85 protein-coding genes, 1 tRNA gene, 6 pseudogenes and 1 riboswitch are annotated in these 97,314 nt (G+C 70.5%); of the genes and pseudogenes, 26 read left to right on the plus strand and 66 right to left on the minus strand.

What is annotated here, in order from left to right; all coding sequences use genetic code 11:
* Nucleotides 1–91 precede the first annotated feature (91 nt).
* The 7 genes from V6V89_RS17660 to V6V89_RS17690 are packed head-to-tail and all read right to left on the minus strand — an operon-like array spanning nt 92 to nt 6,206.
* A complete protein-coding gene (locus V6V89_RS17660) occupies nt 92–556 on the minus strand; it encodes a DUF4383 domain-containing protein (protein WP_334620231.1) in 465 nt (154 codons plus the stop codon).
* A gap of 54 nt (nt 557–610) precedes the next feature.
* Nucleotides 611–1,066: a DUF4383 domain-containing protein gene (locus tag V6V89_RS17665; protein WP_334620232.1), complete on the minus strand. Its 456-nt coding sequence runs from the start codon at nt 1,064–1,066 to the stop codon at nt 611–613.
* 50 nt (nt 1,067–1,116) lie between these two features.
* Nucleotides 1,117–2,901, minus strand: a complete 1,785-nt coding sequence (locus tag V6V89_RS17670; RefSeq protein ID WP_334620233.1) for an ABC-F family ATP-binding cassette domain-containing protein — start codon at nt 2,899–2,901, stop codon at nt 1,117–1,119.
* A gap of 2 nt (nt 2,902–2,903) precedes the next feature.
* Nucleotides 2,904–3,884: a 4-(cytidine 5'-diphospho)-2-C-methyl-D-erythritol kinase gene (locus V6V89_RS17675; protein ID WP_334620234.1), complete on the minus strand. Its 981-nt coding sequence runs from the start codon at nt 3,882–3,884 to the stop codon at nt 2,904–2,906.
* The gene (locus V6V89_RS17680; RefSeq protein WP_334620235.1) at nt 3,881–4,465 is read right to left on the minus strand and encodes a Uma2 family endonuclease; all 585 of its coding nucleotides are present in this window, start codon (nt 4,463–4,465) and stop codon (nt 3,881–3,883) included. The genes V6V89_RS17675 and V6V89_RS17680 overlap by 4 nt, the downstream gene beginning before the upstream one ends.
* A gap of 32 nt (nt 4,466–4,497) precedes the next feature.
* The gene (gene rsmA / locus V6V89_RS17685) at nt 4,498–5,349 is read right to left on the minus strand and encodes a 16S rRNA (adenine(1518)-N(6)/adenine(1519)-N(6))-dimethyltransferase RsmA (RefSeq protein WP_334620314.1); all 852 of its coding nucleotides are present in this window, start codon (nt 5,347–5,349) and stop codon (nt 4,498–4,500) included.
* Nucleotides 5,346–6,206: a TatD family hydrolase gene (locus V6V89_RS17690; RefSeq protein WP_334620236.1), complete on the minus strand. Its 861-nt coding sequence runs from the start codon at nt 6,204–6,206 to the stop codon at nt 5,346–5,348. Before V6V89_RS17690 ends, rsmA begins: the two co-directional genes overlap by 4 nt.
* 76 nt (nt 6,207–6,282) lie before the next feature.
* Here V6V89_RS17690 and V6V89_RS17695 point away from each other — a divergent pair, with 76 nt between their 5' ends.
* Entirely contained in the window at nt 6,283–6,582 is a 300-nt protein-coding gene (locus V6V89_RS17695) for a hypothetical protein (protein WP_334620237.1), read from the plus strand.
* Here V6V89_RS17695 and metG read toward each other — a convergent pair.
* Entirely contained in the window at nt 6,579–8,366 is a 1,788-nt protein-coding gene (gene metG / locus V6V89_RS17700) for a methionine--tRNA ligase (RefSeq protein ID WP_334620238.1), read from the minus strand. The genes V6V89_RS17695 and metG overlap by 4 nt on opposite strands.
* A gap of 87 nt (nt 8,367–8,453) precedes the next feature.
* On the opposite strand from metG, the gene V6V89_RS17705 reads away from it, so the two are divergent.
* A complete protein-coding gene (locus V6V89_RS17705) occupies nt 8,454–10,367 on the plus strand; it encodes a hypothetical protein (RefSeq protein ID WP_334620239.1) in 1,914 nt (637 codons plus the stop codon).
* On the opposite strand, the gene rsmI is transcribed toward V6V89_RS17705, so the two are convergent.
* On the minus strand, nt 10,364–11,233 hold the full coding sequence (gene rsmI / locus V6V89_RS17710; protein WP_334620240.1) for a 16S rRNA (cytidine(1402)-2'-O)-methyltransferase: 870 nt from the start codon (nt 11,231–11,233) through the stop codon (nt 10,364–10,366). The genes V6V89_RS17705 and rsmI overlap by 4 nt on opposite strands.
* Nucleotides 11,234–11,257: 24 nt before the next feature.
* Between rsmI and V6V89_RS17715 the strand changes: the two genes are divergently transcribed.
* Nucleotides 11,258–12,970 (plus strand): dolichyl-phosphate-mannose--protein mannosyltransferase, encoded by a 1,713-nt coding sequence (locus V6V89_RS17715; protein WP_334620241.1) that lies wholly within the window; start codon nt 11,258–11,260, stop codon nt 12,968–12,970.
* A gap of 456 nt (nt 12,971–13,426) precedes the next feature.
* On the opposite strand, the gene V6V89_RS17720 is transcribed toward V6V89_RS17715, so the two are convergent.
* The 4 genes from V6V89_RS17720 to V6V89_RS17735 all read right to left on the minus strand — a co-directional run bounded on the left by V6V89_RS17720 (nt 13,427) and on the right by V6V89_RS17735 (nt 16,560).
* The gene (locus tag V6V89_RS17720) at nt 13,427–13,939 is read right to left on the minus strand and encodes a hypothetical protein (RefSeq protein ID WP_334620242.1); all 513 of its coding nucleotides are present in this window, start codon (nt 13,937–13,939) and stop codon (nt 13,427–13,429) included.
* A 401-nt stretch (nt 13,940–14,340) separates the two neighbouring features.
* The gene (locus V6V89_RS17725) at nt 14,341–15,558 is read right to left on the minus strand and encodes an MAB_1171c family putative transporter (RefSeq protein ID WP_334620243.1); all 1,218 of its coding nucleotides are present in this window, start codon (nt 15,556–15,558) and stop codon (nt 14,341–14,343) included.
* A gap of 4 nt (nt 15,559–15,562) precedes the next feature.
* Nucleotides 15,563–16,120: a hypothetical protein gene (locus V6V89_RS17730; RefSeq protein WP_334620244.1), complete on the minus strand. Its 558-nt coding sequence runs from the start codon at nt 16,118–16,120 to the stop codon at nt 15,563–15,565.
* On the minus strand, nt 16,117–16,560 hold the full coding sequence (locus V6V89_RS17735) for a helix-turn-helix domain-containing protein (protein ID WP_334620245.1): 444 nt from the start codon (nt 16,558–16,560) through the stop codon (nt 16,117–16,119). Before V6V89_RS17735 ends, V6V89_RS17730 begins: the two co-directional genes overlap by 4 nt.
* A 652-nt stretch (nt 16,561–17,212) precedes the next feature.
* On the opposite strand from V6V89_RS17735, the gene V6V89_RS17740 reads away from it, so the two are divergent.
* The 3 genes from V6V89_RS17740 (at nt 17,213) to V6V89_RS17750 (ending at nt 20,967) form a co-directional block, all read left to right on the plus strand.
* A complete protein-coding gene (locus V6V89_RS17740) occupies nt 17,213–17,743 on the plus strand; it encodes a hypothetical protein (RefSeq protein WP_334620246.1) in 531 nt (176 codons plus the stop codon).
* Nucleotides 17,743–19,857 carry a bifunctional polysaccharide deacetylase/glycosyltransferase family 2 protein gene (locus tag V6V89_RS17745; protein ID WP_334620247.1) on the plus strand — a complete coding sequence of 705 codons (2,115 nt, stop codon included), beginning with the start codon at nt 17,743–17,745 and terminating at the stop codon, nt 19,855–19,857. The genes V6V89_RS17740 and V6V89_RS17745 overlap by 1 nt, the downstream gene beginning before the upstream one ends.
* Nucleotides 19,858–20,001: 144 nt before the next feature.
* Nucleotides 20,002–20,967, plus strand: coding sequence for an acyltransferase family protein (locus V6V89_RS17750; protein ID WP_334620248.1), 966 nt, complete (start codon nt 20,002–20,004; stop codon nt 20,965–20,967).
* Here the strand turns inward: V6V89_RS17750 and V6V89_RS17755 are convergent.
* Nucleotides 20,942–21,583, minus strand: coding sequence for a hypothetical protein (locus tag V6V89_RS17755; protein WP_334620249.1), 642 nt, complete (start codon nt 21,581–21,583; stop codon nt 20,942–20,944). The genes V6V89_RS17750 and V6V89_RS17755 overlap by 26 nt on opposite strands.
* A 74-nt stretch (nt 21,584–21,657) precedes the next feature.
* Between V6V89_RS17755 and V6V89_RS17760 the strand changes: the two genes are divergently transcribed.
* Nucleotides 21,658–22,200 (plus strand): alpha/beta hydrolase, encoded by a 543-nt coding sequence (locus tag V6V89_RS17760; RefSeq protein WP_334620250.1) that lies wholly within the window; start codon nt 21,658–21,660, stop codon nt 22,198–22,200.
* On the opposite strand, the gene V6V89_RS17765 is transcribed toward V6V89_RS17760, so the two are convergent.
* Genes V6V89_RS17765 through V6V89_RS17780 form a run of 4 tightly spaced genes read right to left on the minus strand, consistent with a single transcriptional unit; the run spans nt 22,191 to nt 25,183 of the window.
* Entirely contained in the window at nt 22,191–23,045 is an 855-nt protein-coding gene (locus V6V89_RS17765; RefSeq protein WP_334620251.1) for an NAD-dependent epimerase/dehydratase family protein, read from the minus strand. The two genes, V6V89_RS17760 and V6V89_RS17765, sit on opposite strands and share 10 nt — an antisense overlap.
* 17 nt (nt 23,046–23,062) lie before the next feature.
* Complete coding sequence (locus V6V89_RS17770; RefSeq protein ID WP_334620252.1) at nt 23,063–23,965, minus strand: aldo/keto reductase; 903 nt, start codon at nt 23,963–23,965, stop codon at nt 23,063–23,065.
* 26 nt (nt 23,966–23,991) lie between these two features.
* Nucleotides 23,992–24,711, minus strand: a complete 720-nt coding sequence (locus V6V89_RS17775) for a cellulose binding domain-containing protein (protein WP_334620253.1) — start codon at nt 24,709–24,711, stop codon at nt 23,992–23,994.
* A gap of 13 nt (nt 24,712–24,724) precedes the next feature.
* Nucleotides 24,725–25,183: a universal stress protein gene (locus tag V6V89_RS17780; protein ID WP_334620254.1), complete on the minus strand. Its 459-nt coding sequence runs from the start codon at nt 25,181–25,183 to the stop codon at nt 24,725–24,727.
* A gap of 67 nt (nt 25,184–25,250) precedes the next feature.
* Between V6V89_RS17780 and V6V89_RS17785 the strand changes: the two genes are divergently transcribed.
* Complete coding sequence (locus V6V89_RS17785) at nt 25,251–26,825, plus strand: glycoside hydrolase family 10 protein (protein ID WP_334620255.1); 1,575 nt, start codon at nt 25,251–25,253, stop codon at nt 26,823–26,825.
* A 123-nt stretch (nt 26,826–26,948) separates the two neighbouring features.
* Nucleotides 26,949–27,085, plus strand: a riboswitch (cyclic di-AMP (ydaO/yuaA leader).
* A 3-nt stretch (nt 27,086–27,088) separates the two neighbouring features.
* Nucleotides 27,089–28,153, plus strand: a complete 1,065-nt coding sequence (locus V6V89_RS17790; protein WP_334620256.1) for a coiled-coil domain-containing protein — start codon at nt 27,089–27,091, stop codon at nt 28,151–28,153.
* 37 nt (nt 28,154–28,190) lie between these two features.
* Here the strand turns inward: V6V89_RS17790 and V6V89_RS17795 are convergent, their stop codons facing one another.
* The 9 genes from V6V89_RS17795 to V6V89_RS17835 all read right to left on the minus strand — a co-directional run bounded on the left by V6V89_RS17795 (nt 28,191) and on the right by V6V89_RS17835 (nt 41,548).
* The gene (locus V6V89_RS17795) at nt 28,191–30,566 is read right to left on the minus strand and encodes a glycoside hydrolase family 65 protein (protein WP_334620257.1); all 2,376 of its coding nucleotides are present in this window, start codon (nt 30,564–30,566) and stop codon (nt 28,191–28,193) included.
* Entirely contained in the window at nt 30,563–31,306 is a 744-nt protein-coding gene (locus V6V89_RS17800; RefSeq protein WP_334620258.1) for an HAD family hydrolase, read from the minus strand. The genes V6V89_RS17795 and V6V89_RS17800 overlap by 4 nt, the downstream gene beginning before the upstream one ends.
* A 60-nt stretch (nt 31,307–31,366) precedes the next feature.
* Nucleotides 31,367–32,890 carry a multicopper oxidase family protein gene (locus V6V89_RS17805; RefSeq protein WP_334620259.1) on the minus strand — a complete coding sequence of 508 codons (1,524 nt, stop codon included), beginning with the start codon at nt 32,888–32,890 and terminating at the stop codon, nt 31,367–31,369.
* A gap of 650 nt (nt 32,891–33,540) precedes the next feature.
* Nucleotides 33,541–34,410 carry a hypothetical protein gene (locus V6V89_RS17810; RefSeq protein ID WP_334620260.1) on the minus strand — a complete coding sequence of 290 codons (870 nt, stop codon included), beginning with the start codon at nt 34,408–34,410 and terminating at the stop codon, nt 33,541–33,543.
* 54 nt (nt 34,411–34,464) lie between these two features.
* Nucleotides 34,465–35,763: an ABC transporter ATP-binding protein gene (locus tag V6V89_RS17815; protein ID WP_334620261.1), complete on the minus strand. Its 1,299-nt coding sequence runs from the start codon at nt 35,761–35,763 to the stop codon at nt 34,465–34,467.
* 226 nt (nt 35,764–35,989) lie between these two features.
* The gene (locus V6V89_RS17820) at nt 35,990–38,140 is read right to left on the minus strand and encodes a bifunctional glycosyltransferase/CDP-glycerol:glycerophosphate glycerophosphotransferase (RefSeq protein WP_334620262.1); all 2,151 of its coding nucleotides are present in this window, start codon (nt 38,138–38,140) and stop codon (nt 35,990–35,992) included.
* A 47-nt stretch (nt 38,141–38,187) separates the two neighbouring features.
* A complete protein-coding gene (locus tag V6V89_RS17825) occupies nt 38,188–39,984 on the minus strand; it encodes a DUF5941 domain-containing protein (protein WP_334620263.1) in 1,797 nt (598 codons plus the stop codon).
* Entirely contained in the window at nt 39,984–40,730 is a 747-nt protein-coding gene (locus tag V6V89_RS17830; protein ID WP_334620264.1) for an ABC transporter ATP-binding protein, read from the minus strand. Before V6V89_RS17830 ends, V6V89_RS17825 begins: the two co-directional genes overlap by 1 nt.
* 8 nt (nt 40,731–40,738) lie before the next feature.
* Nucleotides 40,739–41,548 (minus strand): ABC transporter permease, encoded by an 810-nt coding sequence (locus V6V89_RS17835; protein WP_334620266.1) that lies wholly within the window; start codon nt 41,546–41,548, stop codon nt 40,739–40,741.
* Between the two features lie 341 nt (nt 41,549–41,889).
* On the opposite strand from V6V89_RS17835, the gene V6V89_RS17840 reads away from it, so the two are divergent.
* Entirely contained in the window at nt 41,890–42,093 is a 204-nt protein-coding gene (locus V6V89_RS17840; RefSeq protein WP_334620267.1) for a PspC domain-containing protein, read from the plus strand.
* Between the two features lie 58 nt (nt 42,094–42,151).
* On the opposite strand, the gene V6V89_RS17845 is transcribed toward V6V89_RS17840, so the two are convergent.
* The 9 genes and pseudogenes from V6V89_RS17845 to pdxH form a co-directional block, all read right to left on the minus strand.
* Nucleotides 42,152–44,035, minus strand: coding sequence for an arabinofuranosyltransferase (locus V6V89_RS17845; protein ID WP_334620269.1), 1,884 nt, complete (start codon nt 44,033–44,035; stop codon nt 42,152–42,154).
* A 40-nt stretch (nt 44,036–44,075) separates the two neighbouring features.
* Complete coding sequence (locus V6V89_RS17850; protein WP_334620270.1) at nt 44,076–45,302, minus strand: glycosyltransferase family 2 protein; 1,227 nt, start codon at nt 45,300–45,302, stop codon at nt 44,076–44,078.
* Nucleotides 45,303–45,467: 165 nt separating this feature from the next.
* Nucleotides 45,468–46,184, minus strand: a complete 717-nt coding sequence (locus tag V6V89_RS17855) for a DUF4230 domain-containing protein (protein WP_334620271.1) — start codon at nt 46,182–46,184, stop codon at nt 45,468–45,470.
* Nucleotides 46,185–46,261: 77 nt separating this feature from the next.
* On the minus strand, nt 46,262–47,440 hold the full coding sequence (locus tag V6V89_RS17860) for an acyl-CoA dehydrogenase family protein (RefSeq protein ID WP_334620272.1): 1,179 nt from the start codon (nt 47,438–47,440) through the stop codon (nt 46,262–46,264).
* A 1-nt stretch (nt 47,441) separates the two neighbouring features.
* On the minus strand, nt 47,442–47,735 hold the full coding sequence (locus V6V89_RS17865) for a type II toxin-antitoxin system VapB family antitoxin (RefSeq protein WP_173077469.1): 294 nt from the start codon (nt 47,733–47,735) through the stop codon (nt 47,442–47,444).
* 99 nt (nt 47,736–47,834) lie between these two features.
* Nucleotides 47,835–48,455, minus strand: coding sequence for a nitroreductase family protein (locus tag V6V89_RS17870; RefSeq protein ID WP_334620273.1), 621 nt, complete (start codon nt 48,453–48,455; stop codon nt 47,835–47,837).
* Complete coding sequence (locus V6V89_RS17875; protein WP_334620274.1) at nt 48,456–49,394, minus strand: aldose 1-epimerase family protein; 939 nt, start codon at nt 49,392–49,394, stop codon at nt 48,456–48,458.
* 46 nt (nt 49,395–49,440) lie between these two features.
* Nucleotides 49,441–49,692: pseudogene (locus V6V89_RS17880) on the minus strand (MFS transporter); the annotation flags it as partial.
* Nucleotides 49,693–49,794: 102 nt separating this feature from the next.
* A complete protein-coding gene (gene pdxH, locus V6V89_RS17885; RefSeq protein ID WP_334620315.1) occupies nt 49,795–50,418 on the minus strand; it encodes a pyridoxamine 5'-phosphate oxidase in 624 nt (207 codons plus the stop codon).
* Nucleotides 50,419–50,630: 212 nt separating this feature from the next.
* Between pdxH and V6V89_RS17890 the strand changes: the two genes are divergently transcribed.
* The 4 genes from V6V89_RS17890 to V6V89_RS17905 all read left to right on the plus strand — a co-directional run bounded on the left by V6V89_RS17890 (nt 50,631) and on the right by V6V89_RS17905 (nt 55,145).
* Nucleotides 50,631–51,737, plus strand: coding sequence for a citrate synthase 2 (locus V6V89_RS17890; protein WP_334620276.1), 1,107 nt, complete (start codon nt 50,631–50,633; stop codon nt 51,735–51,737).
* 44 nt (nt 51,738–51,781) lie between these two features.
* Entirely contained in the window at nt 51,782–52,909 is a 1,128-nt protein-coding gene (gene serC, locus V6V89_RS17895; RefSeq protein ID WP_334620277.1) for a phosphoserine transaminase, read from the plus strand.
* Between the two features lie 97 nt (nt 52,910–53,006).
* Complete coding sequence (gene sepH / locus V6V89_RS17900) at nt 53,007–54,089, plus strand: septation protein SepH (protein ID WP_334620279.1); 1,083 nt, start codon at nt 53,007–53,009, stop codon at nt 54,087–54,089.
* A gap of 69 nt (nt 54,090–54,158) precedes the next feature.
* The gene (locus tag V6V89_RS17905; protein ID WP_334620280.1) at nt 54,159–55,145 is read left to right on the plus strand and encodes an aldo/keto reductase; all 987 of its coding nucleotides are present in this window, start codon (nt 54,159–54,161) and stop codon (nt 55,143–55,145) included.
* Between the two features lie 4 nt (nt 55,146–55,149).
* Here V6V89_RS17905 and thpR read toward each other — a convergent pair whose 3' ends face one another.
* The 5 genes from thpR to V6V89_RS17930 all read right to left on the minus strand — a co-directional run bounded on the left by thpR (nt 55,150) and on the right by V6V89_RS17930 (nt 59,587).
* Entirely contained in the window at nt 55,150–55,707 is a 558-nt protein-coding gene (gene thpR / locus V6V89_RS17910) for an RNA 2',3'-cyclic phosphodiesterase (protein WP_334620281.1), read from the minus strand.
* Nucleotide 55,708: 1 nt separating this feature from the next.
* Nucleotides 55,709–56,191 carry a hypothetical protein gene (locus V6V89_RS17915; protein ID WP_334620282.1) on the minus strand — a complete coding sequence of 161 codons (483 nt, stop codon included), beginning with the start codon at nt 56,189–56,191 and terminating at the stop codon, nt 55,709–55,711.
* A 115-nt stretch (nt 56,192–56,306) separates the two neighbouring features.
* On the minus strand, nt 56,307–57,584 hold the full coding sequence (locus V6V89_RS17920) for an MFS transporter (RefSeq protein ID WP_334620283.1): 1,278 nt from the start codon (nt 57,582–57,584) through the stop codon (nt 56,307–56,309).
* A 70-nt stretch (nt 57,585–57,654) separates the two neighbouring features.
* Nucleotides 57,655–58,092: a MarR family transcriptional regulator gene (locus V6V89_RS17925; protein WP_442935164.1), complete on the minus strand. Its 438-nt coding sequence runs from the start codon at nt 58,090–58,092 to the stop codon at nt 57,655–57,657.
* A gap of 82 nt (nt 58,093–58,174) precedes the next feature.
* The gene (locus tag V6V89_RS17930) at nt 58,175–59,587 is read right to left on the minus strand and encodes an NCS2 family permease (protein WP_334620284.1); all 1,413 of its coding nucleotides are present in this window, start codon (nt 59,585–59,587) and stop codon (nt 58,175–58,177) included.
* Between the two features lie 148 nt (nt 59,588–59,735).
* On the opposite strand from V6V89_RS17930, the gene V6V89_RS17935 reads away from it, so the two are divergent.
* Entirely contained in the window at nt 59,736–59,936 is a 201-nt protein-coding gene (locus V6V89_RS17935; RefSeq protein WP_334620317.1) for a DUF2530 domain-containing protein, read from the plus strand.
* Here V6V89_RS17935 and V6V89_RS17940 read toward each other — a convergent pair.
* Complete coding sequence (locus V6V89_RS17940) at nt 59,933–60,751, minus strand: DUF3027 domain-containing protein (protein WP_442935163.1); 819 nt, start codon at nt 60,749–60,751, stop codon at nt 59,933–59,935. The two genes, V6V89_RS17935 and V6V89_RS17940, sit on opposite strands and share 4 nt — an antisense overlap.
* 33 nt (nt 60,752–60,784) lie before the next feature.
* Here V6V89_RS17940 and V6V89_RS17945 point away from each other — a divergent pair, with 33 nt between their 5' ends.
* On the plus strand, nt 60,785–62,314 hold the full coding sequence (locus V6V89_RS17945) for an MFS transporter (protein ID WP_334620286.1): 1,530 nt from the start codon (nt 60,785–60,787) through the stop codon (nt 62,312–62,314).
* Nucleotides 62,311–62,937: pseudogene (locus V6V89_RS17950) on the plus strand (futalosine hydrolase); the annotation flags it as partial. The gene V6V89_RS17945 and the pseudogene V6V89_RS17950, both read left to right, overlap by 4 nt.
* 134 nt (nt 62,938–63,071) lie before the next feature.
* Here the strand turns inward: V6V89_RS17950 and V6V89_RS17955 are convergent.
* Nucleotides 63,072–64,445 (minus strand): cystathionine beta-synthase, encoded by a 1,374-nt coding sequence (locus tag V6V89_RS17955; RefSeq protein ID WP_334620288.1) that lies wholly within the window; start codon nt 64,443–64,445, stop codon nt 63,072–63,074.
* Nucleotides 64,446–64,449: 4 nt separating this feature from the next.
* Nucleotides 64,450–64,803: a YkvA family protein gene (locus V6V89_RS17960; RefSeq protein ID WP_334620289.1), complete on the minus strand. Its 354-nt coding sequence runs from the start codon at nt 64,801–64,803 to the stop codon at nt 64,450–64,452.
* Nucleotides 64,804–64,884: 81 nt separating this feature from the next.
* Between V6V89_RS17960 and V6V89_RS17965 the strand changes: the two genes are divergently transcribed.
* From V6V89_RS17965 to V6V89_RS17975, 3 genes are all read left to right on the plus strand, one after another.
* Nucleotides 64,885–65,895, plus strand: a complete 1,011-nt coding sequence (locus V6V89_RS17965; protein ID WP_334620290.1) for an SGNH/GDSL hydrolase family protein — start codon at nt 64,885–64,887, stop codon at nt 65,893–65,895.
* A gap of 10 nt (nt 65,896–65,905) precedes the next feature.
* Nucleotides 65,906–66,694, plus strand: a complete 789-nt coding sequence (locus V6V89_RS17970; RefSeq protein WP_334620291.1) for an SGNH/GDSL hydrolase family protein — start codon at nt 65,906–65,908, stop codon at nt 66,692–66,694.
* A gap of 153 nt (nt 66,695–66,847) precedes the next feature.
* Complete coding sequence (locus tag V6V89_RS17975; protein WP_334620292.1) at nt 66,848–68,092, plus strand: acetyl-CoA C-acetyltransferase; 1,245 nt, start codon at nt 66,848–66,850, stop codon at nt 68,090–68,092.
* Here the strand turns inward: V6V89_RS17975 and V6V89_RS17980 are convergent.
* The 3 genes from V6V89_RS17980 to V6V89_RS17990 all read right to left on the minus strand — a co-directional run bounded on the left by V6V89_RS17980 (nt 68,087) and on the right by V6V89_RS17990 (nt 69,490).
* Nucleotides 68,087–68,407 carry a hypothetical protein gene (locus V6V89_RS17980; protein WP_334620293.1) on the minus strand — a complete coding sequence of 107 codons (321 nt, stop codon included), beginning with the start codon at nt 68,405–68,407 and terminating at the stop codon, nt 68,087–68,089. The two genes, V6V89_RS17975 and V6V89_RS17980, sit on opposite strands and share 6 nt — an antisense overlap.
* 76 nt (nt 68,408–68,483) lie before the next feature.
* Nucleotides 68,484–69,305, minus strand: coding sequence for a Bax inhibitor-1/YccA family protein (locus V6V89_RS17985; RefSeq protein WP_334620294.1), 822 nt, complete (start codon nt 69,303–69,305; stop codon nt 68,484–68,486).
* Between the two features lie 104 nt (nt 69,306–69,409).
* Nucleotides 69,410–69,490: transfer RNA gene (locus tag V6V89_RS17990), tRNA-Leu, on the minus strand.
* Between the two features lie 90 nt (nt 69,491–69,580).
* Between V6V89_RS17990 and V6V89_RS17995 the strand changes: the two genes are divergently transcribed.
* On the plus strand, nt 69,581–71,425 hold the full coding sequence (locus tag V6V89_RS17995) for a hypothetical protein (RefSeq protein ID WP_334620295.1): 1,845 nt from the start codon (nt 69,581–69,583) through the stop codon (nt 71,423–71,425).
* Here V6V89_RS17995 and V6V89_RS18000 read toward each other — a convergent pair.
* From V6V89_RS18000 to V6V89_RS18040, 9 genes and pseudogenes are all read right to left on the minus strand, one after another.
* Nucleotides 71,422–72,744, minus strand: a complete 1,323-nt coding sequence (locus tag V6V89_RS18000; protein ID WP_334620296.1) for an NAD(P)/FAD-dependent oxidoreductase — start codon at nt 72,742–72,744, stop codon at nt 71,422–71,424. The genes V6V89_RS17995 and V6V89_RS18000 overlap by 4 nt on opposite strands.
* A gap of 78 nt (nt 72,745–72,822) precedes the next feature.
* On the minus strand, nt 72,823–73,374 hold the full coding sequence (locus V6V89_RS18005) for a hypothetical protein (RefSeq protein WP_334620297.1): 552 nt from the start codon (nt 73,372–73,374) through the stop codon (nt 72,823–72,825).
* A gap of 85 nt (nt 73,375–73,459) precedes the next feature.
* Nucleotides 73,460–74,800 (minus strand): DUF58 domain-containing protein, encoded by a 1,341-nt coding sequence (locus tag V6V89_RS18010; protein WP_334620318.1) that lies wholly within the window; start codon nt 74,798–74,800, stop codon nt 73,460–73,462.
* Between the two features lie 110 nt (nt 74,801–74,910).
* Nucleotides 74,911–75,900 (minus strand): annotated as a pseudogene (locus V6V89_RS18015) (AAA family ATPase); the annotation flags it as partial.
* Nucleotides 75,897–76,487 (minus strand): hypothetical protein, encoded by a 591-nt coding sequence (locus V6V89_RS18020; RefSeq protein WP_334620298.1) that lies wholly within the window; start codon nt 76,485–76,487, stop codon nt 75,897–75,899. The gene V6V89_RS18020 and the pseudogene V6V89_RS18015, both read right to left, overlap by 4 nt.
* The gene (locus V6V89_RS18025; protein ID WP_334620299.1) at nt 76,480–77,181 is read right to left on the minus strand and encodes a DUF4129 domain-containing protein; all 702 of its coding nucleotides are present in this window, start codon (nt 77,179–77,181) and stop codon (nt 76,480–76,482) included. Before V6V89_RS18025 ends, V6V89_RS18020 begins: the two co-directional genes overlap by 8 nt.
* Nucleotides 77,182–77,241: 60 nt before the next feature.
* On the minus strand, nt 77,242–77,955 hold the full coding sequence (locus V6V89_RS18030; RefSeq protein WP_334620300.1) for a uracil-DNA glycosylase: 714 nt from the start codon (nt 77,953–77,955) through the stop codon (nt 77,242–77,244).
* Nucleotides 77,956–77,974: 19 nt separating this feature from the next.
* Nucleotides 77,975–78,667: a dienelactone hydrolase family protein gene (locus V6V89_RS18035; protein ID WP_334620301.1), complete on the minus strand. Its 693-nt coding sequence runs from the start codon at nt 78,665–78,667 to the stop codon at nt 77,975–77,977.
* Between the two features lie 161 nt (nt 78,668–78,828).
* Nucleotides 78,829–79,353 carry an LppU/SCO3897 family protein gene (locus V6V89_RS18040; RefSeq protein WP_334620302.1) on the minus strand — a complete coding sequence of 175 codons (525 nt, stop codon included), beginning with the start codon at nt 79,351–79,353 and terminating at the stop codon, nt 78,829–78,831.
* 346 nt (nt 79,354–79,699) lie between these two features.
* Here V6V89_RS18040 and V6V89_RS18045 point away from each other — a divergent pair, with 346 nt between their 5' ends.
* Nucleotides 79,700–80,131: a hypothetical protein gene (locus V6V89_RS18045; protein ID WP_334620303.1), complete on the plus strand. Its 432-nt coding sequence runs from the start codon at nt 79,700–79,702 to the stop codon at nt 80,129–80,131.
* A 158-nt stretch (nt 80,132–80,289) separates the two neighbouring features.
* Here the strand turns inward: V6V89_RS18045 and V6V89_RS18050 are convergent, their stop codons facing one another.
* The 5 genes from V6V89_RS18050 to eno are packed head-to-tail and all read right to left on the minus strand — an operon-like array spanning nt 80,290 to nt 84,110.
* Entirely contained in the window at nt 80,290–81,192 is a 903-nt protein-coding gene (locus tag V6V89_RS18050; protein WP_334620319.1) for a Ppx/GppA phosphatase family protein, read from the minus strand.
* A gap of 16 nt (nt 81,193–81,208) precedes the next feature.
* Entirely contained in the window at nt 81,209–81,715 is a 507-nt protein-coding gene (locus tag V6V89_RS18055) for an amino-acid N-acetyltransferase (RefSeq protein ID WP_334620304.1), read from the minus strand.
* Nucleotides 81,700–82,254: a DUF501 domain-containing protein gene (locus V6V89_RS18060; protein WP_334620320.1), complete on the minus strand. Its 555-nt coding sequence runs from the start codon at nt 82,252–82,254 to the stop codon at nt 81,700–81,702. Before V6V89_RS18060 ends, V6V89_RS18055 begins: the two co-directional genes overlap by 16 nt.
* A complete protein-coding gene (locus tag V6V89_RS18065; RefSeq protein WP_334620305.1) occupies nt 82,209–82,790 on the minus strand; it encodes an FtsB family cell division protein in 582 nt (193 codons plus the stop codon). Before V6V89_RS18065 ends, V6V89_RS18060 begins: the two co-directional genes overlap by 46 nt.
* Nucleotides 82,791–82,823: 33 nt before the next feature.
* On the minus strand, nt 82,824–84,110 hold the full coding sequence (gene eno / locus V6V89_RS18070; protein WP_334620306.1) for a phosphopyruvate hydratase: 1,287 nt from the start codon (nt 84,108–84,110) through the stop codon (nt 82,824–82,826).
* A gap of 134 nt (nt 84,111–84,244) precedes the next feature.
* Between eno and V6V89_RS18075 the strand changes: the two genes are divergently transcribed.
* Both V6V89_RS18075 and nudC read left to right on the plus strand, forming a co-directional pair.
* A complete protein-coding gene (locus V6V89_RS18075; RefSeq protein WP_334620307.1) occupies nt 84,245–84,937 on the plus strand; it encodes a hypothetical protein in 693 nt (230 codons plus the stop codon).
* A 23-nt stretch (nt 84,938–84,960) separates the two neighbouring features.
* The gene (gene nudC / locus V6V89_RS18080; RefSeq protein WP_334620308.1) at nt 84,961–85,731 is read left to right on the plus strand and encodes an NAD(+) diphosphatase; all 771 of its coding nucleotides are present in this window, start codon (nt 84,961–84,963) and stop codon (nt 85,729–85,731) included.
* On the opposite strand, the gene V6V89_RS18085 is transcribed toward nudC, so the two are convergent.
* Nucleotides 85,721–87,337 (minus strand): DUF885 domain-containing protein, encoded by a 1,617-nt coding sequence (locus tag V6V89_RS18085; protein WP_334620309.1) that lies wholly within the window; start codon nt 87,335–87,337, stop codon nt 85,721–85,723. The genes nudC and V6V89_RS18085 overlap by 11 nt on opposite strands.
* 123 nt (nt 87,338–87,460) lie before the next feature.
* Here V6V89_RS18085 and V6V89_RS18090 point away from each other — a divergent pair.
* Nucleotides 87,461–88,267: pseudogene (locus V6V89_RS18090) on the plus strand (EamA family transporter); the annotation flags it as partial.
* Between the two features lie 29 nt (nt 88,268–88,296).
* Here V6V89_RS18090 and V6V89_RS18095 read toward each other — a convergent pair.
* The 4 genes and pseudogenes from V6V89_RS18095 to V6V89_RS41735 form a co-directional block, all read right to left on the minus strand.
* Nucleotides 88,297–89,256: a nucleoside triphosphate pyrophosphohydrolase gene (locus tag V6V89_RS18095; RefSeq protein WP_334620310.1), complete on the minus strand. Its 960-nt coding sequence runs from the start codon at nt 89,254–89,256 to the stop codon at nt 88,297–88,299.
* Nucleotides 89,253–89,966, minus strand: coding sequence for a hypothetical protein (locus V6V89_RS18100; protein WP_334620311.1), 714 nt, complete (start codon nt 89,964–89,966; stop codon nt 89,253–89,255). The genes V6V89_RS18095 and V6V89_RS18100 overlap by 4 nt, the downstream gene beginning before the upstream one ends.
* Before the next feature lie 13 nt (nt 89,967–89,979).
* A pseudogene (mfd, locus tag V6V89_RS18105) lies at nt 89,980–93,129 on the minus strand (transcription-repair coupling factor); the annotation flags it as partial.
* Nucleotides 93,130–93,212: 83 nt separating this feature from the next.
* Nucleotides 93,213–93,669, minus strand: a pseudogene (locus V6V89_RS41735) (transcription-repair coupling factor); the annotation flags it as partial.
* Nucleotides 93,670–93,854: 185 nt separating this feature from the next.
* Here V6V89_RS41735 and ppc point away from each other — a divergent pair.
* Nucleotides 93,855–96,641, plus strand: coding sequence for a phosphoenolpyruvate carboxylase (ppc, locus tag V6V89_RS18110; protein WP_334620313.1), 2,787 nt, complete (start codon nt 93,855–93,857; stop codon nt 96,639–96,641).
* Nucleotides 96,642–97,314 lie beyond the last annotated feature (673 nt).

Consider the following 97,314-nt stretch of genomic DNA (forward strand, 5'->3'; position numbering starts at 1 on the left):
CAATTGACCCGCACGAGGCACACCACGACCAACGACCGAATTGCCCCTAAGTTACCGGTATTGCCCCTAAGCGTGCCCCCTAGGCGTGCCCCTAGGCGTGCACTGACGCGCGGCGGTACTTCTCCTCGGCCTCGGCGTCTTCGGCGGTGCCGGGCTTGTCGTACAGGCCGGCGGTGAAGACGAGCAGCCCGAAGATCAGCGACACGACGACCGTCGACATCGAGAAGTTCAGGATGTTGGCGTCGGTCTGCATGACGGTCATCATTCCCATGCCGGCGAGCATGAAGAGCACCCCGCCACCCAGGTTGATCATGTGGCCGAGGTAGCCGTTCACGATGTTGCCGCCGAGCAGCACGATGCCGTACAGGATCGACAGGATCGAGAAGGCCAGGTTGGTCCGCAGGCCGAGCACCCAGACGTCGCCCCGGTCGAAGAGCGGGTCACCCAACGTCTGGATCAGGCCGATGACGCCGAATACGAGGATGTACGCGCCGATCAGGCCGGCGACGGTGCGGTACACCGGTCGCAGCGGGTGGTTCACCGGGATGTGCGCCATAGCTGGATTGTCGCCCAGCTATGGCCTTTCCGCAGGACTACCGGAGAAGCGGGACTACAGGAGAAGCCGCGCGGCTTCGGCCGCCTTCGCCTCGTCGTCGGAGCCGACCTTGCCGTACATGCCGGCGGTCAGCAGCAGGAGCCCGATCGTCATGGTGACCACGACGGTGGGGATCGTGAAGTTGAGGTAGTTGGCGTCGGTGCGGATCACCGCCAATGCGGCGAGGCCCAGCGCCATGAACGCGTACCCGCCCCACGTGTTGAGCGTGGCGTCGACGTTGCGGCCGATGCCGACGCCGGCGAGGATCAGCAGCCCCGCGGCGATCGCGATCACGGAGTACCCGAGATTGGTGCCCTGGCCGATCGCGCTGCCGTCGCCCTGGGCGAAGAACGGCTCGGTGCCGGTCTCGGCGATGCCGAGGATTCCGAAGATCACCAGGTAGAGGCCGGCCAGCCCCGCAAGCGCCCGGTAGGTGGGCCGCAGCGGGTGGTTGACGGGAGTGTGCGCCATGGCGGCGATTTTGACGTACCCGTTCGGGAGGCCGCCGGGCGCCCCCCGATTCAGTGATCCGGCACTCGCTCGGCCAGCGCCAGCCACTCCTCTTCGACCTGGCCGCGCTCCGCCTGTATCGCCTTGAGCCGCGCGTCGAGGTCGGCGAGTTTCGTGTAGTCGGTCGCGTGCGTCGCGAGCTCTTCGTGCAGTGTGGCCTCGCGCTGCTCCAGCTTGCCCAGCGTGCGTTCGAGGCGGGCCAGTTCCTTGCGCGCCGCGCGGACGTCGAAGGCGGGCTCGCGTTCGCGCGCCGCCGGACGCGGCGTGGGGGGCGGCGGCCCACCGGGTGTGATGAGGGAGAGGTACTCGTCGACACCGCCCGGCAGGTGGCGCAGCCGCCCATCGCCCAGCAGCGCGTACGCCGTGTCGGTGACCCGCTCCACGAGGTACCGGTCGTGGCTGGCGACCAGGAGCGTGCCGGGCCACGAGTCGAGCAGGTCTTCGAGTGAGGCGAGCGTGTCGGTGTCGAGGTCGTTGGTGGGTTCGTCGAGCAGCAGCACGTTGGGCTCGCCGGCCAGCAGGCGCAGGAGTTGCAGGCGCCGCCGTTCACCACCGGACAGGTCGCCGACGGGCGTCCACACGCGACGGTCGGTGAACCCGAACACCTCAGCCAGCTGTGCGGCGCTCAGTTCCCGGTCGCCGAGCTTGACGCGTTTGGCGACCTCTTCGACGGCTTCCAGCAGGCGCAGTTCGTTGGGCAGTTCGGCCAGTTCCTGCGACAGGAACGCGGTGCGCACCGTCGCGCCGACCCGCGCCTCCCCTTTGTCGGGGGCGAGCCGGCCGGCCAGCAGGCGCAGCAGCGTGGTCTTCCCAGCACCGTTGGCGCCCAGGACGGCGATCCGGTCACCGGGGCCGACCTGCCACGTGACCTGGTCCAGGATCAGCTTGGGGCCGGCGTGCAGGGTGACGTCGCTCAGGTCGTACACCTGCTTGCCAAGGCGCGCGGTGGCGAGCCTGCGCAGCGAGACCGTGTCGCGCGGCGCCGGCACGTCCGCGATCAGCGCGTTGGCGGCATCGATGCGGAAGCGCGGCTTGGAGGTCCGTGCGGGCGGGCCTCGCCGCAGCCACGCGATCTCCTTGCGCAGCAGGTTCTGGCGCCGGGCCTCGGTGGCCGCCGCGACCCGGTCGCGCTCCGCGCGGGCAAGGGTCCACGCGGCGTACCCGCCCTCGTAGGCGCGCACCGCCTGGTCGGCGACCTCCCAGGTGCCGGTGCACACCGCGTCGAGGAACCACCGGTCGTGTGTGACGACGACCAGCGCGCCGCGCCGGCTCAACAGGTAGCGGGCCAGCCAGTCGACGCCGGCGACATCGAGGTGGTTCGTGGGCTCGTCGAGGATCAGCAGGTCGGAGGCGCGCACCAGCAGCGCGGCCAGCGCGACCCGGCGGCGCTCGCCACCGGACATCGGCCCGACCGGCTGGTCGAGCCCGAGGTGCGGCATGCCGAGACCGTCGAGGATCGCGCGCACCCCGGCGTCACCGGCCCACTCGTGCTCGGCCGCAAAGCCCTCGCCGAGCCAGCCGGTGCCGAGCACCACGTCGTGGACGGTCGCGTCGGCGGCCAGGTCGAGCGACTGCGGCAGCCAGGCCACCCGCAGGTCGCGCCGGTGCGTGACCCGGCCGTCGTCAGGCTCTTCCAACTTGGTCAACAGGCGCAGCAGCGTGGACTTTCCGGCGCCGTTGAGCCCGACCACGCCGATCCGGTCGGCGTCGTCGAGGCCGAGGGACACCTCGGTGAGCAGTTGCCCAGCCGCGCCGTACCCCTTGGACACCCGGTCCAGGTTGACGATGTTCGCCATGTTCAGACCACCCGGGCGCCCGCCACGGGACCGTGCGCGGTGTACGCGATGCGGCACACCCCGGCGGCGGTCAGGTCGTCGGCGATCTCCGTCGCCCGGCGGCTGTCAGGAGCGAGGAACACGCAGGTGGGCCCGGACCCCGAGACCAGGCCGGCGAGCGCGCCCGCGGCGTGGCCGGCCTTGAGGACGTCGGCAAGGCTGGGCCGCAGCGACAGCGCGGCCGGCTGGAGGTCGTTGTCGAGCGCCGCACCCAGCACCCCTGGGTCGCGCTGGCGCAGCGCGGCGAGCAGCCGGTCGGCGCCGCCGATCAGCGGGTTCGTCGAGTGGGTGGGCAGCCGCGGCACCTCGCCGGTGTAGCGCAACCGGTCGAGCTCCCGGTACACGTCTGGTGTGGCCAGCCCACCGTCGGCCACCGCAACCACCCAGTGCCAGGTGTTCGGCCGGGCCAGCACCGGGCTGACCGCCTCGCCGCGCCCGGTGCCGAGCGCGGTGCCGCCGTACACGAGGAACGGCACGTCGGAGCCCAGGTCGGCGGCGACGGCCGCGAGGTCGTCGCGGGACAGCCCAGTGCCCCAGAGCGTGTCGCACGCCACCAGGGCGGCCGCCGCGTCGGCACTGCCGCCGGCCAGCCCCGCGGAGAGCGGGATCTGCTTGCGCAGGTGCAGCCGGGCGTGCGCCGGCATGCCGGTCTGGTGGGCCAGGGCGCGGGCCGCGCGGATCACCAGGTTGGACTCGTCGAGGGCGAGTTCGCCGGCGCCCTCACCCTCCATGGTGAGGGTCAGCGTGTCGCCGCGACGAGCGGTCAGCTCGTCGTACACGGAGATCGCGTGGTAGACGGTGCTCAGCTCGTGGTATCCGTCGTCGCGCGCCGGACCGACACCCAGATGCAAGTTGATCTTCGCAGGGACACGCACCTTCACCGGGCCTGAGGCCGCCAACCGGGGCCGGTCGAGGTCCTCGTCCGGCCGCCACGCCTCGGTCACGGAGTGATGTCCCGAATGGGCAGCCTCAGGTTGAACGGCCTGTCGAGCGCCAACTCGTCGGTCGCGTCCGCCACCAGCTTGTATGCGTCTCCCGCCAGCTCGTACGCGAAGATATGCACGGGGTTCTGCTCGATCCGCCAGAAGTGCTGGACGCCGGCGGCGGCGTAGTCGCCCGGCTTCTCCAGCCGGTCACGACGCTTAGTGCCAGGCGAGACCACCTCGACCGCCAGCAGGACCTGTGCGGCGTCGAAATAGTGGCTGCCATCCTCCACCGGTCGGCGTAGCAAGACGACATCGGGCTCGAAAGTGTCCTTGTGGGTGACCGCGACACCGACGGCCAGCACGGCGCGATACTCGGCCGGCGCATGCTGGCGGAGCCACATCCACAGAAGGGCGCCAATATCCTGGTGCCCAACCGTCGGCGACGGGACCACGATGATCACTCCATCACGCAACTCGACGCGGGGGGCGTCGTCGGGCAGTTCGAGGACGTCTTCGATCGTGTAGTTGGCTAGGCGCTGCCGCAGCGGGTCGGGCGACCACATGCCACGGCCCGCCGATTCGGTCGGCTGTGCGGTCATGTCGTCCACCTCCTCACGGGCACGCCGCCAGACTACTCGCCGGCCCCGCTTGGCACGGGCACGCCAGCGGCGATGTCCGCGAACTGGCCGATGGTCAGCGACTCGCCCCGCGCGCCCGGGTCGACGCCGGCGGCCACCAACGCGGCCGCGGCCCTGTCCGGGCCGCCCGCCCAGCCGGCGAGCGCGCCCCGCAGCGTCTTGCGGCGCTGCGCGAACGCGGCGTCGACCACCGCGAAGACACGCTCGCGGGTGACGTCGGCGCGCGGCGGGTGGCGGCGGGTGAAGGCGACGAGGCCGGAGTCGACGTTCGGCACCGGCCAGAAGACCGCGGGCGGCACCCGGCCGGCACTGCGGGACGAGGCGTACCAGGCGAGCTTGACCGACGGCACGCCGTACACCTTGGAACCGGGACCGGCGACCAGCCGGTCCGCGACCTCCTTCTGCACCATGACGAGCCCCTGGCGCAGTGAGGGAAGCTCAGCGAGCAGGTGCAGGACGACCGGTACCGCGACGTTGTACGGCAGGTTCGCGACCAGCGCGGTCGGCGGTGGCGTGAGATCCGCCACCGAGAGCCGAAGCGCGTCCGCGCGGTGCACGGTCAGGCTGTCGGGGTGACCCGCGGTCTCGGCGAGCGCGCCAGCGAGCACCGGGTCGATCTCCACCGCGTGCACGTGCCGGACGGCCGGCAGCAGCCCGAGGGTGAGCGAGCCAAGCCCCGGACCCACCTCGACGACCACATCCGCGGCGTCCAGACCGGCGGCGGCCACGATGCGGCGCACGGTGTTGGGGTCGTGGACGAAGTTCTGCCCCAGCTTCTTGGTGGGGCGCACGCCCAGGCGCGCGGCCAGTTCCCGGATCTCCGCCGGGCCGAGCAGGTGCGTCACCACGGCCCGAAGATCCGGTCGCCCGTCTCGGAAATCGCCGTGCACAGCTCGTACAGGTGAGCGCCCGTCGTCTCGGCCAGACCGCGCACGGTCAGGGGGATCAGGTACGACGCGTTCGGCCGCCCCCGGTACGGCATGGGTGTCAGGTAGGGCGCGTCGGTCTCGACGAGCATCTGCTTCAGCGGGGTCACCCGGGCCGCCTCGCGCAGCGCACCCGCGCTGGCGAACGTCACCGTGCCCGCGAAGCTCAGCACGTACCCCCGCCGGACGCACTCCGCGGCGAAGTCGGCGTCACCCGAAAAGCAGTGCATCACCACGGTTTCCGGTGCGCCCTCGTCGTCCAGGACACGCAGGACGTCGGCGTGCGCGTCGCGATCGTGGATGACGAGCGGCTTCGCGTACCGCTTGGCGATGGCGATGTGGGCCCGGAAGCTGGCCTCCTGCACCGCTCGGCCCTCGTCGCCGGTCCGGAACGTGTCCATGCCGGTCTCGCCGATGCCGCGGACCCTGTCGTGCGCGGCGAGCGCCTCGATCTGCCGGAGCGCCTCGTCGAGGTCGGGCAGGCGGGGCGCCTCGTTGGGATGTATCGCGACCGTCGCGACGACGGCCTCGTGCTCGGCGGCCAGCGCGGCGCCCCACCGCGACGTCTTCACATCGACGCCGACCTGTACGAGCCGGTCGACGCCAACCTCGGCGGCGCGCGCGATCAGCTCGGGCACACCACCGCGCTCGCCAGTGGGCGCACCGGCCTCAGACGCCGTGATGTCGAGGTGGGTGTGGCTGTCGACGACGGGGATCGGAAGGGGTGGCGGCGAGGGCGGAAACTCCCCCGCCCGCTGGCCTCGCGTCTTACTCATCGCCACCCAGGATGTCACAGGCAGGCGTAACCCTCCGTTCACCCACGAGCACGTGCAGCGGTCTAGTGTCGGGCGGGTGACCGCCGCCCGTGAGGCCCCACATGTCGCCGAGTTCCGGGTGCTCGCGATGACCCGCGCCGCCCGGTACGCGGTCGAGGCCCTGAGCCGGCGCGTGCGGTACGCGCGCTGGCGCGGCGTGCCATGCACGGCGCTGCACCAGGAGGCGGGCTGGACCCGCCTCCGGCTCTGCCGTCCCGACGCCGACAGCGTCGCCGCGCTCGGCGCGCAGTGCTACGAGCGCGGCATCTACGAGGTGTGGGCGCCGACCGCGGAGATCGCCGACCACAGCATTGTCGACATCGAGTACGCGCTTTAGCCGCTCAAGCGAGCAAGCTCCTCGTCGACGATCGAGGGGTCGAGCTTGCGGAAGACGGGCTTCGGCGGGGCGAGCGGCCGGCCACCTTCCAGCGGCACAGACTCCCAGCGCGCTCCGGTCGTGTAGTCGCCAGTGAGGATCGGGTACGCCGGGCCGCCGTCGATGTCTTCCACCTCGACGATCGAGGGCATCGGCGCGTGTATCCCGGTGCCGCCGAGCAGCTCGTGCACCTTCTGGGCGCTGTGCGGCAGGAACGGCGTGAGCAGCGTGTTGCAGTCGCTCACCGCCTGCAACGCCACGTGCAGCACGGTGCCCATGCGGTCCAGGTCTTCCTTCATCTTCCAGGGCGCCTGCTCCGACAGGTACTTGTTGGCCTCCGCGACCACCCGCATGGCCTCGCCGATGGCCTGCTTCTGGCGGTGCTTCTCGATAAGGCCGCCGACGGTGGCGAAGGCCTTCTTGGCAGTCTCCAGCAGCGCGCGGTCTTCGGTGGTCAGCTCGCCCGCCGGCGGGATGGCTCCGAAGTTCTTCGCGGCCATCGAGACCGATCGGTTGACGAGGTTGCCCCAGCCGGCGACCAGCTCGTCGTTGTTGCGCCGGAGGAACTCGGCCCACGTGAAGTCGGTGTCCTGGCTCTCCGGGCCGGCCACGGCGATGAAGTAGCGCAGGGCGTCGGCGTCGTACCGCTCCAGGAAGTCGCGCACGTAGATCACGACCTGGCGCGACGACGAGAACTTACGACCCTCCATCGTCAGGAACTCGCTGGAAACCACCTCGGTGGGGAGGTTCAGCGGACCGAGGGCGCCGGGCTCGCCGCCCCGGTCGCCCTCGCCCGAGTACCCGAGGAGCAGGGCCGGCCAGATCACCGAATGGAAGACGATGTTGTCCTTGCCCATGAAGTAGTAGCCCCGGGCGTCCTTGCCGCCCACTGGGGACCACCAGCGGCGCCACGCCTCCGGGTCGCCGGAGCGCCGAGCCCACTCGATCGAGGCCGACAGGTATCCGATCACCGCGTCGAACCAGACGTAGATCCGCTTGTCGGACCGGTCGCGCCAGCCGTCGAGCGGGATCGGCACGCCCCACTCCAGGTCACGGGTGATGGCCCGGGGCTGGAGGTCGTCCAGCAGATTCTTGGAGAAGCGCAGCACGTTGGGGCGCCAGCCGTCGCGGGTGTCGAGCCACTTGCCCAGCGCCTGCGCGAACGCCGGCAGGTCCAGGAAGAAGTGCTCGGTCTCCACGAACTCAGGCGTCTCGCCGTTGATCTTGGAGCGCGGGTTGATCAGGTCGACCGGGTCGAGCTGGTTGCCGCAGTTGTCGCACTGGTCGCCCCGTGCGCTGTCGTATCCGCAGATTGGGCAGGTGCCCTCGATGTACCGGTCGGGCAGGGTACGGCCGGTCGACGGCGAGATCGCGCCCATCGTGACCTTGGGGACGATGTACCCGTTGCGGTGCAGCCCCTCGAAGAGCTCCTGCACCACCGCGAAGTGGTTGCCGGTCGTGGTGCGGGTGAAAAGGTCATAGGCGAGCCCGAGCCCGTGCAGGTCCTCGACGATCACCCGGTTATACCGGTCGGCCAGCTCGCGCGGGGTCACACCCTCCTTGTCGGCCTGCACTTGGATGGGCGTGCCGTGCTCGTCGGTGCCCGACACCATGAGCACGTCGTGGCCAGCCATCCGCATGTACCGGCTGAAAACGTCAGAGGGGACGCCGAAGCCGGAGACGTGGCCGATGTGGCGCGGGCCGTTGGCGTACGGCCAGGCGACCGCCGCGAGAACGTGACTCATAGCGACCAAGGGTAATAACCATCCAATCGTCCGACACGCGCGGAGCGGTACGTGGTCCGGTGCGTCCGGCGGCGTTCAATGAGGTCTGTGACCGGTTCAGCGCCACAGCCAGGGGAAACGCAGATACCCGAGGGCGTCGCGGGCGGCAGCCCGTGGGCCGCGGACGGCCCCGCCGGAGCATGGTGGCGGGGCGATCCGGCGGCGGCCGCGGCCCGTTTCGCGGCGCTCGACCGCCCAGCCGTGCCGCCCGTACCGCCAGCGCCGATCGTCACCATTCCCGCTCCGCCGGATCCCGCTCCGCTCGCCAGCGCGCACGAGGCGGACGGCGCCAGCTCGGCCAGCCCTCCGCCCGTCCAGGCCGCTCCGGCACCGCCCGCCGAGCCGGTGGACCCGGTTGCGGGGCCGCGAGAGGCGGACGCCGACCCCGCGACCGGAGCGCCCGTGCCGGCCACAGCGGACGCGGACGCCCCGGGAACGCAACCGCCTGCGGACACCGTGCGCGAACCGGCGACAACCACGCCTGCGCCCGCCGCGGCCCGGGCCACGGATGCGGAGGCGGACACGCTGGAAGCGCAACCGCCTGCGGACACCGTGCGCGAGCCGGCGACAACCACGCCTGCGCCCGCCGCGGCCCGGGCCGCGGACGGCGTCGAGTCACCGGCAGATGCCGTACCGGCGCCCGCGCAGCCCGAGAGCGAGCCCGTGGACGCCCTGGGATCGCCGGCATCGGCCCCGGGCGAGTCACTGGATCTGGCCGCCGGATCCTCGGGGCCGGCGGGCGAGCCGGACAAGGAGGCCCTCGCAGCCGAGGAGACCCCGCCGGACGCGGTCGAGGCCGGCTCCGACGGCGCCGTGGCCGAGGAGGGCCCCAGCCCCGACCCCACGCTTGAGGATCCCGCGCCACTCACCGACGCCTCGTCGGACTCGGCGTCGGTGAGCCGCGCCGCGTCCGCGCGCGACGGCCTCGTGGAGGCCGCCTCCGCCGATCACGCGACGGAGGACGGCATGTCCCAGGACGACGCGTACGACGAGACGCCGCCAGAGGAGACCGCGCTGGAAGCGACCGCGCCGGACGAGATCGCGCAAGAGCAGACCACGCGAGACGAGACCACGCCGGACGAGACCACGCCGGACGAGACCACGCCGCACGAGACCACGCTCGTCGAGGCCCCAGCGGCGGACGCGCTCGACGCGGAAGACGAGAGCCCGGCGCCGGAGGCGGCTGTGCCGGCGCCGATGGCGACCACCCGGTTCGACCGGCATGCCAGCATCCAGCGCGCCCAGGCCGGGCCCGGACGCGCTGGAGCGGAAACCAAGGTCGCCGAAGCGGGGCCAGACACGCAGACCCGGGAGAAGGCCCTGCTGCCGTCCATGCCGGAACGGGCGCTCATCCCGACCCCGTCACCCGCGCCGGATGACGACGGGTTGCCGTTCTGGCTGCCCACGCAGGATGTGCCGCGCCGGGACCGGTACAGCAACCGGCGGCCCGGGCGGCTGCCTAAGCCGCCGCGCAGTCCGGCCGTCGGCCTGGTGGGTTTGGTGGTGCTGGCGCTGCTGGCGACATTCTTCGCGTGGGTGAGCGCTGAGCCGTTGTGGCTCGCGGTCGGGCACGGCGACACCGGCACCGCCACGGTTTCGGAGTGCACGGGAGGTGGCGTCGGGCAGCGCTGCGTCGGCGAGTTCAGCGCGGCCAACGGCGCGTTCACCGCCGAGGGGATCCGGCTGGTCGGGGTGGCCGAGGGCCAGAACGCGGTCGGCAGTACGGTGACCGCCCGGATGGTCGGCGCCGACAGCGGCCGGGCGTACGTGGGGGATGCCGCAGCGGTGCGGCACCTGCGATGGGCGCTCGGGCTGGCCATGGTCGTGCTCTGCGGGTTCGGGCTCGTGTGGGTGACCGGCGCGCGGCGCCTGGAGGACCGCTGGTCCCGCCGGACCGCCACGCTGACCACTTTGACCGCGCCCCTACTGATCGCCGTGGCTTTCCTCGCCTCGACCTTCTAGCGCCCGCCAGGTGGGCCCGGGACCGTGTGGACCAGGGTGTAGACCTCGCGGCGAGGTCGGCCGTGGGTGGCGGCCACAGAGGCGATCGCGTCACGGCGGGACATGCCTCCCGCTTCCAGAGTGGCCACCGCTGATCGCAACTCCTCCTCCGACACGTCGGAGGAGGATGGCGTCGCGCCGGCCACCACGAGTGTGATCTCGCCGCGAGGTTGCTGCTCGCCGGCCCAGGTCGCCAGTTCGCCGAGCGAACGGCGCACGACCTCCTCGTACGTCTTGGTGAGCTCGCGGCACACCGCCGCCGGCCGGTCCGCGCCGAACACCTCGGCCAGATCGGTCAGCGCCCCCGCGATCCGGTGTGGAGCCTCGAAGAAGACCAGCGTCCGCTCCTCGGCCGCGAGGGCGCGCAGCCGGCCACGCCGGGCGCCGCCGCCGCGGGGCAGGAAGCCCTCGAAGCAGAACCGGTCGGCGGGCAGCCCGGACAGCGCGAGCGCGGTGGTCACTGCGCTGGGACCGGGGGCCGCGGTGACCGGTATGCCCGCGTCGAGTGCGGCGCGCACCAGCCGGTATCCGGGGTCGGACACGCTCGGCATGCCCCCGTCGGTGATCAGCGCGACCGACGCGCCGTCGCGCATGGCGTCGACCAGATCGGGAGTACGCCGTTCCTCGTTTCCCTCGAAGTAGGAGACGATCCGCCCGGTGATGGTGATATCGAGGTCGCGTGCCAGCCGGCCCAGCCGCCGGGTGTCTTCGGCCGCCACGACGTCAGCGGCCGACAGGGTCTCCCGGAGCCGAATGGAGGCATCGGATATGTTGCCTAGCGGGGCACCAACTAACACTAACCGCCCAGATCCGGACGTTTCACCCACCTCAATGGCCTTTCATCGATACTCATGACACCACTAGATGGGCAGTGCACGCCGTACCGCCCCTCCGCAGCCTACGATCGCGGGGTGACCACGGCCGCGACAGCGCAGGCACCGGCGATCACCACTGAAGACGCCGGTCCCGAAGAGAAGTACGAGAGCCCGGAAGCCGGCAGCGCCGGCCAGCGCGGCGGCGTAGCCGACGTCGTCCGGCGCCGGCTGCTGCCATTCGACGCGCGGCTCGACCCGTACTCTTGGCTCGCTACCGGCGTCATCGTGGTCATCGCCGGCATCCTACGGCTCGTCAACCTCGACAAGCCCAAAGGCTTGATCTTCGACGAGGTGTACTACCCCACCGACGCCTGGGACATGCTGCACCGCGGCGTCGAGTGGGACGAGAAGACCAACGGCCCCGCGTACGTCGTACACCCGCCGCTCGGCAAGTGGATGATCGCGCTGGGCGAGATGGTGTACGGCAACAACGAGATGGGCTGGCGGATCTCCGGAGCCCTGATCGGCACCCTGTCCGTGCTGATCATGGTGCGGGTCGCCCGGCGGATGTTCCACTCGACGGTGCTCGGCTGCACCGCCGGCCTGCTGATCGCGCTCGACGGATTCCACCTTGTACTGTCGCGGATCTCGCTGCTCGACATCTTCCTCATGTTCTTCGTGGTGGCGGCGTTCGGCGCGCTCGTGATGGACCGAGACTCCCGCCGCCGGCGCTGGCTTCGCGCGATGGAGGCCGGGCTCGACCCGAGCCAGCCCGGCAAGGCTGGGCGGCCGGCCTTCGACTGGCGCACCGGTGTGCCGTGGTGGCGGTTGCTGTGCGCGGTGATGCTCGGCTGTGCCCTGGGCGTCAAGTGGAGCGCGATCTGGTTCGTGCCGGCCTTCGCCCTGCTCATCGTGGTGTGGGAGGTGGGCGCGCGCCGGTCCGCCGGGGTGCGGCGCCCGTGGCGCGACACGGTGATCGACGAGTTCGGCTGGCTGCTGCTCGCCGGCGTGCTGATGCTGCTCACCTACACCGCCACCTGGGCCGGCTGGTTCGCCACCGACACCGGGTACTTCCGGCACTGGCTTCGCGACACCGGCCACGCCGAGCCGCCAGTGTGGGGCGCGATCCGTAACCTGCTCCACTACCACCACGAGATGTACAAGTTCCACTCCACACTGGACGCCACGCACCAGTACCAGTCGTGGCCTTGGCAGTGGCTGCTGCTAGGCCGCCCGATCGCGTTCTACTGGTCGACCGACGGCACCTGCGGCGCGTCGAGCTGCGCCTCGCACATCCTGCTGGTGGGTACGCCTCTGCTCTGGTGGTCGTTCATCCCGGCGCTCGGTGCGCTGGCGTGGTTCGGCATCGCCCGCCGCGACTGGCGAGCCGGCGCGATCCTGCTCAGCGTTGCGGCCGGCCTGCTGCCCTGGTTCTACTTCGCCATGCAGGGCCGCACGATGTTCGCTTTCTACGCGCTCCCGGCGCAGCCGTTCCTGGTACTCGCTGTGGTGTACGTGCTCGGAGCGATCATGACGCCGGCGCCCGCCGCTGCCGTCGCCACGCCGGGCGCGGCACCACCGACCGACGAGAGCAGTTCCGACCGGCGCCTGATCGGCGCGGTCGTCGCCGGGGCGTACGTGCTACTGGTCGCGGTCTGTTTCGCGTACTTCTATCCGATCTACGTAGGCCAGATCATCCCGTACGACGACTGGTCCGCCCGAATGTGGCTAGGCAGCCGCTGGATCTAACACGACGCGCCCGACGCGCACCGCTCATGCCGCGCCGCCTGCGCGCGGCCTGCGCGCCGCCCTGCGCCGCCTGCGCGCCGCGCCGCCGCCTCTTTCCGCCGATCAAGGGCAAACGCACGTGCTTTGATCTCCGATCCACGTGCATTCGCCCTTGATCCACGCGCATCTCCCTGATCGACGCCCACTGCCCCGCCGCCCGCCACGGCCGCCGGGCCGCCACCACGGCCGCCGCGCAGCCCGGCGCCAGGCGCGCTGGCGCGGCGCGCCGTCCCTTCGCCCGGGCCTTGATCCGTCGGGCCAATCTGCACGTCGCTCAAGGGGACAACGCCGTTGAGTTAGGCGACCGAATCGGACACGGCTGGTCGCGGCGCGTGCCGGCCGGCCCAGGAACTCACGCGTCGCGCGCCCGGGGCGCGGCAGGCATGGCCGGGCGCGTGCCGCGCAATGCCGGACGGCTCAGTACCGGGCGGTGCAGCGCCAGCCTTCGCTGGGGCTGTACACGCAGGCGCGGGCCGTCAGGCCAGCATCGTTGAGCGCCACGGTGTAGATCTGCGAGGGACAGGCGGGGGGTCCCACCGGGCAGGACGTGCGCTCTCTGGAGGTCCGGAACGTCCCGTCGGCGTTGAAGCTTTCGATCTTGATTGGCGAGTATCCGTTCCCGCGGGCCCAGGCCATGCGGCAGCTAGTGCTGTAGCGCAGTTCGGTGTTGCTCACCACGTAAACGGTCCGGTAGCCGTTGCACCGGACCAGAGCCCCGTCGGAGTTCTCGTATCTGGCCGTGTTGGGGTCGGTGTCGTCACAGACGATGTAGCAACTCGCCGCCGCCAGGTTGGCCACCGAGGTTACCGCCGCCCGGGTGGTCGCCGCCGGGCTGGTGGCTGCGGCGGGCGTGGGCAGCGCGGCCAGGCCGGCGGCCACGCACACGACGAGCGCGGCACTCGCCGCCAACCGTCTTGGAACGCTCCACATGGGTCCTCTCCCTCCACACCAGCCCGGTCGGGCGGGCATGCGGTCAGCGTTCCGGAGCGCGCGGCCGCCGCGATACTCCTTTCAGGCGTCGCTGAATACATGCGGAGCCGGATCAGCGCGGATGGGATCGACAACCGTGACGATCCTTGGCTAGTCCTAGGCCAGCAACAAGTGTTCAAGATTGCCGCGCTGTGGCGCCCTTGGTGCGGCGTCGGACGCCTAAGGCAACGGCGTTGATCAAGGAGATCTGCGTTGATCAAGGGCAAATGCACGTGGATCGGAGATCAAAGCACGTGCGTTTGCCCTTGATCGGCGGAAAGAGGCGGCGGCCCGCGGCGCGGGCGGCGCGGGGCTGCGCGGGCGGCGCGGGGCTGCGCGGGCGGCGCGGGGCTGCGACGGGATCACATCGCCACCTCGGTCTGGTCGGGGAAGAGCACCTCACGTCCGGCCACCGCCGCGGCGACGACCGGCGAGAACGCGTACGCGCGGGACACCTGTACCAGCCTGGCGACCTCTCCGGCGAGGTCGGCGGCCTCGTCGGGCCGGTCGGGTGGGGCCTCGGTCTCGTCCGGGCCGCGCACACCGCGCGTGTAGGCCCGCACCGCGCCGCGCAGGCGCGCGGCGTCGACGACGGCGGCTAGCTCCTCTTCGCGCAGGCCGACCTGGGTGCCGAGCCGGCGGGCGCGGTCGCCGGCCGCCTCGTCCAGGTACGGGCGCAGCGCGAGCCACCCGTCGTACAGCTCGATGACGCGCCGGTACAGGCGGCGGTCGAGGGTGCCGAGCGGCGCGGCCACGGGTGGCTCCAGCGCGATCTCCGGCATGAGCCGGTGCAGGTCGACCCACAGCGGCTGGAGCTGGCGGTACTGCTGGCGCCTGCGCAGCCAGCCGCGCAGCTGCAACAGCCTAGGTCCCCAGGCGGGCATGGTGAGCCCGAGGATGACGAGGAACGCGCCGGAGCTGGAGGCGACCGGTGCGATCGGTTCCCAGCGGCGGGGGTCGGCACCAACCTGGGCGCCGATCACGCTGGAGATCCGGACGGCGCAGTAGACGAGCCCGACCATGGCGCCGACCGCCGTGGTGCGTAGTCCTCGGCGCAGCCAGGAGCGGCCGGACACCGTGGCGTACGGCCAGCACAGCCGGACCACGTCGATGAGGCCCAGCCCGAACGCGACCAGGTACACGAGGATGTAAGCCGCGAACATTGGCCGGCTCACGTACGTGGCGACGAACTCGCCGGCGCGCGGCTCGGTGGGGCCGGAGGCCAGGAAGAGCACGACCATCGCGACCGCCGCGGTGGCGAGGAACGCCAGCCGCGCGCGGGCACGGCGGCCCGCCTCTCCCGCCGGGTTCACCCACCACAGCAGGAGCAGCTGTACCGTGCCGGAGAACCCGACGACGGACAGGTGTGCCCAGAGCGCGGCGAGGTTGGGCACGCCGGTGACCCGGTCGAGCCACCCCCACACGGCGGGCGTAGACACGGTGAACGTCGTGCCGAGCAGCGCCAGTGCCACGCACACGGCGTATCCGGCGGGGCTGCCGCCGCGCCGCAGTGCGTACAGCTTGACGGCGCATCCGCCCCAGGCCGTGACGGCGAGTACCGGGTACAGGACCTCGTTCACCTGCTCATCCCAGCGAGCGTTCGATCCGCGCCACCACGTCGGCCACGTCGAGCGGTACGTGCCAGGTCTGCTCGGGCGCCCACGAGTGGGCGCGCCGCAGCAGAAGATCGGCGATGATCTCGGCTTCGCGTTCTTCGCGGCTGTCGTAACCGGCGTCGCGCGCGAGCGCCCGCCGCACCATCTCGGGGTCCAGTGTGGACATTAGAGGGGCGGCTGCCACGTCGGCGTCGGCCACCGGTTCGGAGGTGTGCCCGGCGATGAGGTGACCCAGTTCGTGGGCGATGATGTGCTGCTGGTGCAGGGGCCGGGTGCCGCTGTCGTAGCAGAGATAGTGCGCGCGGGAGCCGGTGATGACGAGCCCGGACGGCCCGTCGGCGGGCATCGCGGTCGGCATCAACGTGATGGGGTGGCCGATGCGGTCGCCCACCTCTTGGCAGAGCCGCTCGGCGTCGAAGGGCACGGGCACGGCGATGTCGCGCACCAGGCGGGCGCAGCGGCGTCGGAGCCGGCGCAGGTCGGTGTCGCCGTCAACGTTCCAGCTCCAGCCGACAGGCGGGGTCATGCGTGCTCCCCCGGCTCGCCGGCGAGCCCTTCGAGCTCCAGGCAGCGGTCGACGACCTGCTGCACGAGCTGTTGGCTGGCTTCGGATAGGCCGGCGCTCGCCAGCACGGTGCGCAGTGCGACGCGCTTGGTGCCGAGCTGCCGCAGGCTCGACAGCAGCTCCAGGTCTCGGTCGGTGCGGCGGGTAACGGCGTCGTCGAAGAAGTACGCCGGCGGGACGCCGAAGAATCCGGCCAGCGCCTGGAGGTGCCGCATCGTCGGGTTGGTGCGCTCGCCGCGGCGCAGCAGCCACAGGTAGGTGGCGGACATGCTTTCGCCGCTTTCCCGGATGGCCGAGGCGACCTCTTCGTTGCTGTACGGCCCGCGGTCGCCTGGATGCACCGTGCGGAAGAGGTGATTGAGCTTGTCCGCGAGTGTGCGCGGCTTTGCTGGCGATGTCACGGCGGACCCCCATGTGCCCTGCGGCGGAGCGTTGTCAACCAGTGTGGACCAGGGTGGGCCCTGGTCCACACCGGTGACAGGTCACCGGCACGCGCCCTCGGCAAGTGGCCCGGCCGAGAGCGCCCCCCGTTTACGCCGGCGGTCCGGTAACCAGCCTCGCCATCGGGGACCCACAATGTCAACTGATGTGAAGCAAAGCCGTCCGAACGTTCATGTTAGTTGACAGTGGGAATATTCGGCGCACGCGAAAAAGCGGCACGTGAGCCACGTGCCGCCGATGTATCGCTGAATAGGCGCGCGCCCCGATCGCCTGCCACGGGGGAAGCGGGCGATAGGGGCGCGCTGGGGTCAGCTTAATCACCTCGGATCAACCGCACAACAGGTCGCGCTTGGTCAGATTTCCGACCACGCCACCGGCGCCCACCCCGAAATATCGATCAGCCTCGACAACCGTCGCGCGTCGAGATCAATGAATGCATTCAGTTCGGGGCGAGTCGCCATCTTGACAGTAACCTCCGGGGCGCCACGGCCTGGCCAGGCAACGGGTGGCCCGGTCAGCGTTTCGTCCACTTCTTTGCCTCGACTTCGGCGTCCCCTATGGAGGGACCGAAAAGAGGCCCTGGCCAGGGACTTCTCCATACGCTCCCTAGCCGTGACCGAAATCTTCGTCGACGCGACCGGCCGGCGCCGGCGCCGGATGCGGCGGATCGCCTACGCCGTCGGCGCGACCTGCCTGATGTACACCGGCCTCGTCGGCACCAGTGTCGTCGGCGGGCCGGCCGGACCTGTAGCGCTCGAGCCGTTCCCCGCGCCCAGCGACCGGCCGCCCGTGCGCCCGACGCCGGTGCCGATCCGGCCGTTCGCCGCGGTCGCGCCCGAGCAGGACTTCCGCCGCAGCGCGCCGCAGCGCGTCACCCGGACCACATCGGCGCCGGAGCGCGCCGCGGTACAGGTCGTTCGGGTCGCGGTCGCCACGCGCAGCCCGGCTCCGCGCCTGGAGTCGACGCCGACGCCCTCGCCGAGCCGCACTCCGACACCACAGGCGCCGACACCGCCGGCGCCGCCCACCCCGGCCCCGACCGAGCCGCCCGAATCTCCTGCGCCGCCGCAATTCCCGATACCCATGGAGACGCCGGAGCCCCCGCAGGTGCCGCGAAGCCCGAGCCTGGAGCCCACGCCCTGATGCCCGTTTCGAAGCGGACGCTGCGCCCGCGCCGCCTGGTGGTCGCGGCTCTTCTTCTGGTACTGGCCAGCGTGCTGTTCGTCGAGGCGTACGCCAACGCCCGGTTCACGCCGGACGCCAAGGGCACCAGCGGAAACGAGCCGAGCGAGACCGTCCCCAGCAGCGTCAGCACTGGTGGCCCGATCATCAACACCGCCGGCCAGCGCCACGTCTCGTACCGCTTGCCACCCAAGACGATCGCACTCACCTTCGACGATGGCCCCGATCCATGGTGGACACCGCAGATCCAGCGGGTGCTCGACAAGCATGGCGTCGACGCCACGTTTTTCGTCGTGGGCTCCCAGGTCGCCCGCCACCCAGATCTGGTGCGCCGGCTCGTCTCCAATGGACACGAGCTGGGCGTGCACACGTTCACCCACCCGCGTCTGTCGACGCTGCCGCGGTGGCGCCGGCACACCGAGTACACCCAGACCCAGCTTGCCATCGCCAACGCGGCGGGCGTGCACACCGCGCTGCTGCGGTTCCCGTACTCGTCGCAGCCCTCCGCAATCGACGACCAGCAGTGGAAGCTGGTCCAGGAGGCGGGGCGGCTCGGATACGTCGTGGTGGTCAACGACCGCGACAGCCAGGACTGGGCACGCCCCGGCATCCCGGCGATCCTCGCGAGCTCCACACCGGACGGTGGGCAGGGCGCCGTGGTGCTGATGCACGACGCCGGCGGAGACCGCGGGCAGACCGTGGCCGCGCTGGAGGAGTTCATCCCACGAATGCGGACGCAGGGGTATCGCTTCACCACCGTCTCGCAGGGGCTGAACCTCACGCTCGGATCCCCGGTCATGGTGAAGAACCCAGCGGCTGACCCGGGTGACCGGTGGCGCGGCGGCGTGCTGCTGTGGGTGGTGGGCATCGCCGACGCCGTCCTCTGGCTGCTCAAGGCGCTGTTCATCGCGGTCGGGCTGCTCGCGGTCGCGCGAACCCTGCTGCTGTTCGCGCTGGCGGGCAGGCACGCCCGGGAACGACGAGCGCGGCGGTGGTCGTGGGGGCCACCGGTCACCGCACCGGTCTCCGTGATCGTGCCCGCGTACAACGAGAAGGAAGGCATCGCCGCGGCGGTGCGGTCACTGGCCACGGGCGACCACACCGAGATCGAGGTCGTCGTGGTCGACGACGGGTCCACGGACGGCACCGCCGACATCGCCGAAGGCCTTGGCCTGCCGAACGTGCGGGTCATCCGGAAAGCCAACGGTGGCAAGGCAAGCGCGCTCAACACCGGGGTCGCAGCCGCCAGGCATGAGCTGATCGTGATGGTGGACGGCGACACCGTGTTCGAACCCGACTCGGTGCGGCGCCTGGTGCAGCCGTTCGCCGACCCGTCGGTGGGCGCGGTCGCCGGCAACGTGAAGGTGGGCAACCGGCACAGCCTCGTCGCGCGCTGGCAGCACATCGAGTATGTCATCGGCTTCAACCTCGACCGCCGGCTGTACGAGACGCTGCGCTGCATGCCGACCGTGCCGGGTGCCATCGGTGCGTTCCGGCGCGACGCGCTCGTGGCGGCGGGCGGCATGACCGACGACACGCTCGCCGAGGACACCGACATCACCATGGCGCTGTGCCGCGCCGGCTGGCGGATCGTGTACGAGGAATCGGCGCGCGCCTGGACCGAGGCGCCTGCCACGCTGAGCCAGCTGTGGAAGCAGCGGTACCGGTGGAGCTACGGGACCATGCAGGCGATGTGGAAACACCGGGGCGCGCTGCGCAGCCGTGGCCCGTTCCGGTTCGGACTGCCGTTCCTGGCGCTTTTCGGTTTGGTCCTGCCGCTCGTCGCACCGGTCATCGACCTGCTCGCGGTCTACGGGCTGTTCTTCGACCGCACCGCGACGGTGGCGGCGTGGTCGGCGATGCTGGGGCTCCAGTTCGTGACGGCGGCGGTGGCGTTCCGGCTCGACCGGGAGAGCTTGCGCCCGCTCGCGGTGCTGCCGCTCCAGCAGTTCGCGTACCGCCAGCTCATGTATCTGGTGCTGCTCCAGTCGGTGGTCACCGCGCTCACTGGCGCGCGGCTGCGCTGGCACAAGCTGCACCGCACGGGGCAGGCGGCGGTGGCCCGCGATGTCTGAGTTGGCTGGCGCTCGCCTTCGCTCGCGCGGGTCATGCGCCCGAAAGCCTTCCTGTAGCCGCCAGTCGCTCCGGTTGCTGCAATCCTGGCCCGCGCTGCGCGCGGGCGGCTCCCTCCGCTTTGTGGCGGCTGCGGGAGGCGGCGCATGACCCGTGACAGGTACTTCGACCTGCTGCGCACCGCCGCGATCGCCCGCGTCGTGGCGTACCACATGTTTCCGGCTGCCTGGCTGAGCTTCGCGTTCCCGGCGATGGGCGTGATGTTCGGGCTGGGCGGCTCGCTGATGGCCGCGTCGCTGGACCGGTCGGACGGCGCGCCCGACCGGGTCGTGGCGGGACGGCTGCGCCGCCTGCTGCCCGCGGTGTGGGCGTTCGGCGCGCTGCTGGTGCCGGCGATGCTCTGGCACGGCTGGCCACACCGTCCACACTGGCCCGAGCTGCTGCTGTGGCTGCTGCCGCTGGCCGAGCCGCCGGGCACCGAGTGGGCGCTGCCAGCCACCGAGGTGCTGTGGTACCTGGTGACGTACCTGTGGCTGGTGTTGCTGTCACCAGTGCTGCTGTGGGCGTACCGGCGCTGGCCGCTGCGGACGGCCGTGCTGCCGCTCGTGGTCCTCGTCGTGGTGGCCGGCCTGGGCCACAGCGATGTGCTCACCGACCTGGCCACGTACGCGACCTGCTGGATCGTCGGCTTCGCCCACCGCGACGGCGCGCTGCGCCGCATCCCGTTGCCCTGGTTCGCCGCGCTGGCCGCCGCATGCCTGGCGGCCGGCGCCGGCTGGGCGCTGGCGCACGGCCTCGACGCCCCGCTCGCTGTCGCGCTGTACTCGCTGGGTTTCGTGCTGCCGCTGCTGCGCGCGGCTCCGCCGATGGGCTGGCTGGCGCGGGCGCGACCGCTGGATCGGCTCGTGTCGTTGGCGAACGCCCGCGCCGTCACCATCTACCTTTGGCACAATCCGGCGATCGCCGCCTGCTTCGTGGTGGGCGACGCCCTGCACGTCTGGGCCTTAGGCGACCTCGGCTACGCGCTCGTGGCGGTGGCCCTGACGGTGGGCGCGGTGGCGGCGCTGGGCTGGATCGAGACCGGGCCTAGGCGCGTTGGAGCGTCCAGGTGAGGCCGTTGTCGTCGGAGGGAGACAGGACGAGCGTGTCACCACGGCACTCGTACGCGCCCTTGCCGAGGAACGGCTGCACGTCGACGATGTTGCCGGTCTGGCCGACCCCGTCACCGACGTAGTCGCCGAGCCGCACGTCGTTGAACGGACGCGCCTTCACCGGCGACGTCAGGTCGACGGTCACTCGCACGTCGCCCCACTCCATGGGCGGGATCGGCTCCCACGTGCCCTCCATCGTGCGGACCGTCCCGTTAGCCGTCCCGCCGTACCAAAACTGCCCGCGCACATTGGTGCCGGCGGCGTTCAGGTCGAACGTGACCGGCTGCATGCCCGAGAAGTCGGCACGCACCGCACCGTCGCGCTGGATGTTGACGGCTACGCCGCTGCCGCCGGTCACCTCGGCGCTGGCGCTACCCGATGCGGCGGTGCCGGTCGCGCCGGTGGTGCGCCAGTCGCCGGTGACGCACTCGGCGGCCTGCCCGGCGGCCGAGCCGGAGGAGCTGGGGGTGGGGCTAGACGAAGGGGTCGGTCCGGTGCCGCCGGCGCCGGTCTGGCATCCGGTGGCGGCCAGGCCGATGGCGGCCAGCGTCATCACGGCCTTCGCTGGAGTACGCATTCTTCATCGCTACCCGGACCGGCGGGAACTGAAACCGGACGATCGACGCACCTGGTTCGGCGTACGCTGTCCGGGTGCCAGATGCGCTCGTACTGCCCGGCCGCATGTACGGCCCTTACGCCCCACTGCTGATGTACCCCTCCGAGGCGCTGCGGGCCCGTGACGTGCGGGTGCACCCGCACTCCTGGCCGTCGCAGATTCCGGAGGATCTCTCCTACGACTTCGTGCGCTCCCAGGTCGAGCCGCTGCTCGACGAGTTGCCGCCGCGCACGCTGGTGATCGGCAAGTCGCTGGGTTCGCTCGCCGCGCCCGTGGCGGCCGAGCGCGGCCTGCCGGCGATTTGGCTCACCCCGCTGCTGACCGAGGAGCGGGTGGTCGAGGCGCTGCGGGCCGCCACCGCGCCGTTCCTGCTGGTCGGCGGCGGCGACGACCGGGTGTGGAAGAGCGACCTGGCAAAGGAGCTGACCCCGTATGTGCTGGAGGTCGACGGGGCCAACCACGGCATGATGCTTCCCGGCCCGTTGGCCGCCTCGGCAGCCGTCCTCGGCTTCGTGGTGACCGCCGTCGAGCAATTCCTGGACGGCGTGGTCTGGCGGTCGGGAGCCCCTCAGACCTGATCGCGCCAGGTGAACCGGGGCTCGTAGCCGAGCACCCGGCGTGCCTTGTCGATCGACATCAGCGTCTCGGTGCCGGCGAGTTCGCGGGTGACCGGCACACTGGGGAAGACCTCGGCGGCCAGTTCGGCGGACGGACGGCTCATCACCGAGTCGGCGTTCGCGATGATGAAGACGTCGACGCCGGTGGCATCGTGCTCCAGGGCCTTGCGCACCGCTTGGGCGCCGTCGCGGGCGTCGATGTACGACCACAGGTTCCACCTGCGCAGGTTGGGGTCCTCGTCGAACGAGGGGAAGACCGCGTAGTCGGCGGGTTCCATGACATTCGAGAAGCGCAGGCCGATCATCTTGAGGCGCGGATCCCAGCGGCAGAACTGCGCCGCCATCTGCTCTTCCAGGTGCTTGACCAGCGAGTACGTCGACTCGGGGCGGGCCGGGTACTCCTCGTCGAGCGGTATGTACGGCGGCGGAGTGTCGAACGGCAGCCCGAGCACGGTCTCGCTGGACGCCCACACCACGTTGGTGATGCCGGCCGCGCGGGCGGCGGCGAAGACGTTGTAGGTGGCGGCGGCGTTGTTGGCGAAGGTGGCCGAGTTCGTGGTGAGGCCCGGCGCCGGGATCGCGGCGAGGTGCACCACCGCGTCGGCGCCGCGGAAGCGGTCGTCCACAGCAGACAGTGCTTCGGCGGTCTGCCCGTAGTCGGTAAGGTCGACGCGGACGTACGGGCAGCGCGGCTCGCGGGGCGGTGCAGCGTCGACGTTCACCACGTCGTACCCGTGCGCCAACAGCTCTTCGACCACGGCGCGGCCGAGCTTGCCGCTGCCGCCGGTCACCACTACGCGCGTCATGACGCCTCCTAACCGAGCTAACTCCAGCCGAGGGCCGAGCGCCGCCGCCAGTAGTCGGCCGGCGGCTCCGCGAGCGCACGCAGGTCGGACTCGAACGCAACGCTAGCCGAGGCCAGGTTGCTGTCGAGCTGGGTGACGCTGCTCGCGCCCGACAGCACGATGTCGGCCCACGGCTGCCGCAGCGCGGCGGCCAGCGCCACCGCGTCGGGTGCCGCGTCCACCTCGGCGAACGCGGCCGGCGGGTCGACAGCCAGCCTCCCGTTGGCCAGCGCCTCCTTGACGATCACCAGGCAGCCCGCGTCGTGCGCGGCGGCGAGCGCGTCACCCGCCGACGGCTCCAGCGGGTTCCACGTGGCCTGGACCGCGCGGAAGAGCGGTCGCCCATCGACCCGGACGGTGAGCGCCGCACGGATCGCGTCGGCCTGGTGCGGCCCGCTGGTGGACAGGCCGATCCGGACGCCTTCGGCGCCCAGCTCGGCGAGGCGCTTGTGCAGGGCGCCGTCGGCCAGCGCGGGGCTGTCGGGCGTGACCGAGTGGATCTGGTACAGGTCGAGCCGCCCACCGAGCAGCGCGCGCGTCTCGGCGAGCTGGCGGTCGAACGTGGCGACGCTGTGGTCCTTCACCTCGTGCACCTCGGCGTCCAGCCGCCAGTTCGCCGTGTACGTGTAGCCCCACTTGCTGCCCACCGTCACGTCGGTGACGTCCGGCCGGGCTGCCAGCCAGCCGGCGAGGAACTCCTCCGACCGGCCGTAGGAGCGGGCCGCGTCCAGGTAGCGGACGCCCCGGGCGTACGCGGCGTCGAGCACCTCGTGCGCCCGGGCTCGCATGGCCGCCACCGACCGGTCAGCGGGCAGGTCCCGCCCCAGGTTGATGTACGCCGGCCGGCCCAGCGCGGCCAGCCCCAAGCCGATCTCTGCCATCGCAGGTCAGCATGGCACAGCGCGGGTTAGTCGTCGTCCACCTGGGTCAGCGTCACAGTGTCGGCGGCGTAGCCGGTCGCCGACAGGTTGACGATCACGAAGTCGTGGACCGCGTCGGCGTCGGCCATGCTGTACATCGTGAACGGCCTTGGCGTGCTCCAGTTGTTCTCATCGAAGGTGAGCACGACCGGCGGAGCGCCCCAGATTCCGGTGCCGGTCGAGCGCATGTCGATGCGTACCGTGCCGGTCGGCGGGTGGCTAAGCCGGACAGTGAAGGTGCCGCTGCCACCCTCGGGCACGCTCACCGCCTCGGGCTCGGCGATCACGGCCGGCGGCTGGCCGGCAATCACGCACCGTATCCCGTTGACCGACCAGTCGACGGGCGGGTTGTTGACGCCGGTATAGGTGCCGTTGAAGCCGAGGTGGAGGCTCTCACCGGTGCCGATCGGGCGGTCCCATGAGCCGCCCGCCGCGGTCACCTGGGCGCCGGACTGGGTCCAGCGAAGGTTCCACGCCTGGGTGATGCGCTGGTCGCCGGTGAACCGGAACGAGACCGTGTAGGACGTCCACGGATCGCCGAGGTTCTTGATCCGTACGCCGGCATAGAAGCCTCCCGTCCAGGAGGTCGCGTTGTAGGACACCTCGCAGCCAGCGGCCGCTTGTGCCGGAGTACCGGAAATCGTCGCGGCGCCGACCCCCGCGAGGGCCGCCGCGAGGGCGGCGACCAGGACGCGCTTTATTTTCATGTATGTAAATGTATTATGGTACGACGGTGACGGGCCAGCGTCCGGCCTTCACGAGCCGGATCGCGATCGAACCGGCAAACCGGTGCCCGGCCTGCGTCGACGCCCCTACGATCACGCCGTCCGCGCTCACCTCATCGGCGATCTTCACCAGTTCGGTGTACGGGTCACCGGAGACCGCCCGGAACGTCGCCCGCAGCCCGACCTCGGCGGCCGCCTCGTCGACCTGCCGCCGCAGGTCGTCGGCGATCTCGTCGTGCGCCTGCCGGACCACGGCCATCGCGCCGGGCGCCATGCCGACCAGCGGTGACGGCCGGGCGATGAAGACGACCACCAGGTGGGCATTCTGCCGGCGGGCGAGCCCGGCGGCGTATGCGCCGGCACGCATCGATGTCGTCGAACCGTCGACGCCGACCACTAGGTTCTTCGGTCCATCGGTGCCCAATTCGAACCGGTGCTCCGGCGAGGTGCTCACACTCTCAAGTATCGAGCGGTGACCCCTGCCACTTCAAGATCAGCGCAAAAGAGGGCAGACTGGCCCGATGGCCCTGCTCCCCACCGGCCGCCGCCAGGTCCACCTCGCCGTGGCCCTGGTCGTCGTGGTGACCCTCTCGGTGGGCTTGGTCCGCTGGCAGACCCGGCCCGAGCCTGCCCAGCAGGTGTCGGCCGCCGCGAGTTGCGCCGGGCGCCCCCTCGACGCGCCCCGCCAGCTCCGCGGCATGTGGATCGCCACGGTCAGCAACATCGACTGGCCGAGCCGGCCCGGCCTCGACCAGGAGAAGGTCAAGTCCGAGTACCGCGGCTGGCTCGACCTGGCGCAGCAGCACGGCCACAACGCGGTCTTCGTCCAGGTACGCCCCAGCGGCGACGCCTTCTGGCCGTCCTCGTACGCGCCGTGGTCGCGCTGGCTGACCGGGCGGCAAGACGGGCTCGGCCCAGGCTGGGATCCGATGGAGTTCCTGGTCAGCGAGGCGCACGCGCGCAACCTGGAGTTTCACGCCTGGTTCAATCCGTACAAGGCCAGCCAGTCGGGCAACCCGGCTGACCTGCCGGCAAACCACCCACTCCGGGTGCACCCGGAGTGGGCTGTCCCGTTCCCGAAGAGCGGCAAGGGCAGCCGCCTCTACTACAACCCGGGCATCCCCGAGGCGCGCAAGTTCGTCCAAGACTCGATGCTGGAGGCGGTGGCCCGGTACGACGTCGACGGCGTGCACTTCGACGACTTCTTCTACCCGTACCCGGTCAAGGGACAGGACTTTCCCGACGACGCGGCGTTCCAGCAGTACGGCGCGGGCTTCGCCACCAAGGCCGATTGGCGGCGCGACAACGTCAACAAGCTCGTGGCCGAGATGAACCAGCGGATCAAGGAGCTGAAGCCGTGGGTGAAGTTCGGCATCAGCCCGTTCGGCATCTGGCGCAACCGCACCACCGACTCCCTCGGCTCCCCCACCCGCGGCCTGCAGAGCTATGACGCGATCTACGCGGACACCCGGCTCTGGGTCAAGGAAGAGTGGCTGGACTACATCGTCCCGCAGCTCTACTGGCACATCGGCTTCGACATCGCCGACTACGCGAAGCTCCTGCCGTGGTGGTCAGACGTGGTGAAGGACACCAGAGTGCAGCTCTACATCGGCCAGGCCGACTACCGGGTCGGGCAGAAGGGCGCCTGGTCCGACCCCGCCGAGCTCGACCGCCAGCTCGCGCTCAACACCAAGTACCCGGTCGGTGGCAGCATCCACTTCAGCGCCAAACAGGTACGGGCCAACCGGCTCGGCGCGGTCAGCCGGTACGCCACCGCGCACTACGCCCAGCCCGCCCTGGTGCCGGCGATGGACCACATGCCCCCGAACCGTCCGGTCGCGCCTCAGGTCACCGAGGCGCGCCGGGACGGCGACAACGCGGTCGCTCTCGCATGGCGCGCCGGCGACGGCACGCGGCCAGCCGGTTACGCGGTGTTCAAGGTGGACGGTGAGACCGCGCGCCTGGTGGCGACCACCCGCGGCACGAACTGGGTCGATCGAACTGTTGGCACTCCCGGTGCGTACAGCTATTGCGTAGCCGCCCTCGACCGGCTGTGGAACCTTGGCGGCTCCAGCGAAGCTGACGTGACAGGGTGAGGAGATATTACCGAAAGTCGTTGCCTGGTAACACTTTTGGCTGGTCAGAGCAGTGTCAAGCAGGCCCGTTGATCCGGTAAGCTTTCCGACGGTCTCCGTTCGGCGGCGCCCCCACGGCGCCGGCGGTGATCGTCGCCTAATCGCCCGAATGGGCGAGCCGGGGAACCAGAGTTCCACCGGGGTGAATCCGCGCGAGCGGTAGGGATCACTTCCATCCCGAACCCGTCAGCTAACTCGGTAGGCGGCCGATGGAAGGAACATGCATGACGGCATCTGTACGCCGCCAGCGCTGGACGCTGGGCGTCGCACTGATCGCTGCCGTGGTCGCCATCACCAGCGTGGTCGGCCTCGGCTCCGCGGCTTCCGCCGCGCCAGTTGGCCTCGCGCCAACCCCTACGGCGCCCGGCGACGAGGGCGGCACTCCGCTCATACGCGACGTGATCGCCAGGGCCAGCCAGGGATACGCCGACGCGAAGCAGGCTGTCGACAAGTCTCAGAAGCGCCAGCTCCAACTCCAGCTCGAGCTCACCAAGGCTGAGGCGAAGATCAAGGAGATGGAGCCCGAGGTCGCGCTCATCGCGTCCGCCTCGTACCGCAGCGGCCGGGTCGGCGTCGTCTCCATGCTGCTCAACAGCTCCTCACCGGACTTGTTCCTGGACCGAGCGATGACGCTCGACCTGCTCGCGCAGCGCGACAACGCGAAGATCGCCACCCTCAAGGAGGCACACGACCAGGCGAAGCGGGCCAAGGATGCAATCGACGTGGAACTCGCCGAGCAGCAGAAGCAGCTGAGCCTCATGGCCAGGCAGAAGAAAGAAGCGGAGATCGCGCTCAAGCAGGTCGGCGGACAGTCCACCGGCGGTTTTGTGGTCGCGTCCTCGCCGAAGGCGAAGCCGGCGCCCCGCGACAGCGATGGCGGGTTCTCGGGGCAGGGATGCAACGTCAATGACCCGACCAACCCCGGCAGCGGCTGCGTCACGGCCCGGACGCTGCACATGTACAACGAGACGCGACGGCTGGTCCCCGGTGCCAAGGAACGGTTCGTGAACTGCTTCCGGTCCGGCGGTCCGTACGAGCATCCGAAGGGCCGGGCGTGCGACTGGTCTTCGGAGCGCGGGAGTTTCGGCGGTGACGCCAGGGGCGCCGACAAGACGTACGGCAACAACCTCGCCGCGTTCTACGTGCGCAACGCCGACCGCCTCGGCGTCATGTACGTGATCTGGTACCGGCAGTTCTGGTCACCGGCGACCGGCTGGAAGTACTACAGCGGTTCCGGCGGCGACCCGTCCAGCGACCATACGAACCACATACACGTGTCGATGCTGTGATTCGAGGGGCGGGGATGAGATCCCCGCCCCTCGCTTCTCAGGACGTCTTCTCGGGCGTCCGGCGGGCCGGCGCGCGACCCCACGGCTGCCGCGGCGACGGGCCCACGGCAGGCAGCGGCGGCACCGACATGACGACCGGCTTGTCCGACGTGACCGTGATGGCCTCGCCGTGGTGCAGCAGCTCCAGCTCGGCACCGTCGTGGCCGTCCCGCAGCGAGTACGTCACCTCGTCGCGGTCGACGTCGACACGCACCCGCAGCCCCCGCCACAGCAGCGAGAACTCCAGCTTGCTGATCCGGCTCGGCAGCCGTGGAGCGAACGACAGCGCACCACCGTGGTCGCGCATGCCGCCGAGCCCACAGACCACCGCGATCCACGCCCCGGCCAGCGCTGCCATGTGCAGGCCCTCCCGGGTGTTGTTGTGGATGTCGTGCAGGTCCATCAGCGCGGCCTCGCCCAGGTAGTCGTGGGCGAGCTCCATGTGGCCGACCTCGGCCGCCAGTACCGCCTGGGTGCAGACGGACAGGGACGAGTCCCGCACCGTGCGCGCCTCGTAGTACGCGAAGTTCCGCGCCTTCTGCTCAGGCGTGAACGCGTCACCCCGCCAGTGCATGGCCAGCACGATGTCGGACTGCTTGAGCACCTGCTTGCGGTACAGGTCGAAGTACGGGTAATTGAGCAGGAGCGGGTAGGCGGTCGGTGGGGTCGCGGCGAAGTCCCACTCCTGCAGCCGGGTGAACCCCTCGCACTGCTGGTGTACGCCCAACTCCTCGTCGTACGGGACGTGCATGGCCGCGGCGGCGTCGCGCCACGACGCGGCCTCTTCCTCGTCGACGCCCAGCCGGCGGGCCTGGTCGGGGTGGCGCAGCGCGGCATCCGCCGCGCCGACCAGGTTCCACCGCGCCATCAGGTTCGTGTACACGTTGTCGTTGACGACGGCGGTGTACTCGTCTGGGCCGGTGACCCCGTCGATGTGGAAGATGCCGTGCCGGTCGTGGTGTCCCAGCGAACGCCACAGCCGTGCCGTGTCGACCAGGATCTCCAACCCGACCTCGCGCTCGAAGTCGTAGTCGCCGGTGGCTGTCACGTACCGGATCACCGCGTCGGCGATGTCGGCACCGATGTGGAACCCGGCTGTGCCCGCCGGCCAGTACCCGGAGCACTCGTGCCCGCGCACGGTGCGCCAGGGGAAGGCGGCGCCCTTGAGCCCGAGCGTGCGGGCGCGTTCGCGGGCGAGGTCGAGGGTGGCGTGGCGCCATCGCAGGCCGTGCTTGACCGCCTCGGGTTGGGTGTACGTCAGTACCGGAAGCACGAACGTCTCGGTGTCCCAGAAGACGTGGCCGTCGTACCCGGGCCCGGTCAGGCCCTTGGCCGCGATCGGCCGCTGCTCCGCGCGGGCGCCGGCCTGGAGCACGTGGAACAGGCCGAACCGGACCGCCTGCTGGACCTCGGGGTCACCCTCCAGCCGCACGTCGGCGGCGTCCCAGAAGGCGTCCAGGAACTTGCGCTGCTCGTCACGCAGGCCGTCCCAGCCGGAGAAGCGAGCACTGGCGATCGCCGCACCGACCTGGTCGCGCAGCGCCGGCAGCGAGCGCCGGCTGGACCAGCCGTACGCCAGCAGCTTGACCACCCGCAGCTTCTCGCCGGGCTGGAGCAGGCAGGCGACGGTGGTGCGCGCCCAGTCCGGGTACGCCTCCGTGCTGACCGACACCTTCTCGGCGCCGTCGACCACGTGGTCCATGGCCGCGGCCATGCGCAGGCCGCTCTTCTTGGTGCGGTGGATCAGCAGCCCACTGGACCCGTTCGAGAGGTGCTCCTCGGCCTTGAGCGGGGCCTTGAGCACCGCGGCGACCCGAGGGTCCTTCCGGGTGGCCGGCAGCTCCTCGTTGGCGACGAGCTCGGACTGGAGGATCAGCCGCAGCGGCTTGTCGTCGGCCGCCTCGACCTCGTAGCAGATCGCCGCGATCGCCCGTTGGGTGAACGACACCAGCCGGGTGCTGTGCACCCGGACGGCCCGGCCAGCCGGCGACACCCATTCGACCGTGCGGTCGAGCGTCCCCGACTGCATGTCGAGCACCCGTTGGTGCGTACGGACCTCGCCGTATCGCACGTCGAAGGGCTCGTCGTCGACCAGCAGGCGGATCAGCTTGCCGTTGGTTACGTTCACAACGGTCTGGCCGGACTCCGGAAAGCCGTAACCGGCCTCGGCGTACGGCAGCGGCCGCAGCTCGTAGAACGAGTTCAGATATGTGCCCGGCAGACCGTGCGGCTCGCCCTCGTCAAGGTTGCCGCGCAGGCCGATGTGCCCGTTGGACAGCGCGAAAACCGATTCAGATTGGGCAAGCACATCAAGGTCGAGCCGGGTCTCCCGGACATGCCATGGCTCGACCGGGTAGGCCCGCTCACGGATCATGAAGTCTCCAGCAACTCACTGAGGTCGCGCACGACGACGTGGGCGCCGTGCTTGTATAGATCGTCGGCCTGGCCGACGCGGTCGACGCCGATGACGTGACCGAAGCCTCCGGCGCGCCCGGCCTCGACTCCAGCCAGTGCATCCTCGAATACGGCCGCTGCCGTGGGCGCGACGCCGAGCAGCTTAGCCGCGTCAAGGAAGGTATCGGGGTACGGCTTGCCGCGTAGGTTGTCGCGTCGGGCAACGATGCCATCGACGACGACCTCGATCTCGCCAATGAGACCCGTAACCGTGAGAATATCGCGGCAATTGGCGCTTGCCGAGACCACTGCGCGGCGCAATCCGGCGGCGCGGGCCGCTTTCATGTACGCCACCGAGCCCTCGTACACCTGGACGCCATCGTCACGGATGCGGCGCAGGAGAATGACGTTCTTCCGGTTGCCGACGCCGTTGACGGTCTCCGCCTCCGGCGGGTCGTCGGGCGTGCCCTCCGGCAGGACGATCCCTCGGGAGCCGAGGAACGTGCGCACACCGTCGGCACGGGGGCGGCCATCGACGTACCGGTTGTAATCACTGCCGGGGTCGAACGGCACGAACGGCTCCCCGGTCTCGGCTGAGCGAGTGCTCAGGAAGGCGTCGAATGTCTCCTTCCACGCGGAGTTATGAACCTTTGCGGTCTGCGTCAGCACACCGTCCAGGTCGAACAGACAGGCGGTAACGCCTTCGGGGAGGCCCAGCACAACGGAGAGAGTAACCGCTGAGCCCCCGCCGAAACCGCCATCGTGTGCGGCTCGCCGCAATTACTGTCCGTGATTGTGGCTCGAACCGGTCGGCGGCCGCCCGGCCTCCTGCCCCGGCTCCACCACCACGAACTGGCCCATCATTCCGGCGTCTTCATGGGTGAGCAGGTGACAATGGAACATATACGGCATATCCGGATCAGCATAATCCGCAAATCGGGCAACAATCCGTACCGTGCTTCCCTGCTCCAAAAAGACGGTGTCCTGCCATCCCTGAAATTCCGGGGACGGCGGCTGCCCGTCGACCGAGAGGACCTGGAACTGCACGTCGTGGACGTGAAAGTTGTGCGGCGTCCCATCCAGCTTGGTCAGCTCCCAGATCTCGGTCGTGTCCTTCGTGATCACCGCGTCGATCCGGCTCATATCCATCTTCTGACCGTTGATGTTTCGCCCGGCGAGCCGGAATTGCCGGGTCTCGACGGCACCCGCAGGGTCGATCGGCTCGAACGGCGCCAGCGTCGCCGGCAGGTCCGCCGACGGTTCCAGGTCGTCGGCGGCACGCAATTCGAGTACATCGAGCGTGTCGCCGCCACCGGTGAACCGCCGATTGAAGAAGTCGGTGCCCTGGTCCTCCGGGAAGCTGCGCAGCGTCACCCGCTCACCAGGCCGCATGGCGACCACGATCTCGGCCCGGTCCCCCGGCGACAGCCGCACACGGTCGGTGGCGATCGGCGCCGGCAGCAGGCCGCCGTCCGTGCCGACCATCGCGAATTCACGGTCGTCGACCACGCCAAATGCGTACGTGCGGGCGTTCGAGCCGTTGACCAGCCGCAGCCGGACCCGCTCGGTGTACACGTCGAGGTACGGCGCCACCGTGCCGTTGACCAGCACCGTGTCCCCGAGCACGCCGACGCCGCCCAGGCTGTCACCCTCCGCGAACTGGCCGCCGTCGTCGAACTTGCGGTCCTGCACGATCACCGGGATGTCGTCGACGCCGTACCTGTTGGGCAGCGCTTTGTTGCCGCCGTTCTCGTCGTCCACGATGAACATGCCGGCCAACCCCCGGTAGACGTGCTTCGCGGTCTTCCCGTGTGGATGCGGGTGATACCAGAGGGAGGCGGCGGGCTGGTTCACCGTCCAGGTCGGCGACCACGTCGCGCCCGGCCGGATCGACTGGTGCGGCCCGCCGTCCATCACAGCCGGCAGGTGCATGCCGTGCCAGTGCACGCTGGTCTCCTCATCCAAGCCGTTGACGACGTTGACCAGCACCTTCTCGCCACGCTTCGCCCGCAGCGTGGGGCCGAGGTAGTCGCCGTTGAAGCCCCAGGTGCGGGTGACACCACCCTCGCCAAAGTCTCGCCGGCCCTCCTGCGCCCGCAGGTCGAAGACCCGCCGACCCTGATCGTCGACCCGCGACTCGGCCAGCGGCGGTATGGCCAGCTTGTGCGCGAAGTCGATCTCACCAGCGGTGTCGACCTTCGCGCGGCTCCACGCCCAGCCGCCCAGCGCCGCCCCGCCCCCGCAGCAAGCGAGGAGCACGAGGGCCAAGGTCACCAGTACGACCGTCCACCGCCGCCGCTTCACGACAACCTCCTCGATAGGTCCACCTTCTACATGTAGCTTCCCTACCTATCGGCGCCGCGTCCACCCTTCACCACCGACCTCAGGGTGGATTCAGGGCCACCCCTACCCACCTCCGCGCTCTATTTCGGCGATCAAGGGCAGATGCACGTGGTTCGATCTCAAAACCGCGTGCACTTGCCCTTGATCCACGCGATGTCCCTTGATCTGTGACGCGCCTCGCGGGCTCGGACGCGTCGCCGTCCGGACCGCGCGGCAGCGGCAAGTCCCAGTCTCGGGGGCCCGCTGGAGTCGGGCCAGAAGTTCCGCTCGAATCGCCGGCCGCGAGCCGCAGACCAACCCGCTCTTCCGCCCGGCGACAGGGCACAACTCGCCGAGTTCGGGCGCTATTTCAGCCTTGACTCGGCAACCTCGCCCATCGCGTCGGGCCGTAGCGCGGTCCGTCGTGGTTCGTCGCAGCTCGCCGGGACGGGCGGACACCATGCCAGCGCGGCCACGCCGATCGCGCGGCCATCGATCAAGGGCAAGTCCGTCGATCAAAGACGAACGCACGCGGATCCGAGATCAAACCACGTGCGTTTGCCCTTGATCGACGGAAGAGGGCGGCCCGGCTGGGCCGGGGCGGCGGGGCGGGCGGGCGGGGGCGGGCGGGGTTACAGGTGGGCGATGGTGCGGATGATTTCGGCGTAGAAGTTGCCCTCGATGCTGCGGAACAGGGCGAACTCCTGCCCCGGGTTGCCGAAGAACGGCCGCAGCGTCCACGCGAGCTGCGTGCCCACGAAGCCGAACAGCAGGATCCAGATGTACAGCAGCGTCATGCTCGCCGGCCGCTGCTCGCCCGCGGGCCGCTGGGGGCGGGGCGCGTACGACTGGAACTGGGGCGGCGGCGGAGCCACCGGCAGCGCCGCGACGGGCGTCGGAGCGGCCACTGTGGACGCGCTGTCACCGTTGGCCGCGACCGCGACGAGCGCCGGCTCGGGCACGGACTCGACGGGTGCCGCCGGGGCAGGAGCCGCGGGCTTCAACAGGCCGGCCTCGTTGAGCACCTGCATGCCGCCGGTCAGGAACCGCAGCCCCACCAACGCCGACAGCGTGAGGATCGCGACGTTGAGCAGCTTGAAGAAGCCGTAGTCCGGTGCTGTGATCAGGAAGAAGAGGCTGATCGGCGCGAACGCCAATGCCAGCATCGCGGTGACTGTAATCGCCGTCATCACCAGCGCGAGCGACTGCCGCACCGAAAGCCGGGCGCCGAAGACCAGGTTGAACAGGTACAGAGTCGGCAGGCAGATCGCGAGCGTGACGAGGAAGAGCAGCGGAAGCTTGACGGCTGACGTGACCGCCATCAGTACACTGTGGAACGAGCCGAGCACCGCGCCGTACGCGGCAAGGGCGATGGCCGAGCTGGCCAACATGTTGACCGTGAGGCTGTTGAGGTCGCGCTCGGCGACGATCTGCTGCCAGATGCTCTGCCGGTCGCGCAGGATGCGCTCGATGACCAGTACTCCGGAACCGTTGGCCGACACAGGAAAGGTCCTTTCCGTCAGGACAGTGTCGGAGACGGTAGAGCACCGGGCGGGCTAGCGCCACCCCACATCGATGCGGTCGCCGCGCTCATCGAAGAAGTGCAAGGCGTCCATACGTACCGAAATAGCAAGAGGATGCCCCGATGACACCGCCGGATACGGCGCCAGCCGGACCGCCAGTTCCGCCGGACGGCGGTGGTGGCGTCCGGGGTCGCTGAGCACGCTGGTGCTGCCGGACGCCTCATCGCTGCGTGCGCGCGGCTCGCCACGCCCGGTCAATCGCTGCACGACGTGGCCGAAGCGGCGGAACCGGCTGGACCCGCTCGTGGGCTCGGACGCCGCGCCGCCTATGTCGTCGACCACGATGGCCGTGGCGCCGATGTCGAGAAACGCCAGCGACTCGTGGCCATGGTGTTCGAGATACCGGATGCGGCCCTGGAGCACATCGCCCGGCGTGCCGGGTACCACCGGGGTGAGCGCCTCGGCCCGCATGCCCACGATGATCCGCTCACCGTGGTAGTGCGCGACCGCGCGCGCCCGGATGTCGTCCCATGGCAGGTAGAGCGCCTGCTCGCCGAAGTTGAGGGCGACGTACCGGTCGAGGTGCACATAGACGGAGGCTTCGAGCAGGTTCATCCGCGGGCTGCCCAGGAACGCTGCGACGTAGAGGGTCGCGGGTCGCCCGTACACCTGGGTGGGTGTGCCGACGTCCTGCAGCACGCCCCGCCGCAGGATGGCCACGCGGTCGGCCATGGTCAGCGCCTCGGCCTGGTCGTGCGTCACGTAGATGGTGCTGACGCCCAGCTCGCGCACCAGGCCGGAGATCTCGGCGCGCAGCTCGGCGCGCAGGCCGCTGTCGAGGTTGGACAGTGGCTCGTCCATGAGGAAGAGGCCCGGCCGGCGGACGATCGCGCGGCCCATCGCGACGCGCTGGCGCTGGCCGCCGGAGAGCTGGTTGGGCTTGCGGGCGAGCACGTCGCCGATGCCGAGAGCGCTCGCCACGTCGGCGACCCGCTCACCGCGGGGGCCCTGCTCGACGCCGGAGAGGCGGAGCGGAAACCCGATGTTGTCGCCGACGGTCATGTGCGGGTACAGAGCGAAGTCCTGGAACACCATGGCGATCCGCCTGTCGCGTGGCGGAAGATCGTTAGCCAGTTCGCCATCGAGTAGTATGGCTCCGCTGGTGGGATCTTCGAGGCCGGCTACCATGCGCAGAACGGTCGATTTGCCGCAACCTGACGGCCCGAGGAGCACCATGAACTCGCCGTCGTTGACGTCGAGGTTGACGTTGTCGACCGCTACCGTTCCGTCGGGAAACACCTTCGTGACGTCTTTGAGCGCGACGGTGGTCACCGTCACCTCCCCGCAGCATCGTTGCCGGCCCCCGAATAGGTAACTGTGACGAGCGTTACGGCTCTAGCCCATCGGGTAAACGTGCCATGTTGCTGGTGTAACAGGTGATTACCGTCCAGTTCAGACGGCTCTACCCGATTGACCAGGTACCCAGCACGGAATAGCGGCACACGAAAGCGCTTAACAATTGGCACAGTGGGACCACAGAAAGTGGCCCCACATGTACTCAGCGCTCGCCGAGGAGGACGCGTCGCACGACGTGCTCGGAGGCGTGACCGTCGTCGCGGTGGCAGAAGCGCCGCCGGAAGTCGGCCCGCGCCTTGGCCGCCGCGTCGCTCTCGTACGAGCCCGACCGGAAGACGTCGAGCAGGTCGGGGAAGGTCAGCGCCACCGCGCCCGGCGGCTCCTCGGTTACGTCGAAGTACACGCCGCGGACCAGCTTGTACTGCAACCAGTCGGGCGCGTAGATGACGATCGGCCGGTCGAGCACGCCATAGTCGAACATGACAGAGGAGTAGTCGGTGACCAGCACGTCGGAGACGAGGTACAGCTCCTCGACCGACGGGTACGCGGACATGTCCTGCACCCGCTCGCGCCCGCCAGCGGCGAACGGCCCGCCCTGACGGTCGCGGAAGTAGTGGCTGCGCACCAGCAGCCGGGTGTTCGGCCCCATCGCCTCGACGAACTCGTCGACGTCGAACGGCGGCGCGTACCCGGGCCGGTGCTCGCGGTGCGTCGGCGCGTACAGCACGACCTTCTCGCCCGGCGCGATGCCGAGCTTGCGCCGCAACTGGGCGACCTCGTCGGGCGTGGCCTTGACCAGCCGGTCGTTGCGCGGGTACCCGGTCTCCAGCGTCTGGTAGTCGCACGGGTACGCCCGTTCCCACATCTGCGTGGTGAACGTGTTGGCGGTGACGCTGAAGTCCCAGCGGTCGGCGCGCGCCATCTGCGCCTCGAAGTCCGGGTCTTCGACGCCGCCCATGTAGGCCCGCTGGTCGACGCCCATCACCTTGAGCGGCGTGCCGTGGTGGGTCATCACGTGCACCGCGCCGGGCCGCTTCCGCACGAAGTCCGGCCAGTTCACGTTGTTGATCATCCAGCGGGCGCGAGCCAGTGTGCGGTAGTACTTCATCGTGCCGGCCACCACGTAGTCGACGCCCTGCGGCATCGTGTCGGCCTTGTCGCGACGGACCACCCAGACGCCCCGCACGTCCGGCGCGAGCTCGCGGCCCTTCTCGTAGACGGCGGCGGGGTTGCACGACATCCCGCGGTACCAGTAGGCGGCGTAGACGGCCAGCTTCCGGTCCATCGGCAGGAGCATCTCGGCCCGGTAGTACGACTCGTAGACGAGGTCGCGGGCCGCCTTGACCACCGTGCGCGCGTTCTTGCGCACCTTCTGGTACAGCCGGTAGGCGACCCGCATCGAATGGAACGTGCGTTGCCGGCCCTTCGCGACCAGCCGGTGCTTGACACCTTCCATGCCCTCGGGCACGGGGTAGCCGCCCGCCGGCAGGTACCGGTGGTAGTGGTCGTACATCTCCTGGAAGAACTTGCCGCGCAGGTGGCGGGGGATGCGCTCCTCGTTGCCGCGCACCATCAGGAAGTGCCACATCATCCGGCGGAACAGCAGCGGCCGCAGCTCGGCCGCGCCCGGCCAGGAGTCGTCGAGCGATTCGAACACCTGCGCCCAGTTCGGGAAGATGGCGAAATGCCCGTCGCTGAGCGTCTTGGTGGCCGCACCCTGCCGGCGCTGGCGGTAGTAGACGCAGACCTTGTCGAGCAGGCTGATCCGGTCGGCGGCGGCCAGCAGCTCGTACGTGTAGGGCACATCCTCGTACCAGCCGGAGCGGAACTGGAAGCCCACCTTGTTGAGCAGCGACCGGCGAACGATCTTGTTCCACGGTACGTGGAGGATCTCGATGGTCTCCGGCCACTCATGCAGCGCGAAGACCTTCGGCGCCAGGTGGAACCGGCGACCGATCCAGCTCGGCCGGAACTTGCCCTCCCACGAGACCTTGGCGTGATCGACGATCAGCACGTCGGCGTCGGTGGCGCGCAGGCGATTGGCGATCGAGCGCAGCGATTCCGGCGCCAGCCAGTCGTCGCTGTCGACGAACCACACGTACTCGCCGGTGGCCTCCGCCACACCGAGGTTGCGAGCCGGGCCCTGCCCCTGGTTAGTCTCCTGTGTGATCACCCGCAGCCGTGGATCGCGGGCGGCGTATTCGGCCAGGATCTCACCGCTGCTGTCGGGCGAGCAGTCGTCGATCGCGATCACCTCAATGTCGGTGAACGTCTGATCGAGGATCGAGTCCAGGCACTCGCGCAGGTAGCCCTGCACCCGGTAGACGGGAATGACGAGGCTGAGCAGGGTCATGTATCGCGTCCTTCGTAGCCGCCACGGGAACCGGTGGTGAACACAGCCTATCGAGAAGGCTGTCCCGATCTTCCGGGAAGGGCCCAGGTTCGTACGACATCTGACAGCAACACCACGGCGAGGTACGTCGTTAATGCGCCAAACACGACGGTGGCGAAGCCGGAAGCGGCTCCGATCGCCAGGACCAGCATCCGCCCGTCCCAGCCGAGGCTGAGCCAGTGCAGCGGTGGTGCGCCGAGCCGCTTCTCCAGCCGGGCCGTCAGGTCATAGTGGTGCAGCGCCAGCACCATCAGCAGGCCGTACACGAGCGACCGCGGCACCTCGAACGCCGCGCCGACCGCGATCACGAAGAGGAACTCGACGGCCCGCAGGGCGGCCGGCACCAGCCAGTCGAGCGCGCCCTCGTGCGGCGCGGCAGCGGGCAGCCCGGCCACCAGCACGAGCGCCACGGCCGCGGCGAGCACGCTCCACCTGTTGATCTCATCCGGGACCAGTAGCAGGGCGGCCGCGCCGAGCGCGGCCACGACGGCCGCCGCCAGCGGCGGGATGGACCGCCGGCCGAGGAACCGGGCCGGCACGCCGTCGTCGCGATAGCGGGTCGTGTTGACCGTCGCCAGCACCGGCACGCGCATCGCGCGCGCTCGCATCGTGCGCAGAAGCAGGGTGTACGCGGCCGCGAGCCCGCCCCACGCGAGCACCGCCAGCAGCGCCACCCGCTGATCGAACAGCGCCGCCGCGAGCGCCAGGACCGCCCACCGCTCGCCGATGGGAAAGACGACCGTGCGCTTGAGCCAGTACGCGATCGAGCCCTGGTCGGCCTGCACCCGGTTGGAGAGCGAGCTGAGCCGCCCAGTTGCCGCCGCCGAGCGTGACGCCGCCTCGTCGTGGAGGGCGCCGTACCAGGTGTCGGTCTTGTGCCGCACGGTCTGCAGGGTCAGCGCGGCGATCGCCAGTGCCCAGCCGTCGCCGAGGTCGGTCCGGGTCGCCCCGATCGCCAGACCCGCATAGACGACGTACTCCTTGGCGCGGTCGGCCATTGTGTCCAGCCAGCCGCCGAACGCGCTGAAGTGCCGCGTGTACCGCGCCACCTGGCCGTCGACGCAGTCCAGCACGAAGCCCAGGTAGAGCAGCACCGCGCCGGCCACGAGCGCGGGCCGGCCACCCGCGGCGAAGAGTGCCGCCGCGGCGACCGCGAACGCGACCGAGATCGCCGTGACCGCGCTCGGTCCGAGCCCCAGCCGGGCCGACCAGCGGGTCAGCCACGGCGACCAGGTGCTCACGAAGTACGTGGCGAAGAAGTCGTCTTTCTCCTTGACCGCGAGGCGCAGCTCGGCGGTGTCGGAGTCGACCGCGGCCACCTTGGCCTCGGCGGCCGCCCGATCGGACGGCGTACTGGCCCGGGTCGCCACGAGCAGGCGTACCCGCTGGGTGAAAATCGTGGTCCCGGTGCCGAACAGGGCCGCGGGCAGCGCGTCGAGCCCGCCCGGCGTCGCCCCTCGCGCGGCCGCGACCAGGGCGGGAAGGTCATCGGCGCCCACGCGGAGAGCGCCACCGAAGGCGGCGGTCGGCGGGCCCGGCACCAGCCGGCCGCGCTCCTCGCGCACGTCGGCGGCGCCTTCCGGGAGCAACAGGGCCACGGTCGGCCCGACCGGACTCGTCGCGAGATGCCTGAATACCGCGGTGTGCGCCACCACGTCGTCGGCGCACAGCAGCAACGGCTCCTCGGCGGCGCTGGCCACCTTTGCCAACCCGTCGAGGTCGGTGACGTTGACCGCGTCACGGGCACCCGCGGCGCGGAGCTGATCAGCGAGTTCCGGCCGTTCGCCGACGACTACTCCAAGCATCAGCGACGGGCGCCCGCGTTGTACGCGCCGAGGGCCTCGGTGACCGTACCGTCGATCTTGAGAAGACCGCCGTCGAAGTACAGTCCGCGCTTGCAGAACCGGGTCAGGTCACCTTCGTTGTGGGAGACCAGCACTAGCGTGCGACCCTCGGCCAGCAGCCGTTCCATGGTCGCGTAGCACTTCTTGCGGAACTCCGCGTCGCCCACCGCCAGCACCTCGTCGACCAACAGGATCGGGTGCGCGAGCTGCGAGATGATCGAGAAGCCGAGCCGCACCTTCATGCCGGACGAATAGTGCCGCACTGGCGTGTCGATGGCCTTTTCGACCTGGTCGCCGGCGAACGCGATGATCTCGCTGAACTTCCGCTTCAACTCGTTGGGCGTGAGCCCGTGCAGCGACCCGACGAGGTGCACGTTTTCGCGACCGGTGAGGTCGTTGGAGAACCCCGCCGACAGCTCCAGCAGCGGCGCCACCGCACCCCGTACCTTGATCGAGCCCTCGTCGGGGATCAGCACACCCGCGATCAGCCGGAGCATCGTGCTCTTGCCGGTGCCGTTGCGCCCGATGACACCGATCGCTTCGCCCGGCTGTACGTCGTACGTCACGTGCCGCAGCGGCCAGAACTCGTCACCGCGCGGCTGCCGGCCACCGCGGTGGATGATCATCTCGCGCAGCCGCAACTGCCGGCGCCGGTTTCTCACGAACCGGATGCCGAGATCACGGGCCTCGATAATGGGCTGGGACACGGCCCCCCTCAGAGCTCCTTCAGAACGGCCGGCTCAAGGTTACGGAAGACCCACCAGCCGATGAGCAGGGACACCAGGCTGCCCACCGCGGCGATGATCGTCAAGCGCAGGTCGAACTCAGCCGGGTACCACACCGCGTGATGCAGCTGGAAGATCCCGACCAGCGGATTCAGGTCGTACAGCCACTTCACCCAACCGGGCATCGACGAATTCTGCACCAGCGCGAGCGGGTAGATGATCGGCGTCGCGTAGAACAGCACCCGGGTCAGCAGCCGCATGAACCGCTCGACATCGCGCAGCAGCACGTTGAGCGAGGAGAGCAGCAGCGAGACGCCGACCAGCAGCGCCGCCTGGATCAGAATGGCCAGCGGCAGCGCGAGCATCGACCAGCGCAGCTTGAACTCGCCGAAAATGATCGCCAGAATCACCAGGATCGGCAGCCCGGCGACATATTCCGCGAAGCGACCGATCACCCGGCCGATCGGGAAGACCTCGCGCGGCACCTTCATCGTGGTGATCAGCCGGGCCTGGCCGGTGAGCGCGCTGGTCGCCTCGGAAATGGCCGAGTTCGTCCACATCCAGGCGAAGATGCCGGTTATGAGGAAGAGCGGGTACGAGTCCTTGGCGGCGCCCAGGTGGTGACCGGTGTTGTAAAGGACACCGAAGACGAACCAGTAGATCAAACCCATCGCGAGCGGCTCAATCAGCGACCACAGGTAGCCCAGGACAGACTGCTGGTACTTGACCGCCAGATCACGTCGAACGAGCAGGCGCAGCGCGTTGCGATGCGACCACACCGCGACGACACTCGACGTCACGGGCGCCTCCCGTTCATCAAAAATCAGAGGAATACACCGCCGCGCGTCAGCGCTGGGCGCCGCTGGCGGTGCATGGCCCAGCGGAGCTGTCGACGCGGACCGCCTTGACGCGGCTTAGGTTAGCAGCCGGTTAATCCCGGGTGTTAACGCCTAAACCCACCGCAGCACCCTCGTCGTGATCAGGGCGGGAGTCGGCATGCGGGTCGGGCGTACGGGACGTGCCCTACGGGTACGGGGAGGTGTAATACGCCTCGCGGCCGAGGGCGGGGCGGCACGCCGTTCGTACGGTGGAAACAGCCGCGGCGAACACCCCGCCGCCCGACGTCAAGGAGTTGACGACCATGAGTCGCAAGCTCGTCCGACCTCGCGACAACCGCATGATCGCCGGCGTGTGTGCCGGTCTCGCGCGCCGCTTTGGCATGTCGGCCGGGATGATGCGCCTGATCTTCCTGGTGTCGTGCCTGCTGCCGGGGCCGCAGTTCCTCATCTACATCGCGCTGTGGATCGTCCTGCCGAGCGAGGACCGCTACGCCACCGCGCGTTAGCCGTGCCGGATGGCACTCGCTCCCGCCGCTTGGTGCCGTCTGCGGCGGCGCGTGCTGGCTAGGGCTTGCGGACGCAGACCACGACGTCTTCGGGCAGGTCGTCGACGACCGTCCAGTGCTCGGTGGAGAACTGCTCGCGCTGGAACCGCAGGTTGTCCCACTGCCAGCCGTTGGCCCGCTTCCGCAACACGAAGACGTCGATGGGGCCGAACTTCGTGTTTGCGGAGGCGGCGGCGAACGCCTCGGGATCGGTGGTCTCCGACAGGCGGGTCACTTCGGCACGGCGTTCGGGCCAGCGCGAGAGCGACCCCGCCCCTTCGACCGGGATCGCCACGTAGGCGGGCCAGGGCAGATATGAGAAGAGCCGTTCGTCGACGGTCAGCGTGACCAGGCGCGCGTCGGGACCGCGGGCGTCAGCGACGGCCTTCTTGATGGGGTCGATCGGAAACCAGCGCCGCCGGTTGTCGGTGGGAGCGAACACCGGGTACTCGCCATTGGGCAAGGGCTCGTTGTGCGCGTCCCAGGCGTACCGCTGCCCGGTGTACAGCTCGGCGTTTTCCTTGGGCATCCACTCTTCGGTGTAGAAGCTGGCGGACCAGGCAAGGGCGACGGCGAGCGCGGCGGCACCGGCGGCGCGCGGCGCGGTGAGCCGCAGCCGCCGCAGGATGATCGGCACGGCGTGCGCGACCGTGAGCACTCCGGCGATGGCGAGCAGCACGGTGTAGAGCCGGACGGTGTAGTGCAGGAAGAAGGTGTGCTCGGTGAAGACGAAGCGCACCATGTTGATCACCCGGTAGGCGTACACGCCGAGCACCAGGAACAGGATTGGCTTGGCCCACCACGTGGAGCGGTAGAAGAACAGCAGGCCGGCGAGGCCGACAAGCTGGAGCAGGCCGAGCGGGGTGAGCTCCAGGAACGGGAACAGGTTTTCGTTGATCCCGGCGGAGACGAAGAGGTCGGAGACCAGCTCGCCGTTCTGGGTCAGCATCGCCCACGCGTACGGGATGACGTACCAGGCAGAGACCGCGAACGCGACCAACGACATCAGCACGAGGCGGCGGATGTACGCCTTGCGGTCGGTCTCGGCGCGGAAGGTCACCACGATCAGCGCCACGATCGCGAAGACCGAGTAGATGATCCACGCCTGGTAGACCACGATCATCAGGCCACCGAGCAGGCCCGAGAGCAGCCAGTGCATCCGCGCCTTCGGCGGCTTGCCGAACGTCTCCAGCGCCCACGGCACAAAGATCGAAAGGGTGATGACCTCGAACGCCTTGCGCGGATCCGCCCAGGTGACGAACGCCAGGGCGGAGATAGCGAGGGCGACCCAAGGGCCGACGTGGCGCCGCCACAGCAGGAACGCCACGAGCACCGCGGCCGACGTGATGAGCACCTCGGCGTCGGCGAGCAGCCGCCAGGCCTGCGTGTCGAACACGACCGCGCCACGCCCGATCAGCCACGCGTAGAGCGGCGGGTACTCCGACACCAACCCCGGAATCGGGTCGGACGGCTTCGTCGTGGTGGTGTAGTGCGTGACGATCGCTGACATGCGCATCATGTCGCCGGCCACGCCGCCGAACCCGAACGGCGTGCCATAGAGCGAGGTCCGTAGGAGCAGCACCACCCACGCGGCGGCCAGGCCACCCGCGGCACCAGCGACCAGCTCACCGGTCCAGCGCAGCCCGACCAGGAAGAGCGCCCCTGCCAGGATCAGCGCGGCGGTCAGCGGTATGGCGTACCCGATGTAGGAGAACGGGTCGTACTTGAAGTAGCTGGGCGCGAAGAACGCCACCGGGGTGGCCACCAGCCACACGAGCACCGCGATGGTGCCCGAGTTGGACAGCCAGGCCAGCCACCGCCGCCGGGGTGGCGGAGGAGAGGCGGGAGGAGCCGCTGGCGGAGCCGCCGGTGACACGGCCTCGTCCGTGGTGCGCAACGCCATGTCGCCCGACACTCCCCCGTCGTCGTCCGGCATCCGGGCGTCAGGCGCCGGTAGCCGCGTATTCGTCGTCGGCCTGCTGGCCGGAGGTCACGGGAGCGTGCACGCGGCGCAAGCTGAGCAGGCTGGAGAACAGGCCGGCGAAGAGCACCATCACGCCGAGCCCGATAGCGGTGGACGACGGCAGCACGACGCGGAGCGCCTCGCCGAGGTCCTGCGCGCCGAAGCCGCGTGAACCCCACGCCGAGAACGCCAGGATGCTGCCCGCGAGGCCGATCAGGATCATCACGATGCCGGCGGCCGTGCAAGTCTCGAACCGGATCAGCCGGGTCCAGCGGTCGGCCTGCTTGTCGTTGGTGATGCCTTCGTTGTGCCCGTATATCAGCGCGAACACGCCGAACAGCAACAGTTGGGCGCCGACGAGCATGGCGAGGCAGGTGTAGACGAGCGTGTTGATGTCGAAGCCGACGCCAGCGACGCTCAGCGGGCCGACGGTAAGGATGCCGGTGCCGATCAGACCCAGGACGAACATGATCGCGCCGGGCCAGATGAGCGTCTTACGGGGCGCGAACACCAGTAGGAAGCGCAGGTGACGCCAACCGTCGCGCCAGGTGCGCAGGTGCGGCGGGCGGCTGCGGCCATCGGGCTGGAGGGTGGTCGGCACCTCGACGATGTCGTACTTGTTGAGCGCCGCGCGGACGACCAGCTCGGACGCGAACTCCATGCCGGGCATGCAGAGCCCGAGCTGGCGGATGCGCTCGGCGTTGAAGCCGCGGAGGCCGCAGTGGAAGTCGCCGACGTTGCGAAGGCCGAAGAGGCGCCTTCCGAGCCAGGAGAGCACCGGGTTGCCCAGGTACTTGTGCAGGGGCGGCATGGCGCCGGCCGCGATGCCGCCGCGGAACCGGTTGCCCATGACCACGTCGTGGCCGGCGCGCAGCTCCCGGACGAACGGCTCAAGGTTGGACAGATCGTACGAGTCGTCGGCATCGCCCATGATGATGTACTTGCCGCGAGCCTCGGCGATGCCGTTGAGCAGCGCGCCGCCGTAGCCACGGATCGGTGCGTGCGACACGCGGGCGCCGGCCTTGGTGGCGATCTCCTGGGAGCCGTCGGTCGAGCCGTTGTCGCTGACCAGCACCTCCCCGACGACGCCAAGCTCGTTGAGGGCGCGGAGCGCCTTCGTGACGCACACCTCCAGCGTCTCTGCCTCGTTGAGGCAGGGCAGCAGGACGGTGACCTCGATCTCGTCTCTGGCCACGGTGCCAGCCACAGGCATTCTCCCAGGTGAATCAGGCGGTGACGGAAGCGACGCACCCTACAAGGCGCACTTTACGCAAGCGGCGTGGCGCGGGTGGTCTGACCTGTCGAATCCCACCCGGTGGTACGCCACCCGCAGAAGGATAGCGGGTGGCGTACGACCGCGGGCACGCACCGGCTACGACGCCGTATAGGTAACCGTAATCGTCTGGTAACCCAGAGAACGCAGCAGCCCCTCCAGCATCTTCCGGGTGTTCTCCTGGGCACGCTGACCCAACCCGCTGTCACGGGCGGCGGTGGTGATCCGCTCCTGCGCCAGCCGATAGACCTCCTGCTGGCGGTTGGGGTCGCCGCCGAACACCTCGCCGATGCGGTTGATCAAGCCGCGCTGCTCGGCGAAGACGTAGCTGTTTTCCAGGTCGAGGCGCGCCTCGCTGAGCTGCGGCGCGGGCAGCGTGACCTGGACGGACGTGCCGTCGGCGGACGCCACCACGGCCCCGTCGCCGATCTTGCCGAAGTCGACGTACGCGTCGACGCTGCCGGCGCCGACGAAGAGCGTGCGCTCATTGACCAGGAAGTCCGGCACGTATTTGCGGTCTTTCTGCAGGTCGATGACCACCTGGAAGTTGCCCTCCGCGGCCACGTAGCGGCTCAGGTCTTGGATCGACTGGAGCAGCGGCGGCTGGCTGCGATCGGTCTTTTCCTCGGTGAACGGATTGCGCCAGCTCGGCCACAGGCCTACGGCCTGCACGCTGAGCACCAGCGCGACGACCAGACCGACGGCAACGGCGAGCCAGAAGAGGCCACGCCCTCGGCGTGGAGCCTGGACCGGCGCCTGGTCGTCGCCGAGCTCGTCGTCGGTCACTTGGGGAAACTCGCTGGTCGGGTGCGTCATCCCCGGATCACCGTCCTCTTGAGACTGGTACCTAAGAGCAACGGTAAGGCCACCGTACGACACCCGCAGGATGATCTTCAGGCGAAAGCGGCGAGGCCCGTCAGGTGCTGGCCGATCACCAGCTGGTGGATCTCCGACGTGCCCTCGTAGGTCAGCACGCTCTCCAGGTTGTTGGCGTGTCGCAGCACCGGATACTCGCCGCTGATGCCGTTGGCGCCGAGGATCGTGCGGCACTGCCGGGCGATCGCCAGCGCCTCGCGCACGTTGTTGAGCTTGCCCACGCTGACCTGCTCGGGGCGCAGCGTGCCGGCGTCCGCCAGGCGGCTCAGGTGCAGCGCGAGCAGGTACCCCTTGTGCAGCTCGACCGCCATGTCGGCGAGCTTGGCCTGGGTGAGCTGGAACGCCGCGATCGGCCGCCCGAACTGCTCACGGCTCGTGGCGTACTCGATCGCCGTGTGCAGGCAGTCGCGCGCCACGCCGAGCGCGCCCCACGTGATGCCCTGGCGCGCCTCGGTAAGGCAGCTCAGCGGCGCTTTGAGGCCGGCCGCCTCTGGCAGCCGGGCGGATGCTGGCAGGCGCGCGTCATCGAGCGTGATCTCACCGGTCGAGGACGCGCGCAGCGACAGCTTGTGCCGGATCTCGCGCGCCGTCACACCGGGCGTGTCCATTGGTACGACGAAACCGGCGACCCGGTCGTCGACCCTGGCCCAGATCACGGCCACGTCGGCGATGGGCGCGTTGGTGATCCACATTTTGGTGCCGCTCAGCAGCCAGTCGTCGCCCGACCGGCGGGCCCTCGTCGTCATGGAGGCCGGGTCGGAGCCGTGGTCGGGCTCGGTGAGCCCGAAGCAGCCGACCGCCTCGCCAGTCGCCATGCGGGGCAGCCACCGCTGCTTCTGCTCGTCGCTGCCGAACCGCCAGATCGCGTACATCGCGAGCGAACCCTGCACCGAGACCAGCGACCGGACACCCGAGTCGCCCGCCTCCAACTCCATGCAGGCCAGCCCGTACGCGACCGCGGACGCGCCGGCGCATCCGTATCCGGTCAGGTGCATGCCGAGCAGGCCGAGCTTGCCGAACTCCAGGGCCAGCTCGCGGGCCGGCACCCGGCCCTCCTCGTACCACTGCGCCACGTGCGGGCGCACCCGGTCGTCGACCACCCGGCGCACGACGGAGCGGATCTGCCGCTCCTCGTCGCTGTGCAGGGAGTCGACGTCGATCAGATCGAGCGGTGCGGTGCGGGGTGCGTTAGCCATGTCAGGTCAGGACCAGGACCCGGGCGTGGATCTGGTTGCGCTGCTGGAGTGCCGCGCGCAGCGCCCGGTGCAGCCCGTCTTCGAGGTACAGCCCACCGTTCCACTGCACCACATGGGGAAACAGGTCGCCGTAGAACGTGGAGTCTTCGGCCAGCAGCTTGTCGAGGGCGAGCTCACGCTTGGTGGTGATCAGCTGGTCGATCCGGATCGGCCGCGGTGGGATCTCGGCCCACTGTTTCAAGGTGAGCCCGTGCTCGGGGTACGGACGCCCGTCCCGAACCGCTTTGAAGATCACGACGGCACGCTCCCCTCCCATGTCGTCGCACCACTGTCCCGTTGTCGACCGGGTGCCAGCCTAGCGACCGCTGCCGACATCGCGGTTTGTTCCCGGATGTCAGTTTTCTGGCACGCTGGCCAGCCACCTGCCCCTGTGCACCACCTGGTCCACGGGGCGACGTCCCCGCTTCAACGACGGCGACCGGCGGTCCGGTGCGGGATATCCGACCGTGATCGCGCCGATCGGCGTGTAGTCCGCGGGCACCCCGAACGTATCCCGATACGCCGCGATCCGGTCGGGCGGGATGCCGAAGAAGCATGCCCCCAAGCCCTCGTCGACCGCCGTGAGCAGGACAAGCAGCGACGCGAACCCGGCGTCGATGTGCCAGTACGGCACGGGCCAGCGGGACTCGTCGCGGTCGGTCCAACCCTTGTCGGGCTCGGCGTACCTGTCCAGATAGACCGATTTGTTCGAGTGCGGAACCACGATCAGCGGTGCTCGCCGCATCCCGGCCAACCACCGGGTTTCCGGAGCACCGGCAGGGGTGGTGGCGGCCCAGAACGCGTCCCGGTCGGCGGCGTCCGACAGCACCAGGAATCCCCAGCCCTGCGAGAACCCCGCCGAAGGGGCCTGGATGGCGTGCGCCAGCAACCGTTCGACCACCTCGGGTGGCACCGGACGGTCCGGGTCGTAGTTCCGCACCATCCGCCGCGCGCGGACGACGTCGGCGAACTCCACCTAGCGACCGCCCGGCGTGATGCCCCAACTGGCCCGCCAGGTCTGCCCAGGCTCCAGCACGGTGAGGTCGCGGCCCGAACGGAACGCGTCCGGCGGGCACGTCATCGGCTCGATCGCGATCGAGCGACGCAGCCGGTCACCGGCCAGCGTGTCGCTCGTGAAGACCTGCCACCAGCCGAAGTGCTCGTCGGCCCAGACCGAGACCGAATGCTGGCCATCCACAGTGGACAGCTCGACCCGGGAGCCACCGTCGGCGTCTCGCTCCACGTCGCCGAACGCCGTGTCGAGCACGCCCGCGCCGATCCGCTTCGGCTCGGTGAAGTCGTATCTGGTGCCGGCGACCTTGGCCGCGCCGATCGGCAGCAGCCGAGAGTCGACGAGCAGCCGGCTGCGCGCGGGCACCTTCAGCACCATGTCGTCGACGCGCACCCCGGGCAGGCTCAGGTACGGGTGCACCGAGAACCCGATCGGGCACGACTTGTGGCCCACGTTCGTGATCTCCTGCTCGGCACGCAGGCCGCCATCGCCGACCCGCCAGGTGGTGCGCACGAGCAACGGCCAGGGGTACCCGGGCTGGGCCGGCATCGGGCACTCCAGCGTGACCGCGTCGGCGGTCTGCTCGGCCACGCGCCACGGCTGCCAGCTGACCAGCCCGTGGATCGCGTTGTGCCGCTGCGGCTCGGTCAGCGACAGCTGCTGCGGCTCGCCCTCGAACGTGTACCGGCCGTCGCGGATGCGGTTGGGCCACGGCGCCAGGATCTGGCCCGCGCAGCCGATCGGCAGCTCGTCCGCCCCGTACCCATCGACGTAGTCGATGCCGTCCGCCCGGTACGCCCGCAGCCCGCCGCCGATCTCGACCAGCACGGCCTCGTGGCCGCCCGAATTGATCGTCCACTGTGCGCCGGAGAGCGGTGCAGGGCCGCCCCGCTGGTTATCCATGCGGGGACCTTATCTGGTAGCGCAGTAGCGCGGGAAAAGCCATTGCCAGCGCCAAGGCCAGCACAGCCGCCGCGACCGCGAGACCCCAGGCGATCACCGCCGCGACCAGCACCCGCCCCTGCCGCAGTACCCGGCTGGTCCAGCCGGACGTGAGCCCGCCGAGCACCGAGCCGATCGCGATCGCGTTGAACAGCCAGCCCGCCGCGGCCCCGCCGCCGAAGCGCTCCTGCGCCGCCTCCGGAAAGAGCGTCTTCGGCATCGCGAGCACCATGGCGACGATGTCGATCGCAAAGGCCACCGACACCCCGGCATCGGTGCCCCAAGCGGCGAGGATGAGGCCCGCGGTGAGCGGGCCGGCGACGCAGCTGCCGCGCCAACCGGCGAGCGCTGGACAGCTCCCTCAAGGGGCGAGCCGCTCGATCATCCACACTCCCTCGCCGGTGCGGCGGTATCGGAGACGATCATGCAAGCGACCCGTCCGGCCCTGCCAGAACTCCACCGTGTGAGGCGTCACACGCAGGCCGCCCCAGTGCGGCGGCGGCGGCACCTCGTCCGGAAAACGCTCTCCGACCGCGCGCAGCAGGCCGTCGAGGGTCGCACGGTCGGCCACCACCCGCGACTGCGGGCTCGCCCAGGCGCCAAGCTGCGCCTCGCGCGGGCGGGTGGCGAAGTACGCCGCGGTCTCCTCGGCACTGACCGGGGCCACCGAGCCGGCGACGACCACCTGCCGATGCATGGGAAACCACGGAAAGACCAGGCTCGCGTACGGGTTGGCGCGCACCTCGCTGCCCTTGCGCGACTCGTAGTTGGTGTAGAAGACCAGCCCCCGCTCGTCGTACCCCTTCAGCAGCACCGTGCGCGCGCTGGGGCGCCCCTCGGCGTCGGCGGTGCCGACCACCATGGCGTTGGGTTCGGGCAGCGCGGCGGCGACCGCATCGGCGAACCATCGTGCGAACTGCGTCACCCAGTCAGCGGCGAGATCGTCTTCTGTAAGCCCCTTCACCTGCGTGTACTCCCGACGCATACGCGCCAGCCCGGATGTGTCTTCGATCACGTGGACATCCTCGTACACAGGTCAACGACGGTTAAGGCAACGACAGGGGATGATGTCGCATGTAACACAAGTACGGCGGGTCGCAAAGTCAGTTACTGACCAGGCAAGATGGCACGCAACCCTCGCCGCGGCACCACGTGGCCTGGCGCTGCCAGTGCGGACAACAAATCCAGGAGAGCAAAATGTCCGACTTCAAGCCGGGACTCGAAGGAGTCATCGCCTTCGAGACCGAGATCGCCGAGCCCGATAAAGAGGGTGGGGCACTGCGATACCGCGGCGTTGACATCGAAGACCTGATCGGTCAGGTTTCCTTCGGCAACGTCTGGGCCCTCCTGGTCGACGGCCGGTTCGGCCCTGGGCTGCCGCCCGCCGAGCCGTTTCCGGTGCCCGTCCACTCCGGCGACATCCGCGTCGACGTGCAGTCCGCGGTGGCGATGCTGGCGCCGTACTGGGGGCTCGGCCAGCTCCTCGACATCTCCGACGAGCAGGCTCGCGAAGACCTCGCCCGGGTGTCGGTGACCGCGCTGTCGTTCGTGGCGCAGTCCGCCCGCGGTCTCGGCCTACCGGCGGTGCCGCAGAAGGAGATCGACAAGGCTTCCACCATCGTCGAGCGCTTCATGCGCCGGTGGCGCGGCGAGCCCGACCCGCGGCACGTCAAGGCCGTTGACGCGTACTTCATCTCCGCCGCCGAGCACGGCATGAACGCCTCCACCTTCACCACCCGCGTGGTCGCCTCCACCGGCGCAGACGCCGCGGCCTGCATCTCGTCCGGAATAGGAGCTCTGTCCGGACCGCTGCACGGCGGCGCGCCGTCCCGGGTGCTGCACATGATCGAGGCGGTCGAGCGCAGCGGCGACGCCGAGGGATACGTCAAGGGCGTGCTCGACCGCGGCGAGCGCCTGATGGGCTTCGGCCACCGGGTCTACCGGGCGGAGGACCCGCGTGCCCGCGTGCTGCGGCGCACCGCCAAGGAGCTGGGCGCCCCGCGGTACGAGATCGCCGAGGCGCTGGAGAAGGCGGCCCTGGAGGAGCTGCACGCCCGAAAGCCCGACCGGGTGCTCGCCACGAACGTGGAGTTCTGGTCGGCGGTCGTGCTCGACTTCGCCGAGGTGCCGGCGCACATGTTCACGTCGATGTTCACCTGCGCCCGCATGGGCGGCTGGAGCGCGCACATCCTGGAGCAGAAGCGCCTCAGCCGGCTCATCCGCCCGTCGGCGAAGTACGTCGGCCCGGCGCCGCGCAAGCCCGCTGACGTAGAGGGCTGGGACGCCGTCCCGCACGACGTCTGAGCCCCCTTTCAGATCGGGCGATCTCGAGGTGGGAGGATGGGGCCGTGGCTGACGTTTCCACCATCCGCATCCCAGACGAGCTCAAGCCCGCCGACGGTCGCTTCGGCTGCGGGCCTTCCAAGGTCCGCCCCGAGGCCGTGTCCGCGCTCTCGGGCGTCGCGACGACGCTCCTTGGCACCTCCCACCGGCAGAAGACGGTCAAGGACCAGGTCGCCCGGCTCCGCCGCGGCATCGCCGAGTTCTTCTCCCTGCCCGAGGGGTACGAGGTCGTCCTCGGCAACGGCGGCAGCACCGCCTTCTGGGAGGTGGCGACGTTCGGGCTGATCCGCGACCGCGCGCAGTTCGCCAGCTTCGGCGAGTTCGGCGCGAAGTTCGCGTCGTCGGTCAAGGCGGCGCCGTTCCTCGGCGACCCGACCGTGCGCAAGGCCGAGCCGGGCACGGCTCCGGGGCTGGTCGCGGAGGCCGGGGTCGACGCCTACGCCACCCCGCACAACGAGACCTCCACCGGCGTGGCCGTGCCGGTCAAGCGGGTCGCGGGCGCCGACGAGGGCGCGCTGCTGCTGGTAGACGCCACCTCGGGCGCCGGCGGCCTCGACGTCGACGTGCGCGAGAGCGACGTGTACTACTTCGCGCCGCAGAAGTGCTTCGGCTCGGACGGCGGCATCTTCATCGCCCTGATGTCGCCCGCCGCGCTGGCCCGGGCCACCGAGATCAAGGAGTCGGGCCGCTACATCCCCGCCTTCCTCGACCTGGTCACCGCCATCGACAACTCGCGCCTGGAGCAGACCTACAACACGCCGGCGCTGGCCACGATCTTCCTGGCCGCCGAGCAGACCGACTGGATGCTCGCGCAGGGCGGACTGGCGTGGGCCACCAAGCGCACCGCCGAGAGCGCCGGCATCGTGTACGGCTGGGCCGAGCGCTCGTCCGTGGCGACGCCGTTCGTCAGCGACCCGGCCCTCCGGTCGAACGTCGTGGCGACCATTGACTTCGCCGACGGCGTCGACGCGAGCGCGATCGCCAAGGTGCTGCGTGCCAACGGCATCGTCGACACCGAGCCATACCGGAAGCTGGGCCGCAACCAGCTGCGCGTCGCGCTCTTCCCGGCGGTGGACCCGGCCGACGTCGATGCCCTCACCCAGTGCGTCGACTACGTGGTCGAGCGCCTCTGATACGGAAATAGCCGGCGTGGCCTCCCCCCACTAGGGCCGATCAAGGCGTAGCGTGTCGCGGGAACGGGGCCCAGCTCAGCGGGACGGAGGCAACGCGATGCGGCCAGTACGCTTCGTCGCCCTCTCCGAGGACGGCCAGGCCTTGGTGCTCGCCGACGAGGTCGGCCGCCTCCTCGCGCTCCCGCTCGATGAGCGGATCTCCACCGCGCTGCACGCCGAACCCGGCATGGGTCCTGCCCCGGCGACCGCCTCCGGCGCCGGCAACGAGCCCACGCCCACGCTCTCGCCGCGCGACATCCAGGCACGCATCCGCGCTGGCGAGTCGGCCGAAGACGTCGCACGCATCGCTGGCGTGCCCGTCGACCGGGTCCTGCGCTACGCCGGCCCGGTGCTCCAGGAGCGCGCGATGCTGGCCCAGCACGCACGCCGCACCCGCTTGAAGACCTCCGAAAAGGGCGCACCCCTCGCCGAAGTGGTCGACGGCCGGCTGGCACAGCACGGCATCGACTCCGAAAAGATCTCCTGGGACGCTTACCGGCGCGAAGACGGCACCTGGCGGATCGTCGCCACGTGGCCGTCGGGCAAGGCGACCGCGCAGGCTATCTGGGAGCTGGACAAGACCCGGCAGATGGTGTCTCCCCACGACGACATGGCGCAGTACCTGTGCGCCGAACGGCCGACGCAGATCCTCGGCCAGGAGCCGACCGCCGAGCGCACCGGGCACGGCCTGCCCGGTCCGGCGCGGGGCGAGCCGAGCCGGGGTGGCCACGGCCTGCCGGCCGCCGCGAGCGAAAAGTCGCGCGGCGGGCGTGACCCGATCCGCGCCGGCCGTGACGCGCTGCTCGCGTCGCTCGACCGGCCGGCGGCCTCCGGCCGAGGGCTCGACCAGGGTGGGCTGGCCGGCTCGGAGCCGCGGCGCTCGGGCGCCGTCTCGGGTGGCGCCGCGGCGCTGCTCGGTGGCGGGCAGGGTTCGGCGTTCGACGACGACAGCGACCTCCCCAAAGAGGTCCCAGCGGTGCCGTCGTTGGCGGTGCTCCGGCCCCGGCGCACCACGTCGGGCGGCGGCGCGGCCGCTGCGGCGGGCGAGCCGGCCGAGGGCAGCGGCAAGCCGCGCAAGCGTCTTCCCAGTTGGGACGACGTGCTCTTCGGCAGCGGCCCGGCGGCGCGCGAAAGCTCCTGATCTTCACTGGGCCTGCGCGAGCGGAGCGAGCGCCAGTTTGACCCAGTCGCCGCGTGGCAGGCTGGGCCCATGGAGTACACCAACCTTGGCCGGACCGGCCTGTCCGTCAGTCGCCTCTGCCTCGGCACCATGAACTTCGGCCCGCAGACCACCGAGCAGGACAGCTTCGGCATCATGGACCGCGCGCTGGAGCACGGCCTCAACTTCTTCGACACGGCCAACACCTACGGCCAGAAGCAGGGTGAGGGCATCACCGAGCAGATCATCGGCCGGTGGTTCGCGCAGGGCGGCGGGCGTCGCGAGAAGGTCGTGCTCGCCACGAAGGTGTACGGGAAGATGGGCGACTGGCCCAACGAGCGTGGCCTGTCCGCCCGGCACATCGTCCGCTCCTGCGAAGACTCGTTGCGCCGGCTCCAGACCGACTGGATCGACCTGTTCCAGATGCACCACGTACTGCGGACGACGCCGTGGGAGGAGATCTGGCAGGCGATGGAGATCCTGGTCGCCCAGGGCAAGGTGCTCTACGTCGGCTCGTCGAACTTCGCCGGCTGGGACCTCGCCCGGGCACAGGAGTCCGCCGCACACCGCGACTTCCTCGGGCTGGTCTCCGAGCAGTGCCTCTACAACCTGCTCACCCGGCACGCCGAGCTCGACCTGCTGCCCGCCGCGCAGCACTACGGCATCGGCGTCATCCCGTGGTCGCCGCTGCACGGCGGGCTGCTCGGCGGCGCGATCCGCAAGCTGGCCGAGGGCGGCGCGGCGCGCACAAAGGGCGGGCGCGCGGCCGACGGGCTGGCCGAGCACCGAGCCACGATCGAGGCGTTCGAGAAGCTCAGCGCCGACCTGGGCCACGACCCGGCCAACGTGGCGCTGGCCTGGCTGCTGTCTCGCCCCGGCGTGACCGCGCCGATCATTGGCCCGCGTACCGTCGAACAGCTCGACGCGGCGCTCGGAGCCTTCGACGTGACCTTCTCCGACCAGGTGCTGAACCGCCTCGACGAGCTGTTTCCGCCGATCGGCAACGGCGGCTCGTCGCCCGAGGCGTGGGCCTGGTGATTCTTTACAGCGCCCAGGCGCCCAGCCTGTCGTAGGCGGGGTGCGGGCCGGGGTGGCTGCGCATCAGCACCACCTCGGCCACCCGCCACAGTGGACCCTCGTACGCGTCCAGAGTGGCGCGATCGGCGGCCACCTCGGCACGGTCGATCCGGTCACCCGGACGGGCGATCGTCAGGTGCGGCCGGAATGGCTTGCGGTCGAACGGCAGCCTGGCGCGAGACAGCTCGCGCCGGACGGAGCGGCTGAGCCCGGTCAGCGCGGGCAGGTCTCCGCCCAGGGCGGCCCATAGAACGGTGAACCGTCCCCGCCCGAACCGCCCACCACCAGCGACCTTGATCTCGAACGGCGGACTGGAAACCCGGGCGAGCGCCTGCTCGACGGCGGGCAGGCGCTCGTCGGGCACCTCGCCGAGGAACGCCAGCGTCACGTGCCAGTTGTTCCGGGGCGCCAACCGCGTGTTGACGCCGTCGGCGGCGGCGCGGCTGACCCGCAGTTTCGCCACGCACGCCGCCAGATGATCGGCCACCTCGTCTGTCGGGTAGACGGCGGTGAAGAGCCGCACCTCAGTGGTCTTGCCGGTGCTGGATGGCGGACCGGAGCGCGAGACCGGCGGCTTGCAGCTCGCCCTCGACGCGTACCCGCTCGATCGCGAGGTCGACGCCGTCGAGCTGCTGGAGGTGCTCCGCCACGCCGAGGCTATGGCTGGCGAGGCGCAGCCGGTCGTCGTACGCCTGCTGCACCGCGGCGTGCCACACCCGCGACTGGGTGGCGACCCCGCCGAGCCGCTGCCTGTCGAGCCGGCGTAGGTCGGCGGCGATCTGTTGGATACTGGGCTGCCGCCGCTCGTCGAGCGCGGTGATCTGGATGGCCTGCGCGCCGAGCATGCGGTCGAGCCGTTGCAGGGTGCGGCGCTCGCGACGGCGCCGGAAGCGCGTGCGGAGGTCTCTGGTGAGGTCGTCGGCGCAGATGACCAACGCGATGGCAACCGGCAGTGCCGCCAGCGCTAGGAGCGCCGCCGCCAGCACCATTGCGCGCACGGGAGCCACGTCGTTCAACGCTAGGCGCTCGTCGCGATGACCGCCACCCGATTCAGCTTCGTGCCGGTAAGGGACCCGTGGCGACCAACGACGGGGAACGACCTGAATTCCGGTTTGGGTTTATTCACGCGTGAATGACATACACCTTCGGGAGCGGACGGAGCCGCAGCCGCAGACGGCCGCCGCTGCGGCGAAGCTGCCAGGCGAGCGCTACAGCGGCCGTGACCATCGAGATCAGTCCGCCCAGCCAGATGCTCACGCCGGCGCCGTACGTCTCGGCGACCCAGCCGATGAGCGGCGCACCCACCGGGTTGGTGCCGAGGAAGACCAGCACCCACAGCGACATGACGCGGCCCCGGTACGCGGCGTCGACGCCGAGCTGCACCCGCTGGTTGGACGCCTGAGCGAAGAAGATCATGAAGAATCCGGTCGGGACCAGCACCGCGACGACGAGCCAGTACGTGGGCGCGAGCCCCACCAGCGTGCCGAACGTCGCGAAGGCGAACGCGGAACCGATCACCACGTAGACCGACGGGCGCGACCGCCGTCCGCCGCTTGCCAGGGCACCAACCAGTGCGCCGGTGGCGAGCGCCGTGGTGAAGAGGCCGAAGGACGCCGCGCTCGTGTTGAAGACGGTCTTGGCGAGCGCCGCGAGGGTGAGCTGGAAGTTGAACAGCACCATGCCGATGACGGACATGAGCGCCATCGGAAGCAGCAGGTCGGGCCGGTGCGCGACGTACCGCAGTCCGTCGACCACGCGCGCCGCGTCACGCTGGTCGATCGGCAGCAGCTCGGCCCGGTGCAGTTCGGCCGCGCGCATCATGAACAGGCCGAAGAGCGGCGCCAGCGAGCTAACCGCGCTGATCATGAAGACCGGTCCGACGTCGAACGCCGCGATCGCGACACCGGCCAGCGCCGGCCCGGCAATCCGGGCGGTGTTGAAGGTGGCCGAGGAGAGCGAGAGCGCGTTGGGCAGCAACGCTCCGCCGACCAGTTCGGAGACGAACGCCTGCCGTACCGGCGTCTCGAGCGCGTTGGCGAATCCGAGCAGGCCGGCGAAGGCGAAGACGTGCCAGAGCCGCACGGCGCCGGTCACCACGAGCACGCTCATTCCCAACGCCAGCACGCTCCAGGTCGCGTTCGCGATGACCAGGAGCAGCCGCTTGTCGTACCGGTCGGCCAGCCGCCCGGAGATCAGCGTCAGCAGGAGTACCGGGGTGAACTGGAGCGCGGTGACCACGCCCAGCGCGGTCGCCGAATCGTTCGACAGCTCCAGGACGAGCCAGTCCTGGGCGATGAACATCATCCAGACGCCGATCAGCTTGGTGAGCTGACCGATCGTGAACAGCCGGTAGTTGCGGACCTTGAGGGATTGGAACGTCGTGCTCAGCTTCGCCCGCACTCGGGGTGCGCCTCCTCGGGTCAATGCGCGTCATCCACAGTGGACGAAGCGGACCCGGTGCCCCGAAGGGTCAGGCGCGGGCGACCTTCTGCAGGATCTCCGCGGCCCGCCGCAGCGAGTCGCGTTCCTCCGGGGTCAGCTCGGCCAGCCTCGCGGCCAGCCACTCGTCGCGCGCCCGCTCATGGCGAGCGAGCACCGCGCGCCCCGACTCGGTGGCCGACAGGATCACCTGCCGGCCGTCGGTCGGGTGGGGAGATCGCAGCACGAGGCCACGGTCTTCCAACTTTGCGACGATCTTGGTCATCGTCGGCGGCTGGACCCGCTCGACATCGGCGAGCTCGCGGGGAGTCAGGGCACCGGCCAGCTCGAGGCTGGTCAGCGCGGAGAGCTGAGTCACCGTGAGGTCGCCGACCGGGCGGGCCTGCCGCACCCGTCGGTTGAGCCTGGTGATCGCGTCGCGCAGCATGGGCGCGAGCTGAACGGCAGTAACACGCACCGCCATCACCATCCGCTCCGTCACGTTCGTTAGCTTAGCTAATAAGCCAAGCTAACGACCACTGGTTATGATCGCGATCACCCTCGACGACGGCTCAGAAGAGCCAGGTCTCGATAGGACCGCGCAAAAAGTACAGCACGAACAGCGCGGCCACGGCATAGAGGAGCGGGTGCACCTCACGGGCCTTTCCGCTCGCCACCTTCAGCAGCGCGTACGAGATGACGCCGGCGCCGATCCCGTTGGAGATCGAGTACGTGAACGGCATCAGCACGATGGTCAGGAACGCAGGGATGGCGATCTCGTAGTTGGTCCAGTCGATCAGGCGTACCGCCGTCATCATCAGGAAGCCGACGATCACCAGCGCCGACGAGGCCGCCTCGAACGGCACCAACTGAACCAGCGGCGCCAGGAACATCGCCACCAGGAACAGAACGCCGGTCACCAGGTTGGCCACGCCGGTCCGGGCGCCCTCCGCGACACCGGCGGCACTTTCGATGTACGAGGTGTTGCTCGACACGCTCGCGGCACCACCCGCGGCGGCGGCCACCGAGTCGACGAGCAGGATCTCCCGGGTACGCGGGGGCATCCCCTTGTCGTCGAGCAGGCCGCCCTCCTGGCCCACCGCGACCATCGTGCCCATCGTGTCGAAGAAGTCGGTGAGCAAAAGGGTGAACACGAACATCAGCGCGACCAGCACACCGGCCCGGTCCCAGGCGCCCAGCACGTTGAAGTTGCCAAGCAGCGACAGATCGGGCGTCGCGTTCCAGTTCGACGGCCACTCCGGCACGTTGAGCGACCAACCGTGCGGGTTGCCCTCCGGGCCACCGGCCGGGCCGACGTCGGCGATCGCCTCCACGATGATGGCGAGCACCGTCGTACCCAAGATGCCGATGAGGATCGCGCCCTTCATCCGGCGTACGACCAGCACCAGCGTCGCGAGCAGGCCGACCACGAACACGAACGCCGGCCACGTCACCAGCAGGCCGCCGATGCCGAGGCCCACCGGCGGGGTGCCGGCGTTGCCCTTGACGAAGCCCGCGTCGACGAACCCGATCAGTGCGAGGAAGAGGCCGATGCCGACCCCGATCGCGGTCTTGAGCTCGGTCGGCACGGAGCGGAACACGGCGGTACGCAGCCCGGTGAGCACCAGGATGGCGATGATCACGCCTTCGATCACCACCAGGCCCATGGCGTCGGCCCAGGTCATCTCCGGCGCGATCTCGTACGCCACGAGGGCGTTGACGCCGAGGCCGGCGGCCAGCGCGAGCGGGAACCGCGCCACGACGCCCATCAGGATCGTCATCACGCCCGCGACCAGCGCCGTAGCGGCGGCCACCGCCGGGATGGCGAGCTTGGCACCGTCGGCGTCCGCCGAGCCAAACAGGATGAGCGGGTTCAGCACGACGATGTACGCCATCGTGAAGAAGGTGGCCAACCCGCCACGGATCTCCCGGCTCAGCGTCGAGCCACGGGCGGATATCTCAAAGAACCGGTCGAAGCGGTCCACGGAACCTCACCTATGATCATGGATACGGCTGCGCGCATCGTCCCAGATCACAGTGGCGCCGAGGAAGCACCCCCGCGTTACAACGCCGTACTCTTGGCTGGTGTCTGATCAAGACGAGCCGCGCCGGGTCGCGCCCCTCGATCCACCGATGGTGCCGTTCGCCGTCGCGGGCATCGTGATCTGGGCGCTCGTCGGCCTGGTCCTGCTGATCTTCTTCCGCGACTGGCTCGCCGACAACGACCACACCGACTGGCTGTGGACCTGCCTCGCGGGCTTCCTGCTCGGCTTCCTCGGCCTGGCTGTGATGCTCCGCCACGATGCCAACCGCCGGCGGCGCCGAGAAGGCTAGGGGTGGCCGTACGGCTCTGCCGGCTCGCTCGCCTGGACCGAGCCGGGGGCGCGGCTGACCGCGACCGACTCGACCTCACTGTCGTCGTATACGGTCGGCAGCTCCTCGACCGGCGGCTCGGGCTCGCGAAGCGCCTCGGAGTGCGCACCACAGCCGTGGTCGACGCTGACCACCCGCCCGTCGTCGGGGGCGTACAGGTTTCCACATGCCCCGAACGACTGCCGGAGCGAACCCGCGAGCGGTAGGTAGAAGCCGCACGAGCCACACCGCGCCGCCTTGGGCGCCCCGACCGAGATCGGCGCGTCGGGCCCGGCGTCACCGTCATACCAGCGCTGCGCCGCGTCGATCCGGCCCTCACGGGACATCACGCGGACGCGGCCGAGGCCAAGCTCCCAGGAAACGTCTTCGACCGCTGGATCGTCGGACAGCGTGTATCCCGGCGCGAGCCGGTCGTCGTCGGCGGACGTCGGCAGCAGGTCACCCACGCCCAGGTCGCCCGGCTGCAGCCGCTCGTGCCACGGCACCCAGCCGGGGGCCATCAGCGCGTCGGGGCCGGGCAGCAGGACTGTCTCGCACACGGTGACGTGCTTGCTGCGCGGCACCCGGGTCACGGTGACCGCCCAGCGCCACCCGCGGTATCCCGCGAGGTGGCACTCGAAGAAGTGGGTCACCAGCCGGTCGCCCTCGGCCACCGCTTCTAAGTGGTCACCCACGTCGGACGGCTCGACCTCGGTGATGGCCGCGCGCGCCAGGTCTACGGCATCGGCACATACCTGGTCGAGTCGGGCAGCACGGGTGGTGGACGTCCTGGTCACGTCGAACATTGTTTCATAGGCCAGAATGATGGGATGCCGCTGTTGCCTTCTGCCGGGCGAGCCGCCGGCTCGGCGATCCGTACGGCACGGCTGGCTGTCCGAGGATCGCTGACCAGCGGGCGCTGGGTGACCCGCAAGGTCGGCCAGGTACGCGAAAAGGGCGCCGGTGGCGAGGTCGGCATGACGCGCCTGCTCGACCTGCACGCCGCTTCGTACGCGGGCGACACCCTCATCGCGATCGGGCTGGCCGGCACCATCTTCTTCAGCGTGCCGCTCGGCGAGGCGCGCAGCGGGGTTGCGCTGTACCTGCTGATCACGATGATCCCGTTCGCGCTGCTGGCGCCCGTGGCCGGGCCCCTACTGGATCACTTCCGGCACGGCCGGCGGTACGCCCTCGCCGCCACGATGCTCGGCCGCGCCTTCCTCGCGTGGCTGATGTCCGACTACATCCACGGTTTTGGCCTGTACCCGGCGGCGTTCGGTGTCCTGGCCCTCTCCCGCGCGTACGGCGTGGCGCGGTCCGCGGCAGTGCCCCGCCTGCTGCCCGTCGGCATGGGACTGTCCCAGGCTGCCGCCCGCGCCGGCGTGTACGGCATGATCGCCGGCGCCGTGGTCACCCCGCTGGGGCTGGCGGCATTCAAGATCGGGCCACAGTGGCCACTGCGGGTCGCCTCGGTGATCTTCCTTGTCGGCATGGTCATCGCGCTGCGGCTCCCGCCCCGCGCCGACTCCGACCCGCCCGAGACCGTGCCGCCACGGTTCTCAATCATGGGCCTGCGGCGCGGCGAGCGGGCGCTGACCGGCCGGCTGGTCACATCCACGCTGGTGGGCAGCGCCGCGCTGCGCGCACTACACGGATTCCTACTGCTGTTCCTGGCGTTCGCGATCAAGGCTGGCGCGCTGACCACGGTCTTCCTCGGCCGCGACGTCGGCGACGAGGCTGCGCTCGGCCTGGCCGGCGGCGCGCTCGTCATCGGTGGTTTCTTCGCCACCGCCCTCGGCACCCGCATCAACATCCACCGTCCCGCCGCCCTCCAATCCAGCGGGATGATCATCGTGGCCGGCGTGGCGGTGCTGACGACCCTCAAATTTTCGCTGGCCATGGTCGCGCTGCTCTGCCTGGTGACCGGTTTCATGAGCGGCATCTCCAAGCTCGCGGTCGACGCGTCCATCCAGGAACGCATCGTCGACCGGCTGCGGGCCAGCGCGTTCGCCCGCTCCGAGACCGTGCTCATGCTCGCGTGGGTGGGCGGCGGCGCGGCAGGGCTGATCCCGTTCGGTGGGCGCCTCGGCATCGCGGTGGGCACGGTGTTCGCGGTGCTCGCGGCGGTGCGGGCCATCGTGGTCGCGGGCACGCTGCGCAAGGAGAAGCTCAACGGCCGCTCCTCCGCCGACGAGCCCGCTGAGCCGTCACCGCCGCCCCCGGCGCCGTCCGCGGCCAAGCCCGCGAAGGCAGAGCCTTCGCAGCCGGCAAAGAGCGAGCCCGAGAGCGACGCGCCAATCTCACCCGCCCCACCGCCAGGTTTCCACGTGTACCGGCCAACGTCCGGCCCGCCGTCGTGACGCTCCTCATCGTCACCGCCGTCGCCCCCGAAGCCGACGCCATCCGCACCACGGTCGACGCAGCGTCCACGGTGGAGGTCGTCGGGGTGGGCGCACCGGCCGCGGCAGCCGGCACGGCGCGCTTGCTGGCGCTTGCCGAAGCCGCTGGCCGTCCATATCGGGCGGTGCTGAGCGCCGGCATCGGTGGCGGCTTCCCCGGCCAGGCGCCCGTCGGCGGCACCGTGCTCGCCACCCGCAGCATCGCCGCCGACCTGGGCGCCGACTCCCCCGACGGGTTCATCCCGCTCGACGAGCTGGGCTTCGGCTCCGCGATCGCCGCAGTCGACGAGTCGCTGCTTGCGGCGCTCCGCGCGGCGTTACCCCACGCGGTCGTCGGCGACGTGCTGACGGTCAACACCGTGACCGGCACGGCTGATGGCGCCGAGGCGCTCGCCGCCCGCTATCCGGCGGCGGTGGCCGAGGCCATGGAGGGGTACGGCGTCGCGTGCGCCGCCGCGGCGGCGGGCCTGCCGTTCGCCGAGCTGCGTACGATCTCCAACCCGGTCGGACCCCGCGACCGCGCCGCCTGGCGCCTAGCCGACGCCTTCGGCGCCCTGACCAAGGCGGCCGGCCTCCTACCACCCAGCGCGTCGATCAAGGAGATCTCCATCGATCAAGGGCAGATGCACGTGGATCGGAGATCAAAGCGCGCGCGTTTGCCCTTGATCGATGGGAGGGATCGGGCGACCGACCACCCGCAGCACCGCGAAGGGCGGGGCTAAGGAGTGGTGCCTAGGTAGGCCAGGAGGTCTTGGCGGGTTAGGACGCCTGTGGGCTTGCCGTCTACCAGGACCAGGGCGGCGTCCGCCTTTTCCAGCAGGCGGACGGCCTCGCCCACCGGCTGACCAACGCCGATCATGGGCAGCGCCGGACCCATGTGGCGCTCGATCGTGTCGTGCAGATGGGCGCGCCCGGTGAAGAGCGCGTCGAGCAGGTCCTTCTCCGCGATCGACCCGGCCACCTCGCCGGTCACGACGGGCGGCTCTGCCTTCAGCACCGGCAGCTGCGAGACGCCGTACTCGCGCATGTAGTCGATCGCGTCGCGCACCGTCTCGGTCGGGTGCACGTGCACGAGCGACGGCATCCCGCCCGGCTTGCTCGACAGGGCGTCCGACACGGTGGGCTCGGCGGTGCCGGTCTCAAGGAAGCCGTACCGGGCCATCCAGTCGTCGTTGAAGAGCTTGGAGAGGTAGCCGCGGCCGCCGTCCGGCAGCAGGACCACGACCACGTCGTCGGGCGCGGCCCGGCTGGCGACTTCGAGCGCGGCGGCGACTGCCATCCCGCACGAACCGCCGACCAGCAGCCCTTCTTCGCGCGCCAGCCGCCGGGTCAGCTCGAACGACGTCTTGTCGGAAACCTTGACGATCTCGTCGCACACGGTCCGGTCGTACGTCTGCGGCCAGAAGTCCTCGCCGACCCCTTCGACCAGGTACGGCCGGCCGGTGCCACCCGAGTACACCGAGCCCTCCGGGTCGGCGCCGACGATGCGCACCGTGCCACCGGAGGCTTCCTTCAGGTACCGGCCGACGCCGGAGATCGTGCCGCCGGTGCCGACGCCCGCCACGAAGTGCGTGATCCGTCCGTCGGTCTGCTTCCACAGCTCCGGCCCGGTGGTCTCGTAGTGCGAGCGCGGGTTGGCCTGGTTGGAGTACTGGTCGGGTTTCCACGCGCCGGGAATCTCACGGGCGAGGCGGTCGGAGACGTTGTAGTACGAGCGGGGGTCTTCGGGGGCGACCGCGGTGGGGCAGACCACCACCTCGGCGCCGTACGCCCGGAGCACGTCCTGCTTGTCCTGGCTCACCTTGTCGGGGCACACGAACACGCAGCGGTATCCGCGCAGCTGTGCGACCAGCGCGAGCCCGACGCCGGTGTTGCCACTGGTGGGCTCGACGATCGTGCCCCCGGGCTTGAGCAGTCCCGCCTGCTCGGCCTCTTCGACCATGCGCAGCGCGATCCGATCTTTCACGGATCCGCCGGGGTTGAGGTATTCGACCTTGGCCAGCACGGTCGCCGGGATGCCGGCGGTCACGTTGCGCAGCTTGACCAGGGGAGTTTTGCCGATCAGTTCGACGACGTTGTCGTAGTAGTGCACCAGCTCAGAGTACGGTGCCCGGAATTACGCTCTCGCGGCGCGCCTCCCAGGTCAGGAACCGTTCGGTCTCGGCCAGCACGGCACCGGCCAGCCAGGTGATCACGAGGGCGTCGTCGGCGAGGCCGATCACCAACAGCAGCGCCTCGGGCACCGCGTCGATCGGGGAAGCGACGTAGACCATCGCAGCCGACATGAGCGCCAGCCGGAGCCCACCGTCGTACTCGCCCTTCATCGTCGCTTTGATCATGCGCGGCAGGGCGGCCAGCCGCTTGCCGATCGACGGCCCGCCGCGCGCACCCGCGGTGATCGCCCGCCCGAGCGCACTGAACGCCGCGGCACGCTTCAAGGTCCTACCCATGCCTCCTATGGTGCCCCGGCGGCGCAAGACTCAATCGTGTCGTGGCGTCGCGATAACCTCGTATGCCACAGGGGGGCACAGATGAGTCGGACCGGTTGGCGGGTCGCGAAGGCGATGGCGGTCGGCGCGGGGGTGGCCGCGGCGGCTACGGGAAGCGTGTTGGGGGTGCTCGCGGCGCAGGCCCAGCGGACGCGCCGGACCATTCCGATGGCGGAGGCGCCGCCGCCGCGCGGCGACGGGCTCTACGGCGGCAGGTTGCCGGGCCCGCCGGTCTCGCTGGTCGTGCTGGGCGACTCGTCGGCCGCCGGCTACGGCGTGCACCGGTCCCGGGAGACGCCGGGCGTGCTGCTCGCGATGGCGATCTCCCGCCGGCTGCGCCGGCCGGTGCGCCTGCACCGCTTCGCGGTGGTCGGCGCGACCTCCGCCGGCCTCGCGCCGCAGGTCGAGGCCGCGCTGGAGGTAAAGCCCGACCTGGCGATCATCCTGATCGGCGGCAACGATGTGACCCACCGCTCGTCGTTCACCATCGCTGTGCGTCACCTCGTCAACGCGGTACGCGATCTGCGGGCCGCCGGCGTGGAGGTGGTGGTGGGCACGTGTCCCGACCTGAGCACGATCCAGCCGATCAAGCCGCCGCTGCGGTGGCTGGCCAGGCACTGGAGCCGCCAGCTGGCGAGGGCGCAGACCGTGGCGGTGGTGGAGGCCGGCGGCCGCACGGTGTCGCTCGCCGACCTGCTCGGGCCCCGTTTCAGGGCGGAGCCGACGCGGATGTTCGCCTGGGACAGGTTCCACCCGTCGGCCGACGGTTACGCGGTGGCCGTCGCGGCGCTCCTGCCGACCGCGCTGGCCGCATTGGGGGCCGGCGAGACGCGGGCGCTCAGCCAAGCCGAGGGCGTTCGCTCGCTTCCGCAAGCGGCCCAGGAGGCGGCCAAGCGCGCCGGCACCGAGGTCACCGGTGCACAGGTGGCCGGGCGCGACCGCGGGCCGGCCGGACGCTGGGCTGAGCTGCGCCGGCACACGCGGTGGTTCACCGAGCCCCAGACTTCGCTCGATGCCGCCGTACCCTTGGGTGAAACGCAGCGACAGGTGTGAGGTGACGCGCATGAGGTGGGCCCGGCACGCTGGCAAAGCCGCGGTGCTCACGTTCGTCGCCGGCACGATGGGCGGCGCCGCGGTGCTGGCCACAGAGGCGATCGTGGCCCGCAACCGGCGGTACGCGAAGCCGGAGATGAACCTGGCGCTGCGCACCACGATGGGGCCCGTGAGCGCGCCGCCGCTGCGTCTGGTGCTGCTCGGCGACTCGTCGGCGCTCGGCGTCGGGGTGGAGCGGCTCGCCGACACGATCGGCGGCCAGCTCGCGCAGATGCTGGCGGACGGCACGGCGGGCCTGTCACCGCGGCACGTCCAGCTCTCCTGCGTCGGCGTGTCCGGCTCCCGGTCGACCGACCTGGCGACCCAGGTGGCCCGGGCGCTGCTGGGCGAGCGGCCCGACGTCGCGGTCGTCCTGATCGGGGCAAACGACGCCACCAGCGCGCGGCGGCCGTCAGAGGCCGCGGCATACCTGGGCGCGGCGGTCCGGCGCCTGCGGGACGCCGGGGTCGAGGTGGTGGTGGGCACCTGCCCCGACCTGGGCGCGGTGCGGGCCGTGGCCCCGCCGCTGCGCCAGGTGGTGGGCTGGCTTGGCCGGCGGATGGCGCGGGCACAGACCCGTGCCGTGCTCTCCGCGGGCGGCACGGTGGTCGACCTGGCCGCTGAGACGGGTGCGGTCTTCCGGGCCGACGCGGGCACGCTCTGCTACGACGGCTTCCACCCGTCCGCCGACGGCTACCGGGTGTGGGCGCACGCCCTGCTACCCGCTGTGATCAGGGCAGCGGTCCCGACTTCCCGCTAAGTGAACCGAACCGGAATTCAGGTCGTTCACCGTCGCTAGTCGCCACGGGTTGCTTACCGACACCGAGGTTACCGGAATTCAGGTCGTTCACCGTCGCTAGTCGCCACGGGTTGCTTACCGACACCGACGTTACTAGCGAGTACAGTCACCCGTATGCCTGAAGCCGTCATCGTCGCCACCGCCCGGTCTCCCATCGGCCGGGCCCACAAGGGCTCGCTGCGTGAGGTACGCCCCGACGACCTGGCCGCCACCATCGTGCGGGCGGCGCTCGACAAGGTGCCGCAGCTCGACACCGCCGAGATCGACGACCTGTACCTGGGCTGTGGACTGCCCGGCGGCGAGCAGGGCTTCAACATGGGTCGGGTGGTCGCCACCCTGCTCGGCCTCGACAAGCTGCCAGCCGCCACGGTCACGCGGTACTGCGCGTCGTCGCTCCAGACCACCCGCATGGCGTTCCACGCGATCAAGGCGGGCGAGGGTGACGTCTTCGTCTCGGCGGGTGTGGAGTGCGTGTCCCGGTACGCCCGGGGCAGCTCCGATGGGCTGCCGCCGGAGGCGCAGGCAGCCGTGGGCGGCAGCTGGGAAAACCCGCGGTTCGCCGCTGCCAGTGAGCGTTCCGCCGAGCGGGCGAAGGGCGGCGCCGACGTGTGGCACGACCCGCGCGCCGACGGTGAGCTGCCAGACATCTACCTGGCGATGGGCCAGACCGCCGAGAACCTCGCTCAGGTCTACGGGGTGACCCGGGAAGACATGGACGAGTTTGGGGTACGCAGCCAGAACAACGCTGAGAAGGCGATCGCCGACGGCTTCTGGGCCCGTGAGATCACCCCGGTGACCGTGCCGTCCGGCGAGGTGGTCAGCACCGACGACGGCCCGCGCCCCGGCGTCACGATGGAGGGCGTGGCCGGGTTGAAGCCGGTCTTCCGGCCCGACGGCACGATCACCGCCGGCAACTGCTGTCCCCTCAACGACGGCGCCGCCGCCGTGGTGATCATGAGTGACACCCGCGCCCGGGAGCTGGGCATCACGCCGCTGGCCCGGGTCGTTTCGACCGGCGTGACCGCACTCTCCCCCGAGATCATGGGACTTGGCCCGGTCGAGGCGTCCCGCCAGGCTCTCAAGCGGGCCGGCATGACCATCGACGACGTCGACCTGGTGGAGATCAACGAGGCGTTCGCCGCCCAGGTCATCCCGTCGTACCGCGACCTTTCCATCCCGGTCGAGAAGCTGAACGTGATGGGCGGCGCGATCGCCGTCGGTCACCCGTTCGGCATGACCGGCGCCCGGATCACCGGCACGCTGCTCAACGCGCTCGACTGGCATGACAAGGCGGTCGGTCTGGAGACCATGTGCGTCGGCGGTGGCCAGGGCATGGCCATGATCGTCGAGCGCCTATAACGCGCTCTGGACGCTCCGCACGTCATCGGCGGCGGTCGCCAGCACATCGTCGGCTGGCGACGCCGCCAGCAGGTCTGCGGACACCACACGCAGCTGGTCGAGGAGGCTGGTGTCCACGCTCAGGCGGGGCACCTGCCTGCGGGGCTGGCCCTCGGCGTCGGCGGCGCGATCGGCCATCCGCTGGACGAGACCGTGCACCACCTCGGCGCGGGTGCCCTCGGCGGCGAACGCCACGACGCCCCAGCGCGGCGCCTCCCAGTGCCCCACGTGCCGGCTCAGCCGTTCGACCGCCTGGCTCAACTCCTGTGCGCTCATCGCCACGCAGCCTAATCAGCGGAACGCCCGCCCCCGGGACCGGGAGCGGGCGTCCAGCGCTGGAACGGGGCGAGCGTCAGTCGTCGCCCTGGAAGTAGCTCAGCAAGCGCAGCATCTCGACGTACAGCCAGATGAGGCTCACCAGGATGCCGAATGCGGCCGTCCACGAGTACCGCTGTGGCAGGCCGAGCCGGACGCCCTCCTCGACCGCGGCGAAGGCCAGCACGAAGCTCAGCGAGGCGACGACGATGCAGACGAGGCTGAACCCGATGCCGAGCAGGCCGTTGTCACGCAGGCCGGTGTTGAAGCCGAAGATGGCCAGCACGAAATTGATGAGCATGACGGCGAACAGGCCCGCCATCACCGCGATCATGCCACGGACGAACTTCGGCGTGGCCCGGATGACCCGGGCCTTGTAGAGCATCGCCATCACGAAGAACAGGCCAAACGTGGCCACGACGGCTTGGAGGACGATGCCCTGGTAGCCGGCGACGACCTCGAAAAACTTGCTGACCATGCCGACGAAGACGCCCTCGATGACGGCATACGTCACCACGAGCGCCGGGTTGGCCATCCGGGAGAACGAGATGACCAGACCGAGGACGAGGCCGACGAGCGCCGCACCGATCCAGGCCGCACCCGTGAGCGAGTCCGGCACGAGCACCCAGGCCGCCGCGGCGGAGGCACCGACGATGGCCAGCAGCGTCACGGTCTTGACGACGACATCGTCGATGGTCATGGGCTGCGTAGTGGGTGGCGCAGCCGGGTAGCCGGCGGCGGTCGGATACGGCTCGCCGTAGCTGGGGGCGCCGTATTGACCGGCAGGGGCGTACCCGGCGGCCCGCTCCCGCTCCGCCGCCTGGCCGAGCCGGCTTAGCACCGGGTTGGAAGTCTTCACGTCAAGCCTCCCTCGAAGGGTTGAGCATGGTCAGATCACATGACCGTGCGCATCAAGGGTAATTGGCCGGAGCGAAGTTGTGTGCGCGGGCTGTGGGGGGATCGTGCCCGGGGCGGGATTCGAACCCGCATGCCTCTCGGCAGCCGCTTTTAAGGCGGCCGTGTCTGCCTTTCCACCACCCGGGCAGGGGCGCGACCTGCGCGCAGATGCCACGGTAGCGGGTGGATGCCCACCAGGGCGCACCTGGACGGGCCATCGGCACTAGGGTCAAGGCCGTGACCAGCACTGCCCGCGCCGCTCACTCCAACACCGGCGAGGCCACCATCGAGACCTCGGCCAGCACCGCCAACGACACGGCACACGGCGCGCCGCCGAGACGCACCCGGCTCGCGGCGTGGGCCCGGCCGTACGCGCCAGACGCGCTGGTCTGCCTGGTGTTCCTCGCGCTCGCGGGCTGGGTCACGCACGGGCTCTGGCCCGACCCCGGGAGCCGGGTCATGGCCCTCAACCCCGAAGACCAGGTGCTGTACGAGTGGTTCCTGGCCGCCGACACCAAGTTCTTCTTCGGCGACCTGAGCCTGCTGACCGACCGGCTGAACGCCCCGGACGGCGTCAACCTGCTCGCCAACACCACAGTGATCGCGCTGGGCACGCTCTTCACACCAGTCACGTTGATCTTCGGCGTGCCCGTGACCTTCGCGCTCATCGCTGCCGGCAACCTGGCGGGCACCGCCGTCGCCTGGTACTTCCTCTACACCCGGGTGCTGGGCGCCCGGCGGTTCGCCGCGGCGGTCGGCGGCGGGCTGTGCGGCTTCGGGCCGGGCATCATCTCGCAGAACAACAGCCACCTCCACATGACCGCCCAGTGGCTGGTGCCGGTCATGGTCTGGCTAGTGGTCCGGATGGCACGGGCGGCCGATCCGGAAGACGACATCGCGAGCCGGCGAAAGGTGATCACGTCGGGCCTATGGCTCGCGGTGACGGTCGCCGTCCAGGTCTTCATCGGCGAAGAGGTGCTCTTCCTGACGGCCTTCACCCTCGCGATCATGGCCATCGCGTACGCCTTCACGCGCCGCCAGTGGGCCAAGCGGGTGGCGCCCGGCTTCCTCCGCGGGCTCGGGGTGACCGCCGGCACCGCGGTCGTACTGCTGGCGTACCCGCTGTGGTTCCAGTTCGCCGGGCCGCAGAGCGTGCCCAACGGCGTGTTCAGCCCACACTACTTCTCGGCCGACCTGGCCAGTTGGACGGCCATTTCGCCGCTGTCCATCGCGGGCTCCGAGGCCTCGAAGAAGCTGTCGACGGGCGCGGCGGAATACAACACGTTCCTGGGCTGGCCGCTGCTGCTGGTCACCGTCGTTTACGTGGTCTGGCAGATCCGCCGGCCGCTGGTCATCGCGTGCACGGTCGCCGGTGTGCTGATGGCGTGGCTGTCGCTCGGGCCCGACATCGTGCTCAACGGCAAGCGCAGCGACATCCACGGTCCCTACTCGGTCCTGGTCGGGCTGCCCGTCGTCGACGGCGCGCTGCCCATGCGGTTCGCCTTGGCGCTGCTGCCGCTGGTCGCCACGGTGCTCGTGCTGGCGATCGACAAGGCGTTGCGTGATGCCTCCCGCACCACCCGCCTGGTGGTGCCAGGGGTGATCCTCGCCGCGCTGCTGCCGATCTTCCCGGCGCCGCTGCCCACGGCCGACCGTCCGGCGCTGCCGGAGTTCATCGCGGGCGGACACTGGCGCGAGTGCGTCCAGCCCGGTGGAGTGCTCGTGCCCGTGCCTCTGCCGACCCCGCCACAGCCGTGGGCGATGCGCTGGGCGGCGGCCGCAGACGCCGAGTTCGGCCTTCCCGAGGGCTTCTTCATCGGGCCGTACGGCTCGCGGGGCAAGGCGTCCATGGGCATCGCCAAGCGGCCGACCTCACGGCTGCTGGAAAAGGTGGCCAAGGAGGGCGGCGTGCCCGCGATCGGCCCCGACCAGCTCCGCGAGGCCCGGGAAGACGTCGCGCACTGGGGCGCCTCGTGCGTCGTACTCGTCGACGCCCCCCACCGCGACGACCTGCGTGCCACGCTCGATGCCCTGTACGGGCCGGGCACGCAGGTCGCCGACGCCTGGATCTGGAAGGTCTAGCCGGGCACCTTCGGGGTGACCTCGGTGAACTCCTCACGCGGGTCGTGGAGCTGCCCCAGCGCCACGACCTCGCGCTTGAGGAAGAACGCCAGCGTCCAGTCGATCACCACGCGCACCTTGCGGTTGAACGACGGGATCCGGCTCACGTGGTACGTCCGGTGCATGAACCAGGCGAGCGGACCGGTGAGCTTGATCCCGTACACCTGGGCGACGCCCTTGTGCAGGCCCAGGCTGGCGACGCTGCCGACGTGCTTGTGCTTGTACGGCGTCGGCGCCTTGCCCCGGATGACGTCGCGGATGTTGTCGGCCAGGCGCACCGCCTGGCGTACCGCGTGCTGCGCGCTCGGCGAGCAGTAGGTGCCCGGCGGCCCGGTGAGATCGGGCACCGCAGCGCAGTCGCCCGCGCTCCAGGCACCGTCGAGCACCCGGTCACCGTCGACCACCTGGAGGGTGGGCAGGCAGGTGATCCGGCTGCGGGGGTCACGTGGCAGGTCGGTGTGGTCGAGCATCGGCGACGGCTTCACGCCCGCGGTCCACACGATCGTGTCGGCCGGGAAGCTGTCGCCGTCGGAGAGCTTCACCACACCGTCGACGCACGACTCCAGCCGGGTGTCGAGCCGGATGTCTAGCCCGCGCTTGATCAGCTGCTTCACGGTGTAGGCACCCATGTCGCGGTCGACCTCGGGCAGCACCCGCTGGGTCGCCTCGACGAGCACCCAGTGCATGTCGCCCTGCTCGAGCTCGGGGTAGTACTTGAGCGCGTCCCGAGCCATGTCTTCCATCTCGGCGAGCGCCTCGATGCCGGCGTATCCGCCGCCGACGAAGACGAACGTCAGCGCGCGTCGCCGGGTCTCCGTGTCTCGCGTGGCAGCGGCCACGTCGAGCCGGTCGAGCACGTGGTTGCGCAGGTAGATGGCCTCACCGATGGTCTTGAACCCGATGCCGTGCTCGCGCAGGCCGGGGATCGGGAGGGTGCGGGAGACCGAGCCGGGCGCCACCACGATGTGGTCGTACTCGATCTCGCGGGCCGGACCGATGATCGGCTGCACGGTCGCGACCTTGCGCGCGTGCTCGATCCGGGTGACCGCGCCGGACACGATGCGGCAGCGCCGCAGCTCGCGGCGCAACGGCACGACGGAGTGCCGTGGAGAGATGTTTCCCGCCGCCGCCTCCGGCAGGAACGGTTGGTACGTCATGTGCGGCTGTGGATCGACGACCGTGACCTCGGCCTCGCGCCGGCGCACCTTGTCGGACAGCCGCAGGGCCGCGTAAAGCCCTACATGGCCGGCCCCCACCACAAGAATCCGCTGCGGTTTCACGGCCTCTATCTTCCTCCTGAGACCGCCCTCACACCCGATCGATCCGCACGGCTGTGACCCGGGCGACGCTCCCCGTGATCAAGAGCGGCGCAGGAGCCAGGACAGGAGTGCCGAGGCGCCGACGGCGACCGCCAGGCCCGCGAGCGCCGCCAGGAGGAAGGGCCGGTCGCCGGCCCTGTCGACCCCGCCCAGGACGAGCACGGCCAGAACCGCTGAGGCGAGCGTCACGGCGAGCGCCCGGGAGATCCACCGGAAAAGCACCTCGGGCGCGACGATGGCGTCGTATGGCAGCGCGGACGCGAGCGCGGCGAGGCTGTGCGTCAGGTACAGGAAGGTGGCGAGACCCACCAGCCGCCACAGCTCGATCGGCTCGTCGTACCAGATCGTCGAGACGCCCCACCCGCCGACCGCGATGAGCACCGCGATCGTTACCCATGGGCTGCGCGGCAGCACCGCCGCCAGGCCCGCCTGGAGGGTCAGGATGCCGAGCATGTACCCGGTCAGCATCTCCGGCGAGAACGCGGTCACGAACGCCGCCATGGTGCAGCCGAGCAGCATGGCGCGCACCAGCATCGGGGCGAACGTGATGCGGCTGAAGAGCGTGAGGGCCTGCGTGATCGCCGCGTTCACCGAGCCTTCCTTTCGGTTGCGACTACGGGGCTCGCAGGCGGACATCCTCGCTCGGCTCCAGGCCGCCGAAGCTCACTCCTCGCGCTCACCGGAGCACCGCCTTCGGCGCGGAGGCCAGCCGGGCGACGTCACGGAGCACGAGGTCGAGGCTGCCCGCCCCGGCCCAGGGCACCACCGGCACCCCGTGCTCGCGAAGCTGACCGATCGTGTTGTCGCGCTCCAGCCGCCACAGTCCGTACGCCACGTCGGTCCAGGAGCTACGCCGCGACGGCATCGCCCCGGTGGGCAGGGTGTCGACCGCGACGACGAAGCGACCGGCGCGTGCCAGACGGGCGAGCATGGCCGCCGACCGCCCGTCGACCAGCGGGGTCAGCACCACGACGAGCGCGTTCGAGGAGAGCAGGTGCGGGCCGAAGACCTGGTCGTACGGCTCGTACGGCGACGGCTCGGCGCGCACGTCGAGCAGCCACTCCAGCACGGTCAGGTACTGCCGGCGGCCGGTGGCGGGGCGCAGCCGCCGAGCGGACGTGCCGTACTCCAGCAGCGAGACCCGGTCGCCGCGGTGCAGGTAGTGCTCGGAGATCGCGGCAGCCGCCCGGACGGTCGTGTCGAGCACCGACGCGCTGCCAGCGATGCCGCCTGAGCGCCCGGCCTCGGCGAGCACGTCGAGCAGCAGCACGACCTCGGCGTCGCGGTCGGACAGGGTGGCCGCCACGTGCAGCTGCCGGGCGCGCAGCGACACGCGCCAGTCGATGCGGCGCAGCCGATCACCGGGGGCGAAGACGCGTACCCCGGCCAGTTCGCCGCCCTCCCCCGGGCGCCGCGACCGGTGGCCGCCCACGAGCCCCGCCGCGCGGGGCATCGCCTCGTCGGCATCGAAGGGCTCGGTGACCGGGTACACCTTGACGTCGTACGGATCGGCCACCGACGGCCGGCTCGCCAGCAGCCCGTCGCAGGCCACCGCCTGCGCGACCGCCGGGCCGAGCCGGTGGCGACCCCAGCGCACCGCCGGGCCCTCCAGCTCGATGTCGTCGACGCCGTCGCTGGCCAGGGTGCGCACGTACGGGCGGTCGGCCCGCTCGATCCGCAGCCAGCGCGGCGTCTGCGCGCGGACCACCACGACGTCGTACGCCACCGGCGTCGGGTTGCCGACGATGACCGCGGCAGACACGTCGTCGCCCTCGGCAAGCTGGGTGTCGTCGGCTCCGATCGCGATTCGGGGTCGCTCGCCGGGCCGGCGGCGTAGCGCGAAGGCGGTGCCCAGCGCGAACGGGATCGCCAGGACGACCAGGTCGACGCGGCCCAGCACCACTCCGGCGATCAACAGCAGGCCGGTGAGCAGCACCGCCCGTCCGAGCGCCTTGGTGGGCACCCAGTCGGGGCCGATGGGTCCGGCGTCGACGGCGACGTCTTCGACCACCGGCACTGCGGACCGGAGAGCGGTCACACTCATGCGGGTGGCGGCCCGTCGCGGTGACCGACTTCGAGCGGCTGGGTGACCCGGTTGCCGCGCGGCGACGGGGGCGTGCCGTAGCCACCGCCCGCGTACGTGGGCATGGCACCGCTGGCTGGTGCGGACACCTTCTCCAGCACCTCGGCCACCACGAAGGACGGGTCGACCCGGCGCAACCACATCTCCGGCCGCAGGGTGATCCGGTGCGCCAGCGCGGGCGCGGCGACGTCTTTGACGTCTTCCGGGATCACGTAGTCGCGCCCGGCGAGGGCGGCACGCGCCCGGGAGAGCAGCAGCAGCGCGAGCGAGCCGCGCGGCGACGCGCCGACCAGCACCGAGGCGTGGTCGCGGGTGGCTGCGGTCAGCTCGACGATGTAGCGCCCGATGGAGTCTTCGACGGCGATGTTCTCCAAGGCCGCCTGCATGCCGCGGAGGGTGCCGGGATCGACCACGGGCGCCAGGTCGGCCTCTTCCTGGCGCCGGGACATCCGGCGGCGGAGAACCTCCCACTCCTCCTCCTGGTTCGGATACCCGAACGAGACGCGCAGCATGAACCGGTCGAGCTGGGCCTCGGGTAGCGGGTACGTGCCCTCGTACTCGATCGGGTTGGCTGTGGCGAGCACGTGGAAGGGTGCGTCGAGCCGGTACGTCACGCCTTCGACCGAGACCTGCTTCTCCTGCATGGCTTCGAGCAGGGCGGCCTGGGTCTTCGGCGGCGTCCTGTTGATCTCGTCGGCCAGCAGCAGGTTGGTGAAGATCGGGCCGGCCCGGAACGTGAAGTCGGCGCTGCGCTGGTCGTACAGGAACGAGCCGGTGACGTCGGCGGGCAGCAGGTCAGGGGTGAACTGGAGCCGCCGGAAGTCCAGCCCGAGAGCCTGCGCGAACGACCGCGCGGTCAGCGTCTTGCCGAGACCCGGCAGGTCTTCGAGCAGTACGTGGCCGCCGGCGAGGATGCCGGACAGCACCAACTCCAGCGCGCCGCGCTTGCCGACCACGACAGTGCCTACCTTGTCGAGGACGGCATGAGCGAGGCGGCCTACCTCGTAGACCGGTACCGGTTCGACGTCCTTCATAGTTTCTCCAGGTGCGAGACGATTGCCGTCAGGTCGCGGGGATGGGGGGTGCGCTTGGGCGACTTGGTGAGCAGCGTCCATAGTGGATCACCGAGCAGTGCCCGCGCGCGCGTTGGGTCGCTGGCGGTCGTGAAGCCGTGCCGTTGCCGGAGCCGCTCGTCGACGATCTGCGCCAGCTTGGGCTGCGGCGAACGGATGAACCGGTCCGGCTCGCGGTCGGCCCAGGCGAGCCGGTTTTCCCACCGGCGCACCGCGGCGTTCAGCCCGTCTTCGCTGGCCGCCCAGTTGTAGTTGCCATCCTCCTCGCCGGATGGCCGGCGTGCGTACACCTTGATGGCCGGCGGCGGCGCGACCAGCGCGACCGCGCGTCGCAGGACGAGCAGGGCCATGAACGTCGCGACCGCGAGCGGGATCGACAAGCTGTATCCGAACAGCCGGAACGCGAAGACCGCGACCGCCGCGAGCCCAGTTGCCACGAACGCGGTGCGGACCCACCAGCCGAGGCCGCTGATCTCGCGTTCCTGTTTCGGCGGTCGCTCGTCGTCGTGGCGGAGCAGGTCGTCGATGCTGGTGCTGGCGTCACTCATGGGTGGCTCCCGCGGTCAGCTCGGCGCGCAGCCGCTGAAGCGCCTCGCGGGCCTGGGTGCGCATCCGCTCGTCGACGGTGTGCGTGGCGTACCGGGCCTCCCGGTACACGTCGGCGAAGTGTGCCAGCACGTCGGCGCTGATGTGGTGGCCGGCGAGCAGCCGGGTGACCAGGTCGGTGGGCGTGTCGGTGGGCTGCCGCGGGGTGCCCGCGGCACCGGCTGCCTGCTCCAGCCGCAGCCAGCAGGCGATGACCGCCCGGCGCGGGTCGCTGTCGGCGTCAGAGAGGTCGACCAGACCGGCATCGAGCGCCGCGACGACGTCTTGGGCGCTGGTTTGACCGGGCCGCTCCCGGCGCGCGGGCATCGCGCGCATGCGGCGCTTCTTCACCAGGTCGCGGGCCAGTACCCAGACCATCATGCCGATGAGTACGGCCAGGAGCAGGATGCCGATGACCACGACGACCTTGACGAGCCAGGGCGGCACGGAGACGGACGGTGCCTGGCCGAGCGGGTCTGCCGTTTCGGTGCGGTCGACCTGGATGCGTTCGGGCTCGGGCAGCGACGGCGCCGGACCGGCCGGCGACTCGACCCTGCCCAATCGCACCGAGGAATGGGCAGCCGCCAGCGCGGCCAGCGTGAGCAAAACGGCGACTCCGGCCAGGGGCCACCATTTTCGCAAGAACCCGAAAACCATTTTTGGCGTTTTGTCCGAAATGTCAGGCTAGCAGATGCACCACTAACCGTACCGGCACCTTCAGTCGATCCCCGCTAGTAACTTCGCTTCAGCGAACACCTCGTCCAGCATCGCGGGTGTGAGCCTTCCGGTAAAGGTGTTCTGCTGACTGACGTGGTAACAACCCATCACAGTTGGTGTTTGCTCGCCCGTCCAGCGCACGCCGTGCCCGAATGGGGGACGCGGCACCGGTGACCGGACGCCGTACACGGCGGTCATCGCCGGCCACCACGCCGACCAGGCGAACGCGCCCAGCGCCACCACCACCCGCAGCGCTGGCTTGATCAGTTCAAGCTCGCGGTGCAACCACGGCGCGCAGGTGTCGCGCTCCGCCGGCGTGGGCTTGTTGTCTGGTGGCGCGCAGCGCACCGCCGCGAAAATCCGCGTGTCGCGCAGCGCCAAGCCGTCGTCGCGCCACACGCTCGTCGGCTGGTTGGCAAGACCGGCCCGGTGCAGCGCGGCGAAGAGCACGTCGCCGGAGCGGTCACCGGTGAAGATGCGGCCGGTGCGGTTGCCACCGTGTGCCGCCGGCGCGAGCCCCAGAATCGCAAGCCGCGCGTCGGCCACGCCCAACCCGGGCACCGGCCGCGCCCAGTACTCCTGGTCGCGGAACGAGGCCCGCTTGACCCGCCCGACCTCCTCCCGCCATGCGACCAGCCGGGGGCAGGCGAAACAACAGGCAATGGCACCGTCGAGGTCGGGCAGGTCAACCGCCTGCTCGGCGCGGGCGGCCACTTCTTCAGCGGTACGCGGATCAGCGGAGCTTGGCACGGAAGTGAACGAGGGTGCGGGCCCAAGCGCTGGCGGCCGCATCCCGATCGAAGACCTCGGGGCGGTCGTCGTTGAAGAACGCGTGCTTGGTGCCGGGGTAGTCATAGAGGACACACGTGCCGCCGGCCGCCTCGATCGAGCGCCGGGCGACCTGCACGCCCTCGTGAGACGACGTGCCGTCCGCCTCGGAGCAGTGGATCACCGCCGACTTGCCGGCGTATCCGGTCCACTCCGGACGCATGCGCTCCCAGGGCAGCTTCGGGTAGAAGCCGACCGCCGCCACGACCTGGTCGGACAGCGTCGCCGACCACAGCGCCAGGCTGCCGCCCGCGCAGAACCCGACGGAGCCGACCTTGCCGGTGACCTCCGGCCGCTCGGCCAGGTATGCGGCGGCACCGGCGATGTCTTTGGCCGCCTGGTCCATCGCGAGGCCCATGAGCAGCTTGCCCGCCTCGTCCGGCTCGGTCGTGTGCAGACCGTGGTAGAGGTCAGGAGCGAGCGCCACGAACCCAGCGTCGGCGAACCGGTCGGCGAGCGCCTTGATGTGGGGCACGAGGCCCCAGTACTCCTGGATCACGACGACGGCCGGGACCGTCTGGTCGCTACCCGAGGACGGAACGGCAAGGTAGCCCTCGCTGGTTCCTCCGTTGCTGCGATAGCTAACCATTTCCCCCATATGCCGTCCTCCTGTCGGTCAGTCATCGTTGGCTGGTCGCACAGTGGCGTCGTTGCGTGCGGGTAGCGTGTCACGCCGTCACGCGGGGGGAAAGCAGACGACGGCGTGGCGTACACCTCGTTGTCGCCTGGTGTACGCTGCGCCGCCGTTTTTGCGGTATATCAGGTGGGCTTGAGGCAGAGCACGTAGCCCTTACCCGCAGGCGGGATGCTGTAGAAGATCATCTCCGCACCCGCCGCCGCATACGGCTGGCACACCTCGTCCGAGGAGGCCTGTGCGGCACTCAGGTTGTCCACCCGGCCGACCACGGTGTACTTCGCCTCGGCCGTGCCGCACGTCACCGGCTTGGCGTTGGGGGCCTCGGCCTCCTCGCCCTCCTTGACCTCCGGCAGGTCGGCGATGCAGTCCCCCTGCTTGGCCTCGGCGGTCTTGTCCTCCTGAAGCGCACCACGCGCGAACGCGAGGCCGCCTGCCACGACCAGCGCAACGACGACGCCGACGACGATGCCGAGGATCTTCTTGCCGGCACCACCCTTTTTCGGCGGCTGGAGCGACGGCGGCAACGGCGCGCCGGCCGGGCCGAAGCCATCGGTGTGCGGTGGAGGCGGCGGGGCCGCTCCCCAGCCCTGGCCCGATGGCTGCGGTTGTGGCGCAGCGGCCGGGTACTGGGGTGGCTGGTTCGTCACGACTTTGGGTCCTCTCCCAGGGTTCTTTCAGCGGTTGACCGACGCGACCGTAGCGGTCCTGGTCGACCCCCGCCACCCCAGTAGCCGCCGGTGGTCACCCAGTGGCGGAGGGCGTTGGCGTTGTGGTGGGCATGGGTGTGGTCGAAGATGCGGACGCCGTCGAGGAGGTTGCCGTTCTGGCCGTAGACATAGACGTCCGGGCAGGTCGCCCAGCGCCGCCCGGACCCGCTCGGCGTAGTCCACGACGTCGTTCATCAGCCCGGCGGCGCGCAGGCGGCGAAGGGGTCGTGTGCATTTGCGAAGTACCGTCAAGCGCGCAGTAGGCGTGTCCGGATACTGTGTGGCCGTGCGGGCCAAGGAAGATGTGTTCGGGCGCCTCGCCAGCGCCACGGGCGTGTACCGGGGGCGCGGCGACGGCCCAGAGAGCGGGCCGTTCGTCGCGCGGATGGCGGTGGCGACGGTGGTACGCGGCCGCGCCGTGACCCTCGACTACGAGGCCACCAACGACCGCAACGGCCTCCAACACGTCGAGCACACCGTCCTAGTCGCCGGCGAGGGCGGGCGGCTGGAGTTACATGTGGCCTGCCTGGAGCTGCCGGGCGTGGTGCGCTTCACCGAGACCGGGCCGGGCGAGTTCACCGCCTACGAGGGGCCGCTGGTCGCCCGCATCGTGCTGCAACTCCCCCAGCCGGGCGCGATCAGCTACGCCTGGTGGTGGTCCAGAGACGAGTCCGACCCTCGCGAGCAGTCCCGTGCAGACCTCCGCCGCACCCACTAGCTCCCGCGCACCCCGGCCGTGCCCACGATTGCCGCTGCCTTCCCTCGACGCCGATCAAGGGAAACCGCATTGATCAAGGGCAAACGCACGCGGAAATGAGATCAAACCGCGTGCGTTGCCCCTTGATCGACGGTAGAAGGGGGGCGCGGCGCGGGCGGCTAGACCAGGGACCAGGCTATGCCGTCCAGGATGTCGTGTTCGGACGCGATCACCGTCGGTAGAGCGGTGCGGTCCATGATTACGCGGAGGATCAGCGCGCCCGCCGCGATCACGTCGGCGCGGCCCGGGTGCATGACCGGGATCGCCAGCCGCTCCTCCGTCGTCGCGGCGAGCATCCGCGCGGTCACGGCGGTCACGTCGTCATGCGAGACGCGGGCGTGGTGGATGCGCTCGGGCTGGTACTCGGTCAGGCCCAACGCGATCGCCGCCACCGTCGTCACGGAGCCGGCCAGCCCGACCAGGGTCGCCGCCCGCGTGCCGTCGACCGCGGCGAGCGCCCGGTCGACCGCAGCCGTGATGTCGGCCGTCGCGGCCTCGATCTCGGCGAGCGTCGGCGGGTTGGCGTGTAGGTGCCGCTCGGTCATCCGGACGCAGCCGATGTCCACGGAGATCGCGGCGTCTACTGTGGACGAGCCGACCACGAACTCCGTCGAGCCGCCACCGATGTCGACCACGAGATAGGGCGCCTCGGCGGACAGGCCGCGTACTGCCCCGGTGAACGAGAGCCTTGCCTCTTCGTCGCCGGTCACGACCTCGGGCTCGACGCCGAGCGTCTCCTTGACCATGACCCGGAAGTCGTCGGCGTTGGACGCGTCACGCGTCGCCGACGTGGCGACCATCCGCACCCGCGACACCCCGAGTTCGGCGATCTGCGCGGCGTACGACGCCAGCGCGACCCGAGTGCGCTCCAGAGCCTCCGGCGCGAGCCGCCCCGTCCGGTCGACGCCCTGGCCGAGCCGCACGATCTCCATCCGCCGCACGACGTCGGCGAGCTCACCAGAAAGCCCTTGCGAAGCAATCAGGAGCCGGATGGAGTTCGTCCCGCAGTCGATCGCCGCCACCCTCATGCGCGCCACCCTACAAGTGCAGCAGCATGCGGGTGTTACCAAGCGTGTTCGGTTTCACCCGCTCCAGGTCGAGGAACTCGGCGACACCCTCGTCGTACGAGCGCAGCAGCTGCTCGTACACCGGATGCGGCACCGGCGCACCGTCGATCTCTTTGAAGCCGAACGACCCGAAGAAGCCGGTCTCGAACGTCAGCACGAACACCCGGGACACGCCCACGTCGCGAGCCACCCCGATCAGCTCGGAGACGATCCGCTGGCCGATCTTCATGCCGCGACAGGACGGGTCGACCGCGACCGTGCGGATCTCGGCGAGGTCTTCCCACATCACGTGCAGCGCGCCGCAGCCCACCACCAGGTCGTCGGAGACCCTGGTCGCCACCCAGAACTCCTGCACGTCCTCGTACAGCGTCACGGTGGCCTTGCTCAGCATCCGGCGCCCGTCGGTGTACATGTCGATCAGCTCGCGAATGCGCCGCACGTCCGCCGTGCGGGCGCGCCGGATCACGACGTCACGCATGGCCCGTCCGACCACCATGGCGCGATGAGCTCGGCCGTCTCGTCTCCGAACGGGTTGACGCCCGGGCCAACGGCCAGCGCGTGGGCCAGGTGCACGTGCAGGCACTTGACCCGCCCGGGCATGCCTCCGGCGGAGATGCCCTCGATCTCCGGCACCTGCCCGATCTTGTCGCGCCGCGCGAGGTAGTCCTCGTGCGCGGCACGGTACCGCTCGGCCAGCTCCGGGTCGGCGGCCAGCCGCTCGGCCATCTCTTTCATCAGGCCGGCGGACTCCAGGCGGGAGCACGCCGCTGTCGCCCGCGGGCAGGTCAGGTAGAAGAGCGTCGGGAACGGCGTGCCGTCGGCGAGGCGCGGCGTGGTCTCGACGACATCAGGCAGGCCGCATGGGCAGCGGTGGGCCACCGCCCGCGTGCCGCGCGGCGTCCTTCCGAGCTGCGCGGCCACCGCGGCGAGGTCGGCCTCCGTCGCCGGTTCGCGCTCCGGTGGGGGTACCGTCAAGGCCGCGACCCCGCGTTGTTGGCCGCCTGGATACTCGACCAGAGCGTGTCGTACCAGGGGTCGGGTCTTTCGCCCTTGCCCGTGTTGGGGTCGATGCCGGCGTCGCGCGCCGCGCCCTCGGGGTCGCTGAGCACCACCAGTGGCGTCTCGCCCGGATACACCATGTAAAACCGCTTCCGTGCCTGGATCTTGATGTACTCCTCGTCGCGCCACAGCGCGGCCCGCTCACTCAGCTCGCCGATGCGCCGGCGCTGGGCGTCCTGCGCGGCCTCCATGCGGGCGATGTCGGACTGCTGGGTCAGGTACACGCGCACGGGGTACGTGTAGCCGAGCGCGAGCGCGATGAGCACCACGAGGAGCACCGTGGCCCGCCCGGTGAAGCGGCGCGGCTGCGGGGCGCTGGTGCGCCGCACCGGTGCCCGCCGGGCGGCGGCCGGCCGGTTGGCGGAGCGACCGGAGTCGCCACCGTCGCGGCTTGCGTGGTCGCGCTGGTCGCGGGCGAGCGCGGGGCGGCGGGGGGCGGCACTGCGGGACCGCCGCGCGGGGCGTTGCCCGCTCGGCGTGAGCCGCTGTGTCATGTGGTGCCGCCCTCCTCCCCTTCAAGCGCTAGGTCAGCTAGCCGAACGGTACCTCGGGAAGGCGCCGGCACCTGCGTAGCGCGCCGCGTCGCCCAGCTCCTCCTCGATCCGCAGCAGCTGGTTGTACTTCGCCACCCGGTCGGACCGGGCCGGCGCACCGGTCTTGATCTGGCCGCAGCCGGTGGCCACCGCCAGGTCGGCGATCGTGGTGTCTTCGGTCTCACCGGAGCGGTGGCTCATCATGCACTTGAAGCCGGCCCGGTGGGCGAGGTCGACCGCGTCGAACGTCTCGGTGAGCGAGCCGATCTGGTTGACCTTGACGAGCACCGCGTTCGCGGCCTTTTCGGCGATGCCCCGGGCGATGCGCTCCGGGTTGGTGACGAAGAGGTCGTCGCCGACGATCTGGATCTTGTCGCCCACCGCGGCGGTGAACGCGCTCCAGCCCGCCCAGTCGTCCTCGGCCAGCGGGTCTTCGATGGAGACGATCGGGTACGCCTCGGCGAGCTTGCTGTAGTAATTGATCATCTCGTCGGACGACTTGGCGGCGCCCTCGAAGACGTACGAGCCGTCCTTGTAGAACTCGGTTGCGGCCACGTCGAGCGCGAGCACGATGTCGGCGCCCAGGCGGTATCCGGCCTTTTCGACCGCCTCGCCGATCAGGTCGAGCGCGGCGGCGTTGGTGGGCAGGTTCGGCGCGAAGCCGCCCTCGTCACCGAGGCCAGTGGAGAGGCCCTTCTTCTTCAGCACCGACTTGAGCGCGTGGTAGACCTCCGCGCCGGAACGCAGCGCCTCACGGAACGTCGGCGCGCCGATCGGGGCGACCATGAACTCCTGCACGTCCACGTTGGAGTCGGCGTGCGCCCCACCGTTGAGGATGTTCATCATCGGCACCGGCAGCAGGTGCGCGTTGGGCCCGCCCAGGTACCGGAAGAGACTCAGCTCGGCGCTGCCGGCGGCCGCCTTCGACACGGCGAGCGACACACCGAGGATCGCGTTGGCTCCGAGGCCCGACTTGTCCGGGGTGCCATCGATGTCCAGCATCTTCTGGTCGATCAGGCGCTGCTCGCTCGCCTCGTACCCGATTAGCTGGTCGACGATCCGGTCCTCGATGTTGCTCACGGCCTTTTCGACGCCCTTGCCGCCGTACCGGGCGGTGTCGCCGTCGCGCAGCTCGATCGCCTCGAACGCGCCGGTCGACGCGCCGGACGGCACCGCGGCCCGCGCGACCGTGCCGTCGTCCAGCCCGACCTCGACCTCGACGGTCGGGTTGCCGCGCGAGTCGAGGATCTCCCGGGCGACAATTCCCTCAATGGTGGCCACTGTGACGCTCCTCGTCTTGATCTTCACGGGCCGCCGCGCTGCGGCCGGGAGTTCGGCTTCTCCGCTTGCAGAGCGTATCCGGACGGACAGATCCGGGTTGCGCCGGCCGGACCTGATCGAGGAGGCTGGCCGTCATGTCCTTCGCCCGCCTACTCTCCGCGCTCGTGATCGTGTCCGCCCTCGTGGGTGGTTGCCAGTCGATGGACGACGCGGGGCAGGTGATCGACAGAGCCAGCCTGGTCAATGACCTGGCAAGCCGGCTGGACGGCTCCGGCGAGCTCACTTACTCCGCCGATTACCAGCTCACCGGCGGTCGCACCGCGACGATCGCGCAGGCCCAGGAGCCGCTGCGCTCGGCGTACGTGTACCCCGACGGAAAGGTCACCGTGACCGCGGAGGCCACCACCGAATGTCACACCGCCTCGGGCGCGACCACGTGCACGCTCACCGCGCCGCCCGCGCCGGCCAACAAGCCGGCGGTCACGCTCTTCGAAAACGCGGGTGCCAAGGGGCTCGTCGCCCCGACCGTGGTGGTCGGCCTGCTCACCACTGCCGCCCTCGACACCGACGCGGTCATCGAGCAGAGCGACACCACGGTGGCCGGCCGGCACGCCACCTGCGTGCAGGTCGAGCGGGTACAGAACGCGGCGGCCTCGAAGTTCGACGCGTGCATCACCACCGAAGGAGTGCTCGGCAGCTTCGCGGGTGTGGTCAACGGCTCGGCCGTCGACATCGCGCTGACCCGGTACCGTGACGCCGTGGACGCAGACGCCTTCGCCGTGCCCGCCGGAGCCACGGTCCTCGACCAGCGCGCCGGCGCGAAGTGAGCCCGTTGTTCGTGCCGGGTGCCGTGGCTGACGCCCCACCCGCGCCGGACGACACGTGCCTGGTCGTGGCCGGCCGCAAGCTCATGTGCACGCCCGAAGGCGGGTTCCCCCGCGTCCGCGACCTGCCGGGCGGCCTCGACTACGTCGCCCTGGGCACCCTCGACGGCGTGGCGGTGTGGGCCGTGGCGGGCGAGCGCGGTGACACGGGCGAGTGGCGAAGCTGGCCGGCACTGGCCGGTGACCTGGGCGAGCCGCTCGCATCGTTGGCCGGCAGGGCGCTCCAGGTGATCACGTGGCGGCACGCCCACCGGTACTGCGGCGCCTGCACCGCGAGGCTCGACGACGTGCCCGGCGAGCACGCCCGGCGCTGTCCCGACTGCGAGCTGTACGTGCCGATGCAGCTCTCTCCCGCCGTGCTCGTCGCGATCCGCCGGGGCGACGAGCTGCTGCTGGTGAGGCACTCGTACGGGCCGACGGAGCTGTGGGCGCTGGTCGCCGGGTTCCTGGAGGCGGGCGAGTCGCTGGAGCAGGCGGTGCGTCGGGAGGTGCGCGAGGAGGTCGGGCTGGAGCTCGGCGAGCTGACCTACTTCGGCAGCCAGCCGTGGGCGATGTCCGGGCCGGGTGTGGTACTGGCCGGGTTCACCGCCGAGTGCGCCGACCCGCGCGCCGAGCCGGTGATCGACGGGCGAGAGCTGACACAGGCGCGGTGGTTTGCGCTGGACGCCCTGCCGGCGGAGCTGCCGCCCGCGTACTCGATCTCCCGCTGGCTGATCGACGCCACCGTCAAGCACTGACCCCCAGCAGCGTGCGCAGGTGGCGCGGGGGCGGCGAGCCGTGCGCGAGCATGGCATCGTGCCACTCCCGAGGTGATGTGCCCGCCGGCCGCGCCGCCGCGATCTCCGCGACCTCGGTGTAGCCCACGAAGTACGTCGAGAGCTGGGTCGACGTGAGTAGCGCCCGGCGCCACTTGCCGGCCGCCTCGCCCTCCTCCTGGAAGCCCTTGCCGGTCATCAACGCCATCGCGTCCGCCTCGGCCAGCCCTTCGCAGTGCACGAGCTGGTCGAGAATGGCGTTGATGGTCATGCGGAGCTGCATCTTGAGCTGCTGGAGCTTGATCGGCAGCCCGCCGAACCCTAACGAGGTCATCAGCTCCTCGGTGTAGACCGCCCAGCCCTCGACGAACGGCCCGGAGTGCCCGAGCGCCCGCACCCGGGTCGAGCCCCGGTAGCGGCGGGAGTGGGCGAGCTGCAGGAAGTGCCCCGGCATCGCCTCGTGCACGGTGAGATTGCGGATCATGTGGTCGTTGTACTCGCGGTAGAACGACTCCACGCGCTCCGCCGGCCAGTCCGCAGGGGCGGGCGCTATGCAGTAGAACGTCGGCACGTCCGCGGTCTCCAGCGGGCCGGGCGGGTCGCAGTACGCCACGGCCACTCCGCGTGCGAACTCGGGCATCTCCATGATCTCGCACGGGTCGTCGACGAGCGTGGCGAGATCGTGCTCGCGGACGAACTCGGTGGCCTCGCCGAGCGTGACCTTGGCGAGGTCGACGATCGTGGCGTCGTCGGGATGCTCGGCGCTGAGGAGGCCGAGTGCCTGGCGTACCGTCTCGTCCGTCGCCGGACCGCCGACCAGGGCGACGGCCGCTTCCCGGATCTCCTCGGTGATCCGGGCCAGGTTGGCTTCGGCGCGGGCGAGCACCTGCGCGGCGGGCAGCTCGGTGTCGAGCGTGTGCCACAGCCGGGCCTCCCACAGTCGCCGGCCGAGCCGAGGATCCCGGTCAGCCGTCTCCGCCCGGGAGCGCAGCCAGCCCGCGAATTCGTCCAACGCCCTCACCGCCGCCTCGGCGAGCGGCGTGACCGTGCTCTGCCGCCCCGGTGCCTCCGCGAGCAGGCCGGGCAGCTCGTCCCGCACCAGCGCGGCGGCGCCCGCGAACTGGCCGGCGGCGGTCTCCAGGTGTATCCGCGGGCAGTCGCGCAGCACCGTGCGGGCGGTGGCGAGCGCGTCCGGCACGGCGGCGAGCCGCCCTTCGAGGCTGGCCAGCCGCTCCTCGACCGGCGCGAACGGCCGGGCGATCAGCGCGTACAGCAGCGGGCCCGGGTTGTGAGCCAGTGGATCCCACTCGTGCGACCGGATCTCGGTGGCTTCGAAGAGGCCGCGCTCGACCATGGCGGTCAGCACCGCGTGGTCGACCTGGTCCTGGGGTGCGAGCGCGTCGGCGTCGACCTCGACCAAGGCATTGCCGGCGTCGCGCAGCATGGCCACGTCGGCTGCCACGCCGTCGGCGGACAGGTCGGGCAGCTTGTGGTCGAAGCGATGGTCGCCCGCGTACGAGGCGAGCAGCGGGGAGCTTTCCAGGATCGCGTCGGCGATGCGCTCGGCGACCGGTACGAACTGCGCCATGCAAAGACGTTACCGCTCTGCTTATTGGCCTCGCCTCCGCTCGGCGGCTCGCACATTATGGACCTGTCCAACCGCACCCTGATGGCCCTGTCTATGAGACCAAAGCAAGCCTAGCTTCGGTGCATGCGACTTGGTGCCCTGCTCTGCGTGTTCGGGATGGCGATCGTCGGCAGTGCCGTGTCCCTGAGCCAGTTGATCGTCGACTACCCGAACCTGACAGGCCAGGCCGCCCGGTACGCGGTGGCAGCCGCGATCCTGTTCGCGCTCGTACGCGGCCCTCGCGTCGTGCCAACCCGGCGTGAGCTGGGCATCCTCGCCCTGCTCGCGGCCACCGGGCTGGCGGCGTTCAACGCGCTCATCCTCATCGCGCTGCCGCACGCCGACGCGGCCGTCGTCGGCACCGTCATCGGCGCCGCACCGCTCGGCATCGCCCTGCTGGCGCCGCTGATGCGCGGCGGCCGGCCGGCGGGGCGGATCGTGGTCGCCGCGGCCGTGGTCGTGGCGGGCACCGCGCTGGTGCAGGGCACCGGACACGTCGACCTGATCGGGCTGCTCGCCTCGCTGGGCGCCCTCGTCGGCGAGATCCTCTTCTCGCTGCTCGCCGCCGCCGTCCTGCCCCGCCTCGGCGCGGTACGGGTGGCGGGCTACAGCTGCGCGCTCGCGGTACCGCTGCTGCTGCTCACGGCCGTGCCCGCCGGCGAGATCGCGCGGTGGCGGATGCCCACAGGCACCGAGGCGGCGACGCTGGCGTACCTGGCCGTGATGATGACCGTGGTGGCGTTCGTGGCCTGGTTCACCGGGTTGCAGCGGCTCGGCGTCGAGCGAGCCGGGATGATCGTCGGCGTGATGCCGATCGCCACCCTCGTGACCGCCGCGATCCAGGCCGGGCGGCTGCCAGAGGTAGGGCAGGCGCTCGGGGTGCTCGTCGTGGCCGTGGGCCTGGGCGTGGGCCTGACCGGTCAGGCTTCGGCGGCCCGCACCGCGTCCGCGTACGCCAGGGCCACGCGGCGCAGCGCCGCTTCCGGGTCGAGCCCGCGCGAACGGGCCGAGGCGACTATGGCCAGCAGCACCGCGCCCAGCTCGGGCTCACTGTCCGTCGTGGACGGTTGAGCCGGTACCGGTACGTCGAGCCCCGCGCGTTCGACCCGCTGGAGGATCTTCGCGGCGAGCGCCAGCGCCGGCTGGGCCATCACGATGCCGTCCATCGCCGACCCGCGCGACTTCTCGACGCGCTTGATCCGCTCCCAGTTCTCGGTGATCTCCTCGATGCTGGACACGGTGATGCCGGAGAACACGTGCGGGTTGCGCCGCACCAGCTTGTCGACCAGGTCGCCGGCGACGTCGTCGACCGTCCACCGCTCGCCGTCCGGAAGCTCCTCGGCCAGCCGCGCGTGCAGCACCACCTGGAGCAGCACGTCACCCAGCTCCTCGCGCAGCGCCGCCAGGTCACCGGCCTCGATGGCGTCGTACGCCTCGTACGCCTCTTCGAGCATGAACTGGGCCAGCGTCGTGTGCGTCTGCTGCCGCTTCCACGGGTCGCCGCCCGGCGACAGCAGCCGGTCCATCGCGCTCACCGCGTCGAGCAGCCGGGCGCCCGGCGGATCCCAGGAGCCGTACATCAGCTCCAGCTCCGCCAGCCCAGGCTCGCGCGCGATCCGCATGCCCAGGTTGCGGGCCAGCTCCTGATCGCCGGCCGGGCCAGCGAGCCAGACCGACGTGCCGCGCTCGCGGGCCGCCGCGAGCAACTCCTCGACACCGCCGATCACGACCTCGGTGCCCGCCGCGCGCACGGCCGCGACCTGCTCGCTCTCCGCACCCGCGAAGACCGGATTTTCGCGTACCAGATCCCAGGCGGCCGCCGTCAACAGCCCGGCTGGGAGACGGGGTGACGTGACGAGCAGTACGACCCGAGCCGTCATAGAGAAACGTCGGTCACCATGTCGGACGAGACGTAGGGCAGTGCGTAGAACACCGGGCCCTGCTGGGTGTTGACCGCGAGCGGGGCGCCGAGCGGCTGGTATTTCGGGTTGATCTCGGCGTCGACCTTTTCGACCTCGGCCCCCAGCGAGGTGCTCACGATCGTGGCGGCCTCCGCGAAGATCGCCGCACCGAACGCCTCGCGCACCTGGGTGACGTTCATGCCGCCCTGGATCGCGTTGGACCGCACGAGCGCCTGGTACACCTGCATGAGCCCCTCGTCGGTCAGGCCGGCGCGCGGGGTGTGCTCGACGATCGTGTTCTGCACGTCGAGCCAGGCGGCCCAGAGCTTGACGTACTCGCTCTGCGGCGGCGCACCGAGCGCGGAGGCGATCTCCTCCGGCTTCGTAGCCTGCTCCGGGGCGGGGAACTTCTTCTCCTCGACGATCCGCCGGCCCAGCTCCAGGCTGACCAGCAGGTCGACGATCTTCTGGCGGCTGACCGCGGGCGCGGCGGCGGCCGGGCTCGCGGACGGCGTCGGCTCGTCCGAACTCGCCAGAAGGGCGTTCTCGTAGATCTCGGTCACCTGGTCCTCGGTGTACGAGGTCCCGCCAATGATCGCCGCCTTGCCGCTGTCCACCTGGCACCCGGTGAGAACACCGAGGCCGAGGCACGCGACGACGACGATGGATGCCAACCGACGAGCACGCATGGCGGCCACTCTCTCATGTCCTCGTCTGGGCAGCCGGGACGGGGTCGCCCAGAAGGTCCTTCAGGAGTTGAGCGCACCAGTCCAGCAGCGCCTGGTCGCGTAGGGGTTCGCCGCCGATCCGGCGGGTCGCCGGGCGGGGCACGCTCACCTGGTCGGTGGCGTGCTTGTACACCGCGTCCGGGTGGTACCGCTTGAGCCGCAGCTGCTTCGAGTCTGGCAGCGCCAGCGGGGCGAAGCGCACGTGCTTGCCCTGCACGGACACGTCGGTCAGCCCGTACGCGCGGGCCAGCAGCCGGAACCGCGCCACCGCCAGGAGGTTGGCCACCTGCTCCGGCGGCTCGCCGTACCGGTCGCGCATCTCGGCGACCGCCTCTTTCAGCTCGACCTCCGAACGGGCGGAGGCCAGCTTGCGGTACATCTCCAGGCGCAGCCGCTCGACACCGATGTAGTCGTGCGGCAGGTGCGCGTCGACCGGCAGATCGATCTTGACGTCCGGCTCTTCCTCGGCCGGCCGCTCGCCCTTGAACTGCTGCACCGCCTCGCCGACCATCCGCACGTACAGGTCGAAGCCCACGCCCTCGATGTGGCCGGACTGCTCGCCGCCCAGCAGGTTGCCAGCGCCCCGGATCTCCAGGTCCTTCATCGCCACGTACATGCCGGCGCCCAGCTCGGTGTGCTGCGCGATCGTGGCCAGCCGCTCGTGTGCGTGCTCGGTGAGCGGCTTCTCCCGCGGGTACAGGAAGTAGGCGTACGCCCGCTCCCGCCCGCGCCCGACCCGACCCCGGATCTGGTGCAACTGCGCGAGGCCCAGCAGGTCGGCCCGCTCGACGATGAGCGTGTTGGCGTTCGGGATGTCGATGCCCGACTCCACGATCGTCGTGCAGACCAGGACGTCGTACTCCTTCTCCCAGAAGCCGACCATGACCTTCTCCAGGGCGTCCTCGCCCATCTGCCCGTGCGCCAGCGCGACCCGCGCCTCCGGCACCAGCTCGCGGATGCGGCGGGCCGCCCGGTCGATCGACTCGACCCGGTTGTGCAGGTAGAAGACCTGGCCGTCGCGCAACAGCTCGCGGTGGATCGCGGCGGCGACCTGCTTGTCGTCGTGCGCCCCCACGAAGGTCAGCACCGGGTGACGCTCCTCCGGCGGGGTGGCGATGGTCGACATCTCCCGGATGCCGGTGATCGCCATCTCCAGCGTGCGCGGGATCGGGGTGGCCGACATCGTCAGCACGTCGACGGCGGTGCGGAGCTGCTTCAGGTACTCCTTGTGCTCCACGCCGAAGCGCTGCTCCTCGTCGACGATCACCATGCCCAGCTGCTTGAACCGGGTCGAGGTCTGGAGCAGCCGGTGCGTGCCGATCACGATGTCGGCGCTGCCGTCGGCCGCCTTGGCCAGCGTCTGCTCGGTCTCCTTCGGCGTCTGGAAGCGGGACAGCTGCCGGATCTCCAGCGGGAACTGGCCCATCCGCTCCGAGAACGTGTTGTAGTGCTGCTGGGCGAGCAGCGTGGTCGGCACCAGCACCGCCACCTGCTTGCCGTCCTGCACCGCCTTGAAGGCCGCCCGCACCGCGATCTCCGTCTTGCCGTACCCCACGTCGCCGCAGATCAGCCGGTCCATGGGCGTGGGCTGCTCCATGTCTTGCTTGACCTCTTCGATCGCCGCGAGCTGGTCGGGCGTCTCGGTGTACGGGAACGCGTCTTCCAGCTCCCGCTGCCACGGCGTGTCGGGGCCGAACGCGTGCCCCTTGGACGCCTTGCGAGCGGCGTAGAGCTGGATGAGCTGCGCCGCGATCTCCCGCACCGCCTTGCGGGCCCGAGCCTTCGCCTTCTGCCACTCCGAGCCGCCCATCTTGTGCAGCGCGGGGTTCTCCCCACCGACGTAGCGGGACAGCTGGTCGAGCTGGTCGGTCGGCACGAAGAGCCGGTCACCGGGCTGGCCCCGCTTCGACGGCGCGTACTCGATCACCAGGTACTCGCGGGACGCGCCGTTGACGGTGCGCTGCACCAGCTCCACGTACCGGCCGATGCCGTGCTGCTCGTGCACCACGTGGTCGCCGGCCCGCAGCTCCAGCGGGTCGATCGTGTTGCGGCGCCGGCTCGGCATCTTGCGCATGTCGCGGGTCGAGGAACCCCGCCCGCCGGTGATGTCGTTGCCAGTGATCACCGCGAGCCGCGACGCCTCGTCGACGAACCCGTGGTTGAGTGCACCGCACGCCACGATGAGCTGACCGGGCGCCGGCGGCTTGTCGACGGTCTCCACGAACGCCGCGCCCATCCCGGCGTCGTGCAGCACCTCGACGGCCCGCTGCGCCGGCCCGTGCCCCTCGAAGACCAGCGCCACCGCCCAGCCGTCGCCAGACCAGCGCTTGAGGTCGTCGACCACCCGGGCGGTTTCGCCGTGATAGAGCGGCACCGCCTGCGCGGCCAGCGCGATCGTCTCTCCCACGTCAGGCGTGACGGTCACCTCGGGCAGCGGATCTTCCCATGGCGCCGCCTCGGGGGTTGAGCGGACCGGCTCGGCGGCGTCGAGGCCGAACGGCGCAAGGGACCACCAGGGCATGCCCAGGTCGGTGGCGGTCGACCGTACCTCTGCCAAGGTCCTGAAGGCGGCGGCCCCGAGGTCGATCGGGGCCTGGGCCCCGACGGCGGCCGCGGCCCAGCTCGCCTCCAGGAACTCCTCGGAGGTGCGCACCAGGTCGTGCGCACGGGTCCGGATGCGCTCGGGGTCGCAGAGCAACACGTGGGTCTGCACCGGCATGCAGTGCAGCAGCGTCTCCAGCGAGTCGGGGCCGAGCAGCGCCGGCGTGAGCGACTCCATCCCCTCGACCGGGATGCCCTCGGCCAGCTTGTCCAGGATCTCGATCAGCTCGGGATGCGCCTCGGCCAACTCCGCGGCTTTCTGGCGGACCTCGGGGGTAAGCAGCAGCTCGCGGCACGGCGGCGCCCACATCTGATCGACCGCCTCGATGGTGCGCTGGTCGGCCACCGCGAAGGTGCGGATCTCCTCGACCTCGTCGCCCCAGAACTCCACGCGCGACGGGTGCTCGTCGGTGGGCGGAAACACGTCGAGGATGCCGCCCCGCACCGCGAACTCGCCCCGCTTCGTCACCAGGTCGACCCGCGCGTACGCCATGTCGGACAGCCGGCGGGCAACGTCTTCCAGGGTCACCTGCGGGTTCCGCTGGGAGCCGTGGCCGCGCACGACGGTGCTCGACCCGGATTCCGCTGAGGTTTCCACGCCGCCTCGGCGGAGCTCGACGGGTTCGAGATCGCCGAGCCCGCGCAGCTGCGGCTGGAGCACGGAGCGCACCGGCGCCACGACCACCCGCACCGGCGAGCCTGCCGGGTGCGCGAGCCGCCGCAGCACCGCCAGCCGCCGCCCGACCGTGTCGGACCGCGGCGACAGCCGCTCGTGCGGCAGCGTCTCCCAGGGATGGAAGACCGCCACCTGGTCGGCGGGGAGCAGGCTTCCCAGGGCCTCCGCGAGGTCGTCGGCCTCCCTGGTGGTGGCGGTCACCGCGAGTACCGGCCGGCCGGCACCATCGCCCTCGGACGCCACCGCCGCCACCACGAACGGCCGGAGCGCGGGCGGGGCGGTGAGGTCCAGCCCCTCCGCCGCGACGCCGCCGGCCCGCGCGCGATCGCGCACCCGCGCCAGCGCGGGATCGATGAGGGCGGCGGAGAGCAGACCGGTGAGCTTCATGGGTTACCCCTTTTGGGCGCACGTCGAGGCCCCCGCGCCCAGCTAGGGCGGGGGGTTGTCCTTTCAGACTATCCCGCCGGCCTTTGAGACATGACTCACGAGTTCGACCTGCACGCAACGTGGTCTCGGTAACATCCAGGGGTGTCGGACAGCGCCGTCCTTCGTACTCGCGTAAGGAGCGCATGGTGACCGACAAGACCGACCACGACGGTCCCGATGCGGCCCTTCGCGCCGACATCCGGCGGCTCGGCACCCTTCTCGGCCAGACCCTCGCCCGTCAGGAAGGCCCGCCGCTGCTCGACCTGGTCGAGGAGATCCGCGCGCTCGTGCGCACGGACGCGGAGGGGGCGGCCGACCGGCTCTCCGCGATGGACATCACCACCGGCACCAAGCTGGCCCGCGCCTTCTCCACCTACTTCCACCTCGCCAACATCACCGAGCAGGTGCACCGCGCCCGCGAGCTGCGCCGCCAGCGCGCCAGTCAGGGCGGCTGGCTGGACCAGGCGGCCAAGCTGATCGCCGAGCGGGGCGTGCCCGCCGAGGAGATCGCCGCCGCCGCGCGCCGGCTCGCGGTCCGGCCCGTCTTCACCGCGCACCCGACCGAGGCGGCCCGCCGCTCGATCCTGTCGAAGCTGCGCGCGGTCGCCGACGAGCTCGACGCCGAGACAGCGGCCGCCATCCTGTACGGGGCCAGCGAGTCCCCGCAGACCGAGCGGCGCCTCGCCGAGCTGATCGACCTGCTGTGGCAGACCGACGAGCTGCGCCTCGACCGGCCAGACCCGACCGACGAGGCCCGCAACGCGGTCTACTACCTGCGCGACCTGTACGGCGACGCGGCACCGCAGGTGCTCGACGACCTCGCCGACACGCTGCGTACCCTCGGTGTGGAGACCGCCCCGACGTCCCGCCCGATGACCTTCGGCACCTGGATCGGCGGCGACCGCGACGGCAACCCCTTCGTCACGGCCCGCGTCACGCGAGACGTGCTCATGATCCAGCACGAGCACGGCATCCAGGCCACCGAGGCGGCAATGGACGCGCTGATCAACGAGATCTCGGTGTCCCGCCGGCTGCGCGGGGTGTCCCTCGACCTGTCGGCCAGCCTCGCCAAGGACCTCGACGCGCTGCCCGAGGTGCCAAAACGGTTCCGCCGCACCAACGCCGAAGAGCCGTACCGGCTCAAGGCCCGGTGCATCAAGGCCAAGCTCGCCAACACCCGGGTCCGGCTGCGCCAAGGCACCGCCCACGAGCCCGGGCGCGACTACCGCGGCTCCGACGAGCTGCTCGCCGACCTCGAACTGATGCGCGCCTCGCTCGCCCGCAACTCCGGCCAGCTCACCGCCGTGGGCCGGCTGGCCTCCGCGATCCGCACGGTGGCCTGCTTCGGCATCCACCTGGCCACAATGGACGTACGCGAGCACGCCGAGGCGCACCACACGGTCCTGGCCGAGATGTACGCCCGCATCGGCGAGGGCTCCGACTACGCCAGCCTCGGCCGCGCCGAACGCACCAAGCTGCTGAGCGACGAGCTGACCGGCCGGCGGCCACTGTCCAGTCGCGACACGCCGCTCAGCGACGCCGCCCGGCGCACCTTCGACGTGTTCGGCACGATCCGTGACGCGCAGGAGCGGTTTGGCCCGGAGGTCATCGAGTCATACATCATCTCGATGACGCTCGGCGTCGACGACGTGCTCGCCGCCGCCGTACTGGCCCGAGAGGCCGGTCTGATCGACGTCCACGGGCACCGCGCGCGCATCGGCTTCGTGCCGCTCCTGGAGACCCCCGCCGAGCTCGACGCCGGTGGCGAGCTGCTCGACGAGATGCTGTCCCTGCCTGCGTACCGGGCGATCGTGGCCGCCCGCGGCGACGTGCAGGAGGTCATGCTCGGGTACTCCGACTCCAACAAGGAAGCCGGCATCACCACCTCGCAGTGGTCGATCCACCGGGCCCAGCGGTCACTGCGCGACGTGGCCGCCCGGCACGGCGTACGGCTGCGGCTCTTCCACGGGCGCGGCGGCACCGTCGGACGCGGCGGCGGCCCGACGCACGAGGCGGTCCTGGCTCAGCCGTACAACACGCTCGACGGTGCCATCAAGGTCACCGAGCAGGGCGAGGTCATCTCCGACAAGTACACCCTGCCGGCGCTCGCCCGGGAAAACCTGGAGCTGACCGTGGCGGCCGTGCTCCAGGCCACCCTGCTGCACACCACGTCCCGGGTCTCCACCGACGCGCTCATCCGCTGGGACTCCACGATGGACGCCACCTCGGCCGCCGCCTACCGGGCATACCGCGAACTGATCGAAGATCCCCAGCTCCCCACGTACTTCTGGGCCTCCACGCCGACCGAGCTGCTCGGCGCGCTCAACATCGGCTCCCGCCCGGCCAAGCGCCCCAACACCGGCGCCGGCCTCGGCGGCCTGCGGGCGATCCCGTGGGTGTTCGGCTGGACCCAGTCGCGACAGATCGTGCCCGGCTGGTACGGCGTCGGCAGCGGCCTAGCCGCCGCTCGCGAAGCCGGCCTGTCCGACGTGCTGGCCGACATGCACTCCAACTGGCCCTTCTTCCGCACATTCCTGTCCAACGTCGAGATGATGCTGTTCAAGACCGACCTGAGCATCGCCCGCCGGTACGTGCAGACGCTCGTCGCCGAAGACCTCCAGCCGATCTTCGACAAGATCGAGGCGGAGTACGCGCTGACCGTCCGCGAGGTGCTGGCGATCACCGGGGAGTCCGAGCTGCTCGACGCCCAGCCGGTGCTGCGCCGCACACTGGCCGTCCGCGACACCTACCTGGAGCCGCTGCACCATCTGCAGGTGGCGCTGCTTCGGCAGTACCGGGACTCGGGCGCACCAAACCGCGCGGTGGCGACGGCACCCGGCGCGCGACGTGCTCCCGGCGACGGCACAGCAGTCGAGCGCGCCCTCCTGACCACGGTCAACGGCATCGCAGCCGGCATGCGCAACACCGGCTAGCCCTCCCACCCGCTCCGCACTCACTTCGCCGCCGCGCCCACCCGGGCGCGGCGCCGCTGCGGCGCGCCGCGCGCTGCGGCCCCGCCGCCACGCCGCCCTCCTCCCGCCGCCCTCTTCCCGCCGATCAAGGGCAAATGCACGTGATTGGATCTCATTTCCACGTGCATTTGCCCTTGATCCACGCAGTTCTCCTTGATCGCCGCGCTGCCGCCGGCCACGCGACGCGACCTGGGATGGCGGCTGCCGCCGCAGGCACGCGGGCCGGCCGAGACGGGCCGGCCGAGGCCGGGGGCCGGGGCCGCTTGGCGTTCGTGCCGCTCCCTACGCCGTGGTCGGCGACCAGATCTTGGAGAGTCACGGCCGCTAGCTCGCGCAGCTCGCCATAGTCGCCAAGATCTCCGGTCCCGCGCCGCACGGAGCGCGCGGGCGAGCGGCCCGGCCCGGGCACCGGGCACCGGCGCTCCGGCGTCTCCCCCTCCGCGCCGCCACGGCGTGCCTTCGAGGGCCCGCAGCGCGATGGCGGTGGCGACCGCCTCGCCGCTGCGCGATGCCGCTACGCCCGGGCGGGCAGCGACCACCGCAGGGCCCCAAGCCGCGATCAAGGAAGGTTGCATCGATCAAGGGCAAATGCACGTGGAAAAGAGATCCAACCACGTGCATTTGCCCTTGATCG

Source organism: Micromonospora sp. CPCC 206061, from assembly GCF_036906915.1.
Taxonomy (GTDB): Bacteria; Actinomycetota; Actinomycetes; order Mycobacteriales; family Micromonosporaceae; genus Phytohabitans.

Bases quoted from the DNA above. Each gene is read 5' to 3' on its own strand.
- V6V89_RS17660 (WP_334620231.1), bottom strand. From the start codon at position 556: ATGGCGCACATCCCGGTGAACCACCCGCTGCGACCGGTGTACCGCACC.
- V6V89_RS17665 (WP_334620232.1), bottom strand. From the start codon at position 1,066: ATGGCGCACACTCCCGTCAACCACCCGCTGCGGCCCACCTACCGGGCG.
- V6V89_RS17670 (WP_334620233.1), bottom strand. From the start codon at position 2,901: ATGGCGAACATCGTCAACCTGGACCGGGTGTCCAAGGGGTACGGCGCG.
- V6V89_RS17680 (WP_334620235.1), bottom strand. From the start codon at position 4,465: ATGACCGCACAGCCGACCGAATCGGCGGGCCGTGGCATGTGGTCGCCC.
- V6V89_RS17690 (WP_334620236.1), bottom strand. From the start codon at position 6,206: ATGAGTAAGACGCGAGGCCAGCGGGCGGGGGAGTTTCCGCCCTCGCCG.
- metG (WP_334620238.1), bottom strand. From the start codon at position 8,366: ATGAGTCACGTTCTCGCGGCGGTCGCCTGGCCGTACGCCAACGGCCCG.
- V6V89_RS17715 (WP_334620241.1), top strand. From the start codon at position 11,258: ATGACACCACTAGATGGGCAGTGCACGCCGTACCGCCCCTCCGCAGCC.
- V6V89_RS17720 (WP_334620242.1), bottom strand. From the start codon at position 13,939: ATGTGGAGCGTTCCAAGACGGTTGGCGGCGAGTGCCGCGCTCGTCGTG.
- V6V89_RS17730 (WP_334620244.1), bottom strand. From the start codon at position 16,120: ATGACCCCGCCTGTCGGCTGGAGCTGGAACGTTGACGGCGACACCGAC.
- V6V89_RS17745 (WP_334620247.1), top strand. From the start codon at position 17,743: ATGCCCGTTTCGAAGCGGACGCTGCGCCCGCGCCGCCTGGTGGTCGCG.
- V6V89_RS17750 (WP_334620248.1), top strand. From the start codon at position 20,002: ATGACCCGTGACAGGTACTTCGACCTGCTGCGCACCGCCGCGATCGCC.
- V6V89_RS17755 (WP_334620249.1), bottom strand. From the start codon at position 21,583: ATGCGTACTCCAGCGAAGGCCGTGATGACGCTGGCCGCCATCGGCCTG.
- V6V89_RS17765 (WP_334620251.1), bottom strand. From the start codon at position 23,045: ATGACGCGCGTAGTGGTGACCGGCGGCAGCGGCAAGCTCGGCCGCGCC.
- V6V89_RS17770 (WP_334620252.1), bottom strand. From the start codon at position 23,965: ATGGCAGAGATCGGCTTGGGGCTGGCCGCGCTGGGCCGGCCGGCGTAC.
- V6V89_RS17775 (WP_334620253.1), bottom strand. From the start codon at position 24,711: ATGAAAATAAAGCGCGTCCTGGTCGCCGCCCTCGCGGCGGCCCTCGCG.
- V6V89_RS17785 (WP_334620255.1), top strand. From the start codon at position 25,251: ATGGCCCTGCTCCCCACCGGCCGCCGCCAGGTCCACCTCGCCGTGGCC.
- V6V89_RS17790 (WP_334620256.1), top strand. From the start codon at position 27,089: ATGACGGCATCTGTACGCCGCCAGCGCTGGACGCTGGGCGTCGCACTG.
- V6V89_RS17795 (WP_334620257.1), bottom strand. From the start codon at position 30,566: ATGATCCGTGAGCGGGCCTACCCGGTCGAGCCATGGCATGTCCGGGAG.
- V6V89_RS17820 (WP_334620262.1), bottom strand. From the start codon at position 38,140: ATGACCCTGCTCAGCCTCGTCATTCCCGTCTACCGGGTGCAGGGCTAC.
- V6V89_RS17825 (WP_334620263.1), bottom strand. From the start codon at position 39,984: ATGCTTGGAGTAGTCGTCGGCGAACGGCCGGAACTCGCTGATCAGCTC.
- V6V89_RS17840 (WP_334620267.1), top strand. From the start codon at position 41,890: ATGAGTCGCAAGCTCGTCCGACCTCGCGACAACCGCATGATCGCCGGC.
- V6V89_RS17845 (WP_334620269.1), bottom strand. From the start codon at position 44,035: ATGGCGTTGCGCACCACGGACGAGGCCGTGTCACCGGCGGCTCCGCCA.
- V6V89_RS17855 (WP_334620271.1), bottom strand. From the start codon at position 46,184: ATGACGCACCCGACCAGCGAGTTTCCCCAAGTGACCGACGACGAGCTC.
- V6V89_RS17860 (WP_334620272.1), bottom strand. From the start codon at position 47,440: ATGGCTAACGCACCCCGCACCGCACCGCTCGATCTGATCGACGTCGAC.
- V6V89_RS17875 (WP_334620274.1), bottom strand. From the start codon at position 49,394: ATGGATAACCAGCGGGGCGGCCCTGCACCGCTCTCCGGCGCACAGTGG.
- pdxH (WP_334620315.1), bottom strand. From the start codon at position 50,418: ATGCGTCGGGAGTACACGCAGGTGAAGGGGCTTACAGAAGACGATCTC.
- V6V89_RS17890 (WP_334620276.1), top strand. From the start codon at position 50,631: ATGTCCGACTTCAAGCCGGGACTCGAAGGAGTCATCGCCTTCGAGACC.
- sepH (WP_334620279.1), top strand. From the start codon at position 53,007: ATGCGGCCAGTACGCTTCGTCGCCCTCTCCGAGGACGGCCAGGCCTTG.
- V6V89_RS17905 (WP_334620280.1), top strand. From the start codon at position 54,159: ATGGAGTACACCAACCTTGGCCGGACCGGCCTGTCCGTCAGTCGCCTC.
- V6V89_RS17925 (WP_442935164.1), bottom strand. From the start codon at position 58,092: ATGGTGATGGCGGTGCGTGTTACTGCCGTTCAGCTCGCGCCCATGCTG.
- V6V89_RS17935 (WP_334620317.1), top strand. From the start codon at position 59,736: ATGGTGCCGTTCGCCGTCGCGGGCATCGTGATCTGGGCGCTCGTCGGC.
- V6V89_RS17945 (WP_334620286.1), top strand. From the start codon at position 60,785: ATGCCGCTGTTGCCTTCTGCCGGGCGAGCCGCCGGCTCGGCGATCCGT.
- V6V89_RS17960 (WP_334620289.1), bottom strand. From the start codon at position 64,803: ATGGGTAGGACCTTGAAGCGTGCCGCGGCGTTCAGTGCGCTCGGGCGG.
- V6V89_RS17965 (WP_334620290.1), top strand. From the start codon at position 64,885: ATGAGTCGGACCGGTTGGCGGGTCGCGAAGGCGATGGCGGTCGGCGCG.
- V6V89_RS17970 (WP_334620291.1), top strand. From the start codon at position 65,906: ATGAGGTGGGCCCGGCACGCTGGCAAAGCCGCGGTGCTCACGTTCGTC.
- V6V89_RS17975 (WP_334620292.1), top strand. From the start codon at position 66,848: ATGCCTGAAGCCGTCATCGTCGCCACCGCCCGGTCTCCCATCGGCCGG.
- V6V89_RS17980 (WP_334620293.1), bottom strand. From the start codon at position 68,407: ATGAGCGCACAGGAGTTGAGCCAGGCGGTCGAACGGCTGAGCCGGCAC.
- V6V89_RS18020 (WP_334620298.1), bottom strand. From the start codon at position 76,487: ATGAGTGACGCCAGCACCAGCATCGACGACCTGCTCCGCCACGACGAC.
- V6V89_RS18025 (WP_334620299.1), bottom strand. From the start codon at position 77,181: ATGGTTTTCGGGTTCTTGCGAAAATGGTGGCCCCTGGCCGGAGTCGCC.
- V6V89_RS18035 (WP_334620301.1), bottom strand. From the start codon at position 78,667: ATGGGGGAAATGGTTAGCTATCGCAGCAACGGAGGAACCAGCGAGGGC.
- V6V89_RS18055 (WP_334620304.1), bottom strand. From the start codon at position 81,715: ATGCGTGACGTCGTGATCCGGCGCGCCCGCACGGCGGACGTGCGGCGC.
- V6V89_RS18065 (WP_334620305.1), bottom strand. From the start codon at position 82,790: ATGACACAGCGGCTCACGCCGAGCGGGCAACGCCCCGCGCGGCGGTCC.
- V6V89_RS18075 (WP_334620307.1), top strand. From the start codon at position 84,245: ATGTCCTTCGCCCGCCTACTCTCCGCGCTCGTGATCGTGTCCGCCCTC.
- V6V89_RS18085 (WP_334620309.1), bottom strand. From the start codon at position 87,337: ATGGCGCAGTTCGTACCGGTCGCCGAGCGCATCGCCGACGCGATCCTG.
- V6V89_RS18095 (WP_334620310.1), bottom strand. From the start codon at position 89,256: ATGACGGCTCGGGTCGTACTGCTCGTCACGTCACCCCGTCTCCCAGCC.
- V6V89_RS18100 (WP_334620311.1), bottom strand. From the start codon at position 89,966: ATGCGTGCTCGTCGGTTGGCATCCATCGTCGTCGTCGCGTGCCTCGGC.